We start from the raw sequence: 98139 nt of genomic DNA on the forward strand, positions 1-98139 counted from the left end.
GGAGGCCTTCTTCGTGGATCAGGCGCATGAAACAATCGAACCATGCATTCTCATCGCAAGGTGATGCGTACAAAACCGCATCGCCGCCGATTTCGGGCAGGCTGGCACGGTCCGACATGACCACCGGACATCCCAGTGTCATAGCTTCGAGGGGCGGCAGTCCGAAACCCTCAACCAAGGAAGGGAACGCGAGGCATAGGGAATCGCGCAGAAGCGCGCCGAGTTCCGCGTCCGACCTTCTTCCCAGCCAAATGACGTTCGGCGATTTCTGGTCGCCGATGCTGGCGAAAACGCGGGACGTCGACGCGCCCACGACAACAATCTGCAGCCCCGCCGCGGCAAGTCGGTCGTGCATGCCGATGATCAAGCCGACATTCTTGTGCGGGATAGAACTGCCAAGCACGACGATCGTACCAGGGCCGGCCACTGCCAGCGTTTGTTCTGAGTGGCAAGGAGCCCATCGCAACGCATGTTCATGCCCATTGCCTACAATTTCGACCTTTGCCGCCGGGCACACGCCATAGCGCGCCAGTTCACCCGCAGAGTATTTCGACACCGTCGTAATCTTATGCGCGGCCCGGCCCAAGGCAGGAACCAAGGTGCGGTAAAGAAGCCGAAATGGAAAGGAATAGCTCTGCGGGCATGCCAGTGTATTGACGTCGTGAATGCACAGCACCTGCCGACGAACCGTCAGAGGGCCGGTATTGCAGAGGCTGAGCAGCCCGCCGCGAAGATAGGCCGGAAGCACAGCTTGTTCCCATAGATGCCCACCAAAGCTGCCGACAGTGCGGACACGGATCGCGGCCAAGGGCAATTTGTCAAGCGCCCCCGGCGGGACCAGCAACTCGACCGTCAGATCCCGTGTCAAGGCAGCCTGCCCGACGATCAAGGCGTCCAGCGCCGAAACGATCTCGCGTGCGTAGCGCTGAACTCCGGTGGTCGGCTGCGCGAGAAAACGGCCGTTGATTGTCCAATGTCGTGTCATCACAGGGTTTTTGGTCACCAGCGCCAAGCCTCAGTTCCACGACTTTGGACGACCAGGACAGCAGGGTCATCCTGGCCTTTGGGACGTACCCGGTCGTTTGCCTCACAGGCTTCCCGGCAGCTCTCATCCGAATGGCGGGGCCAATCATGGGCGGTTACGCCAAATGTGTGAGGTTCTGTGTGGCGCGGTTTTGATAGACTGCGTTGGGCAGTGCGGCAGATCTCAATCGTCGTGCTCGAATGGATGTCAGACAGTTCAGCGAATGGAGTGATGCCGCAGATGTCTGGCGCAAAACAAGCAAGTTCGCGCTGATGCAGCGGCCGTCCAATCCATCGCAACCAGGTTCCGTTGGACGGGCCGTCGCCGCGACCAGACGTCTGTTGACAACCCTGGCATGCCTGCTGGGCATGACAGCTTCGTGCGCAGCGGATCTGCTCTGGGGGGTGAATGGCCATCCCTTAAACGCCTATCCCGGGATATCGATCGAACAGCAACTAGACTATATCCGCGACCTCGGCATGAAGTCGTATCGCGTCAACATCTCCAGCGCCGACAGCGCCACCAAACTTGCCGAACTGGTCAAGGCGGGCAAGGAGCGCGGAGTCCAGATCCTACCGGTAATCACGCCCGAGCTGGACCTAGACAATGGGACCGTCGATGACCTCTATGCGCAGGCCTACCATCTCGCGTCGACACTGGTATCCCGCTTCAAGGACGACATCCGCGTTTGGGAGCTTGGCAACGAGATGGAGAATTACGCCATCTTGATGCCCTGCGAGATGCAGGACAGCGGAATGCAATACAACTGCTCCTGGGGCCCTGCCGGCGGCACCGAGACGTCCCACTATTTCAGTCCGCGCTGGGCAAAGGTAAGCGCAGTGCTGCGCGGTCTGTCGGATGCAACCATCGCAGTGGATCCGACCATAAGAAAAGCAATGGGAACGGCCGGCTGGGGTCACAGCGCAGCTTTCACCCGCATGCTGCAGGACGGCATCAGATGGGATATATCGGTCTGGCATCTTTACGAGGGCGACCCCGAGGACGTATTCAAGTTTCTGGCCACTCTCAGTCGTCCAATCTGGCTGACCGAATTCAACTACGCTGGTGGCAGCCAGAGGGGAGAAAGTCAGCAGGCGGACGGTCTCGTCCAGACGATGACGCTACTGCGCCGATATCAATCCCCATATGGATTGGAAGCTGCCCATATCTACGAACTGCTCGACGAGCCATACTGGGCGCCAAGCTACGAGGCCTTCATGGGCCTCGTGCGCCTGAAGAAGCGCGGCGATGGGCTATGGGCGCCGAGCGGGCGAAAGCCCGCATACGATGCCGTAAAGAAGGCCATTGCGAACGGCAATGCAGGCTCGAGTTCGTCGACGGTCGCGAGGGAGAGCTTGCCGCCTGCCGACCAGACGTCGGTGCCCCCGGTTGCCGGCATCGGGGCGTTTCATCCCTGTTCGCTTGATGCGTTCGACAAGTCTGTCTTCAACCACGCCAACCAGATTGCATATGCTTACTGTCTGGTCCTGCGTCGCATGCCGTTGCCGACCGAGCAGTGGCGCGAGGTCGTCGCGATGAAGAAGGATCCCTCGATCGTTCCAATACTGACGAAGATGTTGCTTTCGGTCGAATTCAGGACCGACAATCAGCCAGTTGGTCTTGGAAATGCGCAATACGTCGCCATTCTCTATCGGACATTGCTGGGACGGGAGCCAGACGGCCAGGGTCTTTCTGATTACGTGTCGAAACTGGACAGCGGGGGGGTGAGTAGAGAACAGATCGTGGCGGAATTCATCCATTCGCATGAGTTCCGCTCCAGACACACGGTTCTGTTTCCCAACGAGCCCCAATAGTTAATGAACATTACTGGCCGCAAGGTTGTCGTTGGGCTTGGACAGCGGTCGAAACATGATGCTGGCAGTTCGCCATGAGCACCATCTTTGCGCATTGTCCTGTGGCCTGAGCGGTGCCCCGGCCGCCTTTTTCGCGACTACCGGAACGAGGCAACGCCAATTACGAGGATCATACGTGCGGAACTCCGGGATGACGGATTGTGCCCATATCAAGAACATATTCGGGTTCGATACGCCCCGTCAGGACATGAATTATGGCAAGGATGTTGCCGCGCAGCCTTCCGCGGCGGTCGATGTAAGACTCTGGCCGCACGCTGCGCACAAGGTTGGCGGCGACATTGCGCGCCATGAGCGGCAGAGCGAATGTAGCGGGCATGGTTCCCTTCTTGATCAGATAAACCGGATTGACGATCTGCGAATATCCGAACCGCTCGCCGCTCATGCGCCCGGTCTTGATGCCAAGATGGATGCCGCGGATCGTACTCACCGCGACAACGCGCCCGCGTGACCTCAACTGGCTGGTGAAATCTATGTCTTCCTGCCAGCCGTAGAGAACCAGGCGCTCGTCGAAGCGCAGCTTGCCAATCTTGGCGGCCCGGATGGACATGTTGCAACCATAGGCGCCAAGATGATCGACGACCTCGGGCCGTGGCGGCGGCTCCTGCTCCGACTGGTCGAGCGCCAGCATGGCGTCATCCCACTCCAACCCCGCGTTGATGGCGCCGTCCTTGACCACTCTGCCCATTACCACAGCCCAGTCAACATGCTCCTGGAAAGCTCTCGTGACGCGCTCGAGATAGTCGTCGGCCGGCACGAAATCGTCGTCGAAGAAGGTGACGACATCGAAACGCCCGCTTGCGTGGTCGAGCGCGCTGTTGCGTTGCGCGCATAGCCCCTTCTTCCCGAAGACAAGGGAAACCGGAAAGCAACTTGTCTCAGGAAGTTCGACATGCGTGGCATCGGGCGCTGAAACGACGACTTCGCCAGGTGGCTGCGTCTGGCGCTGCAGATGCAATAGCAGTCGGCCAAGTTGGCTGCCGCGGCCAAGGGTTGGAATGATCACGACGAGTTTCATGCGCAATCCAGCTAGAGGCGACAAGGGCGATTTCGCTGCGACGGTAAGCCCTGGGATGGGGGCCGACAGCCTGTTAAAAAGGGGGCTGCGGGGCTAATCTGGCGCTACTGCCTGCCTCGATGGGTGTAGCAACGCCATCTTCGGGTCGCATGCCTCTCCTTTGGGCTTAGCGGCCGCGCAGGGTTCGCAGCCGTCCACGACTAGCGCTCGCAGGGTGAACGCCTCACGCGGCCGGACAGGTGGCACGGCCAATTTCATTTCAATGTCACGGGCATGGCTCTGCTCCGTCAGCAAGCGCGAGGGCAGTGCGGACCTCGGATTAACGCCAAGGGATAAGCTCATACTTCGAAGGTGCAGAGGTTCGCACTGTCTCCAGGGTGCTAGGTTGAATATGGATCACGCGACATGGTGCACTTTATGGGACAGCGAAATTACGGAAGATCTGCGCCCGTGGCCGCCAGCGCGGCCAGAACAATCGGCGCCGATCCGCTTCCATTCGAGAGGTATGGCAAGAGCTCATTTCCGGCGGTTCCGGCTGAGGACGGGGGGCCCTGCGGTGGCCGCACCAGGCGCTGGACCATAAATGGGGATTTCGTCGCGCTGCCTCCAAACGGCGTTGCCCGCTATGCGCGCGAGGTAACCCTTGCGCTCGACGCTCTCCTGGACGAGGGCCATCCGTTGGCGCGGGGACTTGAACTCGATCTGGCGGTCCCGCGTCGGGCGCAATTGCCGCTGCAGGCGATTGGCATTCGGGTCGTCCCCGAATTCAACAAACCGCGCCTTCCGCAGTTCTGGGTGCAGATGCAACTGCCACGCCACGTCGAGGGCGGGTTGCTCAGCTTCTGCAATCTGGCGCCGGTGGCGCTGACGCGGCAAATCGCATGCATCCACGACCTGCATACCAGGCTGATGCCGGAGAGTTATGGGCGCGGCTTCCGATGGGCCCACCGTTTCATTCTTCCACTCCTTGGCCGACGGGCTGCACATATAACCACCGTCTCGCAGCTTTCGCGGCAGCATCTCATCAAATACGGCATCGCACCGCAGGAGAAGATCACCGTCACATATAACGGCAGCGACCATGCGGAACGATGGGATGCCAATCGATCGAAGCTGCAAATCCGGCCCGACCGCCCCTATGTGCTATGCCTGGGGCGTGATCAAAAATACAAGAACGTCGAATTACTGGTCCGGCTTGCTCCGCTGCTTGACGCGTTGGACTTGAACCTGTGGATGGCGGGCGAAATCGACGAAGCGCAGATTTCCCGGTTTGCGCAGCCGAAGCCAGACAATCTCCGGCTCCTCGGACGGATCAGCGATGATGATTTCAAGAAAGCTCTGTCGGGTGCATTGTGCTTTCTTTTTCCGTCCAGGATCGAAGGTTTCGGGTTGCCTGCCGTCGAAGCCATGAGGATCGGATGCCCGGTCGTGGCCTCGACATCACCTTGCCTCCCCGAGGTCTGCCAGGACGCAGCGCTCTATGCCGATCCGGATGATTTGGCACATTGGGTCAGAGCGGTACGCGACATCCAGCGATATCCGGATTTGCGCCAAGGTTTGATCGAGGCAGGCCATAAAAGATCCCTCAGCTATTCCTGGCGCTCCGTCGCTGAAATCTACCTCGAGCTGATGCTGCAGGTGGACGCAATGGCTCTACGCTGACCAAGGTCCGCTGAGATTATCAAACCACTCGAACCGGATGCCGTTGATCAGCGGCGGCATGCCGATCGCGTCAAAGGGCCGCCGCCGTGGCGGTCTTGACGTTGGTTGCTTCGACCGTAACGTCTTGGCCGGGCCCCTCCGCGCAACCTCGAAGGCGAACGAAAACACCAGGTTTGGCCGGCTATGGCGGTGTTAACGAAAGCTGTAGAATTTTTCTTCTGCGTGAAAGTCTCCGCCAAGGTGGATCCATGTCAGACCAACCTGCCGCGCCTGCGATGGGCCAAAACCGTGCCCTCGTCTGGCTTCGAGCGACAACGGCGTTCTCACATCACGCTTCTGCAAACATTCCCCAGTTGCATGGTAGAATCGGATTGACGACTCGTCCCATGGCCTCTCCGCTATTATTCAACCGCTTTTGCTGCCGCCCGAAGCTATCATGTCCGGTCCATTATTCTTCCAGGTTTGTTGCGGACAGTGCTGACAAATAGGTTAGGCGCCACAGTCGAAAGGCGGTGGCCGAGACGGACGTTTCGTCAATAAGGGCGGATTGCTGTGTGACGCAGCAAAGCCGCATGATCCGAGAGCAAATGAGGAAAAGGCGAGCCATGCTTGGTCGTGTCGCAATGGCTACCGCATGCGTCAACGGTCGGCGCGTCGGGGCCATCTCGTATGCTGACGCAGATGGACTCGTTAGCTCCGGCAAGGAACTGGCGGCAGGCTCGATGGGGGCGAATTGATGTCGCCTACGAGGCCGAGGCAGTCCAGCGAGTTCATTCAAATCCGCGCGTCGCGCTGGGCGGGCGGCACGCGATGATTCGTCGGTTCCTTCCGATTAATCGATGTCGCGATACGTATGGAGTGGGCCGGCTGCAGGCCGCTGTCCTTGCCGCGGGCGAGCAGCTTTACGCCACACAAGGGCGCAATGACGTGACGGAGCATGCTGGATTGGCACGGCCGATGTCGATGCGGGTGGTGGCGGACCTTCACATTCTTGAATCTGGGCGCATATCCCGTTCGCCTGTCGACGGCAAAAGAGAGCGACAATGAAGGCGATCGGCGGAGATATTATCAACGGGGCAGCTTGGGTCGCGGTCGAAACGTGGGGCCGCCAGTTGGCGATGTTTGTCGTCTTTGTCGTTCTCGCCCGTCATCTCGGCCCGGAGGCGTTTGGTTTCGCCACGCTCGCCATGGTGGTGCCGATCATCGTCGCCGTTCCGGTGACGCGCGGAATCCCCGAAGCACTCATCCAGCGTCCGGATGTCGAATCCATTCATTTCGACTCTGCCTTTTGGCTCCTTGCCGTCTCCGGCTCGGTGCTCAGTGTGCTGGTGTGGGCCTTTGCCGGTGTAGTCGCCGCGGCATTCGGCGAACCTGTTCTGAAGGACCTCGTCCGCTGGACCAGCGTCGTCATTGTGCTCCAGGCGCTTGCGGCGGTTCCGGCGGCGATCCTCAAGCGCCAGCTTCATTTTCGACTGTTCGCGCTGCGAACGCTCGCCGGCACGGCCGTCGGCGGAACGCTTGGAATCAGTATGGCAATCGCCGGTTACGACATGTGGAGCCTGGTGTGGATGCAGGTCGCCAAGGCGGCTGTGGAAACCGCCGTCATTCTGCTCGGCAGTTCGTGGCGGCCGCGTCTCAGATATTCCTACGCGCGCTGTCGCGACCTGTTCGGCTTCGCTGGTCCTCTCATCGGTCATTCCCTTTGGACTTTCGTGAATGACGAAATACCAAAGGTCATACTCGGCACCTTCCTCGGACCCTACGCGGTAGGCGTGTACGCTCTCGCCCGCCGACCGCTGGATCTTCTGAGCGAGGCATTTCTGGGTCCGCTTACGGCGGTGACCATACCAGCAGTCGCCCGAGTGCAGAGCGAGCCGGCGAAGATCGATGCTTTCTTCAACGCGAGCATACGCGTGGCAGCGATTGCTGGCTTCCCGGCATTTCTGGGGTTTGCCGCGATCGCTCCCGTCGCGGTACCTTTCATCTTCGGCCCGCAATGGGTGAGCGGTGTCGTCGCCGTTCAAATCCTGATGCTCCTTGGCCTGCAACGCACGATAGATAGCATCTGTGCACTCACCATCCTCGCGCTCGGTCATTCCGGCCTGATCCTCAAGCTAAACATATCCTACACCGTCCTGGCCGTGATCCTCCTCACCGCTGCCGTGCAGATCGACCTCGAGACAACGATGGCCGCTCTTCTGGCCTGCAACGTCGTGCTCCTGCCGGTGTTTCTCTTCCTCGTACACCGCATCGCGCATATCGACGTACTGAGGCCACTGACAATATTCCCGCGGCTGGCGGTGGCGGCCCTGCTCATGTTCGCCATTGTCACCGCTTGGCTGGTTGCAGCACCGACATCCACCCCCCAAGGTCTCCTCATCGCAGGTGGGATCATCATCGGCGCCGCCGTGTATGTCGCTGCAGCCATTGTGCTTGTGCGTCCCGACCTTCTCGACGCACGCGACATGCTTCTCAGGCTGCGTCGTCCTGCATAGGGGTACCAAGCTCATGAAAGTCGCTTTCGTCTCGCAGCATTTCGACATGGTCCTTCCACCCGACCAGAGCTCGGTCGGCATCTGGACATATGAAGTGTCACGCCGCTTGGGCGCGGACTGCGAGACGACCGTGATCGCGCGTCGCCCGCGCGGAAAGGCCAAGTGGCTCGAGATCGATGGCGTGCGGATCGAACTCCTCACCTGCGCGCCGGCGCGTGTGTGGGGGAGAGCGTCCCGCATGTGGAGCCGCGCCTGGCCAGGCGCTCCGCTCTTTGCGCAAAGCTTCTATGCGTTCGACTTCTTCGCTCAGGCGCTGCGAAGGCTCCGCCGCCTGGCGCCCGACGTCGTTCATCTCCAAAACTTTCCGCATTATGCACCGGCTATCCGGCGCGCCGTCCCCGATGCGGCAATCCTTCTGCACATGCATTGCGACTGGTTGGCGCAACTCGATCGTGACGTCATGGCGCGCGGCATCGCTGCATGCGATCTCGTGGCCGGCTGTTCGCAGCATGTCGTTGCGACTGCGCGCGAACGGTTTGGAAGCACGCGAACGCCCTTTGCGGTCCTGCCTAACGGTGCGCCAGTGGATCGGCTCGCTCGTGTTACGGCGCAGCGCACGCCGGCAAAGGTGCTGTTCGTCGGCCGTGTCTCTCCGGAAAAGGGTGTCCATACCCTTCTCGAGGCCTGGCCCAAAGTAGTCGCCGCTCACCCTGAGGCCTGTCTTGAGATCGTTGGCCCGCCCGCGGCACTGGCGCGGGACCTTCTGATCGACCTGAGCCGGGATCCGGAGGTCTTGGACCTTTCTCGGTTCTATCCCGGGGGGAGCGCGTTCAGAGGTTCTTACGGGACGGTTCTGCGCGAAATGATACCTCCGCAGCTCGGCCACACGGTCACCTTTACCGGTATGGAACCGTATGAAAAGGTCATCGAGCGCTGTGCCGGGGCCTCGCTCCTCGTCAATCCGTCACTTAGCGAATCCTTCGGCATGAGCCTGGTGGAGGCCCTTGCGACCGGGACGCCGGTCGTCGCCACGCGTGTCGGTGGCATGACGGACATTGTGGAAGCGACTGGCGGCGGCTTGCTCGTCGAAAAAAATGATCCAGCCGCACTTTCGGACGCGATCGTCCGCCTTCTAGCCGACCCCCAGTCAAGCAATGAAATCGGCCGACAGGGCGCCCAGCGGGTCGCGGAGCTCTATTCGTGGGAAAAAATTGCCCAGTCGACCCGGGACCTTTACGATAAGGCCATCGTCATCCACCGTTCACGGCTTGGAAAGCGAATCCACTCTTTCGCTCAGCGCCGGGCCTTGAACGACGTGAACACCGAGCCCGTGTCATCTCCCCACTCCCAGTTGACGGCGAGTCCGACCCGCAAAATTTGAAGCGCGGCGTCATCGGGATAGATGTCGGTGAGGCTTCGCTGCATCACCAGTTCGTCGTCGATCAGGATTGCAAACCGATTTCCGTCGAACGCAACGCGCATGCGAAAAGGTTTTCCCCAAACGACCTTGTCCGCCACATTTGTCCAAACCGCGTCATAAAGTTCCTCAAAGCCGAGCCGCTTGATGAACACCGAAATCGAAGCACCCTGGTAGACGTCGTCGAGCCAAGTCGTGACACAAACGTAGTTGTCGCTGTCTTGCCAGAAGAGCAGTCCTGCCCGGCCGCGCTGATCTTGTCCTCGGCGCTCCCCGGGAGGCTCGATTGCGGCCTCGAGATCGGCGAATCCCGGTAGATCCCATGGCAGCGAATAGAATGTTCGACCCGGGTTCGGTCTGTCCACGCTCGCGCGCACACGGGCGCTGCCCAGCCCGTCGACGTCGATGACCCCGGTGCCCAGTGTTCTCGCCCATTGTCCGCCGCCCAGCTCCGACGTGCGGCGATCCAGTTCGCCGGCAGTACCGGTAAAACCGTCGGCGTAGGACAGGGTTGCTCCGAGTTGGTTCCAAGGTGCCGCCAGAGGCGCCATCAATGGGATGGGAACTTCGCAAGGATGAGCCTCCAAATTATGCCAGCGCGGCTCGCTATCGAAGCTTTTCCATATACCTACTCCGGTAGCGTTCTCGACTGAATCGGCATTGACAGACGCTTCGCAAAGGCGAACCCCGTCAAGAAAGCAGCTCACCTGACCGTTCCAGTCAAGAATCTGGACCGAATGGGTAGAACACTCGCGCAAAGCGTGTTCCGTACCGGTCGCGATCGTAATCTCTTTGCCCGATTGCTTGCGCACCAAGGTCCATCCGAGCGTCGACAGTTTCAGCACCCAGAAATTGTCGTTGTCCCGAAACCGACAGACGAGACCACACACATCCGAGATGGCGCCAATTGCCAGCAGTCCGTGGATCAATCCTGAAGGGCGACCAGGATCGACGACGGATAGGTTACCGCCAGCGTCCTGCGAAAAATGCCACCGCCCCCCGATTGCAGCGATTTGCCCCGGCCAGCCTTCGACGAGTGCATCGGCAGCGTGGGCGGTGCCAAACAGCGTCGAGAATTCAGGTATCCGCCCCACTTGAACCGCTTGGACGCGTGTGTCGACCCGAAACCCGATCTGGCCAAGTGCCGACTGATGAACACCCGCAAACAGCTTTTCGTCCTTGTTGAAAGGATCGATCGCGATCGGACGCATCATCGGAAAAGCGGCAAGACCGTGGGCTTTTTGGTCGGCGGCCGCATAATAGACAGCGCCCTGCTCTCGCAACGCCACGACATAATAGACATGAACGTTCTTTAGGCGCCGAAACGCACTCAGGCATTGCTTTCCTACACGAGCCCACAGCTCGCCGTTTTCGCCTTCGGCGGCGTGCACGACAAAGCCGCAGCCCTCTTCCACGGGATTAATCGGCGCCTCACTGGGGAACCAACCGACAGCCAGGTTCTCGTCGATGTTCGATCCTCGGTAAGTTCTGGAGGTGCTAAGCGTCCACCACCAAAGACGGCGAAGGGTGAGCCTCTTTCGCGGCGCATGTATCAGGGAAACCAGACGGCCGGGCCATGGATCAATGCCGGGTCCTCGCAGCCAACGGTAGACTCGCCTGGCGAGGTCATCAGGCAATGGCGATCCCTGCGATGTGTTGTGGCCGTTGGTGATCGAGACCAATAGCACCAGACCAGCCTCTCGCTGAAACGGACCATAGGAGATCCCTTGCCGGCCCCAACCTGGCCTGACGAGCGGCTGGAAACGAAGTGCGCCGTGATCGATCGCGATCTGGCGTTCGATGTCGCGTCCTCGCCTGACACCCCCCTTGACTGCCAAGGTGCCAATTACCGCGCCGCGGGCGCGTTCACCTTGAAAATCGTCTGCGACAAGAACCTCCGGCCGGGCGACGCCGGACCCAGCCTCTTCAGCAGTTTCTACCCAGTCATGACGGTGCAACAACAAGACCCTCCTCACGTCGTCGTACGAGATTCTTCAAGGCATCGATGACGTGTCGCAGTCCCGGGCAGAAGTCGCGCACTGCCTCGCTTGTCCCGTTGATCAGGCTTGCTGTCCTTGCATGGAATCCCTGCCATGACGCCGCAAATCTAGTTCTTAAGCGCCCACCGGCTGCGCCAAGACGTGTTCGACCCGCCATTCCCCATTGGCATAGGAGGCTGGCAGCGGTTTCAATGCGTAGCCGGCAGCAGTCAGGAGTTCCGCGATCTTTCGGGCCTTGCGGTCGAGCCCCTCGCGCGTTGCATCGTCGACCTCATAAATCACCTTCGGACGGTGTCGCCGCAGCGTTTCCGTCATTCCGCCCAGGACGTCGATTTCGGCGCCTTCCACGTCGATCTTGACCAGCGAGGGCGGCCTGAGGCCTCGGTGGGCGATGGCATCGTCGATGGCGACTATGCTGACATCCAGACGGCCACTCATGTCCGGCGGTGCTCCCGCCGAGGCAAGCGCGGCGCCGCCGATGTGATGGGCGAGCAGAAGCTGGCCACGGCCGGATGTGGCGCCCGCAGCTTCGGCGAACACCCGTATGGTGCCGAATCCACTGAGCCGTGCACTTTCTGCGACAGCTGCGGCGTTGCGGGAAACAGGTTCGAACGCATAGACTTGACCGCGCGGCCCGACGCGGCGCGCGGCGATGAGGCTGAAGAAACCAATATTCGCGCCGATGTCGAAAAAAGCGTCTCCAGGCGCCAAGTTTGCCGCGATCGCCTGTTGGATGGGCGGCTCGTACGTGCCACGAACAAAGTTCGGGTCGGCGCTCTTCGCCACGAGCTTGAGACCGGCGGCCTCTCCCTTGGCTATGACGCGCGCGTCGCCGAACACGCTGAGGAACCTTGCCGTCAATGTCACGCGCTCTTCCCCATTCTGCGACGCCTCGGGACAGCCAGCCCGTGCCGCTCGCCGCGAAGGTGACAGATTGTGCGCCCGGGATCGAGCCCGACAACGGTTGGCCGGCTCCTACCTCCTCCGGCTGATCGCTACTCCGATTGTGGGCCCATATCTCATCCTGGGGGTACCTGCCCGGCCTCTCGGTCCAATGGAACGGTGGCATCGTTGCGCAAGACATGGATCGCCTGGGGCGCATCCCACCCGATCGAGACGATCTCACGATCACCGTCGCCGTCGAGATCGACCGGGCGGGCGCCGAGATGGCTCTCGACACCCTCGCCGACCAACTGCTCGATGAACCGCCTGCCGCCCAGATTGCGCCAGAGCGAAAGGCGCAGGGCGCCGCGGTGCTCGCCCATGACGAGGTCCGGCCGGCCATCGTCATTCATATCGGCAACCGAAAGACTGTTGAGCGAGCCGCGCGAGGTGATTTCCTGCTGCTCCCAGCTTGGCCTGAGGTCGCCGGGATTGCGCCACCAATAGGCCTTCGCATGGTCGGCCTGCCCGTTTTCCTCACTCACGACGATGTCGGTTCGTCCGTCGCCGTCCAGATCGGCGACCGCCACGCGGTCCGGATAGACCATGTTGGGGACATTGGCGACGTCGCGGCGCTGCCAGTCGGCAGAGCCATCTCCCGGATTGCGCCACCATGCGATCCCCTTTGCATTGCCGGTAGTGGCCGCAAGGTCAAGCAGGCCGTCGCCGTCGATATCGGCGAAAGCAATTCCTTCGTCGGAGGCCTCGGCGCAAATGCGGGTTCGCGGCCAGGGGCCCGCCGCCGCGTCGTCGGGAATGTCAAAGTAGAAGGCGCCGGCACCGCTTGAGACCGCAAGCTCCGGCTGGCCGCCTTTGACGATCTGTGCCAGTGCATGGCCCTGGGATCCGAGTTCGTGGCTGGCGGAGGGAACCTCGCCGATCGTATGTTCCTCAAACCCGCGCGCTGACGCTTGCTGCGCCTGAAGCCACACCAAATTCAGCGTCTCGGCCCCGCCACGCTGGGCGATCACTTCCGCGCGTCCATCGCCGTCAATGTCGAATGCCGCGACCGCATCCGCTCCCTCGCCGAGCCGGATCTGTTCCCATTCACCTTGCCAGGGAGCGGCCGGCTGGCGATACCAGAACGGACCCGAGATAATGTCCGTCCGCCCGTCACCGTCCATGTCGGCGAACGCGAGCCCGAAGGAGCGGACATGGGCGTGCGTGATCTGGTGGTGGCGCCAGCGGTCGAGGCGGCGGACCGGTCCGGGAGGGTCGAGACGATTGATCCAGATCCGGACGGGCGGGTTGCCCGCCCAATTGGCGCCGTAGATATCGAAATCGCCATCGCTGTCGACATCGGCGACAACCCCGTTGTGCAGCCCCACCGTGTCGATCACCTGTCGTGCCCAGCGCATTCCCCGGCCGTCCATGTTGAGGTGGATGGACAGAGCACGTTGCTCGGTCGTGTGCATCTGCCCGACTACGACGTCGACATCGCCGTCTCCATCCATATCCGCCGCCTGCAACGTATGGGCGCCGGCAACAGCAGGCTGAATGACATGGCGGATCCACCGGCCTGTTGGCCCGTCGACGGCCTGGAACCAAGCCACGTCGGCCGTGTGCTCGGAGCTCGAGGTCAAAATATCGGCGTTCCCGTCCTGGTCGAGGTCGACGACGAGCGCCTTGAAAGCAGGGTTGAACGCGCCAACCGCATGGCCCTGCCACCGGGCGGGAATGCGCGCTGTCGCTGCGCCTGGATTTTGGGCCCATTGTCCGCAAAGGACCAGGTCGACAGCGCCGTCGCCGTCGATGTCACCGAAGGCCATCCCCTCCTCGCCCAGATGAAAGGATGATGGCAGGGCCACGCGAGACCAGGCGCCGGCTCCGCCCTGGAAGAAGATCATCAGTTCGCTGGGCGCTCGCACGACGATATCGGCAAGGCCGTCGCCATCGAAATCGGCCGCCTTGATGTCTTTGCCCCAGCTGCCAACTGCGCCGATCTCATGCTGTTCCCAGCTCGGGCCGTCGGTCGAATCGCGGTTCGGGCGCGGATTCTCGAACCAGACGAGATTGGCCCCGTCCGGGCCATCGGCCGTCACGATGTCGAGATCACCATCCCCATCGACGTCGACAAGCACGCCATCCGTCGTGAACTCCACACGGGCGGTTGCGATCGTAGTGAAAAGCAGGTCGGGCCAACGCCACCACGACAGAGGGTCCTGCGGCGATCCGCCGAGAACCAGATCCAGCCGGCCGTCGCCGTCAATGTCACCAACGAGCTTCACATCCCCGGATTGCTCGGCGATCTCGCGGCGATCAAATGTAAGACCCGTCCTGAGGATTTCTTCTCCACTGGCAGCAGAATCACAGCCTGCGATGGAGACTCCGACGGCAAGCATGGCGACGAGATGGAAACACACGTCAAATATTGACTTTGTAACGTGTGACCATCTCGTCTTTGGCCAGCCGTGCGAAGAATTAGTCCTCCGACAAATCCATAAGCGTCCGCCAATCATCCTGGTCTCCCGTGCTTCATCTGCGAGCATGCGCTGCGTATCCGGCAGATTGCCCGGAATGCGCAGCGACGGCCGACGATACCGTCGAAGTGTCACACGGATGGCCGCATTGACGGTGCGATGATCGAATTCGGATCCCTCGCATAGGGCACGAACACAATTGCCGAGCAGTGACGTGAGCCATTTGTTTTCTCACGAGCGAGATGCAAAGTCGCCCCGCCAGGAAGCCGTAAGAACATAGTACGTTCTGGTGACACGCTGATCCCAAGGGTTATCGGCTTGACGAATCCATTTCATCGGTCAGTCGAGATGCTGACTGGATGCTCTGTCTTGGATGGCACGGGGGTGCATCCAAATGGGCCGCAAGTAAGATAGCAGACGGATCGAAGCCGCACCGCAGCCTTGGGTCGAACCCCGAAGAGGTCATGGCCACCGCCGCCGCGATCCTGCCGAGACGCTTCAGGCCGGCCGCTTACGTTCGCGCGTTAAGCTCGTATCGCGTGAACATCTCATGGTCGCTCAGCAGCCGATTCAGCAAATCGCCCCCACCTACATCTGCCAGGATAGGCCAGTCGTCGAGTCCCGCCGGCCGCTCCATCTGTGACCGGTGCGCGGCCAGCGCATGCCGTTTCACGTCGACGACATCGCCGACATACGCGTTCGAATTGAACAGCGTGAGCCCACGCAAACCTGCAAGGGTCCGGATCGTTTGCCGCAATACGACGCGACTGAGGCCAGGCACTCGATCGTGCAGGCGAACCCATGGCCACTGATACCAGTACCAGACGGGATATTCGAACACGGTCACGCGCCGGCCATACAGTTGAAGCGCGCCTCGCGCGCCAAGATTGGTGGCAACATGGTCCGCAGGCGGCTCTTTTGTATGGGTGACGAACACGCTCTGCGGTTGCCAAACGAAAAGCAACTCAGCGATCGCCTCTGCGATCTTGCCGATGTGATGCTTTGCCATCCCGTCGGGAACACGCAGGAATCTCACCCGATCGGCCGACCCGCCCAACCGGCGAACCGCCTCGATCGCTTCGTCCTCGCGGGCGATCCGCAGCGCCTCCCTGTCAACCCGATTTGCATGCGATGCCGAACCGTCGGTAACGAAAATAAACCGGACATCAGCGCCCGAGCTAAGCTTCTTGCTGGCGACCCCTCCACATCCCAGCGTTTCATCATCAGGATGGGGTGCGATGATGACCGCCGACGCCTGCCAGTCTGCTACGTCGAATGGATGAGACCGCTTACGCATCGCTGTATCGAGCATAGCGCCAATCGTATGCCTGACGTCATGCATCGATGGTTCCGATCATCCCTTCTTCGGTGTGGTTCAACCCGACCTGCGCATGGTAGCAAAACACTGTAGGCGATTGGGGTGAGAAAACAATGAAGGTAGGAATTCTTGCTGGCGGGCTGGGAACGCGGCTGGCGGAAGAAACCGAGATCCGGCCGAAACCAATGGTCGAAATCGGAGCAAAGCCGATCCTTTGGCATATCATGATGCATTACTATGCCTATGGACACCGCGAATTCGCCATCGCGTTGGGATACAAGGGCGAATACATCAAACGCTGGTTCAGCGACTATGTCGCATTCGATGGCAGCTTGACTGTCAATGCCGCATCGGGAAGCGTCAAGCGTCACTCGAACTCGCTGCCTGACTGGTCCGTCGATCTTGTGGAGACGGGGCTGAATACGCTGACGGGCGGCCGCATAAAACGCCTGATCGACTGGATGGGCGACGAGACATTCATGCTCACCTGGGGCGATGGCGTTTCGGACGTCAACCTTGATAGGCTGATCGCCTTCCACAAGTCGCATGGCAAGCTTGCAACGATGACGGCGGTGCGTCCGCCGGCACGCTATGGGCACATCGAATTCGATGGCCATCGCGTCGTCGACTTCACAGAAAAGCCCCAGGCCTCAGAGGGTTGGATCAATGGCGCCTTCTTCGTGCTCGAGCCGGGCATAAAGGACTATATCGATGGCGACGATGTCATGTTTGAACACGCGCCAATGCAACGGCTCGCGACCGACGGCCAACTGATGGCATATCGCCACGAATCCTTCTGGCAATGCATGGACACCATCCGCGAAAAGCATCTCCTTCAGAAATTGTGGGACAGCGGACAGGCGCCCTGGAAAACATGGGAATTGATCGATGAAAGTTCTGGTTACAGGCCACCTCGGCTACATCGGTTCCGTCCTGACTCCGATGCTGCTTGAACGCGGCCATGACGTCACGGGCCTGGACAGCGACATCTTCCGGTCATGCACTTTCGTAGGGACGTTGGCCGAAGTGCCGACGGTCGAGAAAGACATCCGCGACATCGAAATCGACGACGTCGCCGGCTTCGACGCGATCATCCATCTCGCCGGACTGTCAAACGATCCGTTGGGGGACTACCGACCCCTGCTTACCGAGGAAATCAACTGCGGCGCTTCGGTAAGGCTTGCGCAGCTCGCCAAGGCCGCCGGCGTCCAGCGGTTCCTGTATGCCTCCTCCTGCAGCAATTACGGCGCGGCCGGCGACAGCTTTCTAACTGAAGATGCCCCCTTCAACCCGGTTACGCCTTACGGCGCCTCGAAGGCGAATGTGGAGCGCGCGGTCGCGCCGATGGCGGATCAATCGTTCAGCCCGACATTCCTGCGTGCGTCCACTGCCTACGGCCTGTCGCCTCGCATCCGCTTCGATCTCGTGGTCAACAACCTGACTGCCTGGGCCTACACGACCGGCCTGGTCTACCTCAAGAGCGACGGCTCGCCATGGCGTCCGATCGTCCATGTAGAGGACATTGCGCTGGCCTATATCGCCGTACTCGAAGCCGAGCGAGAGCTGGTCCACAACGAGGCGTTCAATGTCGGCTTGACCACGGAAAATTATCAGATTCGAGAGATCGCGGAGCTGGTGCAAACGATCGTTCCCGACAGCCGCGTGAAGTTCGCGCCCGACGCCGGGCCAGACAAGCGGTGCTATCGCGTCGACTGCACCTATATTGGTCGCCGCCTGCACGGGTTTAAGCCGCAATGGACAGCACGGCGCGGTATCGAACAGCTCTACCACACATTTCGCGCCACAGGCCTTGCCCTTGGGGATTTCGAGGGCGAACGGTTCAAGCGCATCGCCCATGTGCAGAAGCTGATCCAGGATGGCGAACTGGATACGGATCTTCGCCGCACACCGCAGTTAGCGGTAGCGGTTTAAACAAACACAGCCGGGAGCCATGGCCATGATGATTGCTGGTGCAGCCTCTGTAACCGAGCAGGTTTGCCGCTCCTGCGGCGGAAGTCACATTGACACTTTCCTGAAGCTCGGCACGACGCCGCTTGCCGATCGGCTTCCATCGAGCATCGACGAAGGCGAGGAAGAGCCTGTCTTTCCGCTCAGTGTCGCCTTTTGTGGCGATTGCAGCTTGGTGCAGATCACGGAAACGGTGAACCCCAGGATTCTGTTTGCCGATGCCTATCCCTACTACTCCTCGTTCTCGCAAGCGCTGCTGAGGCATTCCCGAGACAATGCGCGTGACTTGATCGAGCGTCGTAACCTGGACGCCAGCAGCTTTGTGGTCGAGTTGGCGAGTAACGATGGCTATCTCCTGAAGAACTATGTCGAGGCGGGGATACCAGTACTCGGTATCGACCCGGCCGAAGGACCTGCCGCCGCTGCGGAGAAAATAGGCGTGCCGACACGCCTGGCTTTTTTCTCCCGCGAGCTGGCGGAGAAGCTTCGCCAACAGGAGATGCGAGCCGACGTCATTCACGCAAACAACGTTCTCGCCCACGTGGCCGACACCAATGGTTTTGTTGCAGGCATTGCGCGGTTGCTAAAGGACGACGGCGTTGCGGTGATCGAGGCGCCATATGTCGAACCAATGATCGATCATTGCGAATTCGACACGATCTACCACGAGCACCTCTGCTATTTTTCTGTGACGGCATTGGACAAGCTGTTTCGACGCCATGGCCTTTATCTCAACGAGATAAAACACTTGTCGATTCATGGCGGTTCACTTCGCCTCTATGTGGAAATGCGGGAACATGTCGGAGCGAGCGTCACCGACCAGATCGCTCATGAAAGAGCGCGAGGGATCGACGCTATCGATTACTATCTCGATTTTTCCGCGACAGTCGACAAGTTGAAAGTCGAGCTCTCCGCATTGCTGCACCGGCTGAAAGCCAGCGGCGCCTCAATTGCCGCCTATGGAGCGGCGGCCAAAGGCGCCACCTTGATCAATACGGTTGGCATCGGACGCGATGTGATCGACTTCGTCGTAGATCGCAACATTCACAAACAGGGCAAGCACATGCCCGGTCAGAAAATTCCGATCCGTCCTACGGAAGCTCTGTTGGAGGCGCAACCTGACTATGTTCTGGTGCTGGCCTGGAACTTCCTCGATGAAATCATCGAACAACAGGCTGAATATCGAGCCCGGGGCGGAAAATTCATCGTTCCCGTGCCGACCCCGCGGATCGTGTGACCGTGCAAGCCCGAAGCGCTGCCTGCGCCGAGACGCGTGAACCGGTGACGAATTCGATCCGCCTTCGCGGCGATTGTCCGGTCTGTCGGCGCAACGATCTGCTGCACTCGGTATCGTTCGAAGCCATTCCGTTTTCGTGCAATTCCCTGCACCCTGACGCAAACTCGGCCATTGCTGCGCCGACTGGCCAATTCGTCCTTGCGTTTTGCCGCAGTTGTGAACATTTCTTCAACGCGGCGTTCGAAGATGGTCGGATCGGCTATACGCAGAATTACGAGAACTCCCTGCATTTCTCGCCACGCTTCGTGGCCTTTGTCGAGGATCTTGCGGGTCGCCTGTCCACTGCCTACGCACTTGACGGAAAATTGGTCGTCGATATCGGTTGCGGCAAGGGCGATTTCCTCAAACGGCTTTGCTCAACCAGCGGCGCCAGAGGCATTGGTTTCGACAGGAGCTTCGAAGACGATCGGGGCGACGACGTCGCCGGCGTTGAGTTCATCAATGACTGGTTCAGCGATGCCTATCCGGACGTCAAGCCTGACTTCGTTTCCTGCCGTCACGTCCTGGAACACATCGCCAGCCCGATCGCCTTCCTGCAGGGGCTTCGCTCCCATCCAGGCGTTGAGCCGAGCACCGTATTTTACATCGAGGTGCCTAATGCGCTTTATACATTGCGCGACATGGGAATCTGGGATCTGATCTACGAGCACGTTTCCTATTTCACGCCTCACTCGCTGCGGGCAGCAATGCAGACAGCAGGCTTCGAGGTGCTGGATCAGGGCGCGTCGTTCGGTGACCAGTACCTCTTCATCGAAGCAAAGCCTGTCGAAACCGGGATGACGGCCGATTCTTTCAGTCCTGGAAAGATTGATGCGTTGGTCCGTCGCTTCGACCAGACCTATCGCGACAAGGTCGCCTGGTGGCGCGATTACCTTGCGACGCGGGATCCGGAGCAGACCGTGGTCTGGGGTGCGGGATCAAAGGGCATCACTTTCGTCAACGTCGTTCCCGAGGGGGCGCGGATCAGCGCTCTGGTCGACGTCAACCCGCACAAGCAAGGGCGCTTTGCTCCTGGAGCCGGGACACCGGTGGTTGGCCCCGAGAGCTTGCGCGGTAAGCTCCTGCAGTCGATCGTCGTGATGAATCCGCTCTACCGAGACGAAGTTGCCCAGGCCGCATACAAGCTCGGTCTCTCGGCGGAGATCATCGTGGCATAATTCGACGATCTGCCCGCTGCAGTTTAGCGCCTCTGATCCCACCGCTGTCGATCTGGTCCAGGTTGCCTGAAGCGGCCCACCTTGTAGCCAGCGACGAGAGCGGGATCACGTCAGACTGAACCAGGGATCCCCGCACGCCTGTTTGTTTTCGCCGCATCTCTACGAGCCCAAGTGATTCCATTTGGCTGCTCGAGCCGATCGGGAGAGCTCTGGGTTGCCGTGATCGCAGATGCCAGTTCGGCGTCGTTGACGGAAGGCCCTAACCGTCGCAGCAGATTTCTAACCAGGAGATCGGTCTGAGCCGACGTGGTTCAGTGCCCCCAAGCCGGCGCCACGCAGCTTCTCCCGGAGCCTCGGGGAGACCGCGCCTACAGCCTCCAGGCACAGTCTCGCGAAGACCAGCGGATCGGAGAGCCAAGCAATCAGATGAAACAGTGTCCGACCCAGCGGTGCCGTCCGCCTGTGCCGGTGGGCAATCGCGACGAGGTGTTTTATCCGTCTTGAGAATTCAAACGGTTTCGCGCTACAGCCCGCCGTATCTTGCCAGGCCAATCGTTCCGAGTTCGGCAATCGCACCGATCGCCTCGGATGGTCGCGGTTGTACAGAATTGCGTTGGGCACGTGAACAAACGTTCCGAGAAGAGCCATCTCGGCCAGAAGCGCGCGATCGGACCCATAATAGGACTCATGCAGTGTCGTTTTAGCTAACGAGTCCCGGCGCCAAAGGCCGAACATAGCCGCATCGCATCCGGGCGCTGCAACCATCAGCCCGAAACGGGCAGCGGGCGACGATCCTCCCATATCCGGCAATCCCCCTTCGACATAGGAAGTCAGCAGACCGGTCTCGTCGATTCCCAGCAGGCGCGGGTAGGCAATGACGTGGCGGGCATTCGCGTCAAGCGCACGCACGCAGTCTGTCAAGAAACCACTGCTCAAGAGGTCATCGTGGGCGCACCATTTGAAATATTCGCCTGTGCTCAGCTGGAAAGCTCGATTGAAATTGGCACCGGCGCCCAAATTGCGTGCGTTCCGGACATAGCGGACGCGCTTGTCCCGCCGCGCGAATTCCAGACATATATCGGCTGTTCCATCTGTCGAGGCATTGTCGGTGATGACGAGTTCGAAATCATCGAAGTCCTGCTCGAGGATCGACCGGATCGCCTCGGAGACGAAATTCTCGCCGTTGTAGACCGGCATACCAAGGGACACTTGCGGCGACTTGGGATGTTCCATTTCGGGTTCTTCTTTGACGAGAGCGCAATCAGACCGCGACGACTTCCGGTCGAAGATCCAGCGCAATCAAGGATTGCGCCACTTCGTTCAGGTATATCGGGTTCATGACGATGACGAGATCAGGCGGAGTGTCCAAGAGGTCGCTTGGCGCGATGACCGGGTGACCGGTTCCGGGCGTAAACTTGCCTTGCTTGTAGGGGTTGATATCGACTGCTGCCCAGACTTCGTCTCCAAGCTGCAAGGTCGTCAGGAACGACACTGCCTTGGAGCCGCCACCCCACAGGACGACCCGCCGGCCGGCGGCGTATGCGGCGCGGATGCGCTCCTGCCAAAAATCCTGAACCGCACGCACGCGAGCGGGAAAGATTTCCGCCAAACGGTGCATTACCTCCAGATCGTGCTCGAGCGGTAGTCTCGGCGTCGTCCGACCGGCCGATGGCCGGGCGTACTGGACGATGTACTGGTTGTCATAGACGAGCTCCAGATCAGTAACGTCGAAACCTTCCTGACGAAACAGGCGTGCGTGCGCGCCAGGACTGAAATAGGAGCAATGCTCGTAGTAAATGTCCCAGAACGCGCTCTCGACGAGCACACGTTTGGCATCCGGCGTCTCGAAAACCGCCCAATCCTGGGTCCTTTTGCCGATCATCTTGCGGATCAGCCGCACGAAACTCGACACCGAGCTTACGTGCTCGAGCGTGTGGCGACAGAGGACCGTATCCGCCTGAAGATGCTGGTAGTCTGGTCCGAAATAGTCGACGATGATCTTGACGTCGCCGTACTCATCGTTGCGGCCTTTGTCGGCTCGATAGGCTGGATCGATGCCGAGCCCGGTGGCGCCGCCCGATATGCAAAGCTCGCGGAGAAATTCACCCTTGCCGCAGCCGATCTCCAACACGTGCTTGCCGGCTATCGCACATTTTTGTGCGATCTCGCGTGCAAGTCCCTTCGCGAAACTGTTGAAGGTGCTGGAAAAATGCTGGGATTCCTCGAAATTGGTCGAGTACCCAATGATCGTTTCGTCAAAGGCCCTGTTGAATATGAATCCGCATGCCTCGCAGAATGCGAGGTCAAGGTCGCGGCGGGGAAAGGCGTGGGCTTCTCGGGCCGAGTTCAGCAGGACGCAACTATGCACCGGGATGGATTCGACCCGGTAGATTGACCGGCTGACTGGCGCCGAGCAGCACGGGCACGCGATCGGTCGAAGCGCTTTTCTGTTGCTTGCCATGTGAAGGTCAAATGAATTCATTGTAGAATTGGCTCGACAAGGGAACCGGTTATATCGCGCGTCGAGCTCTCGGCTCCGAAGAGTTCATTGTACTCGGTTGCGCGAGCGAGTTGGACAGACTGGGCCAGGCCAAGGGCGTCGAGTATCGCCAGGTCGAACCTTTCCTCGGAGAACCGGGTCGCGTTCATGCGACAGCCCTGCGGCGTGATGGACAGCGCATTTTTCTCGAATAGATCAATGGCCCCAGCTACGGAATCGATGGCCTGACGGTCGAAGAGCACACCTGTCGGATGGGCGCTCTCGCCAAGCGGCCGGACAATGTCGCGCGCGCCGCCACGGCCGAAGGCGATCAATGGCGTGCCGCACGCCTGGGCCTCGGCAAGCGTTATCCCGAAATCCTCGCATCCAGCGAACACCATCGCACGAGCGTTGGCGATTTTTTCGATGTATTCATGCCGCGGCAGATAGCCGGTGAAGACTATGTTGGGGCCGGCAAGCGATCGCAAATGCTTGGATTGTACTTCGTCGCCGACAACAACCAGGCGACGCGACGGCGTTTTGCTGAACGCCTCGATTATCAGATCCGTACGTTTATACGGGGCGTGGAACGCGGCCGTGACGTAGTAGTCATCCTTGTTGACGACGAGTTTAAGATCCTCGATGGCGACGGGCGGATGGACTACCCGCGCGTCGCGGCCGTAAATCCGCTCGATTCGAGAGCGGACATAATTCGAGTTTGCCAGCATCAGGTCAGGACCGTGCGCCGTTCTCGTGTCCCAGGTCCGCAGCCTGTGAAGCATGTAGCGAAAGGCCAGACCCTTGGGGCCAAATCCCAAGCCGGCCTGCTGCAAATAGGAGAATTGTTCGTCCCACGCATATCGCACCGGACTGTGCACATAGCACAAATGTGGTTGGTCTGGGCGGGTCAGAACGCCTCGAGAAAATGCGGCCGACGAGGAAATTACCGCGTCATAACCTGTGACGTCAAATTGTTCGATCATAAACGGACAGAGAAAGAATAGTGACCTGTAGTACTTTTCCACGAACGGAAGTCGATTCATGCCGGAAACGTGGAAAATTACGCCCCGAAAATATTCTTCCTTGATCTCCTTCGGGAGAAAATCAAACAGCGTGAAGACCTCGGCTCTCGGAAATATCTTGCAGATCCGGGCAAGGACCTGCTCGCCTCCCCGAAAATTCGGGCACCAATCATGCACGACCGCGATGCGCGCGTTGCGGTCGATGGCGGCAAATGGCGTCTTGCTGATGGATCGCAAATGTTTGGCATCACGGCCCACCATGGTGGTTGCTTTCGGCTGTCGCACATGGCGCATGCATTGCCCTCCCGGAATGTTGGCACCTTTCCGGAATTCTTGTTGCCCGGATGCTCAGCAACTGTGTGTCGTCCGCCCCGTCCAAACAAGCTGCCTATCGGGTTAAGCGCCGCACACTCCCGAGGCCGGATGTACTCCAACGGGGTACGCCTCCTACTTCGATGGGCCTAAGCACGCATCGACGGTAACCTTATGCGCAGGCTGTATCGGCGCGCTTGGTGGATTACGATGGTGGTGCTCCGATTTCGGAAGCCATCTTGGAAGCGTTACTTGTGTCTACTGGCCTGGACGGAGAGTTAACTTCCGGAGCCACACTATGTTCGGGAATCCAGTGTAGAGGTAAAAATGCACGAACTGTCTTTTTCAATTGAGAACGGCACTTGCTCAAGTAATCGAGCCCGCTGCCCGGATAACCTGACCAATCGGCGCGACCCCTGGCGCCTTCTCCACGTGGTGTTGTCGGCGGGGCTAGCCTTGGCCTGTATGTTGTGTACTTCGGCTGCAAACGCCAAAGACTATGTGCTCGGCCCGCAGGACAAGCTCCGCGTCAAGGTCTACGAATGGCGTGCGTCACGCGACAAGATTTTTGGCTGGGATGCTCTCAACGACGAATACACGGTCGGTCCCAATGGCTGTGTTTCGCTACCGCTGGTCGGCGAGATCAAGGCTGCCGGACTCACCCCCGGTGAAATCGCGAACTCGATCGGCGACAGCCTCATGAAAAGTGTCGGCCTTGCCCGAAAACCGAATACGGCGGTGGAAATCGTCCAGTTCCGACCATTCTATGTTGTCGGCAAGGTAACGCAGTCGGGAGAATTCGCATACCGGCCTGGGCTGACCGTCTTGCAGGCATTGAGCATCGCGGGCGGATTGCGGACTCGAGAGGACAGGGACGCCAGGTTCGAGCGCGAAGTGATCCAGGGCCAAGGCGATGTGAGCCTGCTTAGACTGAACGAGGCCAGTCTCCTCGCTCGCAAGGCACGACTCGAGGCGGAGCTCTCGCATGCCAGCGACATTCAGTTTCCGGCCCAATTGACATCGCGCACTCAGGACGACGTCTTTGCCGTGCTCTTGAAGCAGGAGCGCTTGATCTTCCAAGCGCGCAGCGAGGGATTGGACACTCAAGTCAAGGCGCTTCATGCTCTGCGTGAGTTCCTCGAGAAGGAACTTGCCTCGCTGGAAGCGCAACTCGTTTTCCTCGACAAGCAAATCGGCTCAATCCAGAAAGAGTTGACAGCGGTTTCGGCGCTTGTCGTCAAAGGTCTTGCGGCGGCGCCGCGCGAGTTTTCTCTAGAGCGGGCCCTTGCCCAGGCGCAGAGCGAGAGGTTGTCGGCGGAAACCAGTCTGCTGCGCGGGCGTCAGGAAATCAGCAAAACTGACATATCAATTCTCGAGCTCCAGGACGGGCGCAAAAATGAGGTAACGATCGACCTGCGTCAAACGCAAGCCGAGCTCGATGCTCTCGAAAGCAAGACGGAAACGGCAAGGCGGCTATTGTACGAGTCCGCGGTATCTGCCCCGACCCTTCTTGCCCGCCGAGCTGACGCGGAGCTGGCTGCGCCGATCTATACGATTTTCCGGCCGTCGGCCGATGGTGCGACTGTGCAAATCCAAGCTGACGAAACGAGTGCCGTCGAGCCCGGAGACACGATCAAGGTTGAAATACCACTGGCTGCGGATGAAACGGGCGCGCTGGACCTGACATCGACCGAGCGGCACGAGGCGCCGGGAATAGAACTCAAGGCAGAAACCGCCGCCGATACTGTAGGCATTCCGTAGCCTTCCGTGCGAACTTTGCTAGCAGGATGAGGTAGAAGCGCGCGACAGGCCGGTTCCACTGGCATGTCAAGGACAAGGCTATCAAGCACGCCGACATCCGGCATCGTCACAGCTGAACGGCAAGGTCGAGCGCTCTCATCGCCCTGATCAGGAAGAGTTCTACCAGCTCCTAACCTATAAGGACGACATCGATCTCGAAGCCAATCTGGATGAATGGAGGCGCTTCTATAACCTTTCGAGGCCTCATGGTGCCTTCAAAGGCAAGACCCTTACGAGGTACTCCGAGAACGCTTATAAGCGACGCGAGGGGAGTCCTCAAAGGCGTCAGTCCATCACAGTGTTGGCAGGCGAACAAGCGTCGTAATCGGCCTCCGCCAAGCCATCTCGTGCGTTGCGGGCAATGGATTGTTCACAAAGTGCCATTCTATCGCAATCCTCTCGATTAATCTGGACAGTTCCACTGGAATGCGTTCGGTGATCTCCCGCTCGAGCACCTCGATGTCGATCTTCAGCAAGTCAATTCGACTGTGCTTTTTAATGACCCTCTCAAGCGCCTTGTTTGAATCAACGCATTTAACCGTCATCTTATCGGCGAGAGGCTGGCCGATGCCGCCATAGCGTCCGGATGGCTCCCACCCGAACTCAACGGTTCCGTTAGCATAGCCTACCGCCACTGGATTGAGCTCGAAATGACCTTCAAACGCCTTCAAGTTCTTTTTGAGGCGCTCGATATTCTGTGGCAGAGGTTCGAAGCAGTAGACGAAGTTACCTGTGTGCCTAGTCAGGAAATAGAGAGCAGATATGCCGACATTCGAGCCAAAGTCGACGATGACTTCCTTCTTTCTGCTGTCTCCATAGTCGCCCCGGAAAAATATCTCGTTAATTGTGAGGACGTCATCGGCATTGAACGCAGTAACCTTTGCCTTCCCGGTGGGTGTCGAGATCACGTATGACACGGGGTATTCACCTCCGCCCAAGGACAGGTAGCGACGGAGGAAATCGATTGGACGGTTGCATTGTCCGAGTATTTTGCCGACAGCCGAAATGTTCTGCGGGTTCATCAAGCCTTTGAAAATCGCGTGCAGCGACCGATGGTGACGCGCCTTTTGGGCCGTTTGGATTATCGTCATGCCATCCCCCTGTTGATGAGCTTGGGAAGCGCGCACGCCATGGCCAGTGCCCTTAGAACCTGACCCGCTTAAAAACACCCTCAGGCATCGCGGCGATCACTCCCATGACAAGACGCCAGCTTCTTCTCACGTAGATGATGTCGCGGTGCCGCGATTCCGCAGCCTCGTAGATGGCTTCGGCTACTTGTTCAGGTTCTGCCGTTAGAAACGGCGACAGTTTCATCCCGTCTGTCATCCGGGTCCGGACGAAACCCGGCATGACCGTCACCACCCTCACGCCTGAGTGCCACAATCGACCTCGAAGCCCCGACAGGAAAGCAGTCAATCCGGCTTTGGCGGAGCCGTAGACATAGTTGGAGGCGCGGCCGCGGTTTCCGGCGATTGAACTGACACCAACGATGGTGCCGGTGCCCCGCTTCTCGAATCGGTCCGCCAGCATGCCAAGGAGAATTGCAGGTCCCTCAAAATTCGTACGGAGTGACAATGATGCGTATGCCGTGTCGGCAACCGCTCTCGACTGGGTTGGAAGCATTCCCACCACGCACACGACTGTATTGGGCAATGTGCCGAGTGAATTGATGAACGGCCCGAACGACTCCGTATCCAAAATGTCGAGGCGGCAAAGTTCGGCCTTGGCCTGCGAGGCGATGAGAAGGTGGTTGACCTCCCGCAGGCCTTCTTCGTCGTTTCGGGCCGTAAGGATCACTTTCCAGCCATGATCGGCATAGACGAGGGCAGTTGCCCTCCCTATGTCCGAAGTGCCGCCTATGATCAAGGCGGTTCCCGGTTGTGTCGTCACACTGCGATCCTTTTGGATAACATCGAAGCGAGCCGTCCTTCGGCCCCAATCGCGCGGCGCTGCTGACGAAATATAGAAAGGTTCGGATAGCCCGCCTCGAACGTTTCGGGCCGCTGGCGGGCGTCCTTAGCCAGATAGAGCCGCCCTCCCCCTTCGACGACCAAGCGGTCCAATCTATCTAGAAGTGAGAAGATGCTGTCGGATACTGGAAAATCGAGAGCCAGCGTGACTCCCGACATAGGAAATGAAAGCTGGCCGCCACCCTTGCCCAAAGTCTTGAGGACGGCAAGGAACGACGGGTCCTCCGTTGTGGCAATTTCCCCCATGATTTCAGGCAAGACGCGTGACGCTGTCTGATGGGGGAGAACGAACTGGTATTGCAGGAACCCGCGGCGGCCGTAGAGCCGGTTCCATTGGTCAAGGCCGTCCAGGGGGAAGAAATAGGATTGCCACGTAACCAGTTCATCCTTGGTGCGTGCGCGGCCGTAACGGAGCGCATTGAAGGCTCGGATGGAGTGCCTGTTGAGAAGAAATCCGGGGGCATCCAATGGCACAGCAATCCCGCGACGACGGGTATTCGGGTAGATCGGTGCACCCGGGTTTCTTTCCTGAAGAGCGTCAAGGCTGACATGTTCGCCGAGGTAAACCAGCGAGCGGCCAAGCGCGTTTCCCTTGGAAAGGCAATCGACCCAAGCTACGGCATAGCTGGCGCCTTCATTGGCTGTCAGCAGCTGCACGGCCGATAATATACTCTCGGCTCGTACAGTGTTCTGCCTCATCCATCCTGTTTCGACCTTGATCAACTGGATCGTAGCCTCGACAATCGTTCCAGTCAGGCCCATCCCCCCAATCGTAGCTTTGAAGAGGTCAGAATTCTCATCCCGGGAGCATCGGACCGTCTGTCCCGAGGGAAACATCAGTTTCAGCGCTTCTACATGATCGCCGAAGCCCCCGACCCAATGATGGTTTTTGCCGTGAACGTCCGCAGCAATCATGCCGCCGATCGTGACAAAGCGCGTGCCCGGTACCACGGCAGGGAAAAACCCTCGAGGCAGGAACCTGTCGATTAAGTCAGCTAGCAACACACCAGCTTCGACTGTCAGTAAGGCCGAGGTCTCGTCGAAACCCTTCATTCGGTCGAAGCGACGCATATCGAGTGTCACTCCTGCACCGATACCGGCGTCGCCATATGAGCGTCCGTTGCCTCGCGCCACGTAGGTCGGTATGTGCCGCTGCAGCATCGCCAGTTCGCGAGGAGATCCCGGGCTGACGACGTTGCTGCTGTGCCTCGGATACCGTCCCCACCCACTTAGCTCCACTGTGGCCTCCCGGAGCGGAAGGTATATCTGCTGTCGAGGGCGAACTTGGTTACATAGCCGATGGCTAGTCCGAGAATCGCGCCCGAATATTTGGCAAATGACGTCCCCCAAATGTGCCAGAATCCTATTTCGAAGGCCCAGGAGATAATGGTCGTTAGTACGCTGAACACTCCGTAGAGCGTTACCTTGCGAGCTTCCTGGTACCTGCCTTCAAACGGATCAAAGAAGATGTAGTTTTTGTCGAGAACATATTTGACGACAAATCCCCCGACGGTGCCGACCGTGATTGAAACGAAGAGAGTGAAAAACGGTGCGGCGCGAACTGTTGCCTCCTGCAACAGGAGGTTGGCTGCCGTCGCGATGACTGCGAAAGCCGCATAACGGGTCGCGTATGTTGTAAATTGAAGGGAACGCATATCGTTACACCATTTTGCGTTGCCTAGACCGCCGCCACGACAGCTAGTCCGGCAATGAGGAACGACAGCAGGCTGTTGCGGTCGGTCATCGCAAACACAATCGGATCCTCGGTCATGCTGCGCCTGTGAGCCATCATCACCAGACGGCTGATCCAGTAGATGAGCACGGGGCAGACGAACCAGAGCATTTGCGGTCGTTGGTAGAGCGCATTGACGTCATGCGAAGATATGTACAGAGCGAATATCGTGACGGAGTTGTAGCCCGCAGCCGCTGCAAAGGCGGCAACCACGCCGAGATCCCCAAACTTGTAGTTCCGGTTCGGAGGCTCAGACAGTTGAAGATCGAGGCGCGTCGCAAGTTCGGCGTATCTTTTGACCAAGGCCAACGCCACGAAAATGAATATGGCGAACGTTAGAAGCCACGGTGAGATGTCCACTCCAATCGCGCACGCCCCGGCTATGATGCGCACCGTGTAGAGCATCGCCAGCGTAACAACGTCGATGAGCATCTTGCGCTTAAGGTAGAAGGAATATGCTGTAGTAAGCGCAAAGTACCCAAGGAGCGCTGCAAGGAAGGTAAGAGAAACGCCGGCAGCGAGGATAAAAGAAGCCATTAAAAGCAGCGGCGCGGCGAGCAACGCGTGGATCAGCTGGATACTGCCCTCCGCCAGTGGTCGATGCCGCTTGGTCGGGTGCGCCCTGTCGGCCTGAAGGTCAACCAGGTCGTTGATAATGTAGACACTCGAAGCGCAAAGGCAAAAGCTGAGGAATGCGATTCCGAGCACGATCAGGTTCTCGGCAGTGAACTGGTGGGAAGCCAGCAACGGAACCAGCAGCAGGAGGTTCTTTGTGTATTGGTGCACCCTCAAAAGGCGCGCCCATGTCCGCCAGCTTGATTTCTGGTGGGACAGGTATTCCTTTTCGACAGGCATTGCCGCAAGCCTTCTGGAAACCCGTCCAGATGTGCGGATTGCAATTGCCGTTCCGCATTTTGACCAGACAGCCAGGTCGTCGGCATCGTTGCCAATGTAGTCGAACCTTCCCTCGCCGAACGCTGCGACCAGCTTGGCTGCTTTCGTCTTGCCCGAGCAGTTGGTGGTCGCATCCGACCCGATGTATCCATCAAAAACGCGCAAGTGATCTGCAACAGCTCTGACGATGCGCTCGGAAGCGGCGGATGCCAGGTAGACCTGCCGCCCGTCCTTCTGCGCCGCCTCAATCTCTTTGAGCACAGCTTCGTCGTATGGAAGCGCAGACGCGTCGAACTCGACCGAGGAAGCAGCGCAATGTTTTAAGGCAGCCTTGCCAAGCCTCAGTGCTTGTAACATGTCGACCGCAGATCGAGGTCGGCGTGCAAACTCCGACAGGGCGGTTTCTATCAACAGGTCTGAACGAACCAGGGTCCCGTCCATATCAACAACGAGCGGGCGACGACAAGCCGGTTGCGGCGCCGCAACTTCGACATGTATCGATTCTTGCGCCATTTGCGCCTCGCCCACTCTGCAGGTTGCAGAACTGAGCAGATCATGCGCTCATGACGAAGCGTAGTGCGCAAAACGGAGTAAACGATACCACCATCGTGTGAGTTTTGCGCTTATGCCGAAGTGTAGTGCGCAAAACGGAGTAAACGATACCACCATCGTGTGAGTTTTCGACGAATTATGATGCGTTGCAGCGGGGGTGGCTGGGCCGCACAAAGCTTTGGCACATCCGGAAAATTCGTATCGAACTGGCCACAGCGATGTTCAAAAACTCGGTAGCGCACGGCGGGGACTCCACACGAGTAGACCGCGTCCAAAATTGCATCCATCACCGCAATAAATCACTATGTTTGCCATTATTACAAATACGTCGTGACTAACGAGGGCGGGGTCAGGGGCAATGGTGAGTGTTCTCAAAGTCGAGCCAGGTAATAACATTCAGTACACTTCCATCGTTGGCAACATTGTCGCTTCAGAGCCCAAGGACGGAATTGACAGGAAGTTCACCCTGTTTTGCGTCTTTGCCGCCATTGCAATGGGGGCAATGTTGCGTTGGCTCGTCAACTCAGACGAGGCATTTTGGTATGATGAGGTGTGGACCGCGACGATTGCACTGCAGGACTGGCGCGGAGCACTTGAGATTCTGGGGATCGATGTAAACGCACCCCTCTACTACCTGACTGTCTGGGGGTGGGGGCAAATCTTCGGCGTGTCTAATGTTGCAATTCGTGCGCCTGGCGTGATTGCCACCGCCGCTGCGCCATTAATGGCATGGATGCTGTTGCGCGGACGGATGCCACTGCATCAAAGGGCCTTGTTCACGATCATCATCGCGCTGTGGATTCCCAGTTTGTATTACGCCGAAGAGGCGAGAAGCTACGCCTTCACGGTGCTCGGCTCCGTGTTGCAAACCGTTTTCTTCTTTCGTGCGCTACGGGGCAAGGGCGAGACCGGGGACATCACCGGGTGGGCGCTGTCGGGGCTGTTTCTCGGACTGAACCATTACACGACCTTGGTCATGTCAGCAGTCCAGGGGCTGTCGCTTCTTCTTCTTTTTTGGCGAACGCGGCCCCTTGCGATTGCCGTTGCAGGTTTTGCCTACACGCCAGTTGTCGCGGTCTTCCTGAGCCACTACGAAGCCATTTTGCACATAACCACTTCCCAGAACTTCTGGCTCAAGCCGTTGTCGCTCTACGATCTCGGGCGTGCGTTGAAGTTCCTGGCAGGCGAAATCTATGTCGCCCTCCTCCTGGTCTGCATTATTGGTGCGGCGCTTCTCATCGATGCCAAAAACGCGGCTAATGAAGGCACGCTTCGGCGCTATCGCGTGACCAACGTCGCGTCGTTGTGGATAGCGCGCCTGCGCAACTCCATCCGATCATCCCCGCTATTCCTGACCGCCTTGGTAAGCTTCCTTGGGTTATGCCTTTTTCTCGGCATTGCAGTTCTTCGACCTACTTTTATGCCTCGCTTCCTGTTCCCCTTTGCACCTGGCCTTTTCCTCGGCTTGATATGGTTCATCGACGCAATGCCGAGCACTCGCTTATGCGCACGCTACGCGACAGTTGCCGTGTTCTTTGCAGGCGCCTTGATCTGGGGGGTCCAAAGCTCTGCAGAAATTGACAAACACCTGACGTGGGAGCACGAAAGCGCGATCTTGAAGGACGCTGGAGTCTCAGAAGTCCTTTTCTTCCTCGATCAGGGCTTCCCAACTCCCTACCCCGAATTTGTGCATCCCAAAGTGTTCGGCTTCTACTTTTCCCGCGACGGAGCCGACGTAAGTGTCCGGGAGTTCGTTCCCGATTATCAGGGATACTCCGATCCGAGGCCTCATCTCATCAGCTTTCTCAGTGAGAAGCCCGGACGTGGTCTCATCTGGAGCATTTTTCCGGGCCCCTCTCCCGACCCCATACCGTCTGACCTCGAAGGCAAGACCAGGCGAATTCGCGAGCGCGGATTCTCGGCAGTATATGATCATACCGTCATGGAGGATATTGAGGGCGTTGATTGCCACGCGACACAAACCGGACCCTGGCCAAAGTATACCTGCTACTCCGCTCACGATCGGACGGGACAGGATGAACTACGCGATGATTAAGGTTTGACCTTCGGCGTACGCCCGAACGGCGCCTGTTAATCCTTTGCAGTTTCGAAGAAAGCGGACATTCTCCTGAGCGCAACTCCGAAGCATGGGGGCAGGTCGACCGAAAAAGACATTGTTTTTTGCGTCAGCTTCGACCTGTCGAGCCAACGCGCATGCCGCAGGCGGAGCCATGGGCCTGTTTTTGAGCGATGAATACGGTGGCGCGGTTCTTGCGCCGTCTTTAGGAGTTCACGCGCATTCTACGGTGAAGCGCGACCACTGCTTGCTGTCGCCGGATCCCAGCATTTTCTTTTTGTTGCGATGTCTTTTGATACTCGCAGTTCGCGGCAGGCTGTCCAAAAGTGCCTCCAGCCGTTTTGTGGACGGCACTCTCTTAGCCCCGACGATCGCGAGAAATCGCGAGATTGCGCAGAATGCAAAGCGACGGAAATTCGCCATTGGAGAGGGCGACAATATCGAGATCGCCGTCGACATCGAGGTCAACGGCTCGCGCGGCCACAAAACTGCCGGAGCTAATATACTGCAGGCCTCGACGACCGTTGCCATGGTCGGCGAGGACATAAAGGCCGCCCAACCCCGTAGTACCCGCCGCGATCACATCCGGCGCATTGTCGCTGTTGAGGTCAGCAGCCGACAGAGGCGCAAGATCGGGTGACACCAGCCGCGGCCCATTCGATTCATCGTTTGCGGAGTTTTTGACCCTGGCGTTGACTGCTCGCGGCCAGCCCCCAAGATCGCCTCCAGTGTTGCGCCATGCCAATGCGCCGCAAGCCACATCGGTCACACCATCTGTATCGACGTCGTCTGTTGAGAGGGTGCATGTTTGCAGGCCCGTCTCTATTGAAGCCGCGAGTTCCCATCGGTCCAGAGGCAACCGGTCGCGGGGCAAATCGAGCGCATTGATCCAGATGTGAACTGGCGGATTCGTCACCCAATTGGAGCCGTAAACATCAAGATCGCCATCAGCGTCGAGATCAGCGAGAACGCCATTGTGGACTCCACCCTGACCGATGACCTGGACCCTCCACATCTCACCACGCCCGTCGATATTGTAGACAGCGGCAATCAATTGGTCGCTAGAGGTATGCATCTGACCTACAATGAGGTCTGGATCGCCATCTCCGTCCAGATCGCCGACGGCCAGGGTGTGCGCCTTCTCGACGAGAGGCATTATTTTGCTGCTTTTCCAATACCCTCGGGGATTTCCATCCTGGGCTTTGTACCACACGATGTCTGCAACGTCCTCCGAGGACGAATACAGGACGTCGGGTTGGCCGTCTTGATCGATGTCCGCAACGACCGTTTTGAAGTTCTCAGGCGCCGGCCCTATCGAATAACTCTGCCATTTGTCCACTCGTGCTTGTGCATATCCTGGGTTTTTAACCCAGGCTCCACTTACGACGATGTCCTGTATGCCGTCAGCATCTATGTCCCCTATGCCCAATCCTTCCTGACCAAAGTCGCGGCTCGTCAAAGGGCGGCCCATCCATGATCCGTCAGCATTCTGGAAAAAGATGATGACGCTATCTTGCGACCGCGTTGCAATATCTAGACGTTGGTCGCCATCGAAATCGGCGAGTTTGACATCCTTGCCCCAACCTCCGATCTCTCCGATCTCGCGACGGAGCCATTGTGCGCCATCGGTAGGGTCTCCGCTTGGCAGTGGATTCTGGAACCCCACTAGATTGGCCCCTTCCGGCCCATCAGGAACGACTATGTCAAGATCGCCGTCACTGTCGATGTCGCCCAACGCACCGTCGGTCGTAAACTGGTTTTTGGGCCTTCCGATCAGATATGGACGCCAACCCGGTGCACGATACCAGACCAACGCTTCCTTGACTTCGCCTCCGATCACGAGGTCGAAGAGGCCGTCGCCGTCAATGTCACCAACGATCTTTACGTCGCCGGATCGATCGTCGACGACTTGCATTCGAAATTCGAGGCCATCCCACAGCGCGGCCGACAACAGCGACACCGGCTCGCTGGCCGTGAACTTCGTGCACCCCACTATCACGGCCATTGCCAGCAAGCAGGTCCACCAAGCGGCACAGTGCCGTCTCCGCCGTTCCAATGTGCTCAACAGCATCTGAAAGACCTCAATGCTCATGGCATCGGCTCTAATCGGAAAACCTGAACCAGGCCTTGTGGCCACCGTTCCTCCGAGAATGATCCGGCCTCCAAGTCGCCCGAGCAAAGCACGTGAGGCTATGCGGCCGTTAGAGGCCCAAAGTATGTATGTATACCACGTTTGAGGGCGCAGTCTGGTAAAGCCGGAACCGTGGTTGAGGTCGACATCAAGTGAAGGCGATCGGCTCCTGTGCGATTTGGTTAATGAACCGTTCCCCCTTTCGGTCAAGTACTGGAAATATTAAGATCCGCTAATGTTGTTCGGCGATGAGCAAGGACAACATCATTTCTTGGATGGGGCCATCAGGGCCGAAATCCGCAGGAACCTGGCCGATGCCATGGGATTGCACGGCTTCGACTTCGAAGTCGACACCATACTCGACAGTTGGGAAGGCACGATAGATGATCGTCGGGTGATAGAAGCCCTACGCATCATTAAACTCGCCGGCTTCATGTTCGACGAGGTTCCGTACAGAGCAGACTGAAGTGGCTGCGTTTGCCCGCCAAAAAAGCCAGATCGCTGGCCTGATGAGGGTTGAGCTGCGGATCAAGCGCGGACACTAGACGATCGATTCCATGAATCTGGCTTGGAAGGGACGATCAGTTACTTGGTGGATTCCTCGTTTGCGATTGGCAAAACGAGGAGCAGCATCATGGCAGGACAGCGGCGTGTGATCGAGTTGGCGATGAACGAGGAAGCGGTTGTGCAATTGGGGGCGCGATATCGCGCTCGCGCACGGAACGCGCGAGCCGGGTGGCGCGCGCGCAAATGCTGCTCAACTATCGTGAAACACCGTCGTTCTTCACGGTAGACGCCGCAGGAAGTCGAGATGCCTGTTCCCCCACAGAATGATGCCGTCATAGTCGTCGCAGGCCGCCATCGTGTCGCAGACAACCAAAAGCCGCACCTCGCTCAGCGGATACATCACCTTGCAGGGCTGGCGATTGTCCTTGATCGCCGAAAAATGCTCCAAAAGGCTCTTGCGGCGCGGCGTAGCAACTTCGCTCATGGCTTCCTCCGAATCTGCGGAAGGCGGCAAGGCCGTTGATGTCGCGCTCGATCTCGAACAGGGCGTCCTTGCGTTTGACCACCTCGAACGCGATCGGGGAGATTGGTGCGGCATCCTTGCCCGCGCTTGCCATTAGGCAGCCGTCAGCCTACCTCAGCGAGCCGGCCGTCACCGTGAGGATATGGAGCCCGAGTATCGCGGCTGTCTTCAACAACCCGGATCCGGCTGACAAGAACGACAGCAAGGGGAACCCAGAAGTTGATACCGGGGTCGGCGCTGCCGCTTGTCAGCGACCCCGCGACAAGCGCCGACAAGGCGCAAGCCCGAACACTCGAAGCAATTGCGTCAACCTCTCGATCGACGTGACCTCGCCCCGACAGCCCCCGCGCCAGCATTGCCAACAGGATCGTCATCATTGCGGTGCCGAATAGCCCCAACTGGGAAAGCAGCGCTATCGGCCAACTCGAGGCCCGCGAACTCCCCAGTCCGATCCCCAGCCCGCCCGTATCGAAGAAGGACTGCAGACTTTTATAATTCCAGTAGCTGCGCTCCTGACCTGAGGTTGACGTAGCTTTGTTGATCACCGTGCTGTCGACAAGCTGCAATACAGGATCGAAGATATGAGGGTAGAACAGAATTGCGGCCAGCCCGGAGAGGAGCAGCAGCGGTAGAAACGCGACAAGCAGTGCCTCCTCCGATCTCAGCCGACCTGAAGCGAGCGACTTCACGATGGAAATGACTACAGGCACGGTCACGATCGCAAGACCGACGTAGGCGGTCGATGACGTCGACAGCAGCAGTAGAATAAACAGGGACATTGCTAGCGCCAATGCAAGCTTTGATCCGGTCTTTCGCCAATAGGTAAAAGTAAACGCGAGTCCCCCCAGCGATACTCCGCCAAACGCCGATGCCTCCGAAAAGGCCCCTGCAATCCGCCAAAACCCGGCTTCCGTAGCATGGGTCAGCATGCTGTAGTTGGCGGTACGGATCGGGGCAAGGATGTCGTCGGCGCCGAGCAGCTTGCCCACCAGATCCAGAACGCCCATCAGCGCGTGCAAGCTGAACCATAGGAAGAAGCCCCGCCTGATATCGGTTAGCGTGCCGCTGCGCTGCAGCAGCAGACAGACAGCCAGGAAGGTCAACCCGCCAAGGACAAAGTAACCCGCCTGAGAGATATTGGCAGACACCGGCGCCAAGGCCGCTTCGTAGACGCCCCTGCCCGTGCGGGACGAGACGAAGGCGCTCGTCTGCCCTGCAAAGAGCCTCGGAAATAACAGCGCTCCGATGCAGACATAGACCATCAGCGCACAGACGATCCATGCTGCACCTATACGAACAAAGACCGCTCCTATTTCCCTCCAGATTCCCCGTCGAGCCAGCGCGGCTACTATCACGAGCATACCAAAGACGGTAAAGATAAGCGGTGAAGAACCGCCAAGCGAGGTTATTGTCCCGATTGCCGTCGCACCAAACGCCAGAGAGGCAATCAGCGCAGTGATCATCGACCAGCGCATATAGACGACGATGGCCAGGATTCCCGTGCAAATAAGTGCCCCAACGACGGAAACCTGCATTTCACACTCCGACGATCAATGATCCAGACCCTGACTGCGCCGCCGAATCCGCTAAGCTAAATGGTTGGCTTCACAAAAACGAGCGACTCTGATTTGCTTGGGACAGGGTTCGTCTTGCGCGGCGTCGATTGACCCTGGGAGGAGGTCGCCGTGTTGCTTGCTATTGTCGGCGTTGCCGGTCTTGCCCTGGCAATAGGGCTTACGTTGCGCGCGCCGGCGCTGATCGTGGCGACCTTGGTGGTGATCGTCGGCAGCATCGCTGTAGGCAGTTTTCTTCACCTGTCTATTCCAAACACCATCCGCTCGACGTTTTATCTCGTTGTCGTCACCCAAATTGCCTATCTGGTCGGCCTTGCAATTGCCGTGCTGCGGCACCGCCTAAGGCGACGATAGCGTTGGCGATAGCAGCGTGGGCGACAATCGCATGAGGCCGTTTCTGCCGCGCCGCCTGACATAGCCAAGGTCAGGAGGTCTGATCAAACTTCATGATGGCCGGTATCGTCCGCATCAGGATCGAAAGATCGCGGCGCAGAGCCCATGTCCGAACGTACTGCATATCCAGCAATACGCGATGCGAATAGTCGGTCGTGTTTCTCCCGTTTATCTGCCAGAGGCCGGTCAGTCCTGGCCGCGTCTTCAAATATTCATGCGATGCGGCGCCATAGCGTTGCAATTCGTCGGCAACGACAGGACGCGGGCCGACGCAACTCATGTCACCCCGCAAGATGTTGAACAGCTGCGGCAGCTCATCCAGGCTCGATTTGCGAAGCATCTTTCCGAAAAACAGGATACGCGGATCGCACTTCAGTTTCTGGTTGGCTGCCCATTCCTGGGCGGCTTTTGGATTGCAGCTCAAATGCCGTTCGAGCACCTCCTCGGCATTCGGTACCATAGTGCGGAACTTGTAGCAGTCGAAGGCCTTTCCGTTGAATCCAATACGCCGGTGAACGAACAGCACCGGACCGCCTGTGGTGGCCTTGATCAGTAGCGGGATCAGAACCAGGATCGGACCGGCCAGGATAAGCGCTGTCGAGGCTACAATCAGATCCAGCAGCCTCTTGGCCCAACCGCCGAGCGGCTGTCGGCTTTCGCTGCGCGCATCGTCTTCAAAGCTTGCCGTGCGCATATCCGGCTCGAACGAAACCGTGCCATGGTCATGGCTTGCGTTGAGTTGAGGCGACGAAAGGTCTGGCGTGTTCGATCGTGCGGCCGCGTCGCTTTCACGCCGAAGAAGCGATGTCGCGGCGGGCCTGGCCCCGACCAGTTGAGCCCAGCCTTCAACAGCCAGGTCTTCGCACTGCCGCAGGTTGCTTTCGATCACGTTGGACATCTTCCGCTTGCGCTCGATTTCAACTTTTCGTTCGCATCTTGTCGACGACGGATGATGTCCGACAAGCAAGGAAAAGGTGGTAGATCGGGGGTGTTTGGCAGCGTGGCCTACCCCTTAGTTGCTAGGCCAGCTACGAATGGCTGCTCTGTCCAATACCTGGCACGGTATCTGAAACGATCATCCGGCTCGCGACGCCCCGAAGGGCGCGGATTCACTTTGACAGGCAAGTGTCGGAGACTGGCAGTGTCGAGACTTGCCGCTGGACTCTAAAGCGCGTCGCGTTTGAACGGATTCATGCGACGCGCTTAAGTTCTTGTTTTGTTGCATGTCGCCATCGCAAAACCGCTGCGCACCCTCGGTTCAAGCCCGAGGGCATGCTTTTTCGCGACATGCATTAGCTCGACGCCGCCGCGAGGAGGACAGGATGTCAGCGCGGCGCTTGACCTGCGCGCTTCCGGTAACGATGAGCCGACACAGTACGAACACGTGTCATCAACACGCCAAGGACGGAGGAATTGGTGTTTTTGAGTGTCTGCGTCAGGTCTTCCAGTTGATCAAGCGACGTCACGCCCCACTGCGCCACCACAATCACGCCATCAAGAAGCGGGCAGAGAGCAAGCCCTTCGGCTCCTGAACTAAACGGTGGGAGCTCAACAATAACGATACCGTAACCACCAACTTCGCTCAGCAATTTCTCCATATTATCGGGAACCAGCAAATTCGCCGAATTCGACACATCGTTCTTCAAATAATAAAACGATGTCTTTTCAATGAATCGGATTTGCTTTCCGACGTCTTTAGGGCTGCCGGAATCCCGATCGATCACGTTGAAATCGGAGGAAAAGACACGTTCGTTGGCCAGTGCCGACTTATCGTCGGCGTTGATCACGAGGGTCGCTGTGCCCGTCGCCCCACACAGCGCCGCCAGATTGCTTACAATGGTGCTCTTTCCGTCACCGGGGGACACGGATGTAATTCCGATGCGACGGGTGGCCCCGGCCAGGCCCATGATCGCCTTGACGCTCCTGAGGCTGCCGCTGAATGAAGAGTCCGGATTCCTGAGCACCTCGTCAAGCCGGCCAAAACCACCCCGCCTGAAGCTGACCGGCGGCAATTCTCCAATACAGGCCAGGCCCAGTTCGCGACGGATCTGACGCGGGGTCCTCACGTTCCGATCGAGGCCGCGTCGTGCTACGGCGAACCCGATGCCAGCCACCATTCCGGCAAGTGCGCCAAAGGCGAGGATCAGCGTCTTGCGCGGCCGACTTGCTTTCTTTGGGCTCGTTGCGGACGTGATGACGCGAGCATCGGCGATCAGGTAAGGCTGTTGGTCGACCGAGTTTGTATACGCCGCGAGCAGGCTCTCATACATCTTTCGATAAGTGTCGGCGGTAACCTCCAACTGCTCCAGCGTAATCTGGTGTGTTGGCTGTCCTTCACTGAGCGCGGGGTCCTGTCCCGCGACGGACGTCTCGTCCTGACCGATGCTGTAGTCGTGTTTTGCGCGAAACTGCTGGGCGACCCGGGTCGCGCTGTTCATCTGATCACCGACCTCCCGCATCCGCCTTTCCAACCATGCGATGCCTTCGCTAGCCGTTGCTGTTGTCGTTTGCACTTGCTCGCGCACGAACGCTTCCGCTGTGGCGTTTGCGACGCGTGCCGCCAATGCCGGATCGTGAGACTGGAATGTAATGTCCATTGCATAGGAAACACCGACACGCTGGACATCCAGGCCACCGCTGAATATCTCCACTGCGTGACGCCGACGCTCGGATTCCAGCGGCGGGCTGTTCGCCTCCATTCGATCCGGCAAGGGCAGCACGCGATGGAAGAAATCCGTCAGCGCAGCATTGCCGGTATGGAGTCCGCCGGCATCAACGATGCTCATCCAGGCTCTGCGAAACCTCTCGCCGATGGTCGGACCGTCCAGATCCCTGAAGGTTGGATTGTCCATGAGTCCAAGGTCATCGATCACCATCATCGCGATTTTCTGGGAGCGCAGAACAGCAAGTTGGCTCTCGACCTGAGCGGTATCGAGCGACAGGTTCACTTCGGCCGGTTGCTGCTGAAGGTTTCTGGGTATCTTCGGTTCGATCAGGATCTGGGTGCGCGCGGAATAAACAGGATCCGAGGTAGCAAAGTAGAACGTCGCGCAAACGATTCCGGCGATGACGAACGCAAGAATCGAGAAAAGATACTGCCGAGCAAACGAGACAACGTCAGCGAGGCTGATAAAGTCCTGCGGCGCATCCGCCCCGAGCCATGGCTTGTGAGCAGTTGCCGCCGACGGCCGGTCTAGCATGGCTTCAATCCAAATCTGCGACAAAGAGAGCGGCGAACTGCAACGGTCGAGCAGCATCGCCACCGATGGGCCCCGGTTCGAGCATGCAGCCGCGCCACTGTTATGATGACGACCGTTTTAGCTCGATCGGCCCAATAGGTGGGCGCCAGGAAACATCTCATTGAGCTTGTAGACGACCTCCGTCCTGTTCGTCGCCTTCAGCTTCTTCATGATGTTGCGGATATGAACCTTGACCGTGCTCTCTCGAAGGTTGAGCTCATGAGCGATTATCTTGTTCGCCTTGCCACGCCTGAGAGCCTGGACGACCTCTTCTTGCCGCTCCGTGAACACACTCGCCATCGGCCTTGCCATATCGACTGTTGTGTCGATTGCCTTGTGCTGGGCAAGCACGCTGCTTGCAGGGACAAATGTGCCACCGGCAAGGACGAGATTTACGGCTTCAACACAGATCTCGAAACGGATCGATGAAGGGATGTAGGCTTTTGCGCCATAATTCAACGCCTTCAGAATCTGCTCTAGATCGTCGGTATCGGCCAAAATCACCACTGGAACCGGGTGGGCCTCATTGACGAGATCGGCGATTTCGCTGCCGGTTCTTGCATCTGTCACCTTTCGGCTGCCGACGTTCAGCAGAATAGCCGAGATCGACAGTGCATTCTCTTGATGCCGCCACTCTTCGATCGAACCGAACGACAGGATTTCCTTGCCGATGCCATAGGCGGTCAGGCATTGCGCAAGACATTGCCGGTCAAGCACTCGCTCGTCCAGCAGAGCCAGGCAAGATTCGGTCAAGCCATGTCTATGAAGATGTATTCCATTCCCGGCCTTGCGCGATACGAATTCCAGTGCACCGGGTGATTTGCTATCCAGTTGAATTGTCGGAACCATGAACTTACTCCCCAAACTCTACCCAACGTTTCGAGACCAGTACGAGATCGACTGCAGGCAAATACTACTTCCCGCGCGCGATGTTTTGTTCGCGTCGCCTTCACTGTAACTGCGGGATTTTCCCAAGCCCCAACTTGGAACAGCACTACCCCTTCAATAATGTTTATCGCCGAAAAGCTGTGCCTTCACTAATTTAGGTTAACAAGACGTAAAAAATTTTTACCCCTTCACTTGGCCGTAGTAATTTGGTCTAGGAGGGAGGTCAGCCAGAGCACACACCGACTGGAATCTGGACCTCGCGTTGTTTGCCAGGCGCGGTGGTCCGTCGGCAAAGACAGCCGGCGCCGCCGATGGCAGTGCGGCCCTAAGGCGCGTCGCGTCGCCTTTGCGTCGTGCGCCAAAACAAGCGTCAGCCATCGATATACCTGTCATCGAACTCGGCAAATTTCGTTACGCCCTGCCGATCCAGCACGCGGACATGACCTTGGCGGAACTCCAGAAACCCGCGTTCCCGCAATTCCCGCAGCATTCGGTTGACATGGACCGGCGTCAGGCCGAGCGCGTCCGCGAGGTCGTACTGGGTGAGAGGGCATGCAAAGCCAGTGCGGCTGACAGCGCCGACGCGCTCCAGGCGCGCTCTCAGCTCGAGCAGCAAGTGCGCTGTACGCGCCAAGGCGCTGCGTCGGCCTATATTGGTGAGGTGTTGGGCAACAAGCGCTCGCTGGCGGGCGAGCGTTTCGAGAAAAAGCGAGGCTATGTGGGGCGACTTCGCTGCTCCAAGAGCAAGCGTCTTGGCCGAGGCTTCCAGCACTGCAAGGTCGGTTTGAGCCACAAATGTCTGAAGAGCAGCGCCCGTATATGTCTGTGGCAGGACAATGTCGCCCTTCAGGGCAAAGTCCAAAATCTGTCGCTGTCCACCGGCAAGGTCATGAGAAATGCAGCCCCAGCCAGACTCGATTATGAAGACGCGATCGCCGTCCTCACCCTGATTGACGATAGCGGTTTCCGCCGCATATCGCTTCGGCACGAAGCCCAGCGCCTTGATATACGCCTTATCGTCGCTTTTGACTGCGACTGACGCCGGACGGTTTTCATTCCCACTCAATGAAAGGCTTGTAGCATACGTCATTCGAACCCCCGCCAATCCTCCCCTAGATACCTCCCTACGCAAAAACGTACTCCAGCTTTGACGTGTTGAGTACCCTGCACGGGCTACAACCATTGGGTGATGTTGCACTGCACTCTCACAAAAAAGCAAGGACCACGCCAGATCGAGGGCAGTAGGACGCGAATTCCTCATAAAGTTCGACCGACTTTCTGCACCATCCATTCGAATGGCGAGGCCTCCGGCGGTCGGAAGCGCCTGGTGACACCGTGCAACTTTGGAACACGCCACTTTTACGGATCGCTTACGGCTTTCGGCGCGACTGCCCTACCGGCTGCAAGCCAGGCATTGCTGCTGACTCGCTGTCGCGCTGACGTTGTCGGGGCGAACCGCCGGTCGTTCAAAACCGGGCGGAACGTGCCGCTACCCCATCCATGCAACCTTCTGATTTCACTCGCAGATAGCACCCCGGATTCCCTCATATCGAGCAGCACCGGGTCACTCAAGTCTAACCGCTGCAGGTGAGATGCCTCACAAAACCGGCAGGTCGCGCTGGGCCCGATACGAGATTTCCTCATCGCCGTGACGAGGTTTCAACGGACAAGAGCGTTTGTTCTCAGGCTCGGCCACTTCGGCTCGATGAGTAGCCTTCGCTGTAGTGCCAGGGCCGGGCCGGAACGGGTCGATTGACAGCCCCTCTTTCGAGCCAAGCTGTCTCCGGGTTCAGCCGCGACACAGGGGCGAGGTATACCCCATTCGCGTTAGCTATGAACCCCTGATACCTCGCACGTGCGAAGAGACCGCTCGCCACGTACCCAGAAGAGGGGGTATGTCTGAGTACCGCTGCCACCGACAGAAGCCCGGCCAACCGGGTCGCATCGGCCTTTTTGCACATCATTGATCCAGCGATTAATGGATGTCGCGCAAAAAACATGTCCTCGGGCCTGACCCTGGGCCTGGGCCCAGGGCCTGACGGGAGTGTGCGCTGCGGTTTTGCGATAACGACATGCATAAAACCAGAACTTAAAAGCGCATGGCGTCCTGCTCTCCTACGGCTTCACCCGCCGCACTCTTAATTGGTGTCGCCCACCTGTATGGTACCGTGCTAATATTCCAGCCGGCTTGGGAGGTTCCAATCGACCTCATTGCGAATGTTTTCGCCGGCACGTGGGCTGCCGGGGTGCTTGCCGCCATCTGGTATGTCTGGAGGCGGCGCTCGCTGCCCGCTGCCGAAAACAACCAGAACCGCGATTTGCGGGAATGGCTGGACGGGCAGCTGTAGAGGCGCTTGTGCCGGGGCGAAGCAGGCGCCCGACCCGAAATGACACGGGCCGTCCCGGCGCCCGCGAAGAGGGCGCCCAACCCCATGTTCGGCGAGGCCATGCCGCAAGAACGGCGCGACGTCAAAATGAAATAGCCGACACCAGCCGCCGGCGCGGGAACCCAAGCGCGTTTGGCATCGCTACCGCCAGCACTGGCTTTTGACTGGCTACCGGCTCGCCGAGCGCGAAAGAGCAGCTTCCGTTTGATCGGCCCCGCTCAGGAATTCGTCGCGTTCGGCTATCCACAGATTCGCATAGTCGACATTCTGCCACTCGGCAAACCAGGGACCGCCGCTTGTATAGTGGACCGCCTTGGGTGTGCCATGCGCCGGCTTTTCGTTCCAACCTTCAAGCCAGTTCCACTCTACCGGCAGCGAGCCCAAATCCTCATCGGCAACCCACTGCATTCGGTGGAGGTAGGCGCCACTTTCGCGGTTCACGACCTCCGGCGTAAGCGATTTAACCGCAGGATGCGCGCAATTGAACAGCATCAGCGAGGACCAGTTTTTTCGTGGGTAGGATGTCTGGACGACGCCATCCATCTTGGTGGTGGCCTTCGGCGTATAGTCGTGCTGGACGCAATAGACCGCCTTGTTCGACTTCGTGTATTCCAGCAACCCTGCGACGTCGCCGAGCCACAGGAAGTCGCAATCGCAAAACAAAGCCCAACCCGTATAGTCGGCGAGAAAAGGCGTGAGAAACCGCGTATAGGTGAACTCTGTTGACGCGAGCGGATCTTTTTCCCTCCAATACAGTCCACGGGCACGCAGCTCGTCCTGTTTGATTGGGATGACGGAGACAGGCACCGAAGCGTTTTTGAGCAAAGAGTGCCGCGCCACGTCGTAGGCGATCGGCTCACGGCTGTCCCATCCAACGAATACCCTAAACGCATCAGTCATATTCAGTACCTTGGCTCCAATTTCAAAACGGTCATACACTAACGGTCTGGCAACAGCTCGGCAACAATGGCGCGGAAATTAGCCAGGGCGATTTCCGAAGCCCGCGGATTTGCCTTTCACCCCGGCGCGGCTTTCCTCGGCGCACCTCGTCTTGCCGCCCAACGCGACAAGCGCCCATTTCTGATAGGTGTAGCCGGCCGAATAAGCGGCGACCATCGCGCCGGTCGAACCGTCCAGAAACCCCAGCCTGAAGACATAGCTGTTCATATAAGCCCAGACGGAGCGCAAAACCGCCTTGCTGATCGAGCTTTTTTTTCCCTCGGCAAGCATCCGCGCGGCGGACGCTTGCGCGTATCTACCGATCTTGTCATGCGCGTCCGCCAGGTCGGCGATCGAGTCATGCTCCATGGGATGGGACAATCGCCCGACCTTGCCATTCACCACCACCTTCTCGTGCACGGTGTCGTCGCTGAAGCGGCCGGAGCGGCGACGAAATAGCCTGAGCACCAGATCGGGCGACCAGCCGCCATGGCGGACAATGCGCCCACAAAAGCGCGATCGTCTTGGTATTTCGAAGCCGTGACAGCCTTTCGGGTTGGCGATGAAAGCCATGATTTCCGCGGCCAGCGGCGGCTCGACCCATTCGTCGGCATCAAGCGAAAGGACCCAATCGCCTGTCGCCGCGTCGAGGGCGCGGTTTTTTTGCGCGCCGAAACCCGGCCAATCGAGGGTGATCAGGACCTTGGCCCCGAGCCCACTGGCGATGTCCCTGGTTTGATCGGCGCTGTTATTGTCGAGGACGACGATTTCGTCGGCAAAATGTACCGAGCGAAGGCAACGCGCAATGCACGCTTCCTCATTGCGGCTGATTATGACGACTGAGAGCGCCGGCACGGTCAGGTGGTTCCGGCATCAAAACTGCGACTGTTGTTCAAATGAAACTGTTCCCCCGGACCTGTTGTCACTCCGGTGACACTAACGGATTCAAAAAATATGTCGAAAATTATTTCAGGTCGAGACTTTCGTACAGCGCTATCATTCTCCTGATCATGACGTTGAAATCGTAGTGTTCGGCTGCCGCCCTGACCCTGGCCGCAGTCTCAGGCCGTGACGACAGCTGCAGCGCGCGGGCAAGCCCGGCGGCGAGGTCGATTACGCTGGCTGCGTCGCAAACAAGCGTCGGCTCGAAGCGATCGACAAGCTCGCGCGCCCCACACCCGGTGCTGACCACGGCGGGCAAGCCGCTGGCCATGGCTTCGATGACGACTGTGCCGAATGGATCATAAATGGAAGGCAGCACGGCAATGTCGGCGGCGCCGTACCATGGCAGCGTATCTTTTTGCGGCCCCAGCATGCGGAGCCTTGCACCAAGACCAAGCCTGTCGCCGGCCTGCTTGAAGGCATTGGCGCGCGAATCGTGCCCGACGACCCACAATTCCGGCTCGCCATCGAGCCTGGCGACAGCCTTCATCAAGGCAAGCAGTCCCTTTCGCGCAAAGCCCGAGCCGACAAACAGGATGACCGACCTGTTTTCGTCGACGTCGAGCCGCGTGCGCACCGCGGCCCGATGCTGCTGCCGCAACTCAAGGTTAAAGCGGTCCAGGTCGACCCCGTTGGGAATATGGTGCACGCGTTCGGCCGGATAGTCGTAGTGACGGACAACGTCCTCAGCCACCATTTTCGAAATGGCAATCACCGCTTTAAGCCGTGGGCTGGCATAGGTTGTGCGTTCAAGACGCAGCGTCTGGCGATGAAAGGGACTCAGCGCCATCGCTGCCCTGCCAAGCCGCGTCTCGAAACGCCGTCGCTCGGCAAGATAGGCGGCATGAACGCCTTCCCCGGCCCGGAAGACGTCGCAGCACGGAAGGCGATCATTGCTCTGCACCAGGGCCGGCGGCATTTCGGCGATCTTGCGGCAGGCGGCTTGAGCAAAGGACGTTGCCCGCAGGTAGCGGGGAAAGCGGCGGCCGGCGCACTGGATGAACTCTATGCCTTCGTATCGCGGCCAGTCGCCTGACAGCACGGCCACCGGCCGTTGACGCGCGGCGAACGCCGCCATGATGTTTTCCAGCATGATCTCGCCTCCGCCAAAGGGCGCGTAGCGCTGGCGCACGAACAGGATAGGCCTCTTCGGGTCAGCTTGAATCCGTTGATCATGCCGTGACAAATCCATGCGACCTCGCTACGCCCTTTTGCACCCCGATCAAGCTTTCGAACTTGGCGGGACTTTGCTCGCAGTCTATTAAGCGTGGCAAACCGGTCCTGGATAGGGGCGCTGGCGTATAGTTCCGCGTGGTTGCGGCTATGCCACGACGGTAGACTGCTTTCAAGGCGAGGGTTTTTGCCGATGACCACCAGCCATGTCTCGCCCGCCGACCAGGCCGTCTCGGGCAAACGCAGAGTCGGCGTGATCCGCCGCTTGGAGCGCTCGTTGCGACCGGGGCTGCGAAATCTCCGTGGTCTGGTCAAGGAGCCTTTTCTAGCCTGGGCGCATCCGGAAGCTCTGGCTTTTTACCGCAGAGCGATGCAAACCGCTTATCTGCCGGACGACCTGATCGACGTCGTCCCGCAACTCAAGATCCTGTATCTCGCCACGCCGAAGGCGGCGAGCAGCCGCATTCGCAGCAACCTTGCAGCCATGATCGGCAATGACACCGTGTCGGAGTGGCGCAGCGACCAGAACTGGAAGGTGCACAACCGAAAGGCGTCGAACTTGCAGGCGCCTCGCCATGGCATCGTGCAGTTCCATCGCATGGCCACAAGTCCCGAAGCCTTGCGGTTCACCTTCGTTCGCAATCCCTATACAAGGCTGTTGTCGTGCTGGGCCGACCAATATCGCGACCGCCCCCTTGTGCCTGGCTATGGCAGGGTGGAGGTCTATCTGGCTCATCGCGAAAGGGCGGATCCGGCGCTGCCTGTCGGTGCTGACAAGAGCCTGTCGTTTGCTGATTTCGTCGCCTTTGCCTGCACGACCTCGACATGGCGCATCGACAAGCATTGGCAGAGGCAAAGCGACATCGTCGACCTTCCAGGCGTTGTGTTCGACCTCATCGGCAAAACCGAGACTTTCGCACGGGATTTCGAACGGGTTCTCGATCATGTCGGTGCAAGCGAGGAAATGCGACGCGCGGCGATGCCACCTCTGCACACCTCCTCGCGCCGCAGGCTTGCCGACTATTTCACGCCAGAACTGGCCGATACTATCTACCGCGCCTATGAGCGCGACTTCGATCAGTTTGGCTATCCGCGCGCGCTTCCAGAGTGAACGATCCGCGCGACAGAACCCTAGACATACCCGAACGCCTGCATCAGCGGTTTGCCGCGTCCCTCGGTAAGCTCCTTCAATTCCATTTGACCCAGTTCGGTCTTCCAGCGGCCGCGGCCATCATAGATCGGCTTGTTGACCTGCTGGTTGCGGAGCGCGGCATGTTGCGTCTCAACCTCGACTTCGGCCGGTTTGAACCATTGCTGCGGGTTCCTGTGGTAGTCGAGCAGGTCCGAACTGAAGGACAGATCGAGAAAGCCGCAGATGCGCTCGACGATCCTGGCCGGATCCTCGACCAGATCCTCATAGCGGTAGATCAGCACATCCGGCGCTTCCTGTTCGGCAAGAACGAGCGCATTGTCGTCGATCCAGCGGTCGAGCGCCTCCGCTGGATCGCCGAGACGTTTGGCCAGCGACGCCACGACGTCGCGCCCGTCGCGCACCGGCATCACGAAACGCGCGCCAGGCACGAGCCGGCGGATCCGGCCGACGCGACGGATGTGCCGCGGCGTCTTCTCAAGCAGAAAGGTCTTTCCGGCGCCAAGCGCGGCGCGCTTCAGCTTCCAGTAGCGGAACATCGCCAGTGGGGTCCATTTGAAGAAAACGTTGGTTTCCTGGAAAGGCAGGTAGACGTCGGGATGGGAGGCGAGAATTGTCGCAATCAGGGTTGTGCCGCTATGCCCGCAGCCGCATACGAATCCGGTCCGCATCACCATCTCGGCAGTGTTCCTCCAGCCTGATCCAGCATTGCAACGAAAGAGAAGCTGGCAGCCTTGACGTTGCTACGCCGGCGCCCTCGAAATGTCGGCGTCCTTCAGGAAACCGGATAACACAGCCTCCTGATAGCTGTCCTCGGATTGCGAGGCCACGGCCGTTCGCTTCCAGCTTTGCGGAAGACCAAATCCCTGCTTCTTGCGCTTGAGCGTGCTCGGCGGCAAAACATCACGGTAGGCGTATTTGAGCCCGCCTTTAAGCTGGCCATCCTTGTAGAGGAACGACTCCGGCAGACTGAACGCATATTCGATCATCGTTCGTGACAGGAACGGGATCCGCGCCTCGATCGAAACCGACATGCTCAGCCTGTCGACCTTTGTCAGGATGTTGTTCGGCAGACTGGTATGAAAATCGAGATATTGCAGGCTGCGCAACGGCCCGAGTTCCGGCTTCCACCACGACCTGAGGTGGGCGAGTTCATCATAATCGGCGGGGATGGCGAAGCGTTCGCGATAGACATCGCGCTGCCATCTGGTTCTGCCGGAGCCAATAGCGAGGCTGAGTTCCACGGGGTCACGTGTCGTGATGAGGCGAAAATTGCGATTCTTCAGGCGCCACCCGCTCTGAGAACCAAATGGCACGAAGCGCTGTTTCCGGCGAATGCCGCTAAACCGCTTGTATGAGCGATAGCCGCCGAAAAGCTCGTCTCCACCATCGCCCGTCAGCACGACCGTCCTGTCGCGACTGGCGAATTCGCAGACACGAAACGCCGGTATGGCAGCCTTGTCGGACAAAGGCTCGTCGTACCATTGGCGCGTGCGGTCGAAGACGTCATCCAGTTCTGACGGCTGCAGGATGCGGATCGCGTGTTCGGCGCCAAACAGCGCGGCGACCTTCGCCGCCTGAGCGCTCTCGTCATATTTTGGATCCTCGAAGCCGATTGAAAATGCCTTGGCGGCGGGATTGACGGCAACGGCATGCGACAGGACAACCGCTGAATCAATGCCGCCGCTCAGAAAATAGCCGATCGGCACGTCGCTCACCATGTGAGCGGCGACGCTCGCCTGCATACGGTCCCGCAATCCGTCGGCAAGGCGATCGTCACCCTCCGAGCGGATTTCCGTGGGCAGGTTCCAGTAGCGCCCGACATCGACACGGCCCGTTTCGAAATCGAAGGTCAGCCGATTCGCGGCCGGAAGCTTGAAGATGTTGCGGTAGAGGCTCTTGGGCGCGGGGATATAGCGGCATGCGAGATAGTCCAGCACAGCGGTCTCGTCGATCGGCGGCAGATCGTCGCCGAGCCAAGCCTGCAGCGCTTTCAGTTCCGACGCCCAGGCAAACCGGCGTCCCGAATGGAAGTAGAAGAACGGCTTCATGCCCGGGCGATCCCGGATGGCGTGCAGTTTGCGACGTTCGCCGTCATGGATAACGGCCGCATACATGCCGTCCAGCCTCTCGCAGAGGCCTTCGAGCCCCCATGCCCGATAGCCATGCAGCACGACTTCGGAATCGGACTGTGAGGTGAACACGCACCCTTTTCCAATCAGATCGGCGCGGAGCTCGCGATAATTGTAGATCTCGCCATTGACCGTGATGGCAAGCTTGCCGTCGGCGCTGACCATGGGCTGATTGCCGGCGGTCGACAGGTCGATGATGCTGAGGCGGCGAAAGCCGTGATAGAGATCGCCGGTGACGCGCGCGCCACCATGGTTGGGGCCGCGATGTTGCAGAGTGTCGCGTGCCTGGTCGGCGCGATCGATGTCGTCGGGGGAGAACCCCTCGGTACGATAGACGCCAAACAATCCGCACATCAACTGGCTCCGCAAAAGCTTTTGCCGGCTTCCGCCGGTCGGCCCAGACCAGTATAGGAAACCATTTCGATCCTCAACCGCCCTGCTGATTGAAGCGGGTTTGAACACTGATAGAACGGTCAGGCGATCATGCGCGATCAGCCTTCAGCAGGCGCGTCAGGTTCTTCTCGGCCTCATCCATCACCGCAGCCCAGGGTCGTTCCCGTTTCGAGACCAGCACGGCGGAAGGATAGTAGGGCGTGCGATCGCCCTCGACCGGCCAGGAACGTTTGAAGCCGTCACCAAGGATGAAGACCGACGGAACGCCGAGCGCGCCGGCCAGATGCGCCCCGGTGTTGCTGATGGTTACGACGGCGTCCATCGCCGCGACCTGCGCGGCGAAAAGATCCATGTCGACGAGTTGATCCACCAAGACGTCGTGCAAGATACGCGCGGGATCACCATCGGTCAGGATTTTCAGGTCGGGCTCGATCCGGCCATACTGCAGCGAAACGAACTGCAGGTCCTGTCGACCGAGCAGCCCGCGCCATGCCGTCAGTGGCGGCAGGTCCTTGCCGGGATTGGAGCTGCCCCATGCGATGCCGACCAACGGCTGGCCATCCTGCCGATAGCGGGCGCGAAGTTCAGCGACCCGCGCCGGATCCGGCTTCAGAGGAACAAAATGCTCCCGGATCGTGGTCTCATTCGTCTCGAACACGGCAGTCAAATGCTGGACGCCGGCAAAGAGCTGGGCCTCGCCATAGGCGGCCTTGGTCCCGGGACCGACGGCCCGCACATCGGCGGCGGGAAATGTCCGCTGAAACAGCGGCACCAGGCGGTGCTCGACCAGGACGATCAGACGAGCGGCGCGGGCGAGCGCGCGGCCGACGGAACTCGCATGGTGGATCGCGGTGGCCAGACCCTGCTTTTCGGTTTCCATCAGATCGACGAGCAGGACCTGGCCCGAGATATCCTGGCCCAGCCATTCGCCGTCGACGCGGCCCTCAACGATGTGGCGACGGGCGATCTTGAGCTCGGCCGCCGGGCCGTAGGCGCCCATGCGCATCAGCGCCTTGCTGAGCTCGTCGAGCAGGTGGACCTCACGCCGCGACTTCGCGATCGACCCCAGCGCCAGGGCTTTCGGCAGCGCCGCCGACCAGTCGCGCGCCTCGATGCTTCGCCTGTAATCTGCCATCTGATCGGCAATGTCGCCATCGCGCCAGCGCAGGAAAAGCTGCCGCCGGTGACGACGGAACCAGACCTTGTAATTGTAGCCGGCGAGCGCGACAACGCGGCGAACCCGGCCAAGCAGTTGACTAGCTTCCATCACCAGCTCCACCGATGGTTTGCGCCACCCGGCCACCTGCTTCCCGCATCGCGGACGCCCACGCCCGGCCGCCCTTTCGCACCAGTCGAACGCTTGGATATGTGGCCACGGTCTCGCCGAAGGCAGGCCACGACAGCCGAAACCCATCGTCGAGCAGGACGACGGTCGGCACGCCGAGCGCTCCCGCCAGATTGGCACCGGTATTGCTGATCGTCACCACCGCGTCGAGGGCGGCGATTTGCGCGGCGAACCGGTCCATATCCGACAATTGGTCCACCGACGCGTCATGGATGATGCGTCCCGGCGCCCAGCGCTCGAATTCGGAGAGCGCTGGCCCGACATCGCCATATTGCATGCTGACGAAACGGCCAGGCAGATTGCCGAGCAGCGCCCGCCAGTCGTCCAGGGCCGGCAGGTCCTTGCTCTTGTTCAGACTTCCCCAGGCAAAGCCGATCAGGGGACCCGGGCCATGAGCGAGATAGGCGCCGCGCAACTCGGCGACAAGCCGGCGGTCCGGCTCCAACGGAACGAAGGGCGCGCGCGCCGTCGGCTCATCCGGCCAGAGGTGCCTCGCCAGTGTCTCGAAGCAGGCGAAGACATCGGCGTCGACCGCCGCCGCCCCTTCCGCCTCTGGCCTGACATCGAGCGCGGGATATGTTCTGCGATAAAGTGGCGCCAGTCGCGGCTCGACCAGGACGGTGCATCGGTCGGCGGCCGCGACCACCGGGCCAAGCAGCGACGCGAACTGGAGGAAGATCGCAAGATCGCCTTCGCGCCGCTCGACGGCAAGGCTGCGACCCGCAAGATCATTGCCATCCCATTCGGGCCGGCCGGGCACTTGCTTGCTCGACGCGATCAACTGCCAGGCGCGGTTGCCGCCGCCGAGGCGTCTCAGTCCACGCCCGGCTTTTTTGACAAGCCCGCGATCGCCAAGCTTCTCACCGAGCAGGCCGAGCGCCAGCGCATGATCCCGAGCCGCCTGCCAGTCACAACGCTCGACGCTCCGCGCCATAAGCTCCAAATGCCGTTCAACGCTTTGGTCGCCATGGCGCGAGGGCCGCCTGAAAAACGTCCTCCCCCGATCGAGAAGCTTCCGCAGCCAGCTGCCGTCAACAGCTTGCGGGCGCAGGTCGGCGGCTTTTGCCTTTTTGAGGATGGATCGTCTGCTCGGCACGTCGCCCTCAATTTTTGCCGGACAGCGTCGAAGGTGCGGTCAGAACCGACGAGAGCCGCCGGCCGACTTCGTCGAGCACCACCGGCCATGCGCGCCCTTCCTTGTGTATGACGATGCCCTTTGGATACCAGGGCGTTCGATCGCCAGTCACCGGCCACGCTGTCTGAAAATTGTCGTCGATCAGGAAAATGGTCGGCAGGCCGAGTGCTCCGGACAGATGCGCCGCCGTATTGCTGATCGTCACCACGGCATCGAGCGCGGCGATCTGCGCGGCGAAACGGTCCATATCGACCATTTGATCGACGCTTTCGTCAAAGATAAGACGGTCGTCATTGCCGTTGCGCAGGCGCCGCAGCGCCGGCTTGATCTGCCCGTACTGAAGCGAGACGAATGTCGCTGGCGTCTGGGCGATGAACCGGGCCCAGTCGGGGAAATCAGGCACGTCCTTGGTGTGGGATTTGCTGCCCCAGGAGAGGCCGACCAGTGGCTGATCCGTCATCGAGCGATAGCGCTTGCGGAATGTCTCGACGAGTTCAGGATCTGCCCGCAGCGGCACGAAATCTGCGGCTAGTCTTTCGGCATCGCGGCCGAAAATCCAGGCGAGATTTTCGAAGGTCGCAAATTTGTCACCAACGACATTCTGCTGCGCTGGGACCACGGTCGCGTTCGGGAACGTTCGCTGCACAAGCGATACGAGGCGCGGCTCGACGCGAATCGTCGCGCTTTGCGCGCAGGCAGCGGCGGCGCCGGCCAGTCGCGCATGGCGGATGACGCGGCCAAGACTTCGAGGGTCATCCTCCACAAGATCGATCAGCAGCCTATCCGAACCGAGATTTTCGCCGGACCATTCATTGGCGCCCTTGCCTTTTCGTTGCCGGCGAGCCGAAAGCCGAAGCTCGGCCGCCCGCGCGAAGTCGCCCAGCCGTTCGAGCGCCTGGCCCGCCTTCTGCATCATTTCAGGGTCGCCGGCACGATCGGCAATGATGGCCATTTCATTGGTAGTTGCTTCAAGGCCTGTCCAGTCCCTGCGCGCGATCAGCGCGTCGGCCCTGGCCTGCTGGTCCAGAACCGAGCGGGGCTTGGAGCCGGCAAACAGCGTCCGCGCCGCCTTTGTGTATCGGCGCAACCGCAGGCCCAATCCACCAATGACATAGCGGATACGGGAACCGTGGTAAAAACTGGTCATCGGCCTTCAGCGCAATACGCTCTGACGCAGCTTTTTGCCGCCCTCGACGCGCGGAGCGGCCGCTTCCAGATGGAAGATCGAGCGATAGATCTCGCTGCGCCCGGCAAGCTCGTCATGAGTCCCGGAGTCCGCGAGCAAGCCTGCGTCGAATACGAGGATGCGATCGGCCGCCTTGATGGTTGAAAGCCGGTGCGCGATGCAGATGACCGTGCGCTCGAACGCATTGTCGAACGCAGCCTCCATGACCGCCCGTTCGTTTTCGCCGTCGAGCGCCGATGTCGCCTCGTCGTAGACAATCACCGGAGCATTCTTGAGCATGGCGCGCGCGATGGCAACGCGCTGTTTCTGGCCGCCCGACAGATTGGCGCCGCTCGGCCCGACAAGCGTGTCGAGTCCGTTTTCCAGGTTAGAGGCAAAGCCGGTGACCCGGGCGAGTTCGGCCGCGGCCTCGATCTCCCGATCGGTGGCGTTCGGGCGCCCGTCGCGGATATTGTCGCGGATCGAGCCCTCGAACAGGAAGACGTCCTGTGACACCAGCGCGATATTGTCGCGAACGTCGGACAGGCTGATCTTCGAAATATCCTTGCCGTCGAGGAGAACCCTGCCCTTGTCCGGCTCCATCAGGCGCAGGATCAGATTGACGATGGTTGTCTTGCCGGCGCCGGAGCGGCCGACGATCGCCAGCTTCTCACGAGGTCGCACCTCGAAGGAAACACCGTGCAACGCCGGGCTGTTGCCTTCATAGGAGAAGGCCACATCCTCAAAACGGATACCGCCCTCGACATCACCGAGGTGCTCGCCCGCGGTGGCGAGTTGTCGCTGTTCGGGCGTGTCGATCAGATCATACATCTGCTCGACGGCCACCATTTGCTTCTGGGTGTCGACATTGACCCGGGCCAGCCGCTTGGCTGGCTCATAGGCAAGCATAAAGGCAGTTATGAAGGCCATGAATTCGCCCGGCGTCTTGCCGTTGCCGAGGGTCTGCCAACTGGCATACATGATGAAAAGGCCGATGATGAAGCCGCCGCCGGTCTCCATCAATGGACTCATCAACGCCGATGTCCGGTTGATCTGGATGCCGCGCCTTTCCATCTTGCCGACGGCCTTGGCGAAACTGGCGGCCGCCTTGTCTTCGAGCTGGAACGACTTGATGGTGCGGATGCCTTCGACGGCTTCCGTGCCGATCGACTGGACCAGTGCTGCCAACTCCGTCTCGCCCCTTGCCAGCGCCCTGAGCTTCCTGGTGATGGCACCCACCGACAGGAACAGCAGGGGTAGAACCGTCACGGATATCAGCGACATCACCGGATCCTGCTTGACCATGACGCTTGCCAGGGCAATCAGCTTCAGCACATCGGAGACGGCGCTGCTCGTAAGGGTGAGAATAACGGCGGCCGCGGCGCGCGCGTTGAACATGATCTTGGAGACGAATTTCGCCGGATGCTGGTTGGCGAACCGATTGATGTCGAAACGCACCATTCGGGAAAACTGGCGGTTTTGAAGGTCCGAAACGATAGCCCGGCGAATCTTCCCCGTCGTGATGGTCTGGCAGTAGTCGGCGATCCCCTTGACCAGGAAAATGCCGATGATCACGGCGCTGATGCCCCATGCGGCGGCAGCGTTCCGTTCCACAAATATGCTATTGACCATGACACTCATGATCCAAGCCGTTGCGCCGGTCGCCGCCGCAGCGGCGATCGAACACAGCAAACCTGTCACATAAAGCGCCTTATGCGGTGGCAGGTTCTCGACGATCAGGCGCTTGACCAGCGGATACGCCAGGGCCGCTGAAATTTTTTTCTTTGCGCTCATTCCGTTTCCCGATGCGATATATCGTTTTTTGACGACCTCGCTCCCGCCAATCCATGAAAATTCTCTCGACGCCGTCACATCTGCGCCAAACTGATATGTGACGTCTGACTTCGTTCGAAGTTATAGTCAATCTTGAATCCTCCTGATTGCGGGTAGCGGCGAAGCGGACCGAGTGTCGGGCATTGCTGACGGCGGCCGGCTATGACGATTATGGAGCGGTTGTGGCATTACTAGAGCGAGTTCGACGAAAGTACCTTCGGCACCGCCACCAACTCGGATACATCAAAGCTATCCATTTGATGGCATCGAACAAATCAAACACGAAGTATGACGACTTTGTCAGTTCCGGCGCTATTACAATCCGCAAAACCTCATTGTTCACTTCTGACGATATATTCTTCACGATGGGGAGTTGCTTCGCGCAGGAAATTCGACGTGCATTGACACGCAGACAGATCGCGTGTGTTCCGTCCTATAGAAATATCAGCTTCGACCCGGCAGAAGCTATTGTAGACGAGCTGCCTCGGCAGGAGCACATGAACTTCTACAACACTTTCACTGTTCGCCTTCAGATCGAACAATTGCTCGGCTTGTGGGATCAAGCCGATGACGATTGGTGGCAGGTTAGGAAACGTGTGCCTTGGGGCTCGGGCTGCTTTCAGGACCCGTACCGCCGCGGTATCTTCGCCAAATCTCCGCAAGTTCTCAGAGCCGTGATCGAGAGCATGAACCGGGAGATGCGGCTTGGCTTTGATGCAGCGACGGCATTCATATTCACCTTCGGAATGACCGAGGTCTTCATCAACAAGGCCAGCGGCAAGGTCGCGGCACAGAAACCGCTCTATCGTGGCGGCGGCGGGATGCAGGAAACGACGCTTCACGTCAGCGGCTTTCAGGAAAACCACGCCAACGTGATGGCCATCGTGGACATGGTCCGCAAACACAAACCCGATGCACCGATAATTCTCACAGTCTCACCGGTTGCGTTGGCTCGGACGTTTCAGGACGCGGATGTCGTCACCGCGAGTACTGAAGGCAAATCCGTTCTTCGGGCTGTGCTTGGTCAAGTCTGCCGGGAACGGGACAATGTCCATTACCTTCCCTCGTTCGAGTTTGTCACCTATGGAGGCCTTGCTCGCAGCTACAGGGAGGACCTGCGGCACGTAAAGACGCCGATCGTCAACGACATCGTTGAACAGTTCTTCAACGCGTACTTTGCCCCGCCGTCGGCGTAGCCGCTAGCTCGCCTTTACGACAATCGCCTGCCCGGTTGGAAGTTCGATGATGCCTTCCGGGCGGTCTTCGAAGAATTGGTCAAAGGCCTTTCGGGCGCCAGGACAGAGCGCGGAGCCGTAGTCATCACATATGATCATGCCATGCGCGGCGACCCGGTCGTAGAAGAAGGCGAGCGCGTCACGCGTCGGCTCGTATAGATCGACGTCAATATGGACCAGGGCGAAACGCCGGTCGGACACGTCGGAAAAAGTATCCGGTATCCATCCGACATGAAAAGTGGTGTTGCCGAAGCCGGAAGTATTCTCCCTGGCGACGCTCTCGTCGGTGCTGAGATCGCCGGACTTCCATGACGTCCGGCCGTTTCGCTTGCGGTCTTCCGCGGTTGGTTCTGAGAGGCCTGCGAACGAATCGAAAAGATGGTAGTGCCGTGGCCGCAGATCGCTCATCAGCATGAATATGGTCGAGCGGCCTTGTCTTACGCCGCATTCGGCCACATCGCCGTCGATGCGCTCGATCGATCGCAAACAGCTTTGCAGGACGAAAGCACGGGGATCTGGAATCCCGCTTATGTCCTTGACCCGCTGCAGCGCCTTTCGGAAAAATGGCTGATCCTTCCAGACCATGTGACTGGAATAAACATAAAAGCCGTATTTGTCGGCCTTCTTCTGGGAGACCTTGTACCAGGCCACGCCCCTGCTTTTTTTCGAGATAAGAGCACGCGCCACGTCTCGCAATTTCATCCTTACCTCCAATATTCGATATGTTCATAAAACCGGCAGAAGAGAAAGCTCCGCCGGCATCAGGCGCGCAAATGATGTCGAGTTCCCGGCTGATTGACCCTGGCTATCGAGCGCCGTAAGGAGCGCCTCCCGGTGCTCGTAGTAAGCCTATGCCTGGAATGGAACTCCCATGCAGTGCGACTCAAGATCACGGGTCATGTGCCTGGGCCGGTGCGGAAACAGGCACGGAGCCGGGCATCCCTGGCGCTCTTCGGCATGACGCCGGCCAAGCATTGTCGATCCGCTAATTCGCGAGGTTCAGTCGACTGCCCCGACCAGTACATCGGGGTGTTCAATTATCGCGACCCAGCGCCCGGTATGCGTAGACGACTGCCTTTTTATAAATCGATATCCAGTTGCCGACCAAGGCTTCACATCGTCGTTAAGGTTGTCGAGTACGTAGTCGCCTTTGTCGGTCTTGACGGTCAGCACCGCGTGCCCCTCGCCGTCCGGCTTCCTGACGACGGTGATCAGAAGGTTCGACAGCGAAATTCCCTGCTGATTGAGCAACTGGCGCTTAAGCAGGACATAATCCTCGCAGTCGCCGAGCGCGCTGTCAGGATAGGACCAGAATTCCATCATGCCGTGAACGTCCAAATCGCTCGCCGGCCTGATCGATCTGTTCACCAGCCTGGTGACGGAGGCGAGCTTGCCTTCCATGGCCGCGGACATAAGGACTGGAGCGCTCTTGCCTGATCGTATTGCGCACTCCGCGGCCCGCCGTCTGCAGAATTCGATATAGCCGACAGGGATGGAGGTTGGCTGCCCGGTGGCCATGGCGCCAGGCACGACGTCGGCCGAAGCCTTCTGCATCGGCGTCGCGGACATCATCAAGCCTATCAGTAGGCCGGCACACAGCCATGCCCGCGGTACCACCAATCCCATTCGCCCCGCCCAAAGGTAACGACCCGAAACAATCTTTAATACCGCGTTACCATCTTTTCATAGGCGCATCAACACAGCCGACACACAATTTAAAGCGACGGTCGCGAACCATCTGACGGTGGGCGCCGCGCGGTCGCCCAATCAGCAAAATTGTGCGTTCATTCCATCAGGGGAATGTTCCGCTTTTACGCCATCGGTGTTCTTCGGCAGCGCCGCTTGCCGGACCTGATGACGACCCGACAGGTATTTGGCTGCGCAAACGCGGACCGGCGGCCGAAAAAAATTGTAGCCAAATTTGTCGAAGTCCAAGAGCTACGGGACCTCGCATGGATTCTCATACATTCGGATACACCTCGATAGCTCTCGGGCAAACCTCTGCGACAGGCGCAGCGTAGTTTCATCCGTGAGCAGGAAGCCTCGTCATGGTGACGAGACAGAGAGCCGACGGGATTTCGCAAGCAGGAGTCAATTCCGCGCGAGCCGCCGTTGGCGGGTCTGCTCATAATTGAAAGGAAAAGTGCGATGAATAAACTTGTAACCGCTATCGCCATCCTCGCCTTGTCGACAGGAGTCTCGCTCGCTGCCAATCAAAACCCGGATCGCGACCCGACCCGCGGCTTCGCTACTGGCGTCGACAACAGCGGAATGACCTTGGATACCAGTCACACGGCTTCCTTGCCTCTATCCGTGGCAGACTCAAAAGAAGAAGGACAGCCACAGCCCGGCAAGGTTCTTAGGGGTCGTGCGCCATGGGCGGGCAGCCGTTGATACGCTGAACTTTCTTCCCATGCAAAATTGTCCAATCGCCCCGCATTCAGCGGGGTTGGTTGGACAAGGGCGCTCAAGGAAAATCGCGCCGTCAGGGTAAATCAACGTCTCAGGCGAGCGTGTCAAGGCGCGATGGCGAACAACCATGCGATCACGGCAGGCTCGGGCGACTTCTTCAGCGTCTCGGAAATGACCTTGGCAGCAGGGGAGATCAAAGCTCAGGTCCCGCATCAACCTGCCGAGCGCCCCGGATCGTTGCTTCAAGGTCGATTTCGACGCCATAAGCGCTAGCGACGCGCGTATAGAACGTCGACGCCGGCTCACGACCGGCTTGCCGGACTGCATAGAATTCCAGCGCGCGCTCAACTCCCTTTGCCGTTGATAGAGCTTGATCGCCTTTCTAGAAGAGACGCCAGTTGATGGCGTTCTGATGGCGGGCGATCCGGGATGCCGTCGTTCAGCCGATCGCCGCAAACCGGTGCCGCGCCGTTTTGGTGGCACCCCGCAATAGCGCAACATGTATAGACAACCGGCCGCAACTGGTGTTCGTTTCCAATCCGACCGCATGGTTTTTTTCGGGAATGCAGGAAACCGCCATGGACGCCGCTCCCTTGTTCGACCTGACGGGAAAAAAGGCGCTGGTAACGGGCGCAAGCCGCGGCATCGGCCAGGCCATGGCGGAGGCGCTTTCGGCGGCCGGTGCCGATGTGGCGGTGACCGCCCGCGACGAAAATTCCCTTCGTGAGACGGCGGACCGAATTAGCGCACAGGGGCGAAGGTCGCTTTGCCGGTCTCTGGACGTGCTCGACACCGATCGCATCCGCGTGGTGGTCGACGATGTCGCGGATGCCTTTGGTCGGCTCGACATTCTGGTCAACAACGCCGGCTACGAAAAAGTCCAGCCCTCGCTCGAGGTGGACGAGGCGGTATGGGACAGCATCGTGTCGACCAATCTGAAGGGCGCCTTCTTCTGCGCGCAGGCTGCGGCGCGGCGGATGGCTGCCGACAAGGGTGGCGGCGCGATCATCAATCTTTGCTCGCTGACCTCCTATGTCGGCATCCCGACCGCGGTACCTTACGGCTCGTCCAAGTCCGGGCTTCTGGGCATGACCCGCGCGCTGGCCGCGGAATGGGCATCGCTCGGCATCCGCGTCAACGCCATCGCTCCGGGTTACTTCCATACGGCGATGACGGACGCCTTTTATCAGGATCCCGATTGGCAGACGGCGATGCTGGCCAAGATCCCGCAGCGGCGCTTCGGCACGATGCAGGATCTGGCCGGAGCTGTTGTGTTTTTGGCGAGCGGGGCATCCGCCTATGTCACCGGGCATTGCCTCCCGGTCGACGGCGGCTATCTCGCATCCATCTGAGCGACTGAGATGCGGCGCAACGAGGACTGAGTAGACCGAGCTTGTATATGGTTGTATATACCACCTGACACGCTGGACGTTCTTGCATGCGACCGGCGACAAAAGGGGAACCACAATGCAGGAGCCTTTCCGGGCCGCAGCTTCGCACGTAGCGGAAGGCGACGGGGAAATCGCCGTCACGGTCCGCAACGTCGGGATGGACTTCGATGGGGTTCAAGCCGTCAAGAATGCGTCCTTCGACCTGCCGAAGGGCCGGTTTCTCACCATTCTCGGGCCGTCTGGATCCGGCAAGACAACCCTCCTGCGCATGATCGCCGGGTTCCAGACCCCGAGCAGCGGCGAGATCTTCATCAACGGTGAAGCGGTGAGTGCGGTGCCACCGCACAAGCGGTCGATCGGCATGGTCTTTCAGAGGCTTGCCTTGTTTCCTCATATGACGGCGGCCGAGAATGTCGCCTTCCCGCTGAAGATGCGTCGGCGCGACGCACGCACCATTCCCGACCGAGTCGAGCGATATCTCGCACTGGTGCGGCTGGGGGGCTATGGCGGCAGGCGCATTCACGAACTGTCCGGCGGGCAGCAGCAGCGCGTCGCGATCGCGCGGGCGCTGGTGTTTGAGCCCGACCTGCTGCTTCTCGACGAGCCGCTGGCTGCGCTCGACCGCAAGCTGCGCGAGGAAATGCAGCTCGAATTCCGCCGCATCCAGCGTGAGCTCGGCGTCACCACGATCAATGTCACCCACGACCAGCGCGAGGCGCTGGTGGTTTCCGACGATATCGTCGTCATGGATCAGGGCGAGATCCAGCAGAAGGCACGGCCGATCCACACCTACCGCCAGCCCCGCAACGCCTTCGTCGCCAATTTCATTGGCGTCACCAACTTCATTGCCGGCACGGTACGGGACGTATCGGAAGCGGGCGACGTCTCCATCGTTCGGGGTGATCTGATGCTTGCCGGAAAGGTCGGCGATCCGGTCAATCCGCCGGCCGAGGGCGACAAGGCATCGGGAGCAATCCGCGCCGAGCAGATCCGTCTCGCCGGCGATGCTGCGCAGCTGTCGACGCTCGATTGCGTGCTGACCGGGACCGTCACCGACACGATCTTCGAAGGCGAGCGCATGGTCTACGAGGTCGCCTGCGCCGCGATTGGCGACGAGGTCATTCGCGTTTTCGACCATGATCCCGCCGCGCACACGCAGTTCGACATAGGACAAAGCGTGTTCCTGGGGTGGAACGCCAGGGATATGCTAGTTTTTCGATAAAACCGGAAACCGGTCAAACCCAGAGGAGAATGCAGATGAAGCGCTTCAAGCCGACATTATCCCATCTTTCCCGCAGAACCTTCCTTCAGGCCACAGCTGCGCTCGGCGGCGCCTCGGCGCTCGGCCTGCGCGACGCCTATGCGCAGGAGCCGGAAAAGCCGGCGGAGATCATCGTGCGCGCCTGGGGCGGCAGCTGGGTGGACAGCCTGAAGGCCGGCGTGTCCGACAGCTTCACCAAGATGACGGGGATTGCTGTCCGTCACGACCTGACCGAAGACAACGAGATTCAGCCCAAGGTCTGGGCGGCCGTGGCGCAGAAACGGGTCCCGCCGATCCATATCAACTGGGACACCACCACCAATGCCACGAAATCGGCACTGCGCGGTGTGACGGAAGACCTCTCCGACCTGCCGAACCTCGCCAATGTGACGGACCTTGCCAAGCCGGCCGGCCTGGAAGGCTTCCCGATCGTCAATACCTACGGTTATGTCTATGTACTTGCCTATCGGCCTGCGGCATTCCCGGATGGACCGCCCAAGTCCTGGAAAGATCTGCTCGACCCGAAGTTCAAGGGTCGGCTTGCCTTCTACAATGACGGCATCGGCTTCCATTTCCCCGCCCAGGTCGCCGGTGGCGGCAAGCTGGAGGACATACCGGGCAACATGCAGCCGGCTTGGGATTTCATCACCAAGATGAAGGCGCAGCAGCCGCTGCTCGGCGAAGATCCCGACTTCACCACCTGGTTCCAGAACGGCGAGATCGACGCCGCCTGCACCATCTCGACCAACGCCCGCGAGGCCCGCAAGAACGGCGTCAAAATCGATTGGGTGGTGCCGGAAGAGGGTGCAAAATTCGACACCGACGGTTTGTGGATCCCCAAGGGCCTGCCGGAAAACGAACTCTACTGGGCCAAGCAGTACATCAATCACGCCCTGACCAAGGAAGCCCAGCAGGTCTGGCTGGATGGGCTTGGCTTGCCGGGCGTGGTGCCGGGCCTCACGCCGCCGAAGGATTTGGTGGGCGATCCGTCCTATCCGACCACCGAAGCGGATTTCCAGCGCCTTATCCGCATCTCGTCGAAGATCCAGGTCGAGAATGAGAGCGAGTGGTTTTCCAAGTTCAAGGCGATCATGCAGGGCTGACGCCGGTCGGCCGGTGCTGCGCTGGCGGCACCGGCTCCTTCACGATGTCGGTTACGGATTTTTTCATGCGGGCAGCCAGGACAGCCTATCCCCTCAAATGGCGCATCATGGATGCGCTGGAAGGCGTTGCCGCCGCTATCTGGCCGGCGCGGTTCGGGCGCGCTACGCCCTACCTGATGCTGCTTCCGGCGGTGCTGCTTGTCGGGCTGCTCGTGCTTGGTCTCATCCAGATCGCGGATGCCAGCCTGCGCACGCTCGACACCACCACCTTCCAGTTCTCCGACGACTATTCCATCGCCAATTTCCGCCGCGCGCTGACCGAGCCGCTGTTCCTGGTTGTCGCGCAGCGCAGCCTCGTTGCCGCCCTGATCGTCACCGCGGTGACGCTCGTCTTCGCCTTTCCCTACGCCTATCTGATGGTGCGCACGCGTTCGCCAGGATTGCGCAAATTCCTGCTGATCGCGCTGTTCCTGCCCTTCTTCATCGGCCAGGTGGTGCGTGCCTATGGGTGGCTGATCATCCTCGGCAACCAGGGCATGGTGAACGAGGCGCTCGGCCTTGTCGGGGTCGCCCCGATGCGGCTCATCTATAACTATCCCGCCGTGCTGTTCGGCCTCGTCCAGTACATGCTGCCCTTTGCCGTACTGATGCTCGCGCCGGCACTCACCGCCATTCCCGAAGAGCTGGAGGCAGCCGCTGGATCGCTCGGCGCGAACTGGGTTCGCACGTTCATCCACGTCGTGTTGCCACTCGCTCGTCCAGGCTTCATCGGCGCCGGCGTGGTGGTGCTGACGCTTTCGCTCACCGATTTCGCAGTCCCCGCGATCCTTGGCGGCGGCTCGCAGGATTTCATCGCCAACGCCATCTACGATCAGTTCTTCCGCACCTCCGACCAGGGTCTCGGCGCGATGCTGGCGCTTATGCTGGTCGCGCTCGGGTCAATCCTTGTCGGCTTGGTGTTCGCGCTGTTTGGAGCGGGAACGCTCGCCATGGGGAGGTCCCGGGTGTGAGCGGCTCGCGCAGCAAATCGATTGTCCTGTGGACCCTGGTGACGATCGCCCTGGTGACCCTTTCGGCGCCGACGATCGTGGTGCTCGGCGCTTCCTTTACCGGCGGCAACATCATCACATTTCCGCCGGATGGGCTGTCGCTGCGGTGGTACGCGCGTATTTCGCAGGCCTCCGACCTGCGCAATGCTTTCCTACGCACGCTCCAGGTCGCGACGGTCTGTACGATCGTTGCCATTCCAGTGGGCACGCTGGCCGGTATCGCGCTGGCGAAATATGCGGTGCGTTTTGAGAAGACGATCCAGATCTATCTGCTGCTGCCCTTCACCATCCCGCTGATCGGATCGGGCATCGGCCTCATGCTGATCTTCGGCAACGCCGGCATTCTCGGCCAGCTCTGGCCGGTCGGCATCGCCTGCTGCGTCATCAACCTGCCCTTCATGATCTGGGCGGTGACGGCGAGTGCCACCGGGCTTGACCCGGACCTTGAACTGGCCGCCGCCAATTGCGGCGCGCCGCCGCTCCAGGTGTTCTTCTCCGTCACCTTGCCGGCGGTCATGCCGGGGGTGATCACCGGCTCGCTGCTGATGTTCATTCTTGCGCTCAACGAATTCCTGGTCAGCCTGCTGCTCGTCGATGCCCGTATCGTGACGCTGCCGGTGCTGATCTACAACTCCATCCGCTCGATCATCACGCCGGATCTCGCCGCGATCTCCGTGGTCTTCATCGCCTGCTCTGGCGTCGCCGTTTTCCTGCTCGACAGGCTGGTCGGGCTCGACATCTTCCTGAAATCGAAATGAGGAAAGCCGGCTCGTCGGGCCGCAAAGGAAATCCTATGCCAAACGTATCATTCCACGACCTGAGCCAACTCGACGCCGCCAGTCGTGCGGCATTGATGCGGCGCTCAGAGACCGATCTCTCCGGCTTTATGGAGAAGGCCGTACCGATCATCGAGGCGGTCCGAACAGAAGGCGACGCCGCGCTCGTTCGCTTCGCCCGCGACTTCGACAAGGCAGATCTCGACGCCGCGCGGCTGAAGGTCAGCCCCGCAGAGTTCGACGCCGCCTTCGGCATTGTCGACGAGGACGTGATCGCCGCCATTCGCTTCGGCATCGACAACATCCGGCATTTCCACGAAGAGCAGAAACCGGAAGCGATGTGGCTTAAGGAAATGCGGCCCGGCGCCTTTGCCGGCGACCGCTTTACGCCGATCCGCTCGGTGGCGCTCTATGTCCCGCGCGGCAAAGGGGCATTCCCTTCGGTGACAATGATGACCGCAGTGCCCGCAGTCGTGGCGGGCGTCCCGGAGCTTGCCATCGTCACGCCGCCGGCGCCCGATGGTTCGGTGGACGCAGCGACGCTGGTTGCGGCGCGCCTCGCCGGCGTCGAAACGGTCTACAAATGCGGCGGCGCGCAGGCGGTCGCCGCGGTCGCCTACGGCACAGAGACGATCAAGGCCGCGCTCAAGATCGTCGGTCCAGGCAGCCCCTGGGTGGTTGCCGCCAAGCGGCTGCTTGCCGGCGTCATCGATCCCGGCCTTCCCGCCGGTCCGTCCGAAGCGATCATCCTCGCCGACGATAGCGTGCATGGCGGGCTGGCCGCGCTCGACCTCCTGATCGAGGCGGAGCACGGGCCGGACTCATCGGCCTATCTGGTGACCCACAGCCGCCGCGTGGCGGAGGAGGCACTGGCGGCGCTGCCGGAGCACTGGGCGCGCATGACCGAGCAACGGGTCGCGTTCTCCACCGCGGTGCTGACCGGCGCCTGTGGCGGCATCGTGCTGACGGCCTCGATCGAGGAGAGCTACCGCTTCATCAACGACTACGCACCGGAGCATCTGGAGATTCTCTCCACCGACCCCTTCGCCCACCTTGGCCACATCACCGAAGCTGCCGAGATCCTGATGGGGCCGCATACGCCGGTCTCGATCGGCAATTTCGGGCTGGGCCCCAACGCCGTGCTGCCGACCAGCCGCTGGGCGCGTACCTGTGGACCGCTCTCGGTCACGGATTTCGTCAAGCGTTCTTCCATCGGCTACGTGACGGCCGCGGCCTATCCGGAATTCGCGCGTCATGCCCGCACACTTGCCCGCTATGAAGGCTTCTCCTCGCATGAACACGCCGTTTCCGACGTGCGCGACCGATATCTGGCGCGGTAAGATGATGAAGGCGGCCAGACTCTATGCAGCGGGCGATTTGCGGGTCGAGGATGTGCCGTCTCCCGGCGAACCAGCGCCTGGCTGGGTACGGCTCAGGGTGACGGCCGCCGGCATTTGCGGCTCCGACCTCCACAACTTCCGCACCGGTCAGTGGATCAGCCGCGCGCCGAGCGTCGCCGGGCATGAGTTCGCCGGCGAGGTGATCGCCGTGGGGGCCGGCGTGTCCCAGTTTGCGCTCGGAGACCGGGTCGTGGCCGATTCGCGCTTCTGGTGCGGCGAGTGTCCTGCCTGCCGGGCCGGCCTGCACAATGTGTGTGCCAGACTGGGCTTTGTAGGCGAGGTCTGCGACGGCGGCTTCGCGGAAGAGACGCAGCTGCCGGCGCGGCTGCTTGTGCGCCACGACCCCACGCTCGATTCCGCGATCGCCGCCATGGCGGAGCCGCTGGCGGTCGCCCTACACGCAGCGCGGCGGCTGGCGGCGCCGGCCGCAGCGCCGGTGCTTATTGCTGGTTGCGGCCCGATCGGCGGATTGGCGGCACTCCTCCTGTTGCGGCCGGGCGAGAGACAGGTCCTCGTCGCCGACCGCAATGCGGCGCGCGCGGAGCTTGTGGCCAAGGTGAGCGGCGCGACCGTCGTCGACCTCGACGCCCTGCCCTGTGATCCCAATCTGCGCCATGCCCCCAATCTGCGCCATGCCATCGACGCAACGGGCAGCGTGGCGGTGATGGCGCGGCTGCTCGATGTTTTGGCCGGCGGCGGCACGCTGGCGCTGGTCGGCATTTCGCATGGCCGCCTCGACCTCGACCCCAACTTGCTGGTCGAGCGCGAAATCGCGCTTGTCGGCTGCCACGCCTTCGCCGACGAGCTTGCGCCGGCCGTCGCGATGCTTGGCGATCTCGCGCCCGCGCTGTCGCGCTTCGTGTCCGACGAGATCGCGATCGGTGAGATTCCCGCCGCCTACCAGCGCCTGATCGCCGGCGCGAGCGGCGGGTTGAAGACCATCGTCCGAATGGAGAGAGGATGATCAGGCTTACCGAAACCGCCGGGCCGCTCTACGAAAAGGTCAAGGACTACGTGCTTGGCAATATCGGCAGCGGCAACTGGCCAAAGGACCGCAGGCTGCCTTCCGAAAACGAGTTGGTCAGCACGCTCGGCGTCTCGAGGATGACGGTGCACCGGGCGCTGAGGGAACTGACCTCGGAAGGCCACCTCCTGCGCATCCAGGGCGTAGGCACCTTTGTGGCGCCGCCAAAACCGCAATCGGCCCTCATCGAAATCAGGAACATCGCCGGCGAGATCGCCGCGCGCGGCGCACGCCACAGGGCCGAGGTCGTCGTCCTCGAGAAGATCCGCAATCCGGCGCTGGACCTCGTCGTCGCCTTCGAGTTCACGCGCCGCAGACCGGTCGCCCATTCAATCATCGTGCATTTCGAGGACGATGTGCCCGTCCAGCTTGAGGAACGCTTTGTCAATCCGGCGCTCGCACCGGACTACCATCGGCAAGATTTCGTGGCGACCACCACCTACGACTATTTGCAGCGGGCGACGCCGCTGACGGAAGTGGAGCATGTGATCTCGGCCGTCGCCGCAGAAGAGATGGCGGCCCGCCATTTGATGATCCGACCAGGCGACCCCTGCCTGCTCTTGCATCGGCGGACGTGGTCGGGCGCGGCCGTCGCCACCGTCAACAAGCTTACCTATGTCGGCAGCCGCTATTCGCTGGGCAGCCGCTACGCGCCCTCACCCGCCGCATGAGCAGCGAGCCAAGCAGGGCGGGCGGCGCGATCGGCCCAACCGGCTGCCTTGATAGGCAATCAGGTCTACCTGCGCCGCCGTTTTCTTGTTGACGCCGACCAGATCAGGTTCGGGTCAAGCCTGGCCGCCGGTCAAGTTGCACCGGAGCGGCCAGACTGATTGGCCGACCGTTCAAACCAACCCGGGGACCACGAAAACCAGCCAGGCGATGACGGGGCCGATGATGGCGATGAGCGCGCTGTAGATCAGCAAGGTCTTCAGCACGCCTTCGCGCTCTGCTTCCTGGGCATTGGCGACGACCAGCGCGCCGTTGGTCGAAAACGGACTGGTGTCGACGATGGTGGTGGAGATCGCGATCGCGGCGACCACGCCTATGGCACTGATCTGTCCCTGTAGAAGGAAGGGCACGGCCAGCGGAATGATGGCTCCCAGCAATGCCGTGGACGAGGCGAATGCCGATACGATGGCGCCGGTGAAGCAGAGGAGGAGTGCGACCAGCAGCGGCATGCCCAGGCTCGAAATGCCTTGGGCGACGTAGTCGATCGTGCCGATCTTCTCCATGAGGCCGACATAGGTGATGATGCCGGCGATCAGGAGCACCGTCGACCAGCTGACCTTGTCGATCGCCGCCTTTTGGGTCTTCGGCGAGAGCAGCGCCAGCGCGACCGCGACAGTGATCGCAACCAGGCCGACATTGAACTTGAAGACAAGCGCGCCGATTGCGAGCGCGGTTAGGCCGATCAAGGTCGTCAGCCTTTCCGTAGTCAGGCCGGAAAGCGCCGATACATTTTTGGCCTGCTCCTCAAAGACGTGATGGCTGATCGGAGTAGCCAGCGTGCCGCCGTGGCCGACGATTGACTGCGTCACGCCCTCGGGGTGGAGGTCAGGCAGCGGTCCCGAGGCGATCGAATACTTACGCAGCACCTTCGAGCCGCCGAAGACGAAGAATACGAGGACGGCGATGGCCAGGTTGAAGAAGAAGCTGGAGAGAAACAGTGATGTCGGCGCGAACGGCAACCCCGCCTTTTCGACGATCTGGTTGGTGATGCCGCCATAGACGCTGATCGGCGAAAAGCCGCCCGCCTGTGCACCGTGAATAACCATCAATCCCATCATGACCGGATTGATGCGGTACTGGAACGCAAAACCCAGCGCCACCGGGGCCAGGATGGCGACCGCCGCAGGTCCGAGCGCACCGAAGCCGGTGATGACGGCGGCGACCAGGAACATGACCCAGGGAATCCACGCCACATGTCCGCGCACCAGTTTGACCGCGCCTTCGACCAGCCAATCGATAGTACCGTTGATCTGGGCGATGGCGAACAGGTAGGTGATGCCGACCAGTGTCAGGAACAGGTCGCTCGGAAAGCCAGCAAATATCTCCGCCGGCTTCATAGCCATGATGAGCGAGCCGACCACAAAGGCGCATGCGAAGGCGAGCGCGCCCATATTGATCGGCTGGATGGTGGCAATCACGAACATGCCGACCAGCAGCGCGATTGACAGAATCTGGATGTTCATAGCTTCCTCCCTCGGGAAACGCCTTCAGGCGCCCGTTCTCATTTCCATCGGTTAGTAGATGAGCCTGCGTTGGTCTCGCTCCCAAGCCCCAACGCAGGGTAGTCAGCGCCTCCTAGGAGGCGGGCATGTAAAGGTTGCTGAACCGGTCGCGCAGAAGGTTCTTCTGCACCTTTCCCATGGTGTTGCGCGGAAGGTCCTCGGCGAAGATCACCCGTTTCGGCTGCTTGTAGCGCGCGAGGCGGTCGCGCAGCGCGTTGAGCACGGCCTTCTCGTCCATTGTGGCACCAGGCTTGAGCACCACGATGGCCGTCACCCCCTCCCCGAAATCCGGATGTGCAATGCCGATGACCGCACTCTCGGCGACGTCGTCGAGCCGGTCGATCTCACTCTCGACCTCCTTCGGATAAATATTATAGCCGCCGGAGATCACCAGGTCCTTGTCGCGTCCGACGATGTGGACATAGCCCGCCTCATCGATCTTGCCGAGGTCGCCGCTGATGAAATAGCCGTCCTTGGTGAACTCCGCCGCCGTCTTTTCAGGCATCCGCCAATAACCCTTGAAAACGTTCGGGCCCTTGATCTCGATCATGCCGGTTTCGCCTGGTCCGAGCGTCTCGCCCGTGGCCGGATGGGTGACCCTCACCGACACGCCCGGGAGTGGGAAACCTACTGTCCCTGCCCTTCGCTCGCCGTCATAGGGGTTTGAGGTGTTCATGTTGGTTTCGGTCATGCCATAGCGTTCGAGAATGGCGTGACCGGTGCGCTGCTTGAATGCGGCGTGCGTTTCAGCCAGCAGCGGCGCCGAGCCGGAGATGAACAGCCGAATGTTGGCGACCGTCTCCCGGTTCAGGCCCTCATGCTGAAGCAACCGGACATAGAAGGTCGGCACGCCCATCATCAGCGTCGCCCGCGGCATCAGAGAAAGGATTTCCTCCGGCTCGAACTTTGGCAGCAGAAACATCGAGGCGCCGGCGATGAGCGTGACATTGGTCGCCACGAAGAGCCCATGCGTATGAAAAATCGGCAGCGCGTGGATCAGCCGGTCGGCTGCCGTCACCTGCCAGCATGCACGCAGTGCTATTGCATTGGACAAAAGGTTGTCGTGCGTCAGCATTGCGCCCTTGGAACGGCCGGTGGTCCCAGATGTGTACAGGATCGCGGCGAGATCGTCAGGCGCGCGCGCCGCGTCGAGAAAATCGGCAGACTCGTCCCGGGCCAACTCCATGAGCGACCCGGCGCCGTCCGCATCGAGCGTTTCGACAATCGCGCCGTAGCCGTGCGCGATCCTTTCGACATCAGCTCGCGACTTCGAGGAGACGATGACGAGCCGCGGTTCCGCGTCACCGATAAAATAGTCGAGTTCGGCCAGCGTATAGGCGGTATTCAGCGGCAGATAGATCGCCCCGCAGCGCACGCATGCGAGATAGAGCATCAGAGCCAGCGGGCTCTTGTCCACCTGGACCGCGACGCGGTCGCCTGGGCGAACGCCGAGCACATCAATTGCGCTGGCGATCTGTCCGGAGAGCCGCAGCGCATCTGCATAGGTCCAACGGCGACCATCAATAGTCTCGATGAAAATCGACTCGCCTGACTTGGCGGATGCTCGCATGGCGTCGAACAGGTGATTGCTCATTGAACTCCTCCCCATTTGCTTATCAGGTTTTCTGCATTTCGGTGCGGCGTCGACGAACCGGGGCGCCGATACCAGTGTCGGTCGAACCGGTTACCGCCAGCTTTCTCACCTCCGGCGAAGCAGCGATCTCGCCATGTTGCGCCAAGGCTTCGTGGTTCGCCTCGATGTCGTCCAACTTGTATAGGTAATTGACCATCAAGCCGTGGGACTGCCGCATCGCCTTGGCGGAGCGATCGGCGAGGAAGTTCAGCCGTTCAAGGCGAGCGCCGTTGCCCAAATGAAAACGCGCCACAGGATCGACCGGCCGTCTGCCGGTCGCACGTTCCCTAACGAAATAGCGTGCGGCGAGCGGGAGAAGCACAGCTTCAACGACCCGTGCCTTCTGCGGATTGTCCGCCCAACTCGGATCGTCCAGCAGCTCGAGCGTTTTGAGGGCCTGATCATCGAGGCTGGCATCGGCCGCCTTGCGCAGTCTTGCCAGCCAGCCAGCGAAACCCGGAACCGGCGACAGCGTCACGAAAGTCTTCAAGCCAGGCAGGTCGCGGCGCAAATCCTCCACCACCTGCTTGATCAGAAAGTTCCCGAAAGAGATGCCACGAAGTCCGTCCTGGCAGTTGGAGATCGAATAGAAAACAGCGGTGGTGGCGTCCTGGGCCGTGATCGGCGAACGGTTTACATCGAGCACATCAGCGATGGCGGAGGGAATCGCCTTGGTCAGCGCAACCTCAACGAAGATCAGCGGATCGTCTGCGAGCCGCGGGTGGAAGAACGCAAAGCACCTGCGGTCGGCTGGAGCTAGCCTCCGCCGCAGTTCCTCCCAGCCGGCGATTTCGTGCACCGCCTCGTATCTGATAATCTTCTCCAGGATGTCGGCTGGCGTTGACCAGTCGATCGGACGCAGGGTCAGAAAACCGCGGTTGAACCATGAGCCGAACAGGTGGGCGAAGTCGGCATCGACGGCGCGAAACGGTTCCGTTGCATCCTTCATGGCTAATAGGCGCTCGCGCATCTCCACCAGCCTTGCCGTGCCTCTGGGGGCGAGGTTCAGTCTGCGCACCAGTTCCTGGCGACGCGGCTCGGCGGCTTGGTGCAGTTCGATGACGGCGTCCGAACTCCTGTCGCTGCGGTAGCGCTCGATGGCTTTGTCAAGCTTGGCGATGTCCGGGCCGAACTGTTGGTGCAGCATACGCACGAAGTCTTGCTGACCGGCAGCGTCCAGTTGGGTCCAGCGCTGAAGCACCTCGGCGGCCAATGCCATGCCCGAGGCTTCGCCCCGGCTGGACAAAAGCATGTCGCAGAGCGTTTCGATTTTGGTCTCGGCTTGGACCGGCTCGCTGCGCGCCCCTGCCGCAAGCAGCCTGCGGCCGCGATCGGTGATGCTTTGCACCATATCGCTAAAGAACGAGATGCCTGCCATGTCGGAGTCCCTCCTGGCAAAGTCGAAATCGGCGCAAGCAGACTCTCCGCGCGGTCTCGACGCGTGCTGGTGCTCGGATGCGTCCACCCATTTGTGTGCGACTTGCCTTTAGTGGTATCGTTCTTAAACATTCTTGTACGCAAAGTCAACGTTCTTGCATACAAGATTTATCATGTTGCATTGGAAGGCCGAAAAAATGTCGGAGAATGTCGTTCAGCGCCTACGTGACGAGATTGAAAACGGCATCATCTCGAACGACTTCGCCCCCGGTGCGCGGCTGGACGAGGTGCAATTGGCAACACGCTTCGGCGTCTCGAGAACGCCGGTGCGCGAGGCGCTGATGCAGTTGAACGCAATCGGGCTGGTGGAGATCCGGCCGCGCCGGGGTGCCGTGGTGATCGATCCGGGACCGCACCGCATTTTCGAGATGTTCGAGGTGATGGCGGAACTTGAAGGTTTGGCCGGTTCGTTGGCCGCGCGACGGTTCACCGATACCGATCGCACAGCCATCCTGGTAGCGCATGCAGATTGCGAGCGTTCGTCTTCGGCCGGCAACAGCGACGCCTACTATTATGATAACGAGCGCTTTCACAAAGCTATCTACGCTGCCAGCCACAGCGGTTTTCTGGCCGAGCAGTGCGTCGCACTGCATCGCCGTCTGCAGCCCTACAGGCGTCTGCAACTGCGCGTGCGCAACCGCGTTGCCACGTCGTTCGCCGAGCATGGCGCGATCGTGGAAGCAATCCTCGCCGGCGAGGCGGAGCAGGCGCGCACGCTGCTGCGCCAGCATGTCAGCATCCAGGGCGAACGTTTCAGCGATCTTGTAGCGACGCTGGCGAGCAGATAGTCCGTCGCAAGTCGGGCCTCTCGCCTTTCACCGCCGCCTCAATGAAGCCAAGCCGCATGCCGGGGCAGGCATGGCAGCGGGCGTGCATTTGACCTTATGCGCGCGTGGAATGCGCGCGGTCTGCCGGCGGCGGACGCCATTATTTTGTGAGGCATGACGGACGAGAGAAAACGACAAGCCCCGATTTCCTACCGGCCGCCGGAAGAACTCCGCGAGGAGTTCCGGGCGCGCGTTGAAAAGTCGGGCCTGTCCGTCAATGCCTTCATCACCGCCTCCATCTTCGGCGCTCCTGCGCCCCGGCAGGCGCGGCGGCCGGCTGTCGAGCATCGCGAGGTCGCCCGTCTCTTGGCCGAGACGGCGCGCCTGCATGACCGGCTGCAAGCGATGGCCGGGGGCCATGATCCGGCGCTGCTCGATGAGGCCGTGCGCGATCTTCGTGAAATCCGTGCCGCCTGTCTTGTTGCCCTGGGGCGCTCTCCATGATCCCCAAGGCGAGCCAGCGCAGCGGCGGGCAGGATCTCGCGACCCATCTGCTGAACGCCCTCGACAACGAGTATGTCGAGGTGCCGGGAACGCGACTGGGAGACGCGGGCCGGGACGGTCGAGCTGCGCATTCCCAAGCTCAGGAAGGGCTCCTACTTCCCAGGTTTCCTGGCGCGCCGCATGGCCGAGAAGGCGCTGACCGCCGTCATCCAGGAAGCCTACGTCCAGGGCATCTCGACGCGCTCGGTCGACGACCTGGTCAAGGCCATGGGCATGGGCGGCATCTCCAAGAGCCAGGTCTCGCGGCTGTGCGAAGAGATCGACGGCAAGGTGAAGGCGTTCCTCGAACGGCCGATCGAGGGCGATTGGCCATACCTGTGGATCGACGCCACCTATCTGAAGGTGCGGCGCGGCGGGCGCATCGTCTCGGTCGCCGTCATCATCGCGGTCGGCGTCAACGCGGACGGCCGGCGCGAGGTGCTGGGCATGGAGATCGGCACCTCGGAGGCCGAACCGATCTGGACGGAGTTCCTGCGCAAGCTGACCCGGCGCGGCCTGCGCGGCGTCAAGCTCGTCGTCTCGGATGCGCACGAGGGCCTCAAGAGCGCCGTCACCAAGGTGCTGTCGGCGACATGGCAGCGCTGTCGCGTTCACTTCATGAGGAACGTGCTGGCCCATGCCGGCAAGAGCGGCCGCAGGGTTGTCTCGGCCTTCATCGCTACCGCTTTCGCTCAGGAGACCGCCGAGGCGGCGAGCGTGCAATGGCGCGCAGTCGCCGACCAGATCCGGCCCAAGGTGCCCAAGCTGGCGACAATCATGGATGACGCCGAGCCTGATGTGCTCGCCTACATGACCTTCCCGAAGGAGCATCGCGCCAAGCTCCACTCGACAAATCCCATCGAGCGTCTCAACGGCGAGATCAAGCGACGCACAGAGGTCGTCGGAATCTTCCCCAACGACGACGCCATCGTGCGCCTCGTCGGCGCAATCCTGCTCGAACAAAACGATGAATGGGCCGTGCAGCGGGCCAGATACATGACGCTGGAAACCATCAACCAGATGAGCGATGATCCCCTGATCAGCCTGCCAGCCGTGGCGCGCTGATCAGCCCGGCCCATGCCGGACAGCACGGCGACCAAAGCCGTCAGCTACACCACGCCACGGGACACGATCATTGCGGTTCAGCAAGGCAGAATTTTTGAACGCCAGAACTGCCATTCGCTCTTAGCTCGGAACGGCTGACGCCGACCATCGGGTGGTGAGGTCGACAGCGCATTGGAGCGATATCAGCTTGGACAGTCGCCAACTTCACCTTCAACAGGAAGGAAGAAACGTCGCCGTTCGCAGGCGGTCAGTTCGCGTGGAACAATCCCACGTGCGGAGTCAATGAGGTCCAGAGGTGTTTGGAACGCGCGAATTATTCGGACGCTATCATCACCGGACACGATTGCGATCCTCGTTCCATCGGAATTGAAAGCCGCCCGCATCAGCGCCGGTCGGTTGGCCTCGTCCTCCCGGCTGGCAAGCACTGCGATCTCACGCCCCGACTGCGCCGCCCAGAGCCTGACCGTGCGATCCTGAGACGACGTCGTCACGACATACAAACCGTTCGGACTGATTTGCGCGCTGTCCACTGCGCCGCTGTGACCCCTGAGAACGACCTTTTCTGTTCCTACCGGAACGCTCCAGATTCGAACGGTCCCATCGCGTGAGGCAGTTAGCAGAGACTGACCGTCCTGGCTGAACGCGACTGCTGTCAGCTCGTCGCTGTGGCCCTTCAGCGTCGCGACACTGTTTCCGTCCTTGATCGACCAGATCCGCGCGGTGCGGTCGAGTGAGCCCGTGACAACCAGTTGGCCGTCTGGACTGAAAGCGGCCCCGGTGATTCGGTTCTGATGCCCGATGAGAACCTTGAATTCAGTTCCGTCCGTCTTCAAAAGGTGGGCAGCGTTGTCGTCCGTCGCGGTAAGGACGAGATTCCCGACCCGGCCGAAAATCGCCTGTGGCAACTTCCCGCTTGTCTTGATGGTGGCCAGTTCGGCGCCGCTTGCCGCGTCCCACAACTGTGCGGTACCGTGAGCCGAACCCGTCGCTAACAGGTCTCCCTTGGGACTAAATTGAACTTGAAGTAGCCCGTCACGAGATTTGAGCTGCGCGACCTCGCGTCTGCTTGCAACGTCCCAAACAAGAACTCGGCCCCCAAGAGATGCGGTTGCAACGCGACTTCCATCAGGGCTGAACGCCGCACTTTGGACAGTTTCGTGCGTGTCAAGCTCGGCTATCTGACGTCCGCTTACAACCTCCCACAGGTGCGCTGCGCTATCCCCACCTCCAGTCAAAAGGTGCGCATTGTCGGGACTAAAGACCGCAAAGGTCGGCGGATATTCATGGGACAGCGCAGTTGCCAGAACCCCGTCGATATCCCAGAGCCGAGCGGTGCGATCGTGCGATGCAGTGAGAAGAATGCTGTTGTTAACTGGGCTGAATTCCACGTGCTCGACCAAGGCGTCGTGGCCGATGATGGTGGTGAGCAGCGACGTGCTCTCGACATCCCAAATACGAACCGTGCCGTTGAGGGAAGCGGCAGCCAAGAACCGATCGTCTCGGCTGAAGACGCTGTTCATCTCCTGATCGCGCTCATCCGGGCCCATGTAACTTAGTTTGAGCCCCGAGGACTCCTGGCCGAGCACGCCAAGCAAATTACCCGAGATTCCGTCCCAGAGTCGTGCGCTACCATCGAGTGATACCGTCGCAATTCGACGGCCGTCGTGACTGAACATTACGCCTTGTAATTGTGTGTCGCTCTTGTGACCGGCCAATTTCGCAATTTCCATGCCTTTCGACACGTCCCAAAGATGCGAAAGGAAAGGGAATGAAATTGGGCCCCACGAGCTTATCAGGATCCGGCTTCCGTCCGGGCTGAATGCGACGCTGTACGGCCAAGCGTTAACCCGCAGAGTCCGGTTCAGTTTGCCATCTTCCGCATTCCAGATAAGAACGGAGCGTCGATCGCCTGCTGCGATTGCGAAGCTCTGGCCATCGGGACTAAAGCTAGCCAGGGAGGAGCTTCCACGTCTCTCTACACTTAGGATTTTCCTTCCGGTTTGAGCGTCCCAGAGTGATGCATCGCTGTTCTCCCCCGCTGTCAGCACCCGGGTGCCGTTTGGGCTGAAAATCGCAGTAGGAAAATTGCCGACCGGCTGAAGTAAAAAGAGCTGCTCCCCTGAGGTGGCGTTCCAGATGCGCGCGGTGCCATCTCTAGCAACTGTAATGACGCGGCTTCCGTCCGGGCTGAACTCGGCTCTCTCAACGGCGCCTTGGTGGCCCTTCAGAACCGCAGTCTCGGTACCATTCAGGGCGTCCCAAATGCGTGCCGTCGCGTCATGCGATGAGGTGACAATGCGGTCGCCGGTCCGATTGAAAGCTGCATGTGTCACACTGGCGTCTTGGTGGAAGATCCTCGTTTGACGATGTGCTAACAAAGCCTTGTAAAGCGCGGCCTCCGCATCAACGATGTACGGGCGTCTGTTTTCAGATGTGCCCGTCGGCAGCGCTTCGAGCGCCAGCAAAACCGCGGCCTCAGTATTACCGCTCGTTGCGGTTTGCTGCGAAAGAAACGCAAGCGAAAGAGACTGGTTGCGCAGCGCCTGGTCTCGCGCCTCAAGGGCCTTCCTCTCGGCCGACCTGGCCTTGTTCGCGCTCATTTGCGCCAGCACCGCCTGCCGCATTGCTTCCTGCTGTCCTCTGAACCCAATGAATGCGCCTGCTCCAGCCAAGAGAGCCAACACCGTCGCGACAATGGCCGCATAGCGCGTACGTCGTGCCAGCTGTATCGCAGCAGTTGCTGCCAGATCCCGACGCTCAGCTTCTCCCGCGAGCCGGTCGGCCTCGCGCTCCAAGCGTTCGCGTCTTGCTACTTCAGCAGCCTCGATCAGTGCCCGCTCTGCTTGCCGGTCCTTCTCCTCTCTCTCCTTCTGGGCACGTGAGGACGCCTCGATGTATTCAACCACTTGATCGTCGACTTCCTGGCGTCTCGACAGCAGCAATTCCTCGCCCTCGGCGAGACGCTTGCCGGACGGCAGCAAAAGATCGCGGTTCTTGTTGTCCGAGTGCCATCGATGGGCGTCAGCCTTGAGCCGAGCCCGCGTCTCGAGGAAGCTCCTATTCGCGTTGACAATGTCGCTGGCGCGCGGCCAGCGGCTGAGCAGCGCTTCATGGGCCACGCGGACGAAGACATGGCCCGCGGCATCTTCATCACTGACGAGGAGCCGGGCGGCGATCAGCGCGTCGACGAGAGCCAATCGTGCCGGCTTTCCAGCCACTTCGCTAAGCAGGACTGGACTTGCCGTAACAGTTTCATCGCCCGGACGCACCGTGGTGAGAGCGCGCAGCACCGCCGGCAATGCCTCCTGGATGTCGGGCGGGAGCGCGTCGACGACTTCATCGGCGCGGCGCGCGATCGCCCCTTCGAGGCCGCCAAGCGCACGATACGCAGCAAAGGTGAGGATCCGGCGCTCCCGGCCTACCTCGTACAGCGCATCGAGAACGAATTCGAGAAGCGGCAACGATCCGGGATCGGCGGCTGCCGCGTCCTGCAGCACATCATCGAGCCGCCCCAGATCGGCGCGCTCCTCGAAGCGGAGCCCGGCAGCACGAGCCGGCTCGCGAATGATCTGGGCGATCTCAGGGCTCGTCGGCGGCAAGAGCTCATAGCTGCCGAGGCCGTCCTTCAGCGCCGAGAAGCCTCGGACTTCGCCGCAGCGGTGAAAGAAATCCGACCGGATCGTCGCAATCACCCAGACCAGTCCGCTGCCGGCGAACGCCGCCAAGAGCCGCACAAGCCCTTCGCGCGACGCCGGTTCCTTCTCCGTCGTGAACAGTTCCTCGGTCTGATCGATGGCGATCAGCAATCGTATTTGCGAAGGGACCGAGCCAGTGGCGGTGGCTGCTTTGCCGAGTGCCTGGCGGATCAGAGTCAGCGCGCGATCGGGAGCGCTTCGACAGAGTTGAGTCAGCTCTGCCGCTGTCAGTTCGAGAGCCAATTCGGGCAAAGCACCTTCGCGAAGCAGTCCCGCGGTCAACGAGGCGACAGCATCAGGCCCTTCGGACGGGCGGATCAGGCAACGGCGCCACAAACTGATGCCTACCACTGCGCCGGGTCGGGTGATTGAAGGCATCAGCCCCGCGCGCAGAAGAGAAGACTTGCCGGAGCCGCTCATCCCGTAGATGAGCAAAAATGCTTTGCCATTGGCTGCCAGCTGCTCCAGCCTTTCGGTGCAAGCAGTGATCGCCCGCGCTCTGCCGAAAAAGAGGTCGGCGTTTTCAAATTCGAAGACGTCGAGACCGCGAAAAGGCGACCTGACCTGTTCCTCCGAAGCGAGGGGTACACGATAGACGTGCACAGGCCGGGCGATATTCTTCACCTTGTGCTCGCCAAGATCGATGAAATCGAGCGAAAGCCGATCGCGAGCCTGCGCATAGATCGCCTCGGAGACACATATTCCGCCCGGCCGTGATAACGGTTCCAAACGCGCGGCGACGTTGACGCCGTCGCCCATGAGGTTGTCACCCTCTACGACGACATCGCCGAGGTTGATGCCGATGCGAAATCGCAGGCGGCCTGGCTCGGGGAGGTCGGCGTTCTGTCTATCGATTTCCAACTGGATTTCGGTGGCACACCGCAGCGCCTCGACAGGGCTTGCGAACTCCGCGATGACACTGTCTCCGGCGCTGCCGAACACCCGTCCCTCATGGTGCACAATCAGCCGGTCAATGATCTGGCGATAGGCTCTCAGGGTCGCAAGAGTACCTTCCTCATCCCTGCCTATCAGCCGGCTGTAGCCGACCACATCGGCTGCAAGGATGGCAGCCATTCTGCGCTGAACGCGATTCACGGCCATAGCCAGCTCCCGCAGTCCTGAAGCATCCTAAAGGAAATGGCGGCCGATGAGGAGGGAGGCACCAACCTTACCCGAAGGACGGCGTTGGCAATTATTCCTTTTGACCTCAACGCACAGTTCCGCCTTTGTAGCGAGAAGTCCAATCCCAGTCGGTTCTGCCACTACCAGCATAATTCTAGTTTTATTGATCGTCCATTGGACCTCCATCCCGTGGCGCACTTGCGACAACGGGACACCGGCATAAGTCCCGCCTATCGACCGACGATCGCGTTTTCGCACACGGCTTCAAAATTGCCATTCGCAAACGACCGGGTTTGACCTGACCGGACTTCCAAGGTGGTTCCACGGAACGGCAGCTAGGGGTCATCAGTACTGGTTGCGCTTAACGTCCGGTTCCGGGAACGAAAAACGGCCTCGGAAGGTCTCGAAAGGGTCATGGGCGTGAATTCGACTGCGGGCGAACGAGCTTCCGCTTAGGGTCGACTCGCGCCTTTGCGCGAAGGAGCAGCTTCTCTATTCGGCGTGTTGAGGTCAAGCGCTTGTCGAGCTTTCCGCTTCGCCGGCGTGTGATGTCTTTCGCGGGGTCATGCTTCTCTACGGGATCGGCCCTTGGCCTCGCCTTGATGGGGGATCAGAAGAATGAGGCGGAACAATCTTTGGAGCGTCCTGATCATTGTGATGCGATCGGTACTGCTGCCCTTGCGAACTCACCTCATCCATCGTCCCGAGGCAGGTATAAATACGGCCCGTGGTAGGAGCGAGCAATTGGCTGATCTCCGCTTCCGTTATGAATTTTGAGGTGGACAGGCTTTCAAGCAGGTCGGGGTCGACCGGGGCAATCGCGAAATCAGCATGGTCCCTTGCACGTTTGCCATCAGGCGCAGCGGACACAAGCGCTTCAAACTGCAAAAGCTTGAACCGGTCTGCGCCGAGGTACAGAGACGTTTCGCTGTTAGCGTCGATTACATGGGCGGCGGTGAGCAGAAATCGTCCTTCAGGCAGTTCAAGAAGCATCGCGGTGCCGATGTGATCGGGAGCGCCTTTATTGGTCACCCCGGAGATTGGCTTCACCGCATCACGGAATTTTGCGGGCGCGGCCTTGGCCGCCTCGTCCAGGTGCTCGCGTACAAACTCCTCAATCGTCTTGATAGCCATGCTATTCACGCCTTCGCTCTAGATAGCCTGCTTCGTCTGGAGCCGACCGTCGCCTCACCCGGGAGGACGACGGCGATACAGACGAGAGCCTGCTTTGGTGGTGTGTTCCAGAAGCCTCGTCTTGCGCAAGGGATCGTCACCCATTGGGCCGAGACGTGGAGCGACTCGGGGTATGCCTAGAGCCCGGTCCGCCAGGTGCGCCATTATTTATCATAGGTATAAATTGTTGGCCTCCCCCACAGACTGCACGTCAGCGGTCCCGGCACTTTCAAGAGGCCGAAGGCAAAGCACGCTGCGATCATCGCCCTTAGCCCCCAGGACGTCCCTGCCATTGAGAAATAATGCTTGATCGCCAGCACCCAGCTCCGCCCAGAAGCCGTCTGTAGCTATCACCAGTTCCCGGTCAAACTTCATTTTCAACACCGTGGGCGGCATGAATTCCCTCGCGCGGAAACTGCGCGTCAATCGCTGGCGGGCGGGAACATCTACGAAGTCGGGTATCAATACATTGCCAGCGACATTGGCGAGCGTATGCGGCTGGCTCACCCAGTCTATTCCGGTCTTGTCGTCATATCGTCCCAAGAGACAGTCACCGGCGTGCAAACCAGCAGATCGCGCGCACTTCCAAAATGCGCGATCATGTAGCTCGCTGAATCGCGTGGGTGATCCTTGCGAAGGGCGCCGTGTATTTCGCGGACGCGCCCGGTGATCGCGTCGCTGGTTATCTCGCCCTCTACGCTGACATACCAGTCGACCAGCCCCCGGCTGATCTTGCGTGCCAGGTCTCCGCTATGAGGCCCACTGGTCGAGCCATCCAGCACGACACAAAGCGCACCTTCCTTGCGAAGGCCGACCCCGGCACAGTCCCGATTGTCTTTGGTCTTCGTACCGGTTTGGCTGATCCATCTGACGGCCACCACCATATCAGCCACCACCCTGGCTTATGGCGACAAAGCGATTCCGAACAATGTCGGAGCGGCCTGCCGGTCCGCGGACATTGCCTTCTAGGAAATATTCAAAGTCAGCATCTTCAAGCAGCGCCGTGAACTGCTCGGCGATGAAATCCCGGATTTCGGCATCGGCTCCGAGGACTTCGTCGACGATTTCGGGCCGGCCATCGATGATGAGGAGAATGTCCTCCATATCGCGGCTTGTGAAGAGATCGCCTTCGCCGCGGCCAAGATAGGCCTCAAGCTTTGTCGCAACAAACAATGCTGGCGCCAATCGCTTGATGGTCAGCCCGTCAGTGAGGGCATGGTCAACGGACGTTTCTATTCCTTTTGCGTACCAGCGGTTGCTGAAGCCAAGGATGCCAGCATCGTCGGGCATAAAATCGACTTTGAGGTCGCCAAGCCGCATCCGGCAGATGACATTGTCCTCCTGCGACTCGCCAAATCCTCTTTGCCTCAGCTCCTCCTGCAGCTGCGCCCAGCCCGCATATCCGACGAGGTCGACAATGAGGTCGACATCGTCCGTCGCCCTGACATCTTCAAGGGTCACTTCGTCGGTAATGAAGAGAGCGGTCGTGCATCCGCCAACGAATACCAGCCGCTCTCGGAAGTCGCCTCCCAGCGCCTCGGCTACCGTCTCCAGCATTTGGAGAAGTTGACCTCTGACAGTCGTCATTTGTTCAAAAGCCTCTCAGAAAGACGCTGCCCCGCCAGACCCGCCTCGCGCTGGTTTCCGAGCCGTATCGCATCGACGAGAGCAAGGTACTCGTACAGTCGATCGTCTTTCTGGACGGCTTCAGGAACGCTCTTGAACAAGGGCTCGATCGATTGCCCCATGTCCTTGCCTTCGGCATAGGGCCAAATGTGTATGTACTCACCGCCGCTGACCAGCAGCCCTTTTAGCATGGGCGCTGCAAAGGCCGTCGGTATCCCGCGCGTGATGCCGCCCGGCTTTGCCGGAAACACAAATTTCAGCCCGTGGACAATAAAGTTATGAAGGTTGCGGCGATGGGGATTGGCCCGTCCCGTGTCGCGGTCTTTGATGGCCAGACCCGATGCGAGACTGCGTTTGATCGAAGCGTTTATCTCCGTCTTGCTGATCCCGAGTAGCGATTCCAGGCCACGAACGGAGTACGGTGCCTCGCCCGAGAGGCTCCAATAAGGCTCCCCGGAGCCAGCTTGCCCCTCTTGCTCCTGTAAGCTCGCGAGCTTCAGAAGCACCACGATATCCTGACTTTTCATCCCGTTCATGCCCTGTCCTCTGTCCTAGGACCAAGGACATTGCACCACAACCGGGTATAAACTGTCAACGAAAATGACCGGCCGCAACGCGGCGCCCTCTGAAAATACCAAGTTATGGCAATAGCTTGAGTAGCCCCGCAGGGCTTCGGCAACTATGTGTACTTCCGATAATCAGTGCTTACCCGCTCATCAGAGACATATTTTAACATCTCACCGACGCGTCTGGCCGCCAGGATGGGGATCGGAAGCTTCTGGTTGATCTGAGTCGAGTTCCAGTTGATTTTCGTTAGGGATAGGACCTCTTGGGCAATCTCGGCGATGGGACTGTCGCTGCTCTCATGAGGGCAGAGCAGCAGGGGCCGCGGATCGTAAGTCCCTGGATAGGTGCCATAATACGGGATACTTCCGTTGGTATATAGTAAGCCCTTGCCGTCCAGCTCTACGAACGTACCGCGCATCACCGGGTAATTTCCATCGCGGAAGACTTTGACGGTTGACGACTCTTGCACCCAGACAAGGTCGCGCATTTCCGTGCCAGCTTCATCCAGGGCGTCAAGAATCCCTGCCGCTTCCTCATCCCTGAATTTCGAGGTTTTCATCACAATCACCCGCGCTGGATGATTGCGATGATGTCCCTTGTAGGCGGCAAGCGCCCCGGCAATCAGATCGCGCGCATCTTGCTGCGTCATGTAGGGATGGCGCCCTCTGCTCTCGGTCTGCGCTCGCTTTCCCTTGAGAATAAAACCACGGCCCCGTTCGTCGAACATTTGGGCGGCGCTGGTAAAAAGCTGCTGGCCCCCGGCTTCACGATAAAAACTGACTCCAATGTAACAGGCCGAGTACTCGCCTTCCTTGGGCATCCGGCGCCAGGGGATTCGGCCCGTGCCCTTGTAGTACAGCGTTGTAAGGAGGTTCCAGGTGCGGTCAGCCTGGTCTTGAATCTTCCGCTCGCTCGACTGCTTGATCTTGAGGGGAATGGTAACCCGCTCATCAAATACGTCTTCCCAGACGAGCTGAATAGGAAAACTTAGATGCATCGCCTTGGCTTTAAGCATACCCCGAAAGTTGGGGGCGTCGGAGCCGCCGCTATCTTCTGCCTCGGTGGTTGCGCCTTCTTCTACCCTTGCATTGAACACTCGCTCCAAAAGCGCGACCGGTAGCGCAATGATCGCGACATCTGGCTTGCTGCTTCCTTCATCGATTGTCTGCAGGAGCTGCACGATCTCATCGACCGCCATCTCAACGGCACTCGTATCGTTTGGCTCCTTTCTAATCTTGTCTAGTCGGGCCTGGGGAATGGCCGCCGTGGCTCCGTCCTGAATCTGAAACTTGCAACGAAACGGGTTCTGATTTCCTAGACCCGGAAAATCCGGGTGGAGATTGGGATGCTTCTCAGTTTTACCGCAAATCCCGTCACTGCTTCGTCAAAGAATTTCCGGGTATCTTCGACTGTCTTTGCGTTCCGACCACGGCTATCTTGATCGCATCGCCAAGGGGGGTCTGGAGCGGCCCCGCTTCAAACAAGCCTAGCCGGGGATCAGGGTGGCGGTGTTTGTCCCCAAACTCCGGTATTAGGTAGCAAACGCACCTCGGTTCATTTGCGGAAATGTAGGTAGTTCAATTACGGTTCCGGGATGATATTTCCCGCAGATACGAATGCCCCCCACGTTGTGCACGCTCTCGTTCGGAAACGCGCCGAGATTGCGGGGCAGATCGAACACAATCAACTTGCACTTAGGCGACTAATTGCCGAGTTAGATCATCTCGACGCGACAATACGAATTTTCGAGCCTTCGATTGATGTTGGACGGATACCCGCGAAGCCAGTTCCGCCACGGCACGCAGCTTTCAAGGGAGAGGTGACGCGCGTCGTTTTGAGTATGCTACGAGAGGCCGCAGGGCCGCTAACCTCTCGTGACATAGCCACCCAGTTGATGACCGAGAGAGGTCTTAGCAAGGAAGACAACGCGTTATCAGTGATTATGGTCAAACGCGTCTGCGCTTGCCTTCGCAAGCATCGAATCAACGGCACAATAACGACGGTGCCTGTGGAAGGCAGTCTTCAGGGATGGGCGCTGGTAAGGAAGAGAGAAAATGAGGTGTGATTCGCCCACGACCGACCCTACTGTGTAGTGCCGAATCGGTTGCAAGCTCGTATGCTGGCCGAATGGAGAATGCTGTTGTCGGCCAGCTAAAAGCGCTCAAGAACACTCTGGAGAGCGAAATCAGGAGCGAGACTTCGCGGCTTTCGGGCCTCAAGGCGGAAATCGGCGTTGTTCAAAAGCGAATTGATGATCTCACGGAGTCTGTGGCTAATACCATCAGGAGCATCCAGCTTCTTGAGCGAAGTCCTTCGACCAGCGCGAGACCCGGAGGACTGGGAAAGCGGATTCCAATCGCTTGGGGCCAAGGAACCAGACTTGCTTACGGTATTTTGCGGTCGGCCGAGACACCACTGAGCGTCCCCGAGTTAGCACGAAGGACACTTGCGGTGGCGGGCATTTCAGAACCTAACGATGTCCAGCTCAAGTCGATGGTGAATGTCCTCTATCGATCCCTCAAGGACCAAGTCGCAAAAGGTCGAATCATCGAGCACACGACTAATCCCAAGACCTTCTCCCCGACCCCAAGCTAGGTCATAGGAAGATGGGGTTGAACTTTTCGCGCCGGAATTTCGTCCGCAGCTTGCTCAATGTTCGGCTAAAGTCATCCCTTTTCCGGCCACGGTCGTTAAGCGGGCTTCCAGAGCGCCGAATGAGGTCGGCCTCGACGTCTTGGATGCATTCAGTGCGTTTGTAGGCTACTAGGGCATTAGTGCGAAGGAACTGGCCCAGCTTGCTGTGCATCTGACCAATCAATTCGTCCGAGTCCGGCCAAATGGCGTTGTACTCATATTGCAGCGCCATCAAAGACAGCTTGAAACCAGAAGCCACCGAACAGCCGTCTAGGTGTTCGCGAATGCGCCAGCGTAGGTCGTATGACTCGCCCGTGTAGAGGTGCACGTAGCTTGCGAGTCGCCACGGTGGTGGACCTGGACGGAGACCGTTGTAGTTCGACCGGTCAAGAATATGGTCTCCGCCCTGAACAAGGATCGCGTAGACACCCGGAGCCTCTGGCACTCGGTTTGGATACCGAGCAAACAGGCTTGCCGTGATGAGTTTGAAGCCCTCCGCAACGAAGGGCGTTGTGAATACAGTCATCAGCTTGTCTCCCTCTGACGATGCCGCTGCCAGTAACCGCTGAACGACGACCGTCCGCGCCGACCTGCTGTACCTATAAGGTCATCAAAGCGCTTCAGCGCTCCTTCCTTGCGCGTGTTCTGTCGCCACGCTATTTCAGAGGCGTAGCGGACTAAGTATTTCATTGATGGTCTGTGGTATATACCGAAGGCTGAGCGTCGCAGGACCGAGAAATAGCTTTCCGCCCAATTCGTTGACGCCTCGGTTGTATAGTATGCTTCCCTATGATTTATTCGCTTTGTTCTATAGGTAGCGTTTAGGATGTTCCAACACGCAGCAGAATCAGCAAAGACCATGGAGCCGATCGTTACATTATTGTAGATGAAAGGTAGGGACGCGGCTTCACCTTCAGAAACATTTACTACTGCATTTCCATGCCGTTCACGAGCGACTACAACGTTTCGCTTCTTCGCGCTGTTACGATAAGGGAATTTGCGGAAGTCGGTTGACCTCTTCTTGACATTCTTTGGTCTTAGGTGGCCACCGAACTCTGCCCCATCGACCTCAACCTCGCCTGCTACGCTGATCTCATCTAGGTTCGACGCTGTCAGCTCTCGGAGCTTGTGCCCGAAAACAAACGCCGTCTTCTGCTGAACGCAAAGAGCGTGGCTCAACTCTATTGAGTTCAGGCCCTTAGCTGGACCGACGAATCTGGCGATTCCCCGCAGGATCGTCCCGTAGCGCATCTTCCGATGCGCAAAGGCAGTCCCCGAAGTGGGCGAGAACTGACGATCGCAGTTCTTGCATTTAAAAGCCCGGCGACAGCGGTAGTGCCAGACCGCCGCACAACCGCATCGCGGACACACCGGTTCGCCACCGCTTTCAGCGAAGCGGAGCCTTGTAAAATGCGCATACGCCTCCGTTTCCGACATCCTGCTGATGTCTTCTTCGGAGAGCCGCCGCGCATTTGGCGAAAGGAGAAAATGCTGTGCCATTCAGGTACCGCGCAATCATCATATTCGATGCTGTTTCGCATCTAATATGATGTCATGTCAAGCGTAATTCGATAATCGCAAGAATCCTCCGGCATCGTTTGTCAAGGTATTCTTTACATATCCGATGATATTAGAATCGAAAACGATGTCAAATTAATGTCTTTCTTGCACTCGTCTCGCGAGGTGCATCGTCTGCATCCTAGGTCGGGGGAGCCCAGAGGCGAATCCGATCTCAGGAGGAAGACGCGCAAGACTCGGGGTCTTATCCACAGCACTTGTTGGTGGGAGTCCCATCGTATACGATGATTCTTGCATTGATTCAGGTGGATCGGCGTGGCTGCAGCCAAAAACAAGAAGGATTGGCGAGGTGCCGTGAAAGGCATCTTGAAGGCCGAATTGAAACGGCGAAATCTGAGCTACGCCGAACTTGCCGAAAAACTGCGTGCTATCGGTATCGAAGACAACGAGCGCAACATCTCAAACAAGATCGCTCGCGGCACGTTCACGGCCATCTTCTTCGTGCAATGCATGGAAGCTATTGGCGTTCGCACCATCCATCTCGGCGAGGATACTTGAGCGATGCCTTCCTTGCCGCTACCAATAAGGCTCAAGCGGCTCCTGCTCCGCCAGCCTGGGGTTCGCCCGCCGCCAGCTATCATCGGCAATCTTAAGTGCGTCCGCGTGTTTTATAAGCAGATCGAGGCCACTGGTTCTGAGATCTGGTTCAAGATCACCGAGCCGAGCCTTCACGACGCTCGCAACTTGATCAACCCCCACTAACTGATCGAACTCCTCCCACTCACGCATGTACTCCCTAATTTCGGAGAGCATCTTCGCCTGCAAATCGGTGACATTCTCGTTGAAAACTGCGATCTGCGCGCGTGCGGCAAGTATCGGCGAATGGTCAGTTTGAGACAAATCCTCCCTGATGCCCTTCGCTAGGATTTCCAAATAGGCCCCCTTGATGTGCCCAAACCGCGAAGCCATGAAGCCATCGAGATCGGCCACCATGGATTGGGCAGCCTCTTGGCCGCGTTTGAAAGCATCATCCAATTTCACCTGATCTTCAGAGGCCGGGACGGCGCTGCCTACTCTCCCAAACAGGGTCCTTAGCCATCTCATTTAATGTCCTCGCTCAAGGAGTCATGCATCAGCATTCTGATCTGCCCATGACCTATCCCCACCCCATGTTTCAAACGGATCGATGCCTTCTGCCTTCCAGTGATCGGACGTGCCTCTCAGAAGCTCGTACGGTCCATCCGTTCTGAACTCAAAACACATATCGATGTCTGGATTTCTAACAGATTCCCAAAGGTGTCTGGTCAAAGCAGCCGTTGCAACGGCCGACGCTTCGGCACGCGCTGCGTCTCCATCGTCACCGAATTTGCCAACGAAAAGTGCGACCGTGCTAATCAGGCTGTGAGCATCGTTGTAAGGCACGAACCGAAGGTAGTTCAGATCGACCTCCACTCGCGCTTCTCGATTGTCGGCGAATGTTTCCGGTCGAAAAATCCAAGTGTGCCCGCCGATGGTGACTTGCACGGTGCCCATCCGACAGGCGTTGTAGTAGACCTGATAACGCCTTCCGACCTCCGGCCCATCGATGCCCTGAACATCGGTGTCGTTCAGTTCTTCGACAGCCCACGGCTCCGCAACATGCTGGTTGAGCGCAGCGCCGAACCACCTGAAATCGTCGAAAAGAACCTCGTGCGCGGCCGTTATGAAGGTCTCGACAGCCCCGCCTTCAATTAGTGACTTGGGCTGCTGGTGGTGGGGTTTGTGCCGCTTGCCCTCTTCGATCAAATTCTTGATCCGGTCATAGTTGCTATGGACTACCCGTTCCTCAATCGCCTCCAAACGGTGCGAGAAATGCAATGCGCTCCACACTATTAGGAGGAACAGTACCGTCTTCGTGAATGCATCGTCGGAAATACCGAAGGCGTTTTTAACGCCGTAGACAATTACAACACCGATGACGACACCGGCCAGTATCAGAACACGCTTTACCATCCGTCGCCCAAAGAGATTACCACCGCTTTCTTTTTCAATGCTTGACGACGATAGCTTCCAACGAATCCTCGGCTTAGTCCAGATCGATGACACTATGGAAAGCCACCACCGCGTAAGCGAGGATTGTTTCTCCCGACATTTGGATTGACACATCCACCACGAAACCACGCTTGTAGACGTTTGCGTCCGCTTCACGGATTTGTTCTCGGATTTCCTGTTCTGCCATCTCTGAGGCGTACATCACAGCATGTTCTTTCTCGGAGAGGTCAGAAATTACTACACGCTCGCCGGATCGTTTATTCAGGGTCGCGTCATGCACATCCGTTCTTGTGTACCTCATCAAGACGCGCTGGCGCGGAATCGACGCTGGGGCCGCTAGAAGCCGTTTGCGGTCATCGATGTTCTGTTGCGCGGTGCGAGCTTCAACGGATGAAAACTGAAACGCAGCCCTTACGCTTTTACCCTCTTTTCAAACACGGCGGCCGTGAGCTTATGCGACGCAATCGGATCGGAAGCTATAGCTTCCGTAGCTTTATAGTAGTCGTTCAATTGTGCCGTAGTGTTCAGCTCACCGTCCGGAATCTTGTTCGTAATGAGCGCAGTCATTCGACTGCCCCAGCGCCGAACAAAATCTTCTAGTATCAAGATTTGGTCCATATGGGTGACGACCGCTCCTGCGGCGGCCACCAACCCGGTAATCATGTCGGCTTCAACGCACCCGCTACGCACTTCGCGAACGTACATTCGCGGGTCGGCCTTAGTTCCAGGATATGTATCTGAAACGTAGCGCTCAAACTCATTGGCGAGTGAAGTGAAAGCACCGACGAAATCGCCAAGCTCAATAGGCTCAGCGGTATCGAGTTTCAAAGTCAAAAGTGCAGATTGTTCCCCCATAGGTTGAGAATACGTCATTCTACCTATTTGTCATCCTCCACTCGGGAAAGATGATGGGCCAGCATCCAATTTCGGGTAGGTGCATATGGTGGTTCGACTATGATTTAACCATGGTGATACCCCCGAACCGGGCCTCCTGCCCCTGTGCAGAGGTGTTTGAGACCCTGAACCGATCGGTCGGCTTCGACGAGCGCAAGTATGCAAAAGGCGTCATCGCCAGAGTGCTCTGCTAATGTCGTGTTTGGGGCCGTTACCTGACGGGCGGTTTCGGGAATGAGGTAGAGCATAGCTGCCGTTCACGCCTCAGAGTCGCGCGATGACGACTTACGACCCCATGTCGGTCATAAGGGCAGCTACCGCGACGAACGCGTCCCCTCCTTCAACACAGCACGGCGCTGCTCGAGTTCCGCCGCTCTCGCGCGGCTTGGCTTGCCAATCAGCTCGCCGTGACGGAGCAATTCACCACAATGGTCACACAACGGACCGAGGCCTGCGGCATGGCCGCATGTTTGGTGAACATAGTCCGTTGAAAGCTCTTCGCCTGGAAGTCTGCACCATGTCTCGCCCCAAGCGCGCAATGCCATCAGGACGGGCCAGAAATCCTTCCCCTTCTCGGTGAGGTGATATTCGTAGCGCGGCGGTTTCTTGTTGTAGAGCCGCCGCTCTAGCAGCCCGTCGGCTTCCAGCTTCTTGAGCCGCGTCGCCACCATCTGCGGTGTCGCGCCGGTCATCGCCTGAATTTCGTCGAACCGATGATTCCTCGCGAACAACTCGCGCAGCACGAGCACGGACCAGATGTCGCCGACGACGCTTTCGGCGCGCGCCACGGGGCAGAGGGTCTGGCGAAAAAGGTCGGTAGCCTTGGTCATAATGTAACTTTCTTTTTCATAGGGACTTGCGGATATGATTTTCATAGTTTATGTAGCGCGCCATCAACGCCAACGCAACCCGCGCCGCGGCCCAACACCTGGTTGAAAACAAGGAACGCTAATGTCACGATCGATTCTAAGCGCCTTCGCCGCGCTAATTCTCACTGCAGCTGTCCCGGCCAATGCTGAGGTCGGCCCAAATGCAGCGCCCATTGCAAACCCTATTGGCCCGGGTGCTGTTTCTGGTGCGCCGCACCTGCCAGCGGGCTTCAACGACATTTTCACGAGCCGCTATGTCGACGTTGGCGGGCTGCGACTCCATGCGGTCGTCGGAGGAAAGGGGCCTCCACTGTTGCTCGTGCATGGCTGGCCCCAGACTTGGTACCAGTGGCGCTTGGTCATGCCGGTGCTTGCTCGCGACTTCCAGGTCATTGCAGTCGACCAGCGCGGGATCGGCCTCTCGGACAAACCGAAGAGCGGATACGACGCCGGCACGCAGGCCAAGGATCTTGTCTCGCTGATGGAAGCGCTCGGGCACAAGAAGTTCGCCATGATCGGCTTCGACACTGGCATGCCGATCGCCTACGCCCTGGCCGCAGACACTCCGGACCGCGTCGAGCGTCTCGTCGTCGGCGAATCGCCGATCGCAGGCGTGTCTCCCTCAATTCCGTTGATCGTTCCCGGGCCACTCAACAAGCGCCTGTGGCACATCCCCTTCAATCGGCTCGGAGCCGAGGTGAATGAGCGACTCATTCAAGGACGCGAAGACATCTACTTCGGCTCGGAGTTCGCCACGTCGGCCGGGACGCCGCTGCCCGACGCCATCGTCAAATATTATGTCGACCGCCTCGCCTCGAGTTCTGACGCCCTCAGCGGCAGCTTCGGCTCGTACCGAGCAATCGACACCGACATTGCGCAGAACCAGGGGCGCAAGACCCGGCGCTTGACCCTTCCCGTCCTGGCAGTGGGCGGCGAAAAAGGTTTCGGCGAAGGTACCGCGAAAACCATGAGGCTAGTCGCAGACAACGTCCAGACTGCCATCATTCCGGGCAGCGGTCACTGGGTCGCCGAGGAAGCGCCCGACCAGCTTCTGGCCGCCTTGGCTCCCTTCTTGGAACCGTATCGGAACGCCCCGTCGAAGTGAGTGCGTTTGCAGACCGAACAAGCATCCGATTGAGCGCCGCGCGCCGCAATCGGATCTCCCGACCAATCTTTAAAACTGAAAGGACATCCACATGAACAAGATTCTCACCATAACCATAGCTTTGTTGGCCGCAGCGAGCATTTCCGGGACAGCCGTCGCGCAAGCGCAGCCGGCATCTCAGTCAAGCATGCGTAAGAACCTAGAGAACCATGACCTTCACAACACTGACCGCGAAGTGTTCCAGTCGGAGGTCAGCCTTGAGCCCGGCGCGTCGTTTCCTCGGCACAGCCATCCCGGCGAGGAGTTCATATACGTGTTGAAGGGCACTTGGGTTTACCAGTTCGATGGCCAGCCGCCGATAACAGTCAAGGCGGGGGAGACGCTGTTCATTCCCTACGGTGCTGTCCACTCGGCCAAAAATATTGGAGATGAAACCGGAATCGAGCTGGCCACCCACGTGATCGAGAAGGGCAAGCCTCTTCTGTCGCTAGCGAAGGAGGAGCAGAAATGAGCCAATCGCTTGGCACTGCCCTTATCACGGGCGCGTCCTCCGGCATCGGCGCGGTCTATGCCGACCGCCTCGCCCGGCGTGGCCACGACCTTCTTATCGTCGCTCGCGATGCCGATAGGTTGGCTCACCGTGCGGCGCGCCTGGAACGAGACTTTCGCGTCAATGTCGAAGTTCTGCCGGGGGACTTGATCGAACCGGATCAGCTTGCAGCTGTGGGACAGCGGCTCGCTGACGATTCGTCGATCTCCATCCTGATCAACAATGCCGGCATGTCGATGGACGGCACGTTGATGACGGCAAGTCACGGCCGGGCCGAGGCGCTGATCGCGCTCAACGTCCTTGCGCCGACCCTGCTGGCACGGGCAGCCGGCCGGCGTTTTGCGGCCGAGCGCAAGGGCGCGATCATCAACATTTCCTCGGTCATGGCCTTCATGCCCGAGGTGAGCGATGGGACCTACAGCGGCACCAAGGCATTTCTCCTGAACCTCTCCCTGGGCCTCGCCGAACAATTGGAACCGCTTGGTGTGAGGATACAGGCGGTTCTGCCGGGCGCGACCCGAACCGAGATTTGGAAACGGTCGGGCAAGGACATCGACGCCCTTCCGGCTGACAGCGTCATGTCGGCCGAGGATTTGGTCGACGCCGCCTTGGTCGGGTTTGACAAGGGAGAGATCGTGAGCATCCCGCCGCTTCACGAACTCGGGCTCTGGGAGGGGATGAACCGAAGCCGCCTTGCACTTGCGCCTCATCTTGCGAACCGGCGGGTGGCGGACCGATATCTCATCCCGGTTGACTGAGGCAGTTGCCTGGATCGAGGCTGAACGCCACTCATGGTCGACAATCGCTAATGTCCGTTCTCCACCAAACATCGCCGCCACCAACGGCCGCGCTGCCGGCTAAGCGAGGTGAATAGACGGCAGCTAATGGGAACGGCGAGCGCGGTCCTGGATGACCGAGATTGGGCGCATTGCGGACCGACTGCTATGGGGCCGCCGATCGGGATAGGGGGACGCCTCGCGACGCCACCCCTCCCACACCACCGGGCATACGGGTCCGTACCACGGCGGTTCGATCGGATTAGGCTTGGGCAGAGACATGGAGTCGAGGGAGGCCGAGAGACTCGAAGTAATGGTTGCGCAGGGCCTGTTGGACCGCCGGGTGTCCTGACATGCGCCAGAATCCCGTCGGCGAACCGGCAGCAACCGCGGCCCGGAGCTTTGGCACGCCACGACGGCGCAGTTCCTTGAAGCGGTTGTGCCCGTTCCCCCATTGCCGCCAGAGATACATCCGTAGTCTTCGGCGGATCCACGCTTCCAAGTTCGTAAGCACCCGTGGGGTCTGGCAGAAGCCGAAGTAACCGCGCCATCCGATGAGGTATGGCTTCAGCTCCTTGATCAACTGCGGCAGACTGATCCCCCGTGTCCGGCGTGTCATGTCCCGGATCAGCGTCTTGAATTTGTCGAGGGCCTTCGGCGCGATGCGCCGCTCGCTCCCGTCATTCGAGATGCTGAACCCGAGGAACTTCCGCTCCTCCGGTCGCGCCACCGCGCTCTTCGCCTCGTTGACCTTCAGCCGCAGCTTCTTGGTCAGGAACCGGCTTACGGAAGCCATGACCCGTTCGCCGGCGCGGCGGCTGCGAACATAGATGTTGCAGTCGTCCGCGTAACGGCAGAAGCGGAGACCACGTCGGGCCAGTTCCTTGTCGAGGTCGTCGAGCAGGAGGTTGCTTAGGATGGGCGAGAGCGGACCGCCTTGCGGGGTCCCTTCGTCCACCGGACGGACCAAGCCATCCTCCATCACCCCCGCATTGAGAAATGCTCGGATGAGTTTGAGCACACGCTTATCGGACACCCTCGCGGCAACGCGCGCCATCAGGCTATCATGATTAACCCGGTCGAAAAATCTTTCGAGGTCGAGGTCAACCACGTAGCTGTAACCCTCGGCAATGTAGCATTGCGCTTGGGCTACTGCCTGATGGGCAGAGCGTCCCGGGCGGAAGCCGTAGCTGTGCTCCGAGAACGTCGGGTCCCACTGCTCCTGGAGGACCTGCAGCAGGGCATGCTGGATCAGTCTGTCGACGACGCAAGGTACGCCGAGTTTTCTGACCCCGCCGTCCGGCTTGGGGATTTCGACCCGCTTGACCGGCTGCGGCTGATAGGTTCCCTCGATCAATCGAGACCGAATGCTTGGCCAGTGCTCACGCAGGTAGCCCTTGGCGTCGTCGATGGTCATCCCATCCACGCCTGGACCGCCCTTGTTGCTTCGAACGCGTTTCCACGCTGTTTCCAGATTCTCTCGGCTACATACCGTCTCCATTAGCTGTTCTGTCCAAGCCGGGCTTTCGGGTGCCGACTTCGCCACGAGTGGTTCGGCCCCTTGGTGACCGCTGACAGGGGCTTCACCCCGGTCCCTCGGTTCCAGGGCCAGTGAATACTGGGTCTTCTGCCGCTTTCCACTCATGAGTTGCCGGTCCTACTTGCCACTTCCAATCGTTCGGGCCTTCGGTCATCGTTTCCGGCTCGGCCTATCCGTTTGCTCCGCCTTTCGGCCTTGGAGTGCCTCACTAGCCTTGCCGACAGCATCACCTACTACGCCCTCTGCTGACTCCTGCATCACGGTCAGGTCACCTTGCGGTTCCCTCAGTTCCGAAGTCGGAACATGACGCAGGCCTCCCCAGGTAAATTCAATCGCCTTCCCCGCGCACCTGCCGGATCTACAGCCCTGCCCTTGATGGATATGGACTTCGCGACACGTTGCCCGCTCGTCCGGCCAGGGATGCCTCACATCCGGTTTCTGTTCGTCAGGTCGCGGTTTTGCTCCACGCTTCCTTCAGACACCACCTCGCGATAATGCCCTTGCGCTTCGCTAAGCCTTCACCTCCATCAGGTTGGCTAAGGGACTTTCACCCCCAAGCGGTTGAACATGCTGGGCACACAACGAACCCGCTCGCGCGGGAGGGCACCCTGTGGTTGAGGTAAGGGTTATGGGTCGATCGTCGCGCTCGCGTTGAGCGTCGTTCGGCTGGAGCAGAGCATGGCGGGCTTCTTCAACAAGGAGCCTGACCATGCCCTGTCCTGTTCTTGATGCACCTATCAGTCCACTTCGTCAGCGGCTGATCGACGACATGAACATGCGGCGTTTCTCACGGGAGACGCAGCGCAACTATCTCCGCGACATCGGACGCCTGGCGACGTTCCTCGGGCGTTCACCAGACACAGCGACCACCGACGACCTGCGCCAGTTCCAGATCGAGCAGCAGGACGACGGTGTTCCCGTGCCGACGATGAACAGCATCGTGTCGGCGCTGCGCTTCTTCTTCACGCATACGGTCGATCGTCCCGATCTGGCGCGCAAGCTCGTTCGTCTGGCGCACCCGCGCACGCTGCCGGTGGTGCTGAGCCGCGACGAGGTCGCCCGGCTGCTCAACGCCACCACCTGCCTCAAGCACCAGGCCGCGCTGTCGGTCGCTTATGGCGCGGGCCTGCGCGTGGCGGAGGTGTCGACGCTGAAGATCGCCGACGTCGATAGTGAGCGCATGCTGCTACGTGTCGAGCGCGGCAAGGGCGGGCGATACCGGAACGCCATGCTGTCGCAAGACCTGCTCTTGTTGCTGCGCCAGTGGTGGAAGGTCGGACGCCAGCAGGGCGTGATGCACCGCGACGGCTGGCTGTTTCCGGGGCAGCATGCGATGAAGCCCATCAGCACCCGCCAGCTCTATCGCGTGGTCGTCGAGGCAGCGCAGGCGGCCGACATCGCCAAGCGCGTCGGGCCCCATACACTGCGCCACAGCT

At 59.7% G+C, this 98139-nt stretch carries 83 protein-coding genes and 3 pseudogenes (1 of these 86 cut by a window edge); 35 read left to right on the forward strand and 51 right to left on the reverse strand.

Annotated elements, in window-relative coordinates:
- Window positions 1–985 carry the 5' portion of a glycosyltransferase family 4 protein gene (locus NMG80_RS29480; RefSeq protein WP_254021437.1) on the reverse strand. 182 nt of this gene lie to the left of the window's left edge, so the window shows 985 of its 1167 coding nt (coding positions 1–985); its start codon is at window positions 983–985; its stop codon lies beyond the left edge, outside the window.
- Between the two features lie 239 nt (window positions 986–1224).
- Here NMG80_RS29480 and NMG80_RS29485 point away from each other — a divergent pair, with 239 nt between their 5' ends.
- Window positions 1225–2838, forward strand: coding sequence for a DUF4214 domain-containing protein (locus tag NMG80_RS29485; RefSeq protein ID WP_254021364.1), 1614 nt, complete (start codon window positions 1225–1227; stop codon window positions 2836–2838).
- A 169-nt stretch (window positions 2839–3007) separates the two neighbouring features.
- Here the strand turns inward: NMG80_RS29485 and NMG80_RS29490 are convergent, their stop codons facing one another.
- On the reverse strand, window positions 3008–3913 hold the full coding sequence (locus NMG80_RS29490) for a glycosyltransferase family 2 protein (RefSeq protein WP_254021365.1): 906 nt from the start codon (window positions 3911–3913) through the stop codon (window positions 3008–3010).
- A 417-nt stretch (window positions 3914–4330) separates the two neighbouring features.
- Here NMG80_RS29490 and NMG80_RS29495 point away from each other — a divergent pair, with 417 nt between their 5' ends.
- The 4 genes from NMG80_RS29495 (at window position 4331) to NMG80_RS29510 (ending at window position 9451) form a co-directional block, all read left to right on the forward strand.
- Window positions 4331–5575, forward strand: coding sequence for a glycosyltransferase family 4 protein (locus NMG80_RS29495; protein ID WP_254021438.1), 1245 nt, complete (start codon window positions 4331–4333; stop codon window positions 5573–5575).
- Between the two features lie 669 nt (window positions 5576–6244).
- Window positions 6245–6622 carry a hypothetical protein gene (locus NMG80_RS29500; protein ID WP_254021366.1) on the forward strand — a complete coding sequence of 126 codons (378 nt, stop codon included), beginning with the start codon at window positions 6245–6247 and terminating at the stop codon, window positions 6620–6622.
- A complete protein-coding gene (locus tag NMG80_RS29505) occupies window positions 6619–8070 on the forward strand; it encodes a lipopolysaccharide biosynthesis protein (protein ID WP_254021367.1) in 1452 nt (483 codons plus the stop codon). Before NMG80_RS29500 ends, NMG80_RS29505 begins: the two co-directional genes overlap by 4 nt.
- Window positions 8071–8116: 46 nt before the next feature.
- Entirely contained in the window at window positions 8117–9451 is a 1335-nt protein-coding gene (locus NMG80_RS29510) for a glycosyltransferase family 4 protein (RefSeq protein ID WP_254021439.1), read from the forward strand.
- On the opposite strand, the gene NMG80_RS29515 is transcribed toward NMG80_RS29510, so the two are convergent.
- The 4 genes from NMG80_RS29515 to NMG80_RS29530 all read right to left on the reverse strand — a co-directional run bounded on the left by NMG80_RS29515 (window position 9364) and on the right by NMG80_RS29530 (window position 16191).
- Window positions 9364–11445 carry an oxidoreductase gene (locus tag NMG80_RS29515; RefSeq protein ID WP_254021368.1) on the reverse strand — a complete coding sequence of 694 codons (2082 nt, stop codon included), beginning with the start codon at window positions 11443–11445 and terminating at the stop codon, window positions 9364–9366. The two genes, NMG80_RS29510 and NMG80_RS29515, sit on opposite strands and share 88 nt — an antisense overlap.
- A 156-nt stretch (window positions 11446–11601) precedes the next feature.
- Complete coding sequence (locus NMG80_RS29520) at window positions 11602–12327, reverse strand: FkbM family methyltransferase (protein ID WP_254021369.1); 726 nt, start codon at window positions 12325–12327, stop codon at window positions 11602–11604.
- Window positions 12328–12506: 179 nt separating this feature from the next.
- Window positions 12507–14657 (reverse strand): FG-GAP repeat domain-containing protein, encoded by a 2151-nt coding sequence (locus NMG80_RS29525; protein WP_254021370.1) that lies wholly within the window; start codon window positions 14655–14657, stop codon window positions 12507–12509.
- A 703-nt stretch (window positions 14658–15360) separates the two neighbouring features.
- The gene (locus tag NMG80_RS29530; protein WP_254021371.1) at window positions 15361–16191 is read right to left on the reverse strand and encodes a PIG-L deacetylase family protein; all 831 of its coding nucleotides are present in this window, start codon (window positions 16189–16191) and stop codon (window positions 15361–15363) included.
- A gap of 89 nt (window positions 16192–16280) precedes the next feature.
- Here NMG80_RS29530 and rfbF point away from each other — a divergent pair, with 89 nt between their 5' ends.
- From rfbF to NMG80_RS29550, 4 genes are read left to right on the forward strand one after another with little or no spacing between them, the layout of a single operon-like run.
- Entirely contained in the window at window positions 16281–17120 is an 840-nt protein-coding gene (rfbF, locus tag NMG80_RS29535; protein WP_254021372.1) for a glucose-1-phosphate cytidylyltransferase, read from the forward strand.
- Entirely contained in the window at window positions 17056–18099 is a 1044-nt protein-coding gene (locus NMG80_RS29540) for an NAD-dependent epimerase/dehydratase family protein (protein WP_254021373.1), read from the forward strand. Before rfbF ends, NMG80_RS29540 begins: the two co-directional genes overlap by 65 nt.
- Before the next feature lie 19 nt (window positions 18100–18118).
- A complete protein-coding gene (locus tag NMG80_RS29545; RefSeq protein WP_254021374.1) occupies window positions 18119–19372 on the forward strand; it encodes a class I SAM-dependent methyltransferase in 1254 nt (417 codons plus the stop codon).
- 2 nt (window positions 19373–19374) lie between these two features.
- Window positions 19375–20589 (forward strand): class I SAM-dependent methyltransferase, encoded by a 1215-nt coding sequence (locus NMG80_RS29550; RefSeq protein WP_254021375.1) that lies wholly within the window; start codon window positions 19375–19377, stop codon window positions 20587–20589.
- 279 nt (window positions 20590–20868) lie between these two features.
- Here the strand turns inward: NMG80_RS29550 and NMG80_RS29555 are convergent, their stop codons facing one another.
- The gene (locus tag NMG80_RS29555; RefSeq protein ID WP_254021376.1) at window positions 20869–21822 is read right to left on the reverse strand and encodes a glycosyltransferase family 2 protein; all 954 of its coding nucleotides are present in this window, start codon (window positions 21820–21822) and stop codon (window positions 20869–20871) included.
- Between the two features lie 28 nt (window positions 21823–21850).
- Window positions 21851–22720 (reverse strand): class I SAM-dependent methyltransferase, encoded by an 870-nt coding sequence (locus NMG80_RS29560; RefSeq protein WP_254021377.1) that lies wholly within the window; start codon window positions 22718–22720, stop codon window positions 21851–21853.
- On the opposite strand from NMG80_RS29560, the gene NMG80_RS29565 reads away from it, so the two are divergent.
- Window positions 22721–22984, forward strand: a complete 264-nt coding sequence (locus NMG80_RS29565; protein ID WP_254021378.1) for a hypothetical protein — start codon at window positions 22721–22723, stop codon at window positions 22982–22984.
- 83 nt (window positions 22985–23067) lie between these two features.
- On the opposite strand, the gene NMG80_RS29570 is transcribed toward NMG80_RS29565, so the two are convergent.
- Window positions 23068–24351: a glycosyltransferase gene (locus tag NMG80_RS29570; protein WP_436798720.1), complete on the reverse strand. Its 1284-nt coding sequence runs from the start codon at window positions 24349–24351 to the stop codon at window positions 23068–23070.
- A 378-nt stretch (window positions 24352–24729) separates the two neighbouring features.
- On the opposite strand from NMG80_RS29570, the gene NMG80_RS29575 reads away from it, so the two are divergent.
- Both NMG80_RS29575 and NMG80_RS29580 read left to right on the forward strand, forming a co-directional pair.
- On the forward strand, window positions 24730–26163 hold the full coding sequence (locus NMG80_RS29575) for a polysaccharide biosynthesis/export family protein (RefSeq protein WP_436798717.1): 1434 nt from the start codon (window positions 24730–24732) through the stop codon (window positions 26161–26163).
- A 50-nt stretch (window positions 26164–26213) separates the two neighbouring features.
- Window positions 26214–26460, forward strand: a pseudogene (locus NMG80_RS29580) (integrase core domain-containing protein); the annotation flags it as partial.
- 35 nt (window positions 26461–26495) lie between these two features.
- On the opposite strand, the gene NMG80_RS29585 reads toward NMG80_RS29580, so the two are convergent.
- The 5 genes from NMG80_RS29585 to NMG80_RS29605 are packed head-to-tail and all read right to left on the reverse strand — an operon-like array spanning window position 26496 to window position 31311.
- Complete coding sequence (locus tag NMG80_RS29585; RefSeq protein WP_254021380.1) at window positions 26496–27293, reverse strand: FkbM family methyltransferase; 798 nt, start codon at window positions 27291–27293, stop codon at window positions 26496–26498.
- 52 nt (window positions 27294–27345) lie between these two features.
- Window positions 27346–28068 carry an SDR family oxidoreductase gene (locus NMG80_RS29590; RefSeq protein ID WP_254021381.1) on the reverse strand — a complete coding sequence of 241 codons (723 nt, stop codon included), beginning with the start codon at window positions 28066–28068 and terminating at the stop codon, window positions 27346–27348.
- A 20-nt stretch (window positions 28069–28088) separates the two neighbouring features.
- Entirely contained in the window at window positions 28089–29411 is a 1323-nt protein-coding gene (locus NMG80_RS29595; RefSeq protein ID WP_254021382.1) for an FAD-binding oxidoreductase, read from the reverse strand.
- Window positions 29402–29827, reverse strand: coding sequence for a GtrA family protein (locus NMG80_RS29600; protein ID WP_254021383.1), 426 nt, complete (start codon window positions 29825–29827; stop codon window positions 29402–29404). Before NMG80_RS29600 ends, NMG80_RS29595 begins: the two co-directional genes overlap by 10 nt.
- Window positions 29828–29850: 23 nt before the next feature.
- Window positions 29851–31311 (reverse strand): UbiA family prenyltransferase, encoded by a 1461-nt coding sequence (locus tag NMG80_RS29605; RefSeq protein WP_254021384.1) that lies wholly within the window; start codon window positions 31309–31311, stop codon window positions 29851–29853.
- A gap of 397 nt (window positions 31312–31708) precedes the next feature.
- Between NMG80_RS29605 and NMG80_RS29610 the strand changes: the two genes are divergently transcribed.
- A complete protein-coding gene (locus NMG80_RS29610) occupies window positions 31709–33406 on the forward strand; it encodes a glycosyltransferase family 39 protein (RefSeq protein ID WP_254021385.1) in 1698 nt (565 codons plus the stop codon).
- A 379-nt stretch (window positions 33407–33785) separates the two neighbouring features.
- On the opposite strand, the gene NMG80_RS29615 is transcribed toward NMG80_RS29610, so the two are convergent.
- Entirely contained in the window at window positions 33786–35519 is a 1734-nt protein-coding gene (locus tag NMG80_RS29615) for an FG-GAP repeat domain-containing protein (RefSeq protein WP_254021386.1), read from the reverse strand.
- Between the two features lie 274 nt (window positions 35520–35793).
- On the opposite strand from NMG80_RS29615, the gene NMG80_RS29620 reads away from it, so the two are divergent.
- The gene (locus NMG80_RS29620) at window positions 35794–36024 is read left to right on the forward strand and encodes a hypothetical protein (RefSeq protein ID WP_254021387.1); all 231 of its coding nucleotides are present in this window, start codon (window positions 35794–35796) and stop codon (window positions 36022–36024) included.
- Window positions 36025–36342: 318 nt separating this feature from the next.
- Here NMG80_RS29620 and NMG80_RS29625 read toward each other — a convergent pair whose 3' ends face one another.
- Complete coding sequence (locus NMG80_RS29625; RefSeq protein ID WP_254021388.1) at window positions 36343–36549, reverse strand: transposase family protein; 207 nt, start codon at window positions 36547–36549, stop codon at window positions 36343–36345.
- A gap of 143 nt (window positions 36550–36692) precedes the next feature.
- Window positions 36693–38123, reverse strand: a complete 1431-nt coding sequence (locus NMG80_RS29630) for a hypothetical protein (protein ID WP_254021389.1) — start codon at window positions 38121–38123, stop codon at window positions 36693–36695.
- A 150-nt stretch (window positions 38124–38273) separates the two neighbouring features.
- On the opposite strand from NMG80_RS29630, the gene NMG80_RS29635 reads away from it, so the two are divergent.
- Complete coding sequence (locus NMG80_RS29635) at window positions 38274–38516, forward strand: hypothetical protein (RefSeq protein ID WP_254021390.1); 243 nt, start codon at window positions 38274–38276, stop codon at window positions 38514–38516.
- Between the two features lie 70 nt (window positions 38517–38586).
- Here the strand turns inward: NMG80_RS29635 and NMG80_RS29640 are convergent, their stop codons facing one another.
- The 7 genes from NMG80_RS29640 to NMG80_RS29670 form a co-directional block, all read right to left on the reverse strand.
- On the reverse strand, window positions 38587–39444 hold the full coding sequence (locus NMG80_RS29640) for a sugar transferase (RefSeq protein ID WP_367186023.1): 858 nt from the start codon (window positions 39442–39444) through the stop codon (window positions 38587–38589).
- A gap of 436 nt (window positions 39445–39880) precedes the next feature.
- Window positions 39881–41812, reverse strand: coding sequence for a GNVR domain-containing protein (locus NMG80_RS29645; RefSeq protein WP_254021442.1), 1932 nt, complete (start codon window positions 41810–41812; stop codon window positions 39881–39883).
- A gap of 60 nt (window positions 41813–41872) precedes the next feature.
- Entirely contained in the window at window positions 41873–42643 is a 771-nt protein-coding gene (locus NMG80_RS29650; RefSeq protein ID WP_254021391.1) for a response regulator transcription factor, read from the reverse strand.
- 409 nt (window positions 42644–43052) lie between these two features.
- Complete coding sequence (locus NMG80_RS29655; protein WP_367186024.1) at window positions 43053–43973, reverse strand: Crp/Fnr family transcriptional regulator; 921 nt, start codon at window positions 43971–43973, stop codon at window positions 43053–43055.
- Between the two features lie 1264 nt (window positions 43974–45237).
- Complete coding sequence (locus NMG80_RS29660) at window positions 45238–45969, reverse strand: glycosyltransferase (RefSeq protein WP_254021444.1); 732 nt, start codon at window positions 45967–45969, stop codon at window positions 45238–45240.
- 78 nt (window positions 45970–46047) lie between these two features.
- Entirely contained in the window at window positions 46048–46863 is an 816-nt protein-coding gene (locus NMG80_RS29665; RefSeq protein WP_254021392.1) for a glycosyltransferase family 2 protein, read from the reverse strand.
- 109 nt (window positions 46864–46972) lie between these two features.
- Window positions 46973–48142 (reverse strand): glycosyltransferase family 4 protein, encoded by a 1170-nt coding sequence (locus tag NMG80_RS29670; RefSeq protein ID WP_301943402.1) that lies wholly within the window; start codon window positions 48140–48142, stop codon window positions 46973–46975.
- Window positions 48143–48316: 174 nt separating this feature from the next.
- On the opposite strand from NMG80_RS29670, the gene NMG80_RS29675 reads away from it, so the two are divergent.
- Window positions 48317–49234 (forward strand): sulfotransferase family protein, encoded by a 918-nt coding sequence (locus NMG80_RS29675; RefSeq protein ID WP_254021394.1) that lies wholly within the window; start codon window positions 48317–48319, stop codon window positions 49232–49234.
- Window positions 49235–49254: 20 nt separating this feature from the next.
- On the opposite strand, the gene NMG80_RS29680 is transcribed toward NMG80_RS29675, so the two are convergent.
- The 6 genes from NMG80_RS29680 to NMG80_RS29705 all read right to left on the reverse strand — a co-directional run bounded on the left by NMG80_RS29680 (window position 49255) and on the right by NMG80_RS29705 (window position 57237).
- A complete protein-coding gene (locus NMG80_RS29680) occupies window positions 49255–49944 on the reverse strand; it encodes a sulfotransferase family protein (RefSeq protein ID WP_254021395.1) in 690 nt (229 codons plus the stop codon).
- Window positions 49945–50016: 72 nt separating this feature from the next.
- Window positions 50017–51759 (reverse strand): asparagine synthase (glutamine-hydrolyzing), encoded by a 1743-nt coding sequence (asnB, locus tag NMG80_RS29685; RefSeq protein WP_254021396.1) that lies wholly within the window; start codon window positions 51757–51759, stop codon window positions 50017–50019.
- A 127-nt stretch (window positions 51760–51886) separates the two neighbouring features.
- Window positions 51887–53065 carry a glycosyltransferase family 9 protein gene (locus tag NMG80_RS29690; RefSeq protein WP_254021397.1) on the reverse strand — a complete coding sequence of 393 codons (1179 nt, stop codon included), beginning with the start codon at window positions 53063–53065 and terminating at the stop codon, window positions 51887–51889.
- Window positions 53055–54077, reverse strand: coding sequence for a glycosyltransferase family protein (locus NMG80_RS29695; RefSeq protein WP_254021398.1), 1023 nt, complete (start codon window positions 54075–54077; stop codon window positions 53055–53057). Before NMG80_RS29695 ends, NMG80_RS29690 begins: the two co-directional genes overlap by 11 nt.
- 169 nt (window positions 54078–54246) lie before the next feature.
- Entirely contained in the window at window positions 54247–55425 is a 1179-nt protein-coding gene (locus tag NMG80_RS29700) for a hypothetical protein (protein ID WP_254021399.1), read from the reverse strand.
- Window positions 55426–55431: 6 nt separating this feature from the next.
- On the reverse strand, window positions 55432–57237 hold the full coding sequence (locus NMG80_RS29705) for an ABC transporter ATP-binding protein (RefSeq protein ID WP_254021400.1): 1806 nt from the start codon (window positions 57235–57237) through the stop codon (window positions 55432–55434).
- Between the two features lie 182 nt (window positions 57238–57419).
- Between NMG80_RS29705 and NMG80_RS29710 the strand changes: the two genes are divergently transcribed.
- Window positions 57420–58472 carry a GSCFA domain-containing protein gene (locus tag NMG80_RS29710; RefSeq protein WP_254021401.1) on the forward strand — a complete coding sequence of 351 codons (1053 nt, stop codon included), beginning with the start codon at window positions 57420–57422 and terminating at the stop codon, window positions 58470–58472.
- A gap of 3 nt (window positions 58473–58475) precedes the next feature.
- Here the strand turns inward: NMG80_RS29710 and NMG80_RS29715 are convergent, their stop codons facing one another.
- Window positions 58476–59213: a TylF/MycF/NovP-related O-methyltransferase gene (locus NMG80_RS29715; RefSeq protein ID WP_254021402.1), complete on the reverse strand. Its 738-nt coding sequence runs from the start codon at window positions 59211–59213 to the stop codon at window positions 58476–58478.
- 297 nt (window positions 59214–59510) lie between these two features.
- The gene (locus NMG80_RS29720; RefSeq protein WP_436798718.1) at window positions 59511–60137 is read right to left on the reverse strand and encodes a transglutaminase-like cysteine peptidase; all 627 of its coding nucleotides are present in this window, start codon (window positions 60135–60137) and stop codon (window positions 59511–59513) included.
- A 522-nt stretch (window positions 60138–60659) separates the two neighbouring features.
- On the opposite strand from NMG80_RS29720, the gene NMG80_RS29725 reads away from it, so the two are divergent.
- The 9 genes from NMG80_RS29725 to hutC all read left to right on the forward strand — a co-directional run bounded on the left by NMG80_RS29725 (window position 60660) and on the right by hutC (window position 69598).
- Window positions 60660–60905 carry a hypothetical protein gene (locus tag NMG80_RS29725; RefSeq protein ID WP_254021404.1) on the forward strand — a complete coding sequence of 82 codons (246 nt, stop codon included), beginning with the start codon at window positions 60660–60662 and terminating at the stop codon, window positions 60903–60905.
- Window positions 60906–61501: 596 nt separating this feature from the next.
- Entirely contained in the window at window positions 61502–62275 is a 774-nt protein-coding gene (locus NMG80_RS29730) for an SDR family NAD(P)-dependent oxidoreductase (protein ID WP_254021445.1), read from the forward strand.
- 115 nt (window positions 62276–62390) lie between these two features.
- On the forward strand, window positions 62391–63536 hold the full coding sequence (locus tag NMG80_RS29735; RefSeq protein ID WP_254021405.1) for an ABC transporter ATP-binding protein: 1146 nt from the start codon (window positions 62391–62393) through the stop codon (window positions 63534–63536).
- A 35-nt stretch (window positions 63537–63571) separates the two neighbouring features.
- A complete protein-coding gene (locus tag NMG80_RS29740; protein ID WP_254021406.1) occupies window positions 63572–64678 on the forward strand; it encodes an ABC transporter substrate-binding protein in 1107 nt (368 codons plus the stop codon).
- A 65-nt stretch (window positions 64679–64743) separates the two neighbouring features.
- Window positions 64744–65688, forward strand: coding sequence for an ABC transporter permease (locus tag NMG80_RS29745; protein ID WP_254021407.1), 945 nt, complete (start codon window positions 64744–64746; stop codon window positions 65686–65688).
- Window positions 65685–66485: an ABC transporter permease gene (locus tag NMG80_RS29750; protein WP_254021408.1), complete on the forward strand. Its 801-nt coding sequence runs from the start codon at window positions 65685–65687 to the stop codon at window positions 66483–66485. Before NMG80_RS29745 ends, NMG80_RS29750 begins: the two co-directional genes overlap by 4 nt.
- Window positions 66486–66520: 35 nt before the next feature.
- Entirely contained in the window at window positions 66521–67843 is a 1323-nt protein-coding gene (gene hisD, locus NMG80_RS29755) for a histidinol dehydrogenase (RefSeq protein WP_254021409.1), read from the forward strand.
- Between the two features lie 4 nt (window positions 67844–67847).
- Window positions 67848–68867: a zinc-dependent alcohol dehydrogenase gene (locus tag NMG80_RS29760; RefSeq protein ID WP_254021446.1), complete on the forward strand. Its 1020-nt coding sequence runs from the start codon at window positions 67848–67850 to the stop codon at window positions 68865–68867.
- Window positions 68864–69598 carry a histidine utilization transcriptional repressor HutC gene (hutC, locus tag NMG80_RS29765; RefSeq protein WP_254021410.1) on the forward strand — a complete coding sequence of 245 codons (735 nt, stop codon included), beginning with the start codon at window positions 68864–68866 and terminating at the stop codon, window positions 69596–69598. The genes NMG80_RS29760 and hutC overlap by 4 nt, the downstream gene beginning before the upstream one ends.
- Before the next feature lie 171 nt (window positions 69599–69769).
- On the opposite strand, the gene NMG80_RS29770 is transcribed toward hutC, so the two are convergent.
- The 3 genes from NMG80_RS29770 to NMG80_RS29780 form a co-directional block, all read right to left on the reverse strand.
- The gene (locus NMG80_RS29770) at window positions 69770–71119 is read right to left on the reverse strand and encodes an SLC13 family permease (protein WP_254021411.1); all 1350 of its coding nucleotides are present in this window, start codon (window positions 71117–71119) and stop codon (window positions 69770–69772) included.
- A gap of 112 nt (window positions 71120–71231) precedes the next feature.
- Window positions 71232–72752: a malonate--CoA ligase gene (locus NMG80_RS29775; protein ID WP_254021412.1), complete on the reverse strand. Its 1521-nt coding sequence runs from the start codon at window positions 72750–72752 to the stop codon at window positions 71232–71234.
- Between the two features lie 22 nt (window positions 72753–72774).
- Window positions 72775–74169, reverse strand: a complete 1395-nt coding sequence (locus tag NMG80_RS29780; protein ID WP_254021413.1) for a malonyl-CoA decarboxylase — start codon at window positions 74167–74169, stop codon at window positions 72775–72777.
- A gap of 196 nt (window positions 74170–74365) precedes the next feature.
- On the opposite strand from NMG80_RS29780, the gene NMG80_RS29785 reads away from it, so the two are divergent.
- The 3 genes and pseudogenes from NMG80_RS29785 to NMG80_RS29795 form a co-directional block, all read left to right on the forward strand.
- Window positions 74366–75016 carry a GntR family transcriptional regulator gene (locus NMG80_RS29785; RefSeq protein WP_254021414.1) on the forward strand — a complete coding sequence of 217 codons (651 nt, stop codon included), beginning with the start codon at window positions 74366–74368 and terminating at the stop codon, window positions 75014–75016.
- Window positions 75017–75169: 153 nt separating this feature from the next.
- Window positions 75170–75499, forward strand: coding sequence for a hypothetical protein (locus NMG80_RS29790; protein WP_254021415.1), 330 nt, complete (start codon window positions 75170–75172; stop codon window positions 75497–75499).
- 84 nt (window positions 75500–75583) lie between these two features.
- Window positions 75584–76603 (forward strand): annotated as a pseudogene (locus tag NMG80_RS29795) (IS256 family transposase); the annotation flags it as partial.
- Between the two features lie 182 nt (window positions 76604–76785).
- Here NMG80_RS29795 and NMG80_RS29800 read toward each other — a convergent pair.
- The 7 genes from NMG80_RS29800 to NMG80_RS29830 form a co-directional block, all read right to left on the reverse strand.
- A complete protein-coding gene (locus NMG80_RS29800; RefSeq protein WP_254021416.1) occupies window positions 76786–81399 on the reverse strand; it encodes an nSTAND1 domain-containing NTPase in 4614 nt (1537 codons plus the stop codon).
- Window positions 81400–81993: 594 nt separating this feature from the next.
- On the reverse strand, window positions 81994–82554 hold the full coding sequence (locus NMG80_RS29805; protein ID WP_254021417.1) for an NUDIX hydrolase: 561 nt from the start codon (window positions 82552–82554) through the stop codon (window positions 81994–81996).
- A gap of 210 nt (window positions 82555–82764) precedes the next feature.
- A complete protein-coding gene (locus NMG80_RS29810) occupies window positions 82765–83100 on the reverse strand; it encodes a hypothetical protein (RefSeq protein WP_254021418.1) in 336 nt (111 codons plus the stop codon).
- A 5-nt stretch (window positions 83101–83105) separates the two neighbouring features.
- Window positions 83106–83477 carry a hypothetical protein gene (locus tag NMG80_RS29815; protein WP_254021419.1) on the reverse strand — a complete coding sequence of 124 codons (372 nt, stop codon included), beginning with the start codon at window positions 83475–83477 and terminating at the stop codon, window positions 83106–83108.
- A gap of 1 nt (window position 83478) precedes the next feature.
- A complete protein-coding gene (locus NMG80_RS37495) occupies window positions 83479–83913 on the reverse strand; it encodes a hypothetical protein (RefSeq protein WP_367186025.1) in 435 nt (144 codons plus the stop codon).
- A 263-nt stretch (window positions 83914–84176) separates the two neighbouring features.
- Window positions 84177–84746 (reverse strand): hypothetical protein, encoded by a 570-nt coding sequence (locus tag NMG80_RS29825; RefSeq protein ID WP_254021447.1) that lies wholly within the window; start codon window positions 84744–84746, stop codon window positions 84177–84179.
- A gap of 152 nt (window positions 84747–84898) precedes the next feature.
- Window positions 84899–85984, reverse strand: a complete 1086-nt coding sequence (locus tag NMG80_RS29830) for an argonaute/piwi family protein (RefSeq protein ID WP_254021421.1) — start codon at window positions 85982–85984, stop codon at window positions 84899–84901.
- Window positions 85985–86913: 929 nt separating this feature from the next.
- Here NMG80_RS29830 and NMG80_RS29835 point away from each other — a divergent pair.
- A complete protein-coding gene (locus NMG80_RS29835; RefSeq protein WP_254021422.1) occupies window positions 86914–87381 on the forward strand; it encodes a hypothetical protein in 468 nt (155 codons plus the stop codon).
- A gap of 1 nt (window position 87382) precedes the next feature.
- Here the strand turns inward: NMG80_RS29835 and NMG80_RS29840 are convergent, their stop codons facing one another.
- The 3 genes and pseudogenes from NMG80_RS29840 to NMG80_RS37500 form a co-directional block, all read right to left on the reverse strand.
- The gene (locus NMG80_RS29840; protein ID WP_254021423.1) at window positions 87383–87946 is read right to left on the reverse strand and encodes a GIY-YIG nuclease family protein; all 564 of its coding nucleotides are present in this window, start codon (window positions 87944–87946) and stop codon (window positions 87383–87385) included.
- On the reverse strand, window positions 87946–88671 hold the full coding sequence (locus tag NMG80_RS29845; RefSeq protein ID WP_254021424.1) for an IS1595 family transposase: 726 nt from the start codon (window positions 88669–88671) through the stop codon (window positions 87946–87948). Before NMG80_RS29845 ends, NMG80_RS29840 begins: the two co-directional genes overlap by 1 nt.
- A 51-nt stretch (window positions 88672–88722) precedes the next feature.
- Window positions 88723–88920: pseudogene (locus tag NMG80_RS37500) on the reverse strand (transposase); the annotation flags it as partial.
- Between the two features lie 333 nt (window positions 88921–89253).
- Here NMG80_RS37500 and NMG80_RS29850 point away from each other — a divergent pair.
- Window positions 89254–89496 (forward strand): DUF6471 domain-containing protein, encoded by a 243-nt coding sequence (locus tag NMG80_RS29850; RefSeq protein WP_254021425.1) that lies wholly within the window; start codon window positions 89254–89256, stop codon window positions 89494–89496.
- Window positions 89497–89514: 18 nt separating this feature from the next.
- On the opposite strand, the gene NMG80_RS29855 is transcribed toward NMG80_RS29850, so the two are convergent.
- The 5 genes from NMG80_RS29855 to NMG80_RS29875 all read right to left on the reverse strand — a co-directional run bounded on the left by NMG80_RS29855 (window position 89515) and on the right by NMG80_RS29875 (window position 92693).
- A complete protein-coding gene (locus tag NMG80_RS29855) occupies window positions 89515–89979 on the reverse strand; it encodes a hypothetical protein (RefSeq protein ID WP_254021426.1) in 465 nt (154 codons plus the stop codon).
- Window positions 89980–90063: 84 nt separating this feature from the next.
- Window positions 90064–90930: a hypothetical protein gene (locus NMG80_RS29860; protein ID WP_254021427.1), complete on the reverse strand. Its 867-nt coding sequence runs from the start codon at window positions 90928–90930 to the stop codon at window positions 90064–90066.
- 73 nt (window positions 90931–91003) lie between these two features.
- On the reverse strand, window positions 91004–91249 hold the full coding sequence (locus tag NMG80_RS29865; RefSeq protein WP_254021428.1) for a hypothetical protein: 246 nt from the start codon (window positions 91247–91249) through the stop codon (window positions 91004–91006).
- A 131-nt stretch (window positions 91250–91380) separates the two neighbouring features.
- Entirely contained in the window at window positions 91381–91842 is a 462-nt protein-coding gene (locus NMG80_RS29870) for a hypothetical protein (RefSeq protein WP_254021429.1), read from the reverse strand.
- Between the two features lie 335 nt (window positions 91843–92177).
- Window positions 92178–92693 carry a winged helix-turn-helix transcriptional regulator gene (locus NMG80_RS29875; RefSeq protein ID WP_254021430.1) on the reverse strand — a complete coding sequence of 172 codons (516 nt, stop codon included), beginning with the start codon at window positions 92691–92693 and terminating at the stop codon, window positions 92178–92180.
- A gap of 121 nt (window positions 92694–92814) precedes the next feature.
- Between NMG80_RS29875 and NMG80_RS29880 the strand changes: the two genes are divergently transcribed.
- The 3 genes from NMG80_RS29880 (at window position 92815) to NMG80_RS29890 (ending at window position 95145) form a co-directional block, all read left to right on the forward strand.
- Window positions 92815–93837: an alpha/beta fold hydrolase gene (locus tag NMG80_RS29880; RefSeq protein ID WP_301943403.1), complete on the forward strand. Its 1023-nt coding sequence runs from the start codon at window positions 92815–92817 to the stop codon at window positions 93835–93837.
- Window positions 93838–93928: 91 nt separating this feature from the next.
- Window positions 93929–94348: a cupin domain-containing protein gene (locus NMG80_RS29885; RefSeq protein WP_254021432.1), complete on the forward strand. Its 420-nt coding sequence runs from the start codon at window positions 93929–93931 to the stop codon at window positions 94346–94348.
- Entirely contained in the window at window positions 94345–95145 is an 801-nt protein-coding gene (locus NMG80_RS29890) for an SDR family NAD(P)-dependent oxidoreductase (protein WP_254021433.1), read from the forward strand. Before NMG80_RS29885 ends, NMG80_RS29890 begins: the two co-directional genes overlap by 4 nt.
- Window positions 95146–95425: 280 nt before the next feature.
- On the opposite strand, the gene ltrA is transcribed toward NMG80_RS29890, so the two are convergent.
- On the reverse strand, window positions 95426–96808 hold the full coding sequence (gene ltrA, locus NMG80_RS29895; RefSeq protein WP_436798719.1) for a group II intron reverse transcriptase/maturase: 1383 nt from the start codon (window positions 96806–96808) through the stop codon (window positions 95426–95428).
- Window positions 96809–97472: 664 nt separating this feature from the next.
- On the opposite strand from ltrA, the gene NMG80_RS29900 reads away from it, so the two are divergent.
- Window positions 97473–98139: tyrosine-type recombinase/integrase (locus NMG80_RS29900; RefSeq protein ID WP_254021434.1), on the forward strand; the 667-nt coding region annotated here is incomplete at its 3' end.

Source organism: Mesorhizobium escarrei, assembly GCF_935825525.1.
Lineage (GTDB): Bacteria > Pseudomonadota > Alphaproteobacteria > Rhizobiales > Rhizobiaceae > Mesorhizobium > Mesorhizobium escarrei.

What these genes read in the sequence shown, in the direction of transcription:
- NMG80_RS29485 (WP_254021364.1), top strand. Translation starts at nt 1,225, where the DNA reads ATGGATGTCAGACAGTTCAGCGAATGGAGTGATGCCGCAGATGTCTGG.
- NMG80_RS29490 (WP_254021365.1), bottom strand. Translation starts at nt 3,913, where the DNA reads ATGAAACTCGTCGTGATCATTCCAACCCTTGGCCGCGGCAGCCAACTT.
- NMG80_RS29495 (WP_254021438.1), top strand. Translation starts at nt 4,331, where the DNA reads ATGGGACAGCGAAATTACGGAAGATCTGCGCCCGTGGCCGCCAGCGCG.
- NMG80_RS29500 (WP_254021366.1), top strand. Translation starts at nt 6,245, where the DNA reads ATGCTGACGCAGATGGACTCGTTAGCTCCGGCAAGGAACTGGCGGCAG.
- NMG80_RS29505 (WP_254021367.1), top strand. Translation starts at nt 6,619, where the DNA reads ATGAAGGCGATCGGCGGAGATATTATCAACGGGGCAGCTTGGGTCGCG.
- NMG80_RS29510 (WP_254021439.1), top strand. Translation starts at nt 8,117, where the DNA reads ATGGTCCTTCCACCCGACCAGAGCTCGGTCGGCATCTGGACATATGAA.
- NMG80_RS29530 (WP_254021371.1), bottom strand. Translation starts at nt 16,191, where the DNA reads ATGCATGACGTCAGGCATACGATTGGCGCTATGCTCGATACAGCGATG.
- rfbF (WP_254021372.1), top strand. Translation starts at nt 16,281, where the DNA reads ATGAAGGTAGGAATTCTTGCTGGCGGGCTGGGAACGCGGCTGGCGGAA.
- NMG80_RS29540 (WP_254021373.1), top strand. Translation starts at nt 17,056, where the DNA reads ATGAAAGTTCTGGTTACAGGCCACCTCGGCTACATCGGTTCCGTCCTG.
- NMG80_RS29545 (WP_254021374.1), top strand. Translation starts at nt 18,119, where the DNA reads ATGGCCATGATGATTGCTGGTGCAGCCTCTGTAACCGAGCAGGTTTGC.
- NMG80_RS29555 (WP_254021376.1), bottom strand. Translation starts at nt 21,822, where the DNA reads ATGGAACATCCCAAGTCGCCGCAAGTGTCCCTTGGTATGCCGGTCTAC.
- NMG80_RS29570 (WP_436798720.1), bottom strand. Translation starts at nt 24,351, where the DNA reads ATGGTGGGCCGTGATGCCAAACATTTGCGATCCATCAGCAAGACGCCA.
- NMG80_RS29575 (WP_436798717.1), top strand. Translation starts at nt 24,730, where the DNA reads ATGCACGAACTGTCTTTTTCAATTGAGAACGGCACTTGCTCAAGTAAT.
- NMG80_RS29585 (WP_254021380.1), bottom strand. Translation starts at nt 27,293, where the DNA reads ATGACGATAATCCAAACGGCCCAAAAGGCGCGTCACCATCGGTCGCTG.
- NMG80_RS29600 (WP_254021383.1), bottom strand. Translation starts at nt 29,827, where the DNA reads ATGCGTTCCCTTCAATTTACAACATACGCGACCCGTTATGCGGCTTTC.
- NMG80_RS29605 (WP_254021384.1), bottom strand. Translation starts at nt 31,311, where the DNA reads ATGGCGCAAGAATCGATACATGTCGAAGTTGCGGCGCCGCAACCGGCT.
- NMG80_RS29610 (WP_254021385.1), top strand. Translation starts at nt 31,709, where the DNA reads ATGGTGAGTGTTCTCAAAGTCGAGCCAGGTAATAACATTCAGTACACT.
- NMG80_RS29615 (WP_254021386.1), bottom strand. Translation starts at nt 35,519, where the DNA reads ATGAGCATTGAGGTCTTTCAGATGCTGTTGAGCACATTGGAACGGCGG.
- NMG80_RS29620 (WP_254021387.1), top strand. Translation starts at nt 35,794, where the DNA reads ATGTTGTTCGGCGATGAGCAAGGACAACATCATTTCTTGGATGGGGCC.
- NMG80_RS29625 (WP_254021388.1), bottom strand. Translation starts at nt 36,549, where the DNA reads ATGAGCGAAGTTGCTACGCCGCGCCGCAAGAGCCTTTTGGAGCATTTT.
- NMG80_RS29630 (WP_254021389.1), bottom strand. Translation starts at nt 38,123, where the DNA reads ATGCAGGTTTCCGTCGTTGGGGCACTTATTTGCACGGGAATCCTGGCC.
- NMG80_RS29645 (WP_254021442.1), bottom strand. Translation starts at nt 41,812, where the DNA reads ATGCTGCTCGACCGTTGCAGTTCGCCGCTCTCTTTGTCGCAGATTTGG.
- NMG80_RS29650 (WP_254021391.1), bottom strand. Translation starts at nt 42,643, where the DNA reads ATGGTTCCGACAATTCAACTGGATAGCAAATCACCCGGTGCACTGGAA.
- NMG80_RS29655 (WP_367186024.1), bottom strand. Translation starts at nt 43,973, where the DNA reads ATGGATGGTGCAGAAAGTCGGTCGAACTTTATGAGGAATTCGCGTCCT.
- NMG80_RS29660 (WP_254021444.1), bottom strand. Translation starts at nt 45,969, where the DNA reads ATGACTGATGCGTTTAGGGTATTCGTTGGATGGGACAGCCGTGAGCCG.
- NMG80_RS29670 (WP_301943402.1), bottom strand. Translation starts at nt 48,142, where the DNA reads ATGGATTTGTCACGGCATGATCAACGGATTCAAGCTGACCCGAAGAGG.
- NMG80_RS29675 (WP_254021394.1), top strand. Translation starts at nt 48,317, where the DNA reads ATGACCACCAGCCATGTCTCGCCCGCCGACCAGGCCGTCTCGGGCAAA.
- NMG80_RS29680 (WP_254021395.1), bottom strand. Translation starts at nt 49,944, where the DNA reads ATGCGGACCGGATTCGTATGCGGCTGCGGGCATAGCGGCACAACCCTG.
- asnB (WP_254021396.1), bottom strand. Translation starts at nt 51,759, where the DNA reads ATGTGCGGATTGTTTGGCGTCTATCGTACCGAGGGGTTCTCCCCCGAC.
- NMG80_RS29690 (WP_254021397.1), bottom strand. Translation starts at nt 53,065, where the DNA reads ATGGAAGCTAGTCAACTGCTTGGCCGGGTTCGCCGCGTTGTCGCGCTC.
- NMG80_RS29695 (WP_254021398.1), bottom strand. Translation starts at nt 54,077, where the DNA reads ATGGCGCGGAGCGTCGAGCGTTGTGACTGGCAGGCGGCTCGGGATCAT.
- NMG80_RS29700 (WP_254021399.1), bottom strand. Translation starts at nt 55,425, where the DNA reads ATGACCAGTTTTTACCACGGTTCCCGTATCCGCTATGTCATTGGTGGA.
- NMG80_RS29705 (WP_254021400.1), bottom strand. Translation starts at nt 57,237, where the DNA reads ATGAGCGCAAAGAAAAAAATTTCAGCGGCCCTGGCGTATCCGCTGGTC.
- NMG80_RS29715 (WP_254021402.1), bottom strand. Translation starts at nt 59,213, where the DNA reads ATGAAATTGCGAGACGTGGCGCGTGCTCTTATCTCGAAAAAAAGCAGG.
- NMG80_RS29720 (WP_436798718.1), bottom strand. Translation starts at nt 60,137, where the DNA reads ATGGGATTGGTGGTACCGCGGGCATGGCTGTGTGCCGGCCTACTGATA.
- NMG80_RS29725 (WP_254021404.1), top strand. Translation starts at nt 60,660, where the DNA reads ATGAATAAACTTGTAACCGCTATCGCCATCCTCGCCTTGTCGACAGGA.
- NMG80_RS29730 (WP_254021445.1), top strand. Translation starts at nt 61,502, where the DNA reads ATGGACGCCGCTCCCTTGTTCGACCTGACGGGAAAAAAGGCGCTGGTA.
- NMG80_RS29735 (WP_254021405.1), top strand. Translation starts at nt 62,391, where the DNA reads ATGCAGGAGCCTTTCCGGGCCGCAGCTTCGCACGTAGCGGAAGGCGAC.
- NMG80_RS29740 (WP_254021406.1), top strand. Translation starts at nt 63,572, where the DNA reads ATGAAGCGCTTCAAGCCGACATTATCCCATCTTTCCCGCAGAACCTTC.
- NMG80_RS29745 (WP_254021407.1), top strand. Translation starts at nt 64,744, where the DNA reads ATGCGGGCAGCCAGGACAGCCTATCCCCTCAAATGGCGCATCATGGAT.
- hisD (WP_254021409.1), top strand. Translation starts at nt 66,521, where the DNA reads ATGCCAAACGTATCATTCCACGACCTGAGCCAACTCGACGCCGCCAGT.
- NMG80_RS29760 (WP_254021446.1), top strand. Translation starts at nt 67,848, where the DNA reads ATGAAGGCGGCCAGACTCTATGCAGCGGGCGATTTGCGGGTCGAGGAT.
- hutC (WP_254021410.1), top strand. Translation starts at nt 68,864, where the DNA reads ATGATCAGGCTTACCGAAACCGCCGGGCCGCTCTACGAAAAGGTCAAG.
- NMG80_RS29770 (WP_254021411.1), bottom strand. Translation starts at nt 71,119, where the DNA reads ATGAACATCCAGATTCTGTCAATCGCGCTGCTGGTCGGCATGTTCGTG.
- NMG80_RS29775 (WP_254021412.1), bottom strand. Translation starts at nt 72,752, where the DNA reads ATGAGCAATCACCTGTTCGACGCCATGCGAGCATCCGCCAAGTCAGGC.
- NMG80_RS29780 (WP_254021413.1), bottom strand. Translation starts at nt 74,169, where the DNA reads ATGGCAGGCATCTCGTTCTTTAGCGATATGGTGCAAAGCATCACCGAT.
- NMG80_RS29785 (WP_254021414.1), top strand. Translation starts at nt 74,366, where the DNA reads ATGTCGGAGAATGTCGTTCAGCGCCTACGTGACGAGATTGAAAACGGC.
- NMG80_RS29790 (WP_254021415.1), top strand. Translation starts at nt 75,170, where the DNA reads ATGACGGACGAGAGAAAACGACAAGCCCCGATTTCCTACCGGCCGCCG.
- NMG80_RS29800 (WP_254021416.1), bottom strand. Translation starts at nt 81,399, where the DNA reads ATGGCCGTGAATCGCGTTCAGCGCAGAATGGCTGCCATCCTTGCAGCC.
- NMG80_RS29805 (WP_254021417.1), bottom strand. Translation starts at nt 82,554, where the DNA reads ATGGCTATCAAGACGATTGAGGAGTTTGTACGCGAGCACCTGGACGAG.
- NMG80_RS29815 (WP_254021419.1), bottom strand. Translation starts at nt 83,477, where the DNA reads ATGGTGGTGGCCGTCAGATGGATCAGCCAAACCGGTACGAAGACCAAA.
- NMG80_RS37495 (WP_367186025.1), bottom strand. Translation starts at nt 83,913, where the DNA reads ATGCGGCTTGGCGACCTCAAAGTCGATTTTATGCCCGACGATGCTGGC.
- NMG80_RS29825 (WP_254021447.1), bottom strand. Translation starts at nt 84,746, where the DNA reads ATGAAAAGTCAGGATATCGTGGTGCTTCTGAAGCTCGCGAGCTTACAG.
- NMG80_RS29830 (WP_254021421.1), bottom strand. Translation starts at nt 85,984, where the DNA reads ATGGCGGTCGATGAGATCGTGCAGCTCCTGCAGACAATCGATGAAGGA.
- NMG80_RS29835 (WP_254021422.1), top strand. Translation starts at nt 86,914, where the DNA reads ATGGAGAATGCTGTTGTCGGCCAGCTAAAAGCGCTCAAGAACACTCTG.
- NMG80_RS29840 (WP_254021423.1), bottom strand. Translation starts at nt 87,946, where the DNA reads ATGACTGTATTCACAACGCCCTTCGTTGCGGAGGGCTTCAAACTCATC.
- NMG80_RS29845 (WP_254021424.1), bottom strand. Translation starts at nt 88,671, where the DNA reads ATGCGCTACGGGACGATCCTGCGGGGAATCGCCAGATTCGTCGGTCCA.
- NMG80_RS29860 (WP_254021427.1), bottom strand. Translation starts at nt 90,930, where the DNA reads ATGGTAAAGCGTGTTCTGATACTGGCCGGTGTCGTCATCGGTGTTGTA.
- NMG80_RS29870 (WP_254021429.1), bottom strand. Translation starts at nt 91,842, where the DNA reads ATGACGTATTCTCAACCTATGGGGGAACAATCTGCACTTTTGACTTTG.
- NMG80_RS29875 (WP_254021430.1), bottom strand. Translation starts at nt 92,693, where the DNA reads ATGACCAAGGCTACCGACCTTTTTCGCCAGACCCTCTGCCCCGTGGCG.
- NMG80_RS29880 (WP_301943403.1), top strand. Translation starts at nt 92,815, where the DNA reads ATGTCACGATCGATTCTAAGCGCCTTCGCCGCGCTAATTCTCACTGCA.
- NMG80_RS29885 (WP_254021432.1), top strand. Translation starts at nt 93,929, where the DNA reads ATGAACAAGATTCTCACCATAACCATAGCTTTGTTGGCCGCAGCGAGC.
- NMG80_RS29890 (WP_254021433.1), top strand. Translation starts at nt 94,345, where the DNA reads ATGAGCCAATCGCTTGGCACTGCCCTTATCACGGGCGCGTCCTCCGGC.
- ltrA (WP_436798719.1), bottom strand. Translation starts at nt 96,808, where the DNA reads ATGAGTGGAAAGCGGCAGAAGACCCAGTATTCACTGGCCCTGGAACCG.